The organism is Pseudobutyrivibrio ruminis DSM 9787, assembly GCF_900218035.1.
GTDB lineage: Bacteria > Bacillota > Clostridia > Lachnospirales > Lachnospiraceae > Pseudobutyrivibrio > Pseudobutyrivibrio ruminis.
In genome coordinates this window covers 1-113,868 of the sequence record NZ_OBMR01000012.1, presented here as the reverse complement: position 1 = coordinate 113,868, position 113,868 = coordinate 1, and the positions used below count along the sequence as shown (strand labels likewise).

Sequence of the window (113,868 nt, the reverse complement as noted above, 5' to 3'; positions counted from 1 at the left end):
CGGTACGCGAGCTGGGTTCAGAACGTCGTGAGACAGTTCGGTCCCTATCCGGCGCGGGCGTAGGATATTTGAGAGGAGCTGCCCCTAGTACGAGAGGACCGGGGTGGACGGACCACTGGTGTATCAGCTGTCGACCAACGGCATAGCTGAGTAGCCAAGTCTGGACGGGATAAACGCTGAAGGCATCTAAGCGTGAAGCCCCCCTCAAGATGAGATATCCCATTCCTTTAAGGAAATAAGATCCCTTATAGACGATAAGGTAGATAGGTTCAAGGTGTAAGTGTGGTAACGCATTCAGCTGATGAATACTAATAGATCGAAGGTTTATTCTAAAAAGAAGATATGTAGTATCGGAATACTGTGTGAAGTTTTGAGGTTGCTATAAGAGAAGTAGCAAGCAAGGGCTTGCTTTTTTCGTAGAGAAACCACTATTTGGGGGCGTAGCTCAGTTGGGAGAGCACCTGCCTTGCAAGCAGGGGGTCAAGAGTTCGAATCTCTCCGTCTCCACTAAAGTTCTTGCTAAATGCAAGAACTTTTTGTTTGCCCAAGATAGAAAAAAATGTGAAAATTTTGTGATTTTTCTATTGAAAGCGACTAGATATTGTGTTAATATTTACTAGTCGCGTGGGTGAGGGACTCAAATCAATTTTGGGTTTTTCGCTTACGATTTAGGGGATTGGTCAAATGGTATGATAGGGGTCTCCAAAACCTTTGGTGGGAGTTCGATTCTCTCATCCCCTGTTACTAAAAGCCTTGGAAGTATATCTTCCAAGGCTTTTTTCGTATATAAAACAGTGATAAATACACTACTTAATTAATTGAATGTGTAAAAACAAAATGATATAATAAACTAAAATAGTCAGAAAATTCAATTTATAATTTTCTTAAGGGGTTTTACTATATTACGTGCAAAGGAGAAGGGATTATGCTTGCTACATTGGTACCACTGTTTTACGAAGATATGTCAGTTGCATCATATTGCTTATATGCGCAGAAGGAGAACTTATATCAACATCCCCATTTACTAGGCGCAGGAAAATATGATGGTGCTGGTGCTATCGTAGGAATTGAAGTTTTTGATAGTGTTTCGGAGGATGATCTTGTTGCTAACTGCAGCATAATTATTCCTATTAATAATATTTCATTATTTTCTAATATTGAACAACAGCTGACTGGCTTTGATGGAAGAATAGTTTTACTGGTTGATCAGACTATTAAGCCAGAAGAATCATATAATAAACGTTTACTTGATTTGAAAAGTAAAGGTTTCAAGTTGGCTATGAAGGATTTGCCTCTTGCTAACATTGATGACTTTAAGTTTATGCTTAACGATTTTGATTTATTCCTTATTAATAGCGAAGCGGGAGATGTTGTTGCTCAGGCTAAGGAGTTTAGAAAAGTTATTCCTGATATGGACTTTTGCGCAGAGAATCTTCATAGTAAGGAAGAATTTGATGCAGCTAAAGAATCTGGTCTATTCAAAATTTTCGAAGGTACTTTCTTTAGAGTTCCAATTAATGAACAAGATACAGAGGTTTCACCTATTAAGATTAATTACATGAAGTTGATGACAGTTATTAATCAGCCAGATTTTAATCTTAGCGATGTATCGAATGTTATTGGACAAGATCCAGCTCTTTCTATTGAGTTATTGAAAATTGCTAATAAGCTTACAGTAAATTCTAATATTAGATCCATTGCTCAAGCTACAGCACTTTTAGGTCAACGTGAGATTAGACGTTGGCTAAATACTACATTATTTAATGGTTTAGCAGCTGGTAAGCCAAATGAGATTACACGACTCTCATTAGTTAGAGCAAGATTTGCTGAGAATTTGGCACCTGTTTTCGATTACGCTATGAGAAAAGATGAGCTTTTCCTAATGGGACTGTTTTCTCTACTTAATTTAATACTGGATATGCCTATGGAAAAGGCATTAGAGCAAGTAGGTGTTAGTAATGAGATAAAGAAGGCCTTAGTAGAAGATGATGGCATCTTTTCACCTCAGCTTGAATTCTTACTCAGCTATGAAGCTGGTGATTGGCAGGAAGTTTCCAGATTAATGGTTCTTCATGATATTGAGATGCATGATGTGTACGATGCATACGTAGAAGCCTTGAAATGGTATGGCAATATGTTTATTTAGTGACTTTGTACTCATTTAAATACAAATTTACAAAAATTTAATAATTTGGACACTAAATCAATACAATTTGTCAACATGGAAACTTAATTGTAAAAATATTGCACAAACGCCAATAATAAAGCTTTTTATGGAAACTAAAATTCAAAAAAGTGTTCAGACAATCTTCACATAGCAATTTTTTATAAAAATCAAAAAGTTACTGCACGAATTGATAAGTGTGTGACAAAAATTGCATTGACAGTATTTATAAATGATGTTATAAAATATCAAGTACGTTACGGAAGACGTATTGTAGTAAATGGATTTTGGTTTTTATAGGAGTTGATTTAGTTTATGAAGTTTAAAATTAGACTTGAGAACACACAGGACGCAGAAGAGTTTGTTACAGCAGCTGCTAAGTGTGGCGGCGATGTCGACCTTCATAGCGGAGTAGTTTATATCGATGGTAAGTCCCTCCTTGGAGTACTTGCAATGGGTATCAAGAGAGACATGGATGTCTATGTTGCAGATCACATCGAACCATCTTTTAAAAACGCTGTTAAGAAGTTCGTTGTTGCATAGAATAGAATAAGGTATAATAACCCTGTGATTATCACAGGGTTTTTTATTTATGAAAGTATCGAGATTAATAGCTCCAGAGGGAGAAAAAGCACAAATAAATATTTCGGTTCGCAACTTAGTCGAGTTTCTTCTTAGAGAGGGAGATATCGATGACAGAAAAGGGTCTGTAGATCCTTTTGAGGCGATGCAAGCAGGAAGTAGGATCCATAGAAAAATTCAAAGTTCTATGGGTCCATTTTATAGTGCTGAAGTTCCACTTAAATTCCAGATTGAATATGAAGACTATATTCTGGGACTGGAAGGGAGAGCTGACGGTCTTGTTTTAGATAGAGACGAATCTGGAAATGTTGTTACAGCCACAGTTGATGAAATAAAAGGAATGTATATGGATGTAATGACATTTGAAAAGCCTGTACTTGTTCATGAAGCTCAAGCTAAATGTTATGCATATATGGTTGCTTCTGAATATAATCTTGAGACAATCGAAGTGCAGATGACTTATGTTAGCTTGGAGACAGAAGAGGTTAAGTATTTTAATCATATCTATACTTATGAAGAAATAGAAGAGTGGTTTTTGACCATTGTTGGAATATTTAAGAAATGGTCTGATTTCCAATATTATCATAAGATGGAGCTTCTAGAATCTGTTCAAGGTTTGGAATTCCCTTATGAATACAGAGATGGCCAAAAGAAACTGGTAAGTGATGTATATAGAAGTATTTATAGAAGAAAGATTTTGTTTATGCAGGCTCCTACAGGCACAGGAAAAACTATCGCCAACGTTTATCCTGCGGTAATGGCCCTTGGACAAAATCTTGCAGAGCGTGTTTTTTATCTTACAGCTAAAACGGCTACTGCAATCGCAGCTAGGGATGCATATAGTCTTTTAGTGGAAAAGGGATATGAAGGCAAAACAATCATGTTGACAGCAAAGGAGAAAATGTGTCTTTGCGATGAGGCTGATTGTAATCCGGATTATTGTCCTTATGCCAGGGGGCATTTTGATAGAATTAACGACGTTATATATGAAGTAATTACTAAGGAGACGGTAATAACAAGAGATGTTATTCTTGGCTATGCCGAAGAATACGTAGTTTGTCCATTTGAACTGGCGTTAGATGTTAGTACGTGGTGTGAAGGTATTATCTGTGATTACAACTATGTGTTTGATCCAAATGTATATTTGAAGAGATTTTTTGCTGAAGGCAAAGGTGGTGAGCACATTTTTCTTATTGATGAAGCTCACAACATGGTTGATAGAGCAAGAGAGATGTACTCTGAAACCCTCATTAAGGAAGAAATTCTTTCTATAAAAAGGTATGCTAAACCTGTCAGCAAGAAATTAGTTAATGCATTGGAAAAATGCAATAGGATTATGCTTGAATACAAGCGTGAGTGTGATCACGATATAACAGTGCTGGATGATGTTGATATGCTTTTGAATGCTTGTGACAATCTTCAAATGATATTGGAACAACTATTTAAAAAAGAAATCAAATTTGGAATATATCAGGATGAAGTATTAGACTTCTATTTCAGATTGAGAAACTTTACAGCATTGGCGTATCAACAGGATAGTGATCACTATCGTATATACTGTGATTTCGATGAGGATAAAAACTTCAATCTTCATTTATATTGTATTGATCCATCTGCACAGTTGCAGGACAGGCTCAGAATGGCCAGGGCAACAGTATACTTTAGCGCGACATTACTTCCTATCGATTATTACAAGGATTTGCTTTGTAATGATAAAGATGTGTATGCCATATATGTGGATTCGGTATTTGATCAAAAGAACCGTCTTTTGATGCTAGGTACAGATGTTACCAGCAAGTACACAAGACGAGGTGATGATGAGTATCTGAAATTTGCTACTTACATCAATACTATCGTAAATGCGAAGCAGGGAAACTATATGGTTTTTGGTCCTTCCTATAAATTTTTGGAGGATATACAAAGCAAATATAGTGACATAATGGGTGATGTTGATGTAATAGTTCAACAGCAAAATATGACAGAACAAGAACGAGAAGACTTTCTGCTGGAATTTGAAAAGAAAAGAGACAAATCAATGGTAGCGTTTTGTACTCTTGGAGGTATTTTTTCAGAAGGTATAGATTTAGTTGGCGGAAAGCTTATTGGCTCTATAGTACTTGGTGCGGGGCTTCCACAGGTGGGTAACGAGCGAAAGCTTATGTCTGATTTTTTTGATGAGAATGGCAAAAATGGATTTGAGTATGCCTATTTGTATCCTGGTATGAATAAAGTAATCCAGGCGGCAGGACGTCTTATCAGAACCAAAGACGATGTGGGAGTTATTGCATTGCTTGATGAACGCTTTAGGTTTGGAAGCTATAGAAAAACATTTCCAAGAGAATGGAATGATGCTACATTCACATCTGTAGAAAGTGTGGAAGAGCAGGTTAAAGTATTCTGGAAAGATAAGGAATAAAACTTTCGTTAAAAAGTAACAAATTTAATTTAAAAAATAGACTGAAAAAGTATTAGGACATGTGAACAAATTGTGATATACTATCTACAACTGTGGGGTGTGCGAGGTTTTGTACACCCTGCGATACAAAATAAATATCACGGAGGTGTAAAGTGGGCAAGGTAAGAAGAGTTTACGTTGAGAAAAAACCACAGTTTGCAGTATCTGCTAAGTCACTGTATTCCGAAATAGGAAGTTACTTAGGCATCAAGGGTGTTACAGGAGTCAGGGTTCTGATTCGGTACGACATTCAGGATGTTTCTGATGAGGTCTTTAAAAAAGCGGTAAAGACGGTATTTTCGGAGCCACCTGTTGATGATGTTTATGAAGAAACATTTGATTACAATGGCAGAGTTTTTTCTGTTGAGTTTTTACCAGGTCAGTTTGACCAGAGAGCTGATTCTGCGGAGCAGTGTCTTAAACTTCTAAATGAGGATGAGAATCCTACTATTCATACAGCAACTACCTATGTTATTGAGGGTAGCATTTCTGACGATGAATTTAATGCTATAAAATCACATTGTATTAATCCAGTTGATTCTAGAGAGACTTCACTTGAAAAGCCAGAGTCTCTGTCTAATAATTTCGATGAGCCAGCCGACGTCAAGACTTTTGACGGATTCATTTCTATGGCTGAAAATGATTTACGTAATTTATATGATTCCTTAAATCTTGCTATGACATTTAAGGATTTCCTTCACATTCAGAACTATTTTTCCAATGAAGAACACAGAGACCCTACTGTTACAGAAATCAGGGTATTAGATACATATTGGTCTGATCATTGTAGACATACAACATTCTCTACAGAGTTAAAGAACGTTACTATCGAAGATGGTTATTACAAAGCTCCTATTCAGGCAACTTTTGATGATTATCTTGATAACTTCAAGATTCTTTATAAGGATAGAGATGATAAGTTTGTATGCTTAATGGATTTGGCACTTCTTGCTATGAAGCGTCTTAAAGCAGATGGCAAGCTTGATGATCAGGAAGAATCTGATGAGATTAATGCGTGCTCAATCGTTGTACCTATTAATGTAGATGGAACAGATGAAGAGTGGCTTATTAACTTTAAGAATGAGACACATAACCATCCTACAGAAATCGAACCATTTGGTGGTGCTGCAACATGTCTTGGCGGTGCAATCAGAGATCCACTTTCAGGACGTACTTATGTATATCAGGCAATGCGTGTTACAGGTGCTGCTGATCCAACAGTTTCAGTAAAGGATACAATCGAAGGAAAGCTTCCACAGAAGAAGCTTGTTCGTGAAGCTGCTCATGGATACAGCTCATATGGTAACCAGATTGGCCTTGCTACAGGATATGTAAAGGAAATATATCATCCAGATTATGTTGCAAAGCGTATGGAGATTGGTGCTGTTATGGGTGCTGCTCCAAGACGCGCAGTTCAGAGATTGAATTCAGATCCAGGAGATAAAATCATTCTTCTTGGTGGACGTACAGGACGTGATGGAATCGGTGGTGCTACTGGTTCTTCAAAGGCTCACAATACAGAATCTACTGCAGTATGTGGTGCTGAGGTTCAAAAGGGTAACCCACCTACAGAAAGAAAGATTCAGAGACTTTTCAGAAGAGAAGAAGTTTCATATATTATCAAAAAATGTAATGACTTTGGTGCCGGCGGTGTTTCTGTTGCAATCGGAGAGCTTGCTCCAGGACTTACAGTTGATCTTGATAAGGTTCCAAAGAAGTATGCAGGTCTTGATGGAACAGAACTTGCTATTTCAGAATCACAGGAGAGAATGGCTGTAGTTGTATCACCAGCTGATGTTAATAAGTTCTTACAGTATGCTGCAGAGGAAAACCTTGAAGCAATTGAGGTTGCAGTTGTTACGGAGGAGCCACGTCTTGTTCTTAACTGGAGAGGTAAGGAAATCGTTAACCTTTCAAGAGCATTCCTTGATACAAATGGTGCTCATCAGGAGACAGATGTATATGTAGAACTTCCTGACAGCAAGGATAAATACATTGATAGAATTGGTATCGAAAAGGTAGCAAAGGACATTGAGAATAATGATTTAAAGGCTGCTTGGCTTGACACTCTTGCTGATCTCAATGTTTGCTCACAAAAAGGTCTTGTTGAGATGTTTGATGGCTCAATTGGAGCTGGCTCAACACTTATGCCTTTCGGTGGTAGATATCAGCTTACAGAAACACAGGCAATGGTTGCTAAGGTTCCTGTTGCAGATGGAAACACAGATGCTGTTACAATGATGGCTTATGGCTTTAATCCATATGTAAGCTCTTGGTCACCTTACCATGGTTCACAGTTAGCAGTACTCGAGTCAATTTCACGTATCGTAGCTACTGGTGGTGACTACAAGAAAATCAGATTCACATTCCAGGAATACTTCCGCAGAATGAGCGAAGATCCAAAGAGATGGAGCCAGCCATTTGCAGCACTCCTTGGTGCATACAAGGCTCAGATGGAGTTCGGTCTTCCTTCTATAGGCGGTAAGGACTCTATGTCAGGAACATTCAATGAAATCGATGTTCCTCCAACACTTGTATCATTTGCTGTAGATGTTGCAAAACAGCAGGAGATTGTTACTCCAGAGTTAAAGGAAGCAGGAGATAAGCTCTTCTTACTTAGAATTCTTCGTGACAATTATGACCAGCCAAATTACAGTCAGGCAAAGGTTGTATTTGAAGTAATCAGACAGATGGTAGAGCTTGGAAACATCAAGGCTGCATATGCTCTTGATGCATACGGATTAGTACCAGCTGTTTCTAAGATGGCCTTTGGTAACAAGCTTGGTGTAAAGCTGGTTGATGAATGTCAGAACGGATTGTTATTCGGATGTGTAATTGGCGATATCGTAGTTGAAGTTTCAGAGGATGGCGCACTTGCTATCATTCAGGAGCTTGAAAAGAGAGGATTCTCTGATTGTGGCTACGAAGTTGGTGAAGTTACAGCGGATGCAACATTCACATACAAGGATGTAAAGATTTCTATGGATGAGGCTCTTGGAGCATGGACAGGAACTCTTGAAAAGGTATTCAAGACACGCAGTCATGAAGATACATCTCTTGTAAATACAGAGCTTTACAAGGCTAAGAACTTCTATATTAGCAAGAATAAGATTGCAAAGCCAAGAGTATTTATTCCAGTATTCCCAGGAACAAACTGCGAATACGATTCAGCTCGTGCCTTTGAAAAGGCAGGCGCAATCACAAATGTAAAGGTATTCAAGAATCAGAATGCCGAGGACATCAGAGAATCAGTAGATGAGTTTACAAGAGCAATTGCTCAGTCTCAGATTGTTATGTTCCCTGGTGGATTCTCAGCTGGTGATGAGCCAGAGGGTTCAGCTAAATTCTTCGCAACTGCATTTAGAAATGCAAAGATGAAGGAAGCTATAACAAATCTTTTAGAAAATAGAGATGGTTTGATGTTAGGTATCTGTAATGGATTCCAGGCTCTTATCAAGCTTGGTCTTGTACCTTATGGTGAAATCCATACACAGTCAGCAGATTCACCAACTCTTACATACAACACAATAGGACGTCATATTTCTAAGATTGCCTATACAAAGGTAGTCAGCAACAAGTCACCTTGGCTTGCAGGCGCACAGCTTGGAGAGACTTATTGTTCACCAGCATCTCACGGTGAGGGACGTTTCGTTGCTTCAGAAGAGTGGATTAAGAAGCTCTTTGAAAACGGACAGGTTGCTACTCAGTACGTAGATGAAAATGGTAACCCTACAATGGATGAGGAATGGAATATCAACGGAAGCTACTATGCAATCGAAGGTATTACAAGTCCAGATGGTAGAGTATTTGGTAAGATGGCTCATGCAGAGCGTAGAGGTAGTGGCGTAGCACTTAACATTTATGGTAATCAGGACATGAAGATTTTCGAATCTGGTGTAGATTACTTCCGCTAAATAAACCGTAAACTCCAAGGTAAACTTTATACCTTGGAGTTTTAATAAAGTGAAAATCAATTTGATTTTCTAGAGATTAGTTTAAATAGCTCCCTTCATATTTTTTTAAATGCCATTTGATATTTCTTGCTATTCTAGTGAGTATAGCGAAAGCGATACTAGAATAGTTAGAAATATCAGATGGTAAATAAGAAGAACTTGGGAGGGAGCGAGAGAAAAAAAGGGTAGAAAAGAGGAAAGATGAAAGCATTTTTAATTTTGGAAGATGGCACAGTATTTGAAGGCACAAGCATAGGATCTACCAGAGAGGTCGTTAGTGAGATTGTTTTCAATACTTCTATGACTGGATATTTGGAAGTTCTGACAGATCCTTCTTATGCAGGTCAGGCCGTATGCATGACATATCCACTTATTGGTAATTACGGTATTACAGATGATATGGAAAGTGGCAGACCATGGCCTGATGGATTTATTGTTAGAGAGCTTAGTAGAATTCCATCAAACTTCCGCTGCAAGGGAACTATTCAGGATTTCTTGGTTAAGCACAATATCACTGGCATTTCAGGTATCGATACACGTGCTCTTACAAAAATCTTACGTGACCGCGGAACAATGAACGGAATGATTACTACAAATGAGCACTTTAATTTCGAAGAAATCAAGCCAAAGCTTCAGGCATATAGAACTGGGGATGTAGTTTCAAAGGTTACTTGCCAGGAGAAGACAGTTCTACCAGGAAACGGAAAAAAGGTGGCACTATTAGATTTTGGTGCAAAGAGAAATATTGCAAAGTCTCTTAATGATAGAGGATGTGAGGTTACTATTTATCCTGCGCACACTCCTGCAAAGGAAATCCTTGCAGCAGAGCCAGACGGTATTATGCTTTCAAACGGACCTGGCGATCCAAAGGACTGCGGGCCTATCATTGATGAGGTTAAAAAGCTTTATGACAGCAATGTACCAATTTTTGCAATTTGCCTTGGACATCAGCTTATGGCACTTGCAACTGGTCTAGATACTCACAAGCTTAAGTACGGACACAGAGGTGGCAACCATCCTGTAAAAGATTTGGAGACTGGCAAAGTATACATTTCATCACAAAACCACGGTTATGTAGTTGATACAGATGGACTTGACGAGAAAATTGCAGTACCAGCATTTGTGAATGTAAACGATGGAACAAATGAGGGGCTTAAGTATACAGGAAAGAACATTTTCACTGTTCAGTTCCATCCTGAGGCATGCCCAGGACCACAGGACAGCGGATATTTATTTGATAGATTTATTAAGATGATGGGAGGAGAGCAGTAATGCCAAAGAGAAGTGACATTAAGAAAGTAATGGTGATTGGCTCAGGTCCTATCGTTATTGGACAGGCGGCAGAGTTCGATTATGCTGGAACACAGGCATGTCGTTCACTTAAGGAAGAGGGAATTGAGGTTTGCCTCGTAAACTCTAATCCTGCCACAATCATGACAGACAAAGAGATAGCAGATCAGGTTTATATTGAGCCTCTTACAGTAGACGTTTTAAAGCAGATTATTATTAAGGAAAAACCGGATTCACTTCTTCCAACACTTGGTGGACAGGCTGGACTTAACCTTGGTATGGAGCTTGCAGAGTCAGGGTTCTTAGAAGAGCAAGGAGTTAAGCTTATCGGTACCACAGCTGAGACAATCTTTAGAGCTGAGGATAGACAGGCATTCAAGGATACAATGGAAAAGCTTGGTGAGCCTGTTGCAGCATCACTTGTTGTAAACACAGTTGAGGATGGTATCAAGTTTACTAACACAATCGGCTATCCAGTAGTACTTAGACCTGCTTATACACTTGGCGGCTCAGGCGGTGGTATTGCAAACAATCAGCAGGAGCTTGTAGAAATTCTTACAAACGGTCTTCGTCTTTCACGTGTACATGAAGTTCTTGTAGAAAGATGTATCGCTGGATGGAAGGAAATCGAGTACGAGGTAATGCGTGATGCCAACGGCAACTGCATCACAGTATGTAACATGGAAAATATCGACCCAGTTGGTGTACATACAGGTGACTCAATCGTAGTTGCTCCTTCACAGACACTTGGCGACAAGGAATATCAGATGCTTCGTACATCTGCACTTCGTATTATAGATGAGCTTGGAATTACAGGTGGATGTAACGTACAATATGCACTTCATCCAGAAAGTTTTGAGTACTGCGTAATCGAGGTAAACCCACGAGTTTCTCGTTCATCAGCACTTGCATCAAAGGCGACAGGATACCCTATTGCAAAGGTAGCAGCAAAGATTGCTCTTGGTTATACACTTGATGAAATTCCAAATGCAATCACAAAGAAGACTTACGCATCATTTGAGCCAATGCTTGATTACTGCGTTGTAAAGATTCCAAGACTTCCATTTGATAAATTCATTACAGCTACTAGAAAGCTTACAACTCAGATGAAGGCTACTGGTGAGGTAATGTCCATCTGCAACAACTTCGAGGGTGCTCTTATGAAGGCCATCCGCTCACTTGAGCAGCATGTGGATTCACTTCTTAGCTACGATTTCTGCGACATGACTGATGAGGAACTTAATGAAGCACTTAAGGTTGTCGATGATAGAAGAATTTACTGCATCGCGGAAGCTCTCAGACGTGGAGCATCTTACGAGACCATTCACAATATCACAAAGATTGATATGTGGTTTATTGATAAGATTAAGATTCTTGTTGAAATGGAGCTTAGACTTCAGCAGGAAGAACTTACAGTTGAACTTCTTAAGGAAGCAAAGAGAATTGAGTTCCCAGATAGCGTAATTGCACATTTGAATGGAAAGATGTCTGAGGACGAGGTTCGTCAGATGCGATATGACAACGGCATTGTAGCTGCTTACAAGATGGTTGATACATGTGCAGCAGAGTTCGATGCCATGACACCTTACTACTACAGTGTTTACGGAAGTGAAAACGAAGCTGTAGAGACAAAGGACAGAAAGAAGGTACTTGTACTTGGTTCTGGTCCTATCAGAATCGGTCAGGGTGTTGAGTTTGACTACTGTTCAGTTCATGCTACATGGGCGTTTGCAAAGGAAGGCTGGGAGACAGTCATTGTAAATAACAACCCAGAGACAGTTTCAACTGACTTTGATATAGCAGATAAGCTTTACTTCGAGCCTCTTACAAATGAGGACGTAGAGTCAATCGTAAATCTTGAGAAGCCAGATGGCGCTATCGTACAGTTCGGTGGTCAGACAGCTATCAAGCTTACAGAGCACCTTATGAAAATCGGCGTGCCAATCCTTGGAACAAAGGCAGAGGACGTAGATGCAGCAGAGGATAGAGAGCTCTTTGATGAAATTCTTGAGCAGACACAGATTCCACGTGCTGCCGGCGGCACAGTATTTACTGCTGAAGAAGCAAAGGAAGTTGCAAACAGACTTGGTTATCCAGTACTTGTTCGCCCATCTTATGTACTTGGTGGACAGGGAATGCAGATTGCCTTTAATGATGATGAGATTGAGAAATTTATGGATATCATCAATCAGATTGCTCAGGATCACCCAATCCTTGTAGATAAGTACTTACAGGGAAAGGAAATTGAGGTTGACGCCATCTGCGACGGCGAAAATATCTTAATCCCTGGTATCATGGAGCATATTGAGCGTACTGGTATCCACTCAGGTGATAGTATCTCAGTATATCCTGCTCACACAATCAGCCAGGATATTAAGGACAAGATTGTAGATTACACAGAGCGACTTGCAAAGGCACTTCACGTACTTGGAATGATTAACATCCAGTTCATCGCCATGGATGGAGAGGTTTATGTAATTGAGGTAAACCCACGAAGCTCACGTACAGTTCCTTACATCAGCAAGGTAACAGGCATTCCAATCGTAGACCTTGCTGCAAAGGCAATTCTTGGTCACAAGATTACAGACATGGGATACAAGCCAGGCCTTCAGCCTGAGGCAGATTACATCGCAATCAAGATGCCAGTGTTCTCATTCGAGAAGCTACGTGGAGCTGAGATAAGCCTTGGACCAGAAATGAAGTCAACTGGTGAGTGCCTTGGTATTGCAAAGACATTTGAGGAAGCTTTATACAAAGCATTCCTTGGAGCCGGTGTGGTTCTTCCAAAGCATAAGCAGATGATTATTACTGTAAAGGATGCTGATAAGCCAGAGGCTCTTGAGGTTGCAAAGAGATTTGAGAAGCTTGGATACAAGATCTACGCTACACGCTCAACTGCAAAGTATCTGCAGGATGGAGGAGTAGATGCACTTCAGGTAAACAAGATTTCACAGGAATCTCCAAACGTAATGGACCTTATCCTTGGTCACAAGATTGACCTTGTTATCGATACACCTACACAGGGACACGGAGATAAGACAAGAGACGGATTCCTCATTCGCCGAAATTCTATCGAGACTGGTGTTAACTGTATCACAGCAATCGATACTGCAGTAGCACTTGCTACATCACTTGAATCAGCTACTACGGAATACACTCTTGTGGATGTGGCTAAGATATAAATATATGATTGATTTAAAGCTATCTTGCATTGATATGCAGGATAGCTTTTTTTATTGCTTGACATAGTTAGGATTGGGATGTATATTAAAGAAAAGAATTGAGCACAATTAAATAGCATGATAAACACAATAATCAGGAGGTCAATTATGGTAGCAGTTAGATATTATTCTAAATCAGGAAATACAAAGAGCCTTGCAGAAGCAATTGCAAAGGGCGCAGGTGTAATCCCTATCTCAGTAGATGAGGATAACGCAAAGATTACTGAAGACATCGATGTTTTATTCATCGGTGGCGCATTATACGCTTATGGACTTGATAAGGTAATGAATGATTATTTATCAGGAATTGATGGTAAGAAAGTAAAGAAGGCAGTAGTATTTTCAACTTCTTGGATTTCAAAGCATTCTATTGATTTAATTAAGAAGGCACTTAAGGAAAAGGGCATCGAAGTTGCTGATGAGACATGTTATGTTAGAAATAAGCCAAACGATAAGCAGCTTGCAGAGGCAGAAGCATTTGCTAAGAAGTTTATATAAGATTAGTATTGTAGAGAAAGCTCCAATTGCATTTATTGCATTGGAGCTTTTTTTATATATTTACATATATTACTATGCTATAATTTTAAATATCTGTAGATTATTTGGAAAATTTAAAAAAAGTGTTGACCTTCTACCTTGTGGAAGGTTTATATTTCAAGCATAGACAAGGCCAAGTCTCAATATTAACTCGGGAGGGATGACATGGAAACAGTATCTTTAGCATCTATTATAGGGATGTGTTTTACACTATTAATTTCATTTGGTTTGCCAATAGGATTATTGCTATATGCAATGAACAAGCTAAAAGCAAAAATGATTAGCTTTTGGATAGGAGCTGCTACATTTGTAGTATTTGCTCTTGTGCTTGAACAGCTGTTGCATATAGGAATGATTAATCAGTTTGGTGAAGCTTTAACTGGAAATATTCTTATAAAAGCCATCTATGGTGGACTTGCAGCTGGAATCTTTGAAGAGGTTGGTCGTTTCATATCAATGAAATTGTTTATGAAGCGACTCCTTAATAAAGAAAATGCATTTATGTACGGTGTTGGTCACGGTGGAATTGAGGCTATGATTATAGTAGGACTGACTACAGTATCAAATCTGATTAGCGCATATATGATTAATACTGGTTTGATGGAGAAGTCATTGGAGTTATTTGACAGCGATATCAAACAGCAGACTATTGATCAGCTTTCATTATTGTGGACTACTAGCCCAGTGGATTTTTACATGGCTGGAGTAGAGAGAGTTGTTGCCATTACATTACATCTGTCACTTTCCTATATTGTTTATAGGGCAGTCAAAGATGGAAAGATTCAGCTACTTTTCTTATCAATTGCATTGCATGCCTTTGCAGATTTTGTAACTGTTTTGGTGGCAGGATATGCACCGATTATAGTAGTGGAAATTATATTGATTGTAATAGTTTCTATTATTGCAGTATTTGTTTATAAGAGATTTTCTGCTGAGCAGACAATTGCCGTAGGAGAATAGTTTATGGTCGAAAAGGTTTATAGTACCAGATGTGGGAATATTCATTATTGGATAAATACTAATGGTGAGTGTCAGGATAAACAGCTAGTGTTTTTACCTGGGTTAACTGCAGATCACAAATTATTTGATATGCAGATTGAGTGTTTTGAAGGGAAGTATCCTGTGTTTGTATGGGATGCGCCAGCTCATGCTACTTCATATCCATTTGATATGGATTTTTCCTTGGCGGATAAAGCTACTTGGTTAAATGAAATCCTTGTGGAAAATGGTTTCGATAAGCCTGTTATTATTGGACAATCCATGGGTGGATATTTGGGACAGATGTTTATGCAGCTTTTTCCTAATAAAGTGGTAGGGTTTGTATCTATTGATTCGGCTCCATTGCAAAAGCAGTATTATACAGGAATTGAATTGTGGTTACTTCATAGAATGACTCCGGTGTATCGCTATTATCCATGGAAAACTCTTTTACGGCAGGGAACAAATGGGGTGGCAACCTCTGAATATGGACGTGCCTTAATGAAGGAGTTTATGATGACCTATGACGGTGACCAGGAAAGATACTCACGTCTTGCAGGCGGTGGCTATAGGATTTTGGTAGAGGCTGTGGAGGAAGAGCTTCCTTATGAGATTGCTTGCCCTGCCATGCTTATATGTGGCACAAAGGATATGGCAGGCTCTACTAAAAGGTACAATAGAGCTTGGCATGCTCGCACAGGATTGCCTTTGCATTGGATCGAAGGTGCAGGGCATAACGCAAATACGGATAAGCCCGACGAAATTAACAGGCTAATAGAAGAGTTTTTGGAGACAGCATGAAGATTAATCAAGTAGAAGAACTAGTTGGAATTACAAAAAAGAATATTCGCTTTTATGAAGACCAGGGACTGATTAGTCCAGAGCGGAACAGGGATAATGGATATAGAGAATATTCCCTAAAGGATGTGGAACTTTTAAATAAGATAAAGCTGCTTAGAAGCTTGGATGTTCCAATTGAGGATATTCGTAAATTGGAAACAGGACAGGTATCTATGACAGATTGTTTGGATGGCCATATATCTCTTTTTACACATCGTCAGAAAGAGCTGGATATCATGAAAGAGATGTGTAAAGAAATCATAGAAGCCAATGTTCAGTTTGATAATCTACAGGCTGATTCTTATCTCGAGGATATGAGGAGACTTGAGAAAGGGGGCGTTAAGTTTATGGATGTTAATAAAACTGATATTAAGAAGTCAAAGAGAGGCCCAATTATAGCAGCCACAGTAAGTATTATATTTTTCGTTGCTATGATTGCTTTTATTGGATGGGCCGAATTTACAGATCCTGAGACACCAATTGGATTTGTAATTGCTATTATAGTGTTATTTGGAGCAATGATTGTGGGAACACTAATTGCTTTAAAAGAAAGATTAAAGGAAATAGAAGGAGGAGAAATAAATGAAGCTCGTAAGTATTGAAACAATTCCAGGACAGGAGTTTGAGGTAATCGGTGTAGTAAAGGGAACTATCGTACAGTCTAAAAACTTTGGTAAGGATTTCATGGCTGGTATGAAGACACTTGTTGGTGGTGAGATTAAAGGCTATACAGATATGCTTGTTGAAGCCAGACAGATTGCTACAAAGAGAATGGTAGATGAGGCTGAGCAGCTTGGGGCAGATGCCATTGTAGGTATAAGATACGCATCATCGTCTGTTATGCAGGGAGCAGCAGAGGTGCTTGCCTATGGAACTGCAGTAAAGTTCTTGTAAAACTCTTTGAGCCAGAAGTAAAACTTCTGGCTCTTTTTATATTTATGATGTATAATTGTGCGCGGGCTAATTGAGCAAAATTAAACTTAGATTTACAGAGGATTTTTACGTGTACAGATTTATAAGAGAAGACCGCAGAAGCAATAGTAACACAAAAACAATTCTTTTAAATGTGATACTTGCAGCAGTAAGCCTTTTTATTAATGGATTTGGAGTATATCTTACCATTCAGGCTAATATAGGAGCAGGCCCATGGGATGTGTTGAATCTTGGACTTTCAAAAAGCCTTGGAATTCTTTATGGCACAGCATCAATCCTTGTTTCATATAGCATACTGGGTATTGATATATTGATGAGAGAGCCTATTGGAATTGCAATGTTTATAGACGCTTTCGTGGTTGGAAAGGCTGTGGATTTCTTCAACTACATAGATTTAGTAAAACCATGTAGCTCCATTAAGACGGGAATTCCTGTTATGTTGATTGGGCTGGTTATTATCGCATATACGCAGTATACTTATATGGCAGCAGCATTGGGCTGTGGCCCAAGAGATACTTTGCTGGTGGGCATAGTTAAAAGACTTAAAAAGGTTCCCCTAGGAGCTGTAAGCATTATCCTGCTGAGCTTAGCCACATTTGTGGGATGGATTCTTGGTGGGCCAGTCGGTATTGGTACATTGATATGTGCTTTTTGTACAGGACCGATAATGCAACTGGCATTCAATTCAGTTCATTTTGATGCTGCAAAGATTCGTCATCAACGAATAACAGAATCTTTTAAAACTATTTTAAATAAGTAATGGAGATACGCTATGTCATATTTAATTAAAGACACTACAAAAGAAGAAAGAGAGCAAATTGTAAAGGAATCTCTTGGAAATATCGAAGCAAACTGTGATGGATGTATGGCAGGCCTTGCTGAGATGTACGAGGATTACATAGAAGGAAAAAAGGAGCTTCGAGAGATTAATATGGAATTCAATGCCAGATATGTAAAGGATGACAACATGGAAGGCAGAGATGGCAGAAGCTGCGTAATGTAGGAGGACAAATGACAGATTATAATTTACTAGCAGACCAGATTAAATCACTTGCAGAGGATGAGCCAAACTTCATTCCTGTTCTTTCAAATGCATCAGCACTTATATATGATGCTATGGAGGATTTAAACTGGGCAGGATTTTATTTGATGAACAAAGGCTCACTTTTACTTGGACCTTTCCAGGGAAAGGTTGCATGTATCAGAATAGCACTTGGCAAAGGTGTATGCGGCACTGCAGCAGGTAATGATGAGACTTTGGTGGTACCAAATGTACACGAGTTTACAGGACATATTGCATGCGACTGCGCTTCTAATTCAGAGATTGTTGTTCCTATTCATAATGATGGCAAAGTGGTAGGCGTGCTTGATATTGATAGTCCAAAACTTAATAGATTTTCAGAGGACGATAAGCTTGGCTTAGAAAAGTTTGTAAAAGCTTTAGAAGAAGTAATTACCTTTGAATAAAAAATGAGTCATAATTACTCAACCTATAGTAAAATAGGTTGAGTAATTTTTTTTTATTATTTTTTGTAAGATACAAATCTAATTCCTGTCTATATAGATGTAAGGCCTACAAATAACAATTCGAAGGGAGCAAATATGAGAGACGAGGAGATAATAGAGTTATATTTCAATCGTAATGAACGTGCAATTGAAGAGACAGATGTTAAGTATGGCAATTATCTGGCATCTATAGCAGGAAATATTTTAAAGTGTCCAGAGGATGTGGAAGAAGCTTTAGATGATACATATATGAAGGCATGGAAAAGAATTCCGCCAACAAGACCTCAGATTTTGAGAATCTTTTTAGGGAAGATTACTCGTAACATTGCATTTAATAAATACGAGAATATGACAGCGAAAAAAAGAGGCGGTGGAGAAATAGCGGAAGTACTTGATGAGCTTGAGGAATGTATACCAGATTCAAGTGATGTTGAAGGCTCAATTCTTGGGGCAGAGCTTTCGCGTATTATCAGAGATTTTGTAAATAATCTACCAGACAGGGAAGCTTATATTTTCTCATGTAGATATTTTTACACAGAGGATATCAGTACAATTGCTAAAAAGTTTGGAATGACTCAGAACAATGTATCAGTGACTCTTAGTAGATTAAGAGGAAAGCTACAGAGAACATTAGTAAGGGAGGGATATTTAGCATCATGAGAAGTAGAGATTTGTATTTAAGTATGGTTGGAATCGACGATACAGTATTAGCAAAAGCATATAGATATTCAGAGGAAAAAAAGGTTGTAAAATTTCATAAGAGATTATCATTTGTTGCATGTATTTGTTTTGCTCTTCTAGCAACAGCCACAGCTGCAGCAGCTATACATCATTTCTGGGGAAGAGGAATGAGTGGTGCTTTAAAATCTTCTGATGTGCAGCAGCAGACTTTAACTGAACAGGGACAGGCTATTGTATATCCGGAGCTTACTGATTATTCTTCTTATCAAGTGACAGATCAAGGAATCACTATAGCTCCTGACACAGTAGTTGCCGATGATAAATTTGCATATGTTTCATTTAAAGTTTCGGGATTTAGCATTTCTGATAAAGAAGAGCCAGGGGTAGATGTAGATTATTATTTAGGTGATGAGAAAGATTCAGAGTCTTCATGGGTAAATGGAAGTAGCTACTTCTATGATGGAATTATAGTTGATGATAATGGCATGGGTGTTTATGAGGATGGATCGCCACTTGAGCAGGATGGATTTATTGGTCATTACTTGGATGAGAATGGAGATTTGGAATACGTAATCCAAATTCAGGCTGTAGATGGATTAAATACAATACCTGGAAACACCTTACATGTGGAATTTTCTTCACTTGGAATATATCCTGGTAAAGCCGAGTATGAGGCGCAAGTAAAAGGTAATTGGTGTTTTGAATTACAGCTTCCAACCACTAGCAACGCCCAGACAATAACAGTGAATAAAGATGTACCTGAAAGCAATTTTACAATCACAACTATAGATATATCACCTGTATCAATAACAGTGAACTATAAGGTTAATGGAAAGGTAGAGGCTAGTGAGGACGGCACCGGAATACCTGAATTTACAGGTTTTGTTATGAAAGATGGTACTAGACTTCCTTATGTTGGAAACGGAGGCTCTAGTGGATTTACAGATGATACTGAGGAATATGCAGTATGTGCAAGTTGCTTTGATAGAGTTATTGATATTTCAGAAATAAAATCCTTACTACTATGGCCAACAGATTGTGGTGGAGTTGATAAAGTTGAGGTAGAAATACAGTAAAATCATAAATAAAGATATTAAAATGAGACATTCTTGGTAGAATGTCTCATTTTTTATAAAAAAAACACAAAATATATACAGTATCCATATATAATAGTATTGTTCGCAATATAAAAATAATTTGGGAAATAAATATATATACTGAAAGGAGTATTATATGGAAAAGTCTACCAAGAAAGGATTTAATCTTCATTCGATTTACGTGAAGATTCTCGCATTGATAATAATCAGTGTTATTGCATTTTTTGTTCTCAATATTGCTTATATCATTCCAAGAGCAAAGGCTACTATCCAGAAAGTCAACGAAAACAATATGCAGGATTTGTCCACTCTATGCTCGGAAATTGTAGAGCAGGAAATTGCAGCGAAGGGACTTGAAGGAGTAGATTATGAAGTGCTTAAGCCTATTTTTGAAGGTAGAGGCTTAAATGGTATAGATTCTAGCTCTATTTATGTTGTAGATCAGGATGGCATTTTCTTGTATCACAAGAAGGAAGATAAAATCGGAACAGAGGTATTTAATGAGGATGTGAAAAATATTCTGGCACAAATACCTACAGGCTCATATGTTCCAAGCGGTATTATTCATTACGTAGATGAAAATGGCGTTGCTAAATATAGTTCATATCAGGTAATAGAGTCAGCTGGCTGGGTTACAGTTTGCGTGGCAAATGAGTCAGAGATTATGGCAGAGATAAACCAGATTAGAAATCTTGGAATTCTCTTATCATGCATAGTTGGTGTGGTTGTGCTTATTATAGGTATTATTGCTGCCAAAGGCATAACTGGACCAATCAAGATTATTACAAATATTATTGGTAGTGTTTCAAAGCTTGATTTCTCTTCAAATGATGGGTTGGAAGTTATTGAGCATAAGAAGGATGAAACTGGAACTATGGCTAGAGCTGTAGGAGAGATGGAAGAAAGTCTTAGAAATATAGTTGAGCGTATTGCCAATACTTCTGTTGATTTGGAAGGACATGCTCTTAGACTTAAGGATATTACCGCTGAAATCGATTCTGCTAATGCAGACAATTCAGCTACATCTGAGGAGCTTGCGGCTAGTATGCAGGAAACAAGTGCTACCACAGACGTAATCAGCGAAAGAACAGTTGCAATTAAAGAGAATGCTGATGCTATTGCTGATGAAGTTAGGGTCGGTGCAGACAATGCAAAAGAGACCAGAAAGAAAGCAAGTGCAGTCTATGATGAAACTGTTGCAGCCAAGGAAAAGACTGAAAGAATGTACGAAGAGATTAATGCACAGGGACAGGAAGCACTTGAAAAGTCAAAAGCTGTTGAGAAGGTTAATTCTCTTGCAGCGGCAATTCAGGATATTGCCAGCCAGACAAATCTGCTTGCTTTAAATGCATCAATTGAAGCAGCTCGTGCAGGCGAGGCAGGAAAAGGTTTTGCAGTTGTAGCTACAGAAATCGGTGGACTTGCAACTCAGTCTAGCGATACAGTTGCTGGTATTATGGAAATCGTATCTGAGGTTCAGAATTCTGTAGACTTAATGAATGAGTGTCTTACAAGAACACTTGGATATATAGAAAAAGATGTTGCAAACGATTATGATAGCTTCCTTAAGATGGCAGATAACTACAAGCTTGATGCAGAGAATTTCTCAGATGTATTAAGCGAAATATCAGAAAAGATTGGAGAACTTCAGGAGTCTACCACAGCAATTTCTATTTCAGTTGATGAGATTTCTAAGACTGTAGGTGAGGCGGCAGAAGCGGTAACAACAGTGGCAGAAAAAGCAACTGATGTTGCAATGCTTTCTGACGGTGTTGTAAAGGTTGTAGGTGAGACAGAAGAAAACTCTAACGAGCTTAGAGATATTAAAGATTCATTTACAATTTAATGAAGATAATAATAAAACCAATCCCTGCAATGGGGATTGGTTTTTATTTTAGCTAAATAGTGCTTTTAGTTTTTGGAAAAAGCTTTTTTTACGTTTTTTATAGGTAAATTCCAGTTTGCTGTATTTTGAAAGAGGATCTGCATGGGATTCTAGCTTGGTAAGGAATACCTTAATCCAAACCACATCCTCATCTTTGCCTTGGAAGTCATCAAAACTGCTTTCGGCATTGTCGAGACTGTCGTAGCGAACTTTCATTTTCTGTAAGCGGGCGATTGTAGGATCCCACTCTGGTAAAACATCTCGCACATCGATGACGGCATTTTTCATTTCTTTTATATATTTGACAACACCGTTTTCCTCGATTTTAAAACGCTTTGCCAACACGGAATCAAAGTACTGGTATTCATCATAAAAGTTTTCATTCACAATTCTGTTTGTATTCATAGTATGTCACCTTTCGTATATTATCTACGTTTATCAGGATAGGCTTCGTAAAAGGCATTTTTATCCTCGTACATGTTTTCATCTGCATATCTCATTGCCAGTCGAAGATTTCCGCTATTTGCATCGTAATAATGTCCTATAGCAAAATTTAACCAATCAGGATCACAGGCCTTTTGTCGTAATAGGGCAAGCTTTTCTAAAAATTCCCCTTCTGTGCTGTTAAGGGATATGATGGCGAATTCGTCTCCTCCAGCTCGATATATCTGATCACCAATAAAAACTTCTTTTAGGACTTCAGCTGCATCCTTTAGTAATCTATCGCCAGAATTGTGTCCGCCATGGTCGTTTATTGTTTTTAAACCATTTAGATCACAGAAGGCCACTGCAAATGGTTTGGGATCTAGCTTCAGCTTAAGGGAAAGCTCATCCACATTAACGTTCATGCAGTTTCTGTTTAAAACGCCTGTAAGCACATCTACGTTGCTGAGATATTCCAGCTTTTCTAGAATCATGTGATTGGCAACTTCGGCTGTCAAGAAAAATGAAATGAGCTCCAAAGTTTCTTTGATTCTAGTCATTTCTGAAGTGTCAAAATTTGATATATAAAGATAGCCTATTATATTTCCATGATGAATAAATGGCATAAGGCAAAGAGCCTGACCGCCTGCATCTTTATATGTTTTTATCCAGGCAGGAGCTTTCGCTTCGTAGAGGTTCATATCTTGCTCGTTTTGAATAATTATATTGTTGGTTTCTGAAAGAAGAGTTTGCCAACAACCAACTATATCAAATGGAAAATGGGAAAAGATTTCCTTGATACAGTAAGCGTTGTCTCTTACAGATTCGCTTATGATTTCAAAATTCTTTTGGTCGTAATCTACAGTCAGAATACAAGCAGACTCTGAATCCACATATTCTCTCAAGTCCTTTGTAATTATGTCCATGCTTGTTGAGAATGCATTTTCATTTCTCATTTCCAGGCAAGCTTTAATTACAAAGCTGGAAATATCAGGTGATACAGCACTGAATTTTCCAGTATCCATTTCCTTATTAAGAGTGTACATGAACTGGCAATAGGCAACATTTTCTCCGTGCGCACAGTTCACAGGAAACAAAATGTCCTCAGTCCAGTAGCCATAAATTTTAGTAGTATCTACATATGTGTGAATATGCTCATTTCCCCAGGCAGCTCTAAAGCATATGTCTTCGAATTTTGGTTCCTTTGGAAGATGAGCAGTATACAATTGTCCTTCAATTACCTCGTCAAAATTTTCAAAGGTAGCTTTAGTATTACCTTCCTGCTCCATAAACATGTCGTAGTAGCTTCTTTTGAAGATATCGTTTATGGCGTAAAAACGAATATCACCACAGGTGCCATCAGATTTTTTCTCTACAGACATGATTGTGCATGGAAGAGAAGAGAGATTTGCTGTTTGTTTTAGTAGTGAATATAAATTGTTACCCATATCTTACCTATAGAAATAACATTGTATAAGGATTATTATTTATTCTATTTAATATTTGTGCATACTTTGTGAAAATTGTGGTATTTTTTGAAATGATTTTATGTTGAAAAGACTAGAGTTTTATTTTATTCTATCCCATAATAGATTTATCTACTAAATTGATAGGAGATATATTAAAATGGACGATAGACTTAAAAAACAATTAGATTTTGCATTAGAAATAGATAAAGAGAAGAACATATTTAGACAAACACATTTGTCAGGCCATGGCAGAAATGAAAATGATGCAGAACATGCTTGGCATATGGCCATTATGGCATATCTTCTTAGAGAATACTCAAATGAACCAGTTGATATAGGTAAAGTAATGCTGATGTGCTTGATTCACGATATTGTGGAGATTGATGCAGGTGATACCTATGCCTATGATGAGGAAAATAAAAAGACACAAGCTGCCAGAGAGGAAGCTGCTAAGAATCGTATATTCGGAATGCTTCCAGAGGATCAGGCAAAGGAATTGATGGCTCTTTTTGAAGAATTCGAAGCCTATGAAACAGCAGAGGCCAAGTTTGCTCGTGCAATGGATAATGTACAGCCACTAATGCTTAATAATAGCAATGGTGGAGAAGATTGGCGCAAGCATGGAGTCACTGCTACACAGGTACATGGCAGACAGGACAAGACTGCTTTAGGTTCGAAAAAGCTTTTCGAAGTGGTTGATGCAATTATTAGCGACAATGTAAGTCGAGGAAATATTAAAGACGAATAGTTTTGGAGGAAAAATGAAAGCACTTATTGCGATGAGCGGTGGCGTAGATAGTAGTGTCGCTGCTTTAATGATGAAGGAAAAAGGATATGAATGCATTGGATGTACAATGAAGCTGTACGCCAATGAGGATATAGGGGTGTGTGGTTCACATACTTGCTGTTCCCTTGATGATGTGGAGGATGCTAAATCTGTAGCGCGTCGTTTGGGAATGCCTCATCACACATTCAATTTTCAGGATAAATTCAGAGAAACAGTAATAGATGATTTTATCTATTGCTACGAAAATGGTATGACACCTAATCCTTGTATTGAATGCAACAAAAACATGAAGTTTAATGAGCTTTATCGCAGAGCCGAGATTCTTGGCTGTGAGAAAATAGTTACAGGACACTATGCAAGAATAAGAAAGATTGATAATGGTTATCAGCTTCTTAAGGGACTGGATTCAAACAAGGATCAGAGCTATGTTTTATATGCAATGACTCAAAATGAATTAGCACACACTGAATTCCCATTAGGTGAGATTTCTAAGGATGAGGTTAGAAAGATTGCAGAGAGTCATGATTTTATAAATGCAAATAAACCAGACAGTCAGGATATTTGCTTTGTACCAGATGGCGATTATGTTTCAGCCTTGAAGAGATTTACAGGTAAGGAATATGCAGCAGGTGATTTTGTGGACCAGGATGGCAATGTTATGGGGACACACAAGGGTATTGTTGGATACACAATAGGACAGCGTAAGGGGCTTGGTATTTCGGCAGAGCATCCTCTTTATGTAACAGCTCTTGATGTAAAGAACAATCGAGTAATCCTTGGTAAAAACGAAGATTTATTTACAACAACCACTATTGTTAAGAACATCAACTGGATTGATCCAACAGACGACAGACCTACATTTAAATGCAAGGCCAAGGTTCGCTATCGTATGACTGAGCAGCCATGCACAGTTGAGCGTATTGATGCAACTTCAGCAAAGGTTGTTTTTGATGAGCCACAGCGAGCAATCACTCCAGGACAGGCAGCTGTTTTCTATGATGGCGATGTAGTACTTGGTGGTGGAACAATTTTAAGAGACTAGAGTTAAGCGGGTTTTTAAAAGGAGAAATAATGACTAGAGCGGATTTTAGAGAGCTACTTGAAAAAAGAATTGTATTTATTGATGGGGCTACAGGTACTGAGCTTCAAAAAAGGGGAATGCCTGCAGGAGTATGTCCAGAAAAATGGATTATTGATAATCCTTGGGCTATTCAGGAATTGCAAAAGGCATATTTTGATGCAGGTTCTGATATTGTGTTGGCACCTACTTTCACAGCCTCTAGAATCAAGCTAGCAGAATATGGGTTAGAGGATAAGCTTGTGGAGATGAATAGACAGCTTGTCCGCCTCTCAAGGGAGGTTGCAGGGGATAAAGGCCTTGTTGCAGCAGATATTTCTATGACAGGTAAGCAGCTTTATCCTCTTGGAGACCTTATGTTTGAGGATTTAGTAGACTGCTATAAGGAGCAGGTGGAAGCTATTCTTCAGGAAGGTGTAGATCTTTTCGTAGTTGAAACTATGATGAGCCTTCAGGAGTGTCGTGCAGCAGTTCTTGCTATCAAGGAATCATGCGATTTACCAATCATTGTTTCTCTTACATTTAATCCAGATGGAAAGACACTGTACGGAACATCACCGGATACAGCCATGATTGTTCTTCAGTCCATGGGTGTAGACTGTGTTGGTATGAATTGCAGCACTGGGCCTGATGCTATGCTAGAGCTTGTTCAGCAGATGGCAGCTGTTGCAAATATCCCTATTATTGTAAAGCCAAATGCAGGATTACCAGAGCTTGAGGATGGCAAGACTGTTTATAAGATGAGCCCTGATGCTTTTGCAGATGCTTGCGAAAAGCTTTATGAAGCAGGAGCATGGCTCTTTGGTGGATGTTGCGGTTCTACACCGGAGCATATATCAGCTCTGGTTTCTCGTTTGAAGGATAAAAAACAACATCAGATAGAAAAGAAGCCTATGAGGGTTGTTACTTCTGAGCGCATGAATACCTGGATTGATTTAGACGGACCATTTATGGTAATCGGTGAAAGAATCAATCCTACAGGAAAAAAGAAATTCCAGGCTAGCCTTTTAGAAGGCTCTTTATCAATGGTTGTGGATTTCGCCAGAGAGCAGGAAGAAAAGGGAGCCAACATTCTCGACGTAAATATGGGTATGAATGGCATCGATGAGAAACAAATGATGCTTGATAGTATTTATGAGGTAACATCAGCAGTTGATTTACCTTTATGTTTGGATACTAGCCATGTGGATGTTATGGAGGCTGCCCTTCGCATATATCCAGGACGTGCTCTCATTAACTCTATATCTGCTGAAAAAGAAAAGATGGAGCCAATGCTTAAGCTTGCAAAGAAATATGGAGCTATGTTTATCACACTTCCATTGTCGGGAGCGGGACTTCCAAAGGATATGGAAGAAAAGAAAGAGCATATTGCCACTGTTCTTAATGCAGCAGAAGCTATTGGACTAGATAGGGATGCAGCAGTGGTAGATGTGCTGGTACAGACAGTTGGTGCTGAAGGTACAGCAGGATTACAGTGCTTTGAAACCATAGAATACTGCAAGAATGAGTTGGGACTTCCTACAGTATGCGGTTTGTCAAACATATCATTTGGAATGCCAAATAGACAGTTTGTAAACGCCACATATCTTACCATAGCTGTCAGCAAAGGCCTTACTATGGCTATTGCAAATCCAAGCCAGGATATGCTTATGTATCAGGCTGCAGCAGCAGATACACTTATGAACAAGCCTGGGGCGTTGGAAAAATATGCATCACTGCCAGTGTTATCAATGACAGCGGGAGGAGCCACTAGTGGTAGTGCAGCTGGGGCAAAGCCTGAAACCAGCACTACATCTTCAGAAAGTCCAGTGGCTGAGTGTGTTATAAAAGGAAAAAAGGACCAGATAGTTTCTGAAATACAAAAACTTTTAGATGCTGGAATGGAGCCACAGGAAATCATCGAAAATCACCTTATTAAGGGAATAAACGTAGTAGGTGATTTATATGATAAAAAGAAGTATTTCTTGCCACAGCTAATAGCGGGAGCAAATGCGATGGAAGTGGGAATGAAGCACATAGAACCACTTCTTGCCAGCGATTCTACTGAAGCAAAAGCGACGGTTGTTATTGCCACAGTAGAGGGTGATATTCACGATATTGGAAAGAATTTGGTTGCACTCATGCTTAAAAACTATGGCTTCAACGTAATTGATCTAGGCAAGGATGTACCAGCAGCCACAATCATTGATAAGGCAGTAGAGGTTGATGCAGATATTATTGGGTTGTCTGCCCTTATGACCACCACAATGATGCGAATGGATGATGTGGTTAAGCTGGCTAAGGAAAAGGGCTGTAGAGCTAAGATTATTATTGGCGGAGCATGTATAAACGAATCCTTCAAGGATGAGATTAGCGCAGATGGATATTCGGCTGATGCAGCAGAATGTGTAAAATTGGTTCAAAATATTATGGAGAAATGGGCATAGATTTTTTAACTAAAATCTAGTAATGTATTATTAGTGATATGTGAAATCAAAGTGAGGGAGTTTGACTATGACAAAAGAAGAATTAGCTGAGAAGCTTCAGGGATGTCACTATGGTCTTTCAGATGTAGAGGAATCTCTTATTGAAGAGGCAAGAGTGAATGGCCTTGTTATTGGCTATGGCAGTTTAAATACTGTTATCCAGTTTGAGGGTGCTACATACGAAGAGGGGGATGATATCTCTGAAGAAAAGGAGATGATGTATGTGGACTATGAAAGCCCAAATACAATCAAGGCATATTGGAAGGGTCTTTGCAAGGGAGAAAAGGGTGGAAATCCAGATTACTCTTGGAGCTACGAAACATCTTTCCCAGTAGCACATTTCAGAATGATTGGCCGCCGCACAAGAATCAATGATGAAAAATACTGTGAGGGTATTGTTTTTGAATTAAAGGACCTTCAGGCAAAGCACATCGATTTGGAAGGTACAATGTCATATTTCTAAAACAAAAGCAGACTATTAGGTCTGCTTTTTTTATTTTATGGATGTACATATTTCAGGTAATTCCTCTAAATAGTAAAAATATTGCGAAAATTAATAATTATGTTGACATTGGGGGCTTGTTTTGTTATCTTTATGAAGTCGCTTGAAGCGGTAAACGCTAATAGCTCTGGGATCTTAGCTCAGCTGGGAGAGCATCTGCCTTACAAGCAGAGGGTCACAGGTTCGAGCCCTGTAGGTCCCATTTAATTTAATAAATATGGCGAGATAGCTCAGTTGGCTAGAGCACGCGGTTCATACCCGCGGTGTCGAGGGTTCGAATCCCCCTCTCGCTACGAAAAAGGAAGCACAGACTAATGTCTGTGCTTTTTCTTTTTCGTAGCGAGAGGGGGATTCTGTATTCAATCAAACTGTAGGCGAGAGTCGAATCCCCTTATAATATTCTTTTACAAAGAGTATAATAGTATTCAAATATCGGGGGACACATATGAAAAGACATCCATTACCATTATTCGCTATCATTCTTGCAATCTCATTAATATCCTGCAAGACAAATACACCACAGGATTCATCATCCGATGTATCTTCAATTGCCGCAACAAAAAATATCTTCGAACTACAAGATACGTCAGAACCTGGCACAGTAACGTTATATGATGATAATTCAGTGGAGATAGATTTTGAAAAATCTAACGTTCATTATGTAGGTTATATTACACCTTTAGAATATGCCCAAAATTATCATTTAAAGGCGGTTGCACCTAAGACAAATTTTACTAACATAGTAGAATCAAAAGATGATGAAATTTATTATTTGGACTGTGATATTCTATTATGTGACTATGATCAACAAGGAAATGAGTGTTATATTGCATCGTTGTTTAACAATTTAGATAACATAGATCCTACTAAGCCTATTCAAATTAAGGCAGGTAGGTTAAAATCACATATGTATGATAACTATGTATATTTTGCAAGATTCATCACTGTTGTAGATGATGATGGTAATGAGCTTTATAAGATTGCGCAGAATTACAAATCAGATGGATTCTTATTTAGCGGTCAAATCAACATAGATGGAAAAACATACTCTAGAGATGATAATCTTTTTTGCTATGTTCAAAATGCTAAGCATGTTTCAGGTAGCTATGAACCTGAGCTTCAGTTCATTATTTCAGATGAAGAACAAAAGGCTGTTATTGATAAGGGATATGTTAGCGACATTCAAATGGAGGTTACATTATCTCTTGTAGATAGTGACAATGGTATTTATAAACAGACAAAAATTATAGAGGTTGAGAAATGAGAAAAAGATTAATCGTTGCTTTATTGTGCAGTTCCATGATGGCCAGCATGATTGCCTGTGGAAAAGCTAATGTTTCAGGAGAGGTTGAGCCAGAAGAGTTGACTGATGCCATTGAGGACAGTAAATCTGAAAGTGAAGCAACTGAAAATAAAGATGATTCTGCAAGTGGAGAATCTGATAATCTTCCAACTATAGAGGTAGTGGAGGGATACAATTACTCCGATGAATACAATGCAGCTTTTGAGCTTGATGATAGAGTAGGAGCTAATTATAGAGCATCAGGTGCCTCAGAGGTAAGTGAGTTTGCATCCTGGAAAGAAGGCTATAAGGCTTTAGTAGAGGATTTGAGTAGCGAGGATAGTGTTAGTTTTTCATTGATTTATGTTGATTCTGATGACATTCCTGAACTCATCTACAAGGTTGATGATTCAGATATAGTAATAGCCACATTTACTGGCTCTACAGTAAACCTACTGAGTGGACAGATTGATTCTGTTTCATATGTGGAAGGCGACAATGTGTTATTAGCTACAGAGCATGTGGATGCCAATACATACAACAGTGTGGTGGCAATCAAGGATGGTTATTGGATTAATATTGCTTATGGTACTCAGGGGCCACTTGATCCATGGGCAGAGGATAGCTTTGATGAAAACGGAAATGCGATAATTTCTTATTGGGAGATAAATGGAGAGGAATTGGCCAGTCAGGATGAATATGATGAGCTGTTTGGTAAATACTATGATTCCTCATTTGGCAAAGAAATCACTGAGTTTAATGCAGATGCCTCCCAAATACTAGAACAGATTGAGGCAATTTAATGTTAAAAGATAAAGATATAAGGGAGCCACTATTCGAGTTTTTAGAGGAATCCTATGGTAAAACACGAATCATTGAGGAAAAGATGATGGGAAGATCAAGGGCAGATGTGATTATGATAATTACCGATGCTCTTGTAGGAATAGAAATAAAATCTGATGCGGACACTTATACAAGGCTTGAAGGTCAGATAAAAGACTATGACAAATACTTTGATTACAACATAGTGGTAGTTGGCTCAAGTCATGCAATGCATGTGGAAGAGCATGTTCCAGATTATTGGGGGATTATTACAGTTGATGAAGTAGATGAAAAGCCTGATTTCTATTTTTTGAGAAAGCCTGAATATAATAAAAAGGTAAAGCTTGATAGGAAGTTAGAGTTGCTATGGAGACCTGAATTATCAATCCTATTGCAAAGACTGGAAATGCCAGCATACAAGGCGTTGAGTAAACCGGCTGTTCGAAAAAAGATTATAGAGTCGAAAAAGGTCGACCCTGCAGATGTTAGTCATGAGATTAGTGAGCTCTTATTTGAAAGAGATTATGAAAAGCTGTTGGCTGAGATAGCAGCTTATAGAAAAGAACATTCTCCAAAAAGAAGAGGCCCTAAGAAAAGGACCTCTATCAAAAGAACTAGGCGTGCTGGTAAATAGGAAATTTTAATTCAATAGTGAAGGTATCCAAGGTGGTTTTAGTTACGCTAGAGCCACCTTGTCTTTTCATTAGGCTATTGATACTGATAAGACCGATTTTGGCACTTTCATTTTTTCTTGGAACTGAACGAATTTTGTTGGAAATTGAAAGTGTGGCAAATTCCTTGTCGCATTTGAGACCAACATGAACAGGTTCAGTTTCATCAGCATATTTATCTATGTTCGTAAATACGTTGTTGAATACTCTTAAGATATCATCCGTATTTACGTTAATCTTAAAGGCTTCAGTTGGTTCACCGTACTCAAAGGTGAAACCTTGCTCTATTAGTGGAAGTGATAATTCGCTTATTATTTGCATCAGGAAATCAATTCCATCATAGCAGGTAAGTGTTTCCTTTGAACGCTCAGGATGAGGATCAAATGCAAGGAAGTACTCGAAAAGCCTATCTGACATTTCTTTAATCTGAAAGCAAGTATCCAATGCGGTATTTACATACTTATCCATTTCTTCTTCTGAATGATAATGGTGTTCTTTTAAAATTTCCAAATAGCCCATCTGTGTGGTGAGAGGAGTCCGCAAGTCGTGAGATAGTGCTGTGACAAGGCTGTTGTTAGCCTGTATTGCTTTCTTTTCATTTTCTATTTGGTTTGCAACAGCTATACTCATTGAATTAATGTTATCTGCTACATTTGAAATCTCATCATTTCCTCTAACGGGTATACGGTAGCTTAAATCCCCTCCAGCTAGTATTTCGATTCCAGAAGTAACTTCATTGATGTATTTGATTTTTTTACGAACAAGTATAGTGATTAGAATAATTATGAGTAATGCACTTACTACGATGTTTGCAAACTGAATTTTTGAGTACAAATCATATTTGAAATCCTCGAATACATGCATCTGACATTCGCCGTCAATCAGCGTAATTGTATAGTCGTATACATAAGGATTATATTCATATGATTCCTCTATTAGCTCAGCATCAGCTTCTGATATATCTGATGCTGAATCATAGGAATAGTCCACGTAGAAATTGTAAATGATCACACCATCACGCTCTAAATAAAAGTACATAAGAGGGTGGGATTGCGACCATTTATAAATCATTGATTTGTCTTCACTTGATAGCTGGTTTTCATCTATATATTCCTGAAAATCTACGATTGACGTTTCTAATTTGCTAGGAATGTAGACATCATCTGCCCACTTTGAAAAATATATAAGGTCATTGGCTTTTTGTAGTAAAAAGAATGTAATACCACTGATTATCAAGGAAAAAACTATGGCAATCCACAGTTCTAGATATAAGGATTTAGAAAAGATTTTTTTGAATTTTCTCATTGCAGTTTATATCCCTTTCCCCATACTGTAAGAAGATGAACTGGGTTTGATGGATCATCTTCGATTTTGGTGCGAAGATTTCGGATGTGAACCATAATGGTAGCGTTGGAACTGTAGAAGTATGGCTCATTCCATATAGTTTCGTATATAAGCTGGGCTGGGAATACTCGACCGGGGCTTTCTATTAAAAGCTTGAAAATCTGATATTCCAACTCAGATAAATCAATAGATGTTTCCTGACCATCTGGGCTGATAACAAAGACTTCATTTCTGTCCTTTGCCACTTTAAAAATGTTATAAGTGTAGTAGTTGTCTGAGATAGCTTCCTTTTTGCCCTGATATACATAGTAGCGACGGAGCATGGATTTTACACGGGCAGTAAGCTCACTATGTGAAAAAGGCTTTGACAGATAATCATCGGCCCCTATAAGAAGGCCCAGTGACTTATCAGAGTCAGTTCCCTTTGCTGTAAGGAAGAGTATTGGCATTTGATATGTTTCTCGAATCTTCTTGCACACATCCAGTCCAGAAATGCCTGGCATCATAATATCAAGGATGATTAAATCGATAGAGTCGTCCACCATAGTAAGTGCAGTCTCTCCATCGCAAGCTTCAAGAATCTGATAGCCTTCACTTTCTAATAATATATGTAGAATATTTCTTATTTCCTCGTTGTCATCAACAACCAGTATCTTTTGATTTCCCATATTCACTCCTATAAAAAGATAGCTTTATCTGTTTGTATAGTAACACAAAAGCTGTGAATAAATAGTAAAAAGTCTTTTCTTTAGATTTCTTTAGATTTACTTAAGGTATTTCTTAAGAATCAAATGGCACAATAGCATCTGTTGATAGAAATCACATGGAGGAAAAAAATGAAACTTAAAGAGATACTTAACAAATTGAATTTTACCAACAAATTATATGAAGAAGAATTTTTAGGTGAAGAAATAGATGAAAGCTTAGATGAAGAAATGTCTGCAAAGGACAGAACTTTCTTTAAGAAGATGAATAAAAAGGTTGTAGCTTGCATGATAATTGCAGCTCTTGTTATTTCATCTGTTGCGGGAGTAGCCGGGTTTAAATATGTAAAGGCTAAGGGACAGGATTCTGAAAGCGAACCAATTACAATTGAGGTAACAAAGCAAAACATTGAAAAGACCTTGAGTGCAACAGGAACAATTATTTCTGCAGAGGAAAGTGGACAGTTTGCTACAACAGCAAGCTCATATCCTGTAGAGGAAGTATATGTAAAGGTTGGAGATGTAGTAAAGAAGGGAGATCCTCTTTACAAGCTTGATATGACAACTATGGAACAGACACTTTCGTATCAGCAGCAGGCTCTCAATATCCAGAATCAGCAGAATGAAATTGCTCAGCAGAATGCAAATCAAGCACTTGCAGACGCACAGAGAAACGGTGCTAATCAAATTAATGATTCAAACAGAAATCTTGAATCTGCAAAGCAAGATCAGAATACTGCCAATAGAAATAAACAGAATGCAAGTAACAGTCTTACAGCAGCAAGCAATAGTGAAAATGATGCAAAAAAAGAAATGGATGCTGCAAGCTCAACATTGTCTTCAGCACAGCAAAAGGTGGACAATTTAAACTCAAAAATAACTGATTTACAGAATCAGATAAACAATCCAGGAACAGAACAGGTACAGAAGACTGATGAAAATGGGCAGCCTATGGTTGATGCAGAGGGAAATCCGGTGTACAAAACTAAAACAAAGGATACTGCTGATCTACAGAACCAGTTATCTCAGGCAAAGACAGATTTAGAAACGGCAAAAACTGAGCTTTCAAATGCACAAAGCGATTTTGAAAGCAAGCATACAGCATATAAGAATGCTGTAGCAGCAACAGAATCAGCTAAACAATCTGTACAGTCTGCAGGAGATTCAGTTTCATCTGCAAACCGTTCAGTGGAGTCTGCTCAATCTAGCTTAAATAATACTACAGACTCAGCTAATTCGAATGTTTATACTCAGTCTCAGGCTATAAGGTCTAATGAGTTAAGTTCAAAGTCAAATACTTTATCTGCAAAGCAGGAAATTGAAAAATCTCAGGAAGAGCTTTCAAAGGCAACAGTATATGCATCACAGGATGGAACAGTTACCAATGTAAACATCGTAAAGGGCCAGACATACAGTGGAACGGATGCAGTGGTAATTGACAATGTTACAAGCTTAAAGGCAACTGCTGATATAGATGAGGCTCAGATCCCAAGTGTTCAGGTGGGGCAGAAGGTACAGATTAAAACAGATGCCACAGGAGATGAGGTATTAAACGGTACAGTTGTATTTGTTTCACCTACAGCCACAAAGAACAGCACTAAAACTACAGATGCTACATCTACGACAGCTTCTGTATCAAAGAGCAGAGCTACATACAGAGTAGACGTACAGATAGATGATTCCAATGAAAACCTAAGACTTGGTATGACAGCCAAGATGACATTTATTACTGCATCTTCCGAAAATGCAATTGCTGTGCCATCATCAGATATCAAGACTGCAGATGATGGAAGTAAGTATGTGGTGATTCAGACAAAAGACGGAAGCACAAAGAACGTTACAGTGACAACAGGAATTTCAGATGACTTCTATACAGAGATTACAGGTGGTGACCTTAAGGAAGGCGAAATGGTAGTTGAGTCTGATATGGATGAAAACAGCGCCGATGCAACATTAGAGTCAATGGGAACTGATGGAGGAATATATTTTGAGTAATGATATTTTATTATCTGCAAAAAATATAAGAAAAAGCTATTATATTGGAACTCCAAATGAGCTGGAGATTTTGCATGGAATAGATTTGGATATTCATAAAGGAGAGTTTGTTTCAATTGTTGGCCAATCAGGTTCTGGTAAAAGTACTCTGATGAATATTCTAGGTATTTTGGATAGACAGACTTCGGGAGAATATATTCTTGATGGGATTGATATTTCAAAGGCCCCAAACAAGGCCTTATCTGCCCTTAGAAACAAGCATATAGGATTTGTTTTTCAGACATACAATCTAATAGCTAGAACAGATGCTATTGCAAATGTGGAAATGCCAATGCTATATGCAGGTGTTCCAGAAAAGCAACGCAGAAAAAGAGCCATTGAGCTTTTGAAAATGGTAGGCATGGAAGAACGTATGCACCACACTCCTGACGAGCTATCAGGTGGACAGAAGCAGCGTGTAGCTATAGCAAGAGCTATGGCGAATGACCCTGATATTATTCTAGCAGATGAGCCAACAGGTGCTCTTGATTCTGGAACGGGAAGGCTTGTTATGGATATATTCCACGAGCTCCATGAAAAACAGGGAAAGACTATTGTGCTCATTACTCATTCAAATGAACTTGCAGCAGAGACTCCGAGAATTGTAACTATTAGCGACGGAAATATTATTGCTGAGAAAAAGATGGCCTAAGTGGCTTGAAAGGAATAGATATGATTAAAGAAAACTGTAAGCTTGCTTTGCTTAGTATAAAAGCTAACAAAATGAGAGCTTTTCTTACAATGCTTGGTATTATCATTGGTGTTGCAGCAGTTATTGCTATTATGACAGTGGGCAATTCGATGACAAATGGCGTACAAAAGCAGCTGGAAAGCTATGGTGTTCAAAACATTACCATATACGTTAATCCAATTGATTATAACCAGGAACTTTCAGAGGCAGATTATCAAACTATGAAAATCACTCCGGAAACACTTCATAAACTTGCCAATCAGTTTAAGGGCAAGATAAGTGCAATTTCTGTTGAGGCTAGTGCAGGATCGGGAACAGTCATCAAGGATGCAAACAAAGCCAATGTAGATATTACAGGAGTCAGTGCTGGTTATTTTAAAGCTAATAACATAAAGCTTAAAGGCGGCAATCTATTTAACGAGTTTGCATATGAGCAGGGAAAGAATACGGCTATTGTGGCAGACAAATTTGCAGAGCAGCTTTTTGGAGTAAATTATTCATTGGATGATGTGCTTGGAAAAGAGTTCGAAGTCAACATTAATGATGAATACATGAATATTACTGTAATAGGAGTGTATGAGTATCAGCAGTCAGGCAGTATGATGCGTGGTAGCAACAAAAATATCAGCACCAGTGTATATATTCCTCTTAAGACGGCATGGAATTACTCTCATGACGAAACAATCTTTGATGCCACTGTGGTTGCAGCAGAAGGACAGGATCCGGTAGCTTTATCTACAGAGATTAAAACATATTTGACAGATGTTATGGCAAACACACTGGGAGATAAGTTTTATATTGATGCATATAGCAATCAAACTATGATTCAAGAGAATACAAAAACTATGAATCAGATGACGCTGGCTATTTCAATGATTGCTGCAATTGCCCTTATCGTAGGTGGTATTGGTGTTATGAATATTATGACAGTTTCAATCACTGAGCGAACCAAAGAAATCGGTACAAGAAAAGCTTTAGGTGCCCCTGATGGAATGATAATGCTACAGTTTATAAGTGAGGCTATTATCATTTGTCTGATAGGTGGGGTGATTGGAATAGTGGTAGGATTATTACTTGGAAATATAGCTGCTCACTTTATGGGTTATACACCTGAGGTTTCGATTGCAAGTATATACATGTCGGTAGGATTCTCAATGGCCATAGGCGTATTCTTTGGATATTCACCAGCAAAGCATGCAGCAAACATGAATCCGATTGATGCATTAAGATACGAATAAAATGAATATTATGCATATTATGCATATTATTAATAGCTTCGATGAATATCGGGGCTATTTTTTTTATATATTTATTTAATTTCCTCTTTATTTTTTATAATTATGTGGTATTATGTTTTAGTATAAAAATACATTATTGAAGAATAATTATACGAAAGAGAGACGGATTATATGAAAAAGAAAGCTACAATTCTTGCATGTATGCTTGCCGCACTTTTCATTGGCTGTGGAAGTGCTGACAACACAAAAACTATTTCATCTATCGATGATTTAGAAGGATCAAAAATCGGTGTTCAACTTGGAACAACTGGTGATATTTATGCCAGTGATTACGAAGGAGACGAGGCTGGAACAACAGTTGAGCGTTACAATAAAATTACTGATGCGGTTCAGGCTTTAAAGCAGGGAAAGATTGATTGCGTTATTGCTGATGAGCAGCCTGCAATTGCAAGTGTTGAAAACGAAGGTTCACTAGTTATTTTAGATGAGCCATTCGCTTTGGAAGAATATGCAATCTGTATTGCAAAGGATAATGATGATCTTTTAGAGCAGGTTAATGGCGCTATTGCGGAGCTTCAGGAAGAGGGTACATTGGATGAAATCATTTCTAACTACATTGGAGATGATACAAAAGGTAAGTTCCCATATGAGTCACCTGAGGGAGTTACATATGACAATGGCACAATCGTAGTTGCAACTAATGCTACTTTTAAGCCATACGAATACTATGAGAATGGCGAAGTTGTAGGTATCGATATGGATATTATGCATGCCATTGGTGATAAGCTAGGTATGAGCATCGAAATCGAAGATATGGAGTTCGATTCAATTATCAATGCAGTTAGCTCTCATAAGGCTGATGTTGGTATTGCAGGCATGACAATGACAGAAGAGCGTGCGAAATCAATTAATTTCTCTACATCATATATCACATCAAAGCAGGTTATGATTGTTAAGGATGCTAATGCAGCAGCTGACGGACAGACATTTACAGAGAAGCTTTATGCTAATTTTGTAAAGGATGGCAGATATCAGTATCTATTAACAGGCCTTAGAAATACACTTGTAATTGCTCTTTGTGCGGTTATCATCGGTGTGCTTATAGGTTTCTTTGTAGCGATTATCCGTGTCTCATATGATAAAACAGGAGCACATGTAATTCTTAACGGAATTTGTAAAGTATATCTTACTATCATTCGTGGAACACCAATGATGGTACAGCTTTTGATTATTTACTATGTTGTATTTAAGTCAGTTAATGTTTCTAAGGTTCTTGTCGCAATCATTGCTTTTGCCATCAACTCAGGAGCATATGTAGCAGAGATTATGCGTGGTGGTATCATGTCCATCGACAATGGTCAGATGGAAGCAGGACGAAGCCTTGGTCTTTCACACAAGCAGACAATGACAGCTATCATCCTTCCACAGGCTATCAAGAATGTACTTCCAGCTTTGGCAAACGAGTTCATTATGCTTATTAAAGAGACATCAATTTGTGGATACATCGGTCTTACAGATTTAACTCGTGGTGGAGATATTATTCGAAGCCAGACATACGAAGCTTTCCTTCCACTTGTTGCTGTAGCATTCGTATACCTCATTATTGTAGAGTTGCTTACAGTACTTGTTGGTAAATGGGAAAAGAGCTTACGCAAAACAGAAAGAAAGGCTGATTAAGGAGAGATAGCATGAGTGAAGTATTAATTAAAGTAGAAAACTTATCAAAATCATTTGGAAAGAATGAAGTTCTTAAAAATGTAAATATGCAGATTGAAAAGGGTGAGGTTATTGCTATCATCGGACCATCAGGCTGTGGTAAATCTACATTCATTCGTACATTAAATCAGCTTGAGAATCTTACAGATGGAAAGATTTATCTTGATGGCGAGGATATCACAGCAAAGGGAGTAGACATAAATGATGTAAGACGTCGTGTAGGTATGGTGTTCCAGCACTTCAACCTTTTCCCTCATCTTACAATACAAAAGAATCTTACACTTGCTCCAGTAAAGCTTGGCCTTATGAGCGAGGAAGAGGCAAATAAGAAGGCAGCAGAGCTTCTTGAAAGAGTTGGTCTTGCAGATAAGGCAAATGCTTATCCAGATAGTCTTTCAGGTGGACAGAAGCAGCGTATTGCAATCGCCCGTACACTTGCTATGAATCCAGAGGTTATTTTGTTTGATGAGCCTACATCTGCACTAGATCCAGAGATGGTTGGTGAGGTTCTCAATCTTATGAAAGAGCTTGCTGATGATGGTATGACAATGGTAGTTGTTACACACGAAATGGGATTTGCAAGAGAAGTGGCAGATAGAGTGCTTTTCTTCGACGAAATGGGAATCAAAGAAGAGGGAACTCCAGCAGAAATCTTCGATTCTCCAAAGTCTCAGAGATTACAGGACTTCTTGTCAAAAGTACTTTAGTTTTTAAGATAAATGACTATAATAGTATTGGACATTAAATAATAATGGAGCAATACGATTATGGAATCAACACTTAGACGTACATGGGCCGAGGTAAATCTCGACGCCATCGCATATAATTACAAAAAGATTCGTGAAAAAATAGGCAGTGATGTCAAGTTTCTTGGCGTAGTAAAAGCCGATGCATATGGACACGGAAGTATTCAAGTTAGTCAGCTCCTTGAGGAATTGGGAGCTGATTATCTTGCTGTCAGCAGTGCAGATGAGGCATTAGAGCTACGCGTTAATGGCATCAAGATGCCTATTCTTATTTTAGGCCATACTCCAAAGGAGCAGGTTCCACGTCTTATTGAATACGGAATCACACAGGCTATCACCTGTAAAGCAAAGGCAGATGAGTATAGTGCAGAAGCAGTAAAGGCAGGAGGCGTTTTAAAAGTTCACATCAAAGTGGATACAGGAATGTCTCGTTTAGGATACCTTTGCGACAATGGTTATTTTGACACAGGCGTTAGCGGTATTGTAGAAGCGTGCAAGATGCCAGGTCTTGAGGCAGAGGGAATCTTCACTCATTTTGCTGAGGCAGACGAGTTTGGTCAGGCCAATGATGATTACACTAAGCATCAGTTTGAGTTATTCACCAGAGTCATTTCTGCAGTTGAAGAGCAGCTTAATCACAAGTTTAAAATTAGACATTGTGCAAACACAGGTGCAGTTGCTCGTTTTCCAGAAACTTATCTAGACATGGTGCGTCCAGGCCTGTTATTATATGGATACGGTGAGTTCGCTCATCAGATGGGACTTCGTCCAGCCATGACTATGAAAACAACTGTCAGCACAATCAAGATTTATCCTGAAGGTACAGCTGTCAGCTACGGCGGAATGTTTGTTACAGACAAGCCAACACGTATTGGTGTTTTGCCTTATGGTTATGCAGATGGATTTCTTAGAAGTCTTTCTAATAAATGCTCACTTTACACAAAGGAAGGTCCAGCAAAGCTTAGGGGTAAAATTTGCATGGATATGTGTATGATAGATATCACAGATATGCCTACTGTAGATGTAGGAAGTGAAGTTGAAATATTTGGGGAGAAGAACAGTATTGATGACTTAGCTGCTTGTGCAGGTACTATTCCTTACGAATTAACTTGTGCAGTTAGCAAGCGAGTTCCTCGAGTTTATTATCGAAATGGGGAAGTTGTTGATCGCGAGTTAATGCTTAGGATGTAGTAATTGAGGATTATATGAGTACTTCTTTCTTAGATAAAGTAGTAAATGCTATTGAAAATCGAGAAATCAAAGCATATTATCAGCCACAGTACGATGCTAGTACTGGTAAAATTGTTAGTGCTGAAGCGCTTGTTAGATGGGTGAAGCCCAACGGCGAAGTTATAAGCCCAGACAAATTCATACCGAAACTTGAAAAGACAGATGATATTAATATCTTAGATTGGTATATGGCAGAGGAAGCCTGCCGAACCATTCATGAAATGGGAGATAAGGCTGTTCCTATTGCTGTCAATTTCTCTAGATGGCATGTAAAGGAAAAGGATTTTTATCGCAAGTTGCAAGCCATTCTTACAACATATAGAGTAAAGCCAGAGATGTTTGAGGTAGAAATTACAGAGTCAGCCCTTGCTGTGGAGAATTTAAAATCCATAGAAGAATGGGCCAGAAACATCGCAGACACCGGTGTTAAAATCGCTATAGATGATTTTGGCGCAGGCTTTACATCATTACAGTTTGTAAAGAATCTGCCAGTTAGTTTTTTGAAAGTTGATAAAGCTTTCTTGGAAGATAATTGTCAGGATGATAGGGGACGTGGTACCCTTGAAACTGTATTTTTCTTTGCAAGACGTCTTAGCTTAAAGACTATAGCTGAAGGTGTAGAGACCATGGAACAGCTTAAGTTTTTGCAGAATATGGATTGTGATAGAGTTCAGGGGTATTTATTCTCTAGACCACTCAAAAAAGAGGATTTCCTTGTTCTTGCAATGATAGACAATGCTCCAATGGTTGACGATGATGATTTCCTTAAGAAGCAGGGAACATTCAGTACTCACAGCTTACTACTTAATGCAATGAAGACAGAATACGACATGATAATGTTCGGAAATCTGTATAAGAATAGCTATTATATGATGTACCAAAACCCAGAGGTTTTCTTTGATGCGCCAACGGCTGGTGTTATTGATGATATGACTCACAATGCATTAGCAATATGCGTGGGAGAGTCGTACAAAATATACGAAGAGAATCTTTCACGACCAGCTCTTTTAAAAGCCTATAATAAAGGAAAAACAAGGGTAGAGGTTGTTGTAGAGCACAATGTAGCAGGTGTTCCACAAAAGTATAGAACTATAATTCATCTTATGAAACATCCACACAAGGAAGATGTATTGATGATAGGTTTTTCAAGAAAAGTTGAAGAATAAGAAAGAGGCCTTTTAAAAGGCCTCTTTTTCTTTATCAAATAGAATTCTATATACACCAATCAAACTTGTGATAAGTGAGAAAACATCGAATGCAAATACAACCCAGTTCTTAAGGAAGAAATCATAAGTTCCAAAACAAAGAATACTGCCAATGCATCCAAGCTTTATCACCAAATCTTTTTTAGATCTAAGTGAAAGTGTAATCATAGTGGCTGCGGCGAATGGAAGCCAATCAATCCATCTGTTTTGAGTAGTGATGAAGGTGAATACTCCCTGGAAGCAAATGAAAAAAATCTGAAGTGGAATAGTAAGATTCCATTTAAGACATATAAGGTTTCTAAGCAAGCTAACCATGTTTCCTACAACTGCTGCAATACCACCAAGGCAGGCGTAGGATATAGAAAAAAGAACAAACTGTAGGTTCTGTGCCCAAAGAATTGTTTTTTTGTGCTTAAGGTATCCGATTAACACCATAAGGATACAAGCCAAAATTGAAAAGATTCGTCCAACTAAAACTAAATTCATTTATTAACTCCTATCAAAAATCATATTTACATATAATAAAACAATCTAAGGATTTTTTAAAGTTTTTACCTCTTTAAATCGCTAAAGAATTAAGGTAGAATAGATTAACTAGAAAATGTGACAACATGTAAAAGGAGGAAATATGGGCAAGGTATTTAGATTTCACAAAGATGTAGATACAGATCAGATTATCGCTTCACAGTATCTACTTTTTCCCACGATAGACGAAATGAAAGTACATACATTTGAGTCCCTAAATGGCGATTTTGCATCTCAGGTTAAGCCTGGGGATTTTGTTGTGGCTGATGAAAACTTTGGTTGTGGTTCATCAAGAGAGCAGGCACCAAGTGTCCTAAAAGCGCTAGGCGTAAAAGCAGTTATAGCTAAGTCCTTTGCTCGTATTTTTTATAGAAACTCTATAAACATTGGCATGCCGGTTATTGTCAGTAAGGAGCTTTATGATGCAGTAAAAGACGGAGATGAAATGGAACTGGATTTGAACGCTGGCATCATAAAAGCAAATGGAAAAGAATATTCTTGTACTAAACTACCTGAAAAGATGCAGGAAATTTTGGATCAAGGCGGTCTTATAGCATCTTTGGATAAGGAGGATTAGATATGGGAATGACAATGGCAGAAAAGATTATTGCTGCAGCTGCAGGCAAAGAAAGCTGTAAGGCTGGCGATATCGAGACAGTTACACTTGATAGATTGATGAGTAATGACGGAACCACTCATCTTACAATAGACATGTACAACAATTTAAAGCATCCACGTATTGCGGATGTGGATAAGCTTGTATGGGTTATTGACCACAATATCCCTGCTGATAGTCCTAAAACAGCTGCAAGTCATAAAAAGATGAGAGACTTTGCCAGAGAGCATGGAATTACTTTTTATGAGGGAGAAGGAGTGTGCCATCAGGTTATGATGGAAAAACACGTACGTCCAGGAGAGCTGATTTTTGGCGCAGATTCCCATACATGTGCTTACGGTGCGTTGGGCGCTTTTGGTACGGGCGTTGGTTGTACAGATTATTTGTACGCTATGGTTACTGGAACATCATGGTTATTGGTTCCAGAGACAATTCGCTTTAATCTTCATGGAAAGCTTAATAAGGGGGTATACGCAAGGGATTTAATTCTAACTATCATTGGTAGAATCTCTGCTAATGGTGCCAACTATAAAGCAATGGAATTTGCAGGAGAGGGCTTACATGATCTTTCAATTGCTGACAGAATTTCAATCTGCAATCTGTGTGTTGAGGCAGGTGCAAAAACTGCTCTTATGGAGGTTGATGATGTTGCAATGGAGTATTTAAAGGCCCATGGACGTGAGCCAAAAGCACTGTTCGCATCAGATGAAGATGCAGTGTTTGCGAAAGTTTTTGATATTGATTTATCTGAAATTCAGCCAATAGTTGCAAAGCCTCATTTTGTAGATAGCGTTGTACCAGCATCTGAATGTGAGGGTACAAAGATTAACGAGGCATTTCTTGGTAGCTGCAACAACGGACGTATCGAGGATTTAAGAGTTGGTGCAGAAGTAATCAAAGGAAAGCATGTTGCAGAGGGAGTTAGATTTTTAGTTGTTCCCGCCAGTCGAGAAGTGTACAAGCAGGCCCTAAAGGAAGGACTTCTTGATATATTTATGGCAGCTGGCGCTATGGTTATGAATCCAAATTGTTCCGTGTGCTGGGGCGCATGCCAGGGTGTCATCGGTGAAGGTGAAACACTTATTTCTACAGGCACTCGTAACTTCAAAGGACGTGCAGGTCACAAGGATTCCTACGTTTATCTTGCATCAGCGGCAACCGTAACTGCATCCGCGGTGGAAGGATTTATAACTACTGCAGATAAACTTTAGAACATAATCTAATTAACAATCTATTAGCTCTCTGAATGAGACATGTAGTCGAAGAAAGAGAGTTAATGATTGTTAATGTAAGATTATGTACATAGACAAGATTGGAGATAGTATTATGAGTGACAAGTTTACGGCTAGGATTTGGGTCCTTGGGGATGACATAGATACAGATATAATCTTACCTACAGAGTATTTGGCGTTTAAGACGGTGGAGGAAATGAAGCCTTATGCTTTTAGTCCACTTAGGCCGAATTTGGCATCACAGATTCAGCCAGGAGATATGATTGTAGCTGGCAACAATTTTGGCTGCGGCTCTTCAAGAGAACAGGCTCCAGAGGTTGTAAAGGCCCTTGGGGTATCTTGTGTTGTTGCAAAATCTTATGCAAGAATCTTTTTCAGAAATGCCATTAACAACGGCCTGCTATTAATTGAAAATCAGGATTTGTATGATGAGGTTAAAGAGGGAGATATTGCTGAGGTTACACCAGGCAAGGAAATTGTGGTAAATGGTAAATCCTACGAAATAGCCTCACTTCCAGATAATCTTCTGGAAATACTTGAAGCAGGTGGCTTGGTAAAAGCTATGAGAAAGCGTAACGGATTGGATTAATGGTGGAAAAATGGGAAAGACATTAGTAGAGAAAATAATTGGGAATAAAGTAGGACACGATGTAAAACCGGGAGACATTGTCACTGTCGATGTTGATTGGTGCATGATTGATGACATTATGGTTCCTTTTGCTGTTCAGAAGTTTGAGGAGATGGGCTTTTCAAAAGTTAAAAATCCTGACAGCGTTGTTCTTATATATGATCATTTTCTTCCAGCTACTCAGGTAGATGACACTCGTCATTTCAGAGAAGGTGATGAATTTGCAAAGAAATATGGCATCAAAAATGTCCACAGAACAGATGGAATATGTCATCAGCTTATGACAGAGGCTGGATACGTAAAGCCTGGTGATATTGCTTTTGGAACAGATAGCCATACAGTTACATATGGTTGCGTTGGCGCCTTCTCAACAGGTATCGGATATACGGAGATGGCAGGCATACTTGGAACAGGTCAGCTTTGGATAAAAGTTCCTGAGACAATCAAAATAGAAATTGATGGTACGCTACCTGGAAATGTTACATCAAAGGATATCATTCTTAGAATTATTGGTGATTTGACTGCCTCTGGAGCTACATATCAGGCTATTGAATTTACTGGAAGCACAGTAGAGGCTATGAGTGTAGCCAGCAGAATGACTATGTCTAATATGGCGGTGGAAGCTGGGGCAAAATGCGGTTTGTTTGTTCCAGACGACAAGACATGTGATTACTGCAAAATACAATATGACGATAGCATCAAGGCGCTGAAGCCAGATAATGATGCTAAGTATTCAAGAATACTCAGATATAGAGCAGAGGATATGGTTCCTGTTTTGGCTTGTCCATCTTTGGTGGATAACATTCATCCGGTCTCTGAGCTTAAGGGGACAAAGGTAGATCAGGTATTCCTTGGCTCATGTACAAATGGCAGATTAGAAGATCTTAGAACGGCAGCTACAATTTTAAAGGGAAAGCATGTTGCACCATTTGTGAAAATGATTGTCACTCCTGCTAGCCGCAAGATTTATAGAGAGGCCTTAGCTGATGGCACCCTTGAAATTCTTTCTGACGCTGGCGCAATTATAACTACTCCAGGTTGTGGTTTGTGCTGTGGAAGAGGTGGCGGAATTCTTTCGGATAACGAAGTGGTGGTTGCCACAAACAATAGAAATTTCCTTGGAAGAATGGGAACTAGCAAGGTTCAGATATATCTTGCCAGCCCTGCAACAGCTGCAGCTACAGCAATTGCAGGCAAGATTACAGAAGCTTAATTATTTGCTTCCATGAATTCACGGATTTTACTGTCATTAAGGTTTTCACCAATGACAATGAAGACCTGTTGACCTACGGACATTGGTGTTAGTTCAAATTCATTTTTAGTGGCGTTGAACTGATACCAAGTGCCGTCTTCATTAAAGAAGCCCTTTGCACGTAGGATTTCACCAAAAGAAGAGTCGGACATAAGAGTATCGATTCTTTCTTTTAGATATTCCTTTTTCAATGGAAGCTCAAGAAAATAAACTGTTTTATAACCACTGTCATCAGTGGTTAATTTTTTTATGTAAGATCTTGAAGCATAGCTACTATTTGAAATCATTTCAAAATCCCCATCATCAAAATCATCCCAGTTTTTATCTAGGACAAGAGAATCTATATTTATGTTTAAGTTGGCTTTTTCTGCTGCAGCTTTTAAGTGGGACTTCGTATTTGCGATATGATCTAAATCAGTAAGCTGAGTTCTACTAAGGACAATACGTCCAGCATTTGCAATCTGACTAGCAAGGAAGAAATCGGAATCCTCAGAAAGATTGTCCTCTAGTCTTGCATCAACGATAGTCAGAACTGTACCTATTTCATACCATCTATCAAGGGGCTCATCTCTAAGAACATCAAAAAACTCATCCACATCAAAAATACCAGATGGCTCAATGATGACTCTGTCATAACCGCTCATGGCCATGGCAATAAGCTTTGTTTTAAAACGGCGTTTATGACAATCAGCGTCACATCCACCGGCTACCATTTCAAGCTCACAATTGTCTCCACGCAAATCATTTAGAAGAAGCATATCAACATTAACTGCGCCGTAATCGTTTTCTAGTATTCCAATTCGTTTGCCTTGGGAAATGAAGTAATTTGCATATTTTTTAAGAAAGGTAGTTTTGCCGCTACCCAAGAATCCTGTAATTAAGTCTACTTTAATCATGGTATACCTCGTATCATAGTTATGTAACAATTTAGGTATATTATAAAGGACAACACATTGGTAGTAAATTATTGTTTAAAATTCTAAAAGCATGTGATAGTATTTATACATTGTTTAAAAAGGAGTAATTAATAATGGGAATTGTAGTACTAGGAGCAGTTTTTATTGATATTAAAGGTCACTCTACAGCAAGCTATATTCCAGCAGGTAGAAATGTTGGTACTGTAGAGGAAGTTCACGGTGGTGTTAGCCGTAATGTAGTAGAAGACATTGCAAATGTTGAGCTTCGTCCTACATTTGTTAGCCTTGTAGATGAAAGTGGTATTGGTACAGGCGTACTTGAGAAACTTAATAATCACAAGGTTGATACAAGATTTGTTCGCCGTACTCCTGATGGAATGGGAAAGTGGCTTGCAGTTTTTGATAATCACGGAGACGTTGTTGCATCTATATCAAAGCGACCAGATCTTTCTGTAATCAATGATATTCTTGATGAAGAAGGAGATGAAATCTTCAAAGATGCAGATAGTATTGCTCTTGAGATTGATATGGAAAAGGATTCAATCAAAAGAGTATTCAAATATGCAGAGAAATATAACCTAAAGGTTTATGCAGCTGTCTCAAACATGAGTATTGCTGTTGAACGTAGAGATTTCTTGAAGAATGTAGAGTGTTTCGTATGCAATCAGCAGGAAGCAGGCATCCTTTTCATGGATGATTATTCAGAGAAAACACCTGAGGAGATGGAAGAAATCCTTGCAAAGAAAATCCAGGGTGCACAAATCAAAAAGATGATTGTAACACTTGGTGGACAGGGTGCTGTTTATGCAGATATTGATGGGAACACAGGATTTGTACCTGCTAGAAAGGTAGATGTAAAGGATACAACAGGAGCTGGAGATTCATTCTTCGCCGGTGTAACAATCGGTCTTACATATGGCAAATCAATAGAAGAGGCTTGTGAAATTGGATCTACTTTAGCAGCATCTGTTATTGTTACTTCAGATAATGTATGTCCACGATTTTTACCTAGTGAGTTCGGCTTAGAAGTATGATAGAATAGTCATGAATAATTTAGGATAATTGATTGGGCTAGAGTAATGTTAGAAAATGATAATCTAAAATACAGACAGATGTATTTTGATATGGATGGTGTTATCAAGCAAGAGACATACGTATATCACAGAGAATTAACACCAGAGGAGCAGGAGAACTACGACAATTTAGTAGCTGATTCTGACCAAATGACTATTTTTGACTTTATTACTGATTAGACCTTGGATTGCCAAGGTCTTTTTTGCATTATATCAAAGGAGAATACTATGAGTTTAACTAATTCAACACTGCAGGAATTCACTGAGAAGCTTGCTTCAAAGACATCGGTACCAGGAGGTGGCGGTGCAAGCGCAATGGTTGCAAGCATTGGAATCGCTCTTGGAGATATGGTTGGCGAATTCACTATTGGGAAAAAGAAATACGCAGATGTAGAGCCAGAAATAAAGGATTTAATGGAAAAGGCTCAAGACATTAGAGTTAAACTTTTAAAATGCATTGATGATGATGCTATAGCCTTTGAACCACTTTCTAAGGCTTATTCTATTCCAAAGGAAGATCCTACAAGAGACGAAACAATGGAAAAGTGCTTGAAAGATGCTGCACAGGTTCCATTTCAGATTCTTCAGCTGGCATGTGAAGCTGTTGATTTGCAAAGAGAATTTGCAGATAAAGGCTCAGTACTTATGATTAGTGATGCAGCAACAGGAGTTGCAATGCTTCAGGGGGCAATCAAAGGGGCAGCTGTCAATGTAAAGATAAACACCAAATCTATGAAGGACAGAATCTATGCTTCAGATTTAGATTCTAAAGTGGAAGCATTAGTTGATGAGTATGTAAGCAAAGCTAATGAAATATACAAAAGCGTTATGGAAAGATTATAAACTGGAGGTATCATGGCAAAGTTATTAAAAGGTAAAGAAGTAGTTGATGCATTAAATATAAAAATGGCTAATCAGGTGGAGGCTCTCAAAGCAAAGGGAGTTAATCCTACACTTGCTATCCTTAGAGTAGGGGAGAGAGCAGATGATCTTTCCTATGAAAGAGGAGCAATAAAGCGCTGTGAACAGGTGGGAGTAACAGTCAGAGTAGAGGCACTTCCAGAGGATGTTTCTGAGGAAGCCTTTTTCGAGAAGCTTAATGAGTTAAACGAGGATGACTCTGTTCATGGAATTCTTATGTTTAGACCACTTCCAAAGCATATCGATGGTGAAAAAGCTAGAAATATGCTGAAGGCTGAAAAGGATGTGGATGGATGCACTGATTTATCTCTTGCCGGTGTATTTACAAACACAAATCTTGGTTTTGCACCATGTACAGCAGAGGCGGCAATGGAAATACTTAAGCATTACGAAATCCCTCTTTCTGGTAAGAAAGTAGCAGTTATTGGCCGTTCACTTGTTATTGGTAGGCCAGTTGCAATGATGCTTATGCACGAAAATGCAACTGTTACAATTTGCCATACAAGAACAGTTGATATTCCTTCTATTACAAAGGATGCAGATATTGTAGTGGTAGCTTCTGGTCAGATGGAAAGCATTGGAAAGGAATACTTGAGAGAAGGCCAGACGGTAATTGATGTTGGTATTAGCTGGAATGATGAAAAAGGCAAGCTTTGTGGCGATGTTAAGTTTGACGAAGCTGAGCCAATTGTAGATGCTATCACACCAGTGCCAGGTGGTGTTGGAGGTGTTACAACAAGCATTCTTGTAAAACATGTTGTTGAAGCAGCAGCGAAAAAGACTGTTTAATTTTCAAAATGTATGAATTTTTTATACAAAAACTCCGATTAATTATGTAGAATAGTTGTTATAAGGGGTTAAGGGAGACGAATTATGATTATTGAGCAGCTAAGGGCAGGACAGGAGGTCACACTAGAGGTACTAATTGGTGGCTCATCATTTGAATTGAAGACAGAGGTGGTTGGAACTAATGCTGAAACAGGAGCATTGGTTAAGCCATACGTGTATAACGGACAGGTTGTGGATTTTACAAATGGATCTCCACAGAGCATGACATTCTCACTTCATTGCATAGATCCACACACTGGCGGTAGAGTTGTGTGGAAAAATGTAGCTGTTAACGTTATCAAATTCAGAGGTGTGGATTACTATGCTATAGATGCCAAGGCGTTTGGAAAAATTGCTGCATCCAGTGAACGACGTGATGATGTTAGAGTGCATGTGAAAAAGCCAGGCTCTGCTCTTATGGAAGATGGTCGACGATTCTCCATCTCAGTTTTGGATATTAGCGACAGTGGAGTTTCCTTTATTGGTAATGCTAATAGAGTCACAATCGGTGATATTGTTGAGGTAAACTTTGCTGATAATGCACATAATTCAGATTTTAGTTTGGCTGTAAAGGCTCGTATTAATAGGGCTGAAGCTGAAAAGAATGGCATATTATATGCTGGTAAAATTCTAGAAAAAGATAATAAGCTTTTAGCATACCTTTGCTTCAAAGGTATTGATGAAAAGCTGGATAGATAGCGATAGGGACAAATTATATGGCAGACGATAAGTTACGACAAGAGCTACTATATATGGTTCGACTTACTTCTAAATACGACTTCAGTCGTATGGAGGTTGTTGAAGGTATACTGAGGCTAGAAAATGAAAGACAAATTCTAGGCTCTGTTTTTGGTAAGAGATTCAAAACAAGAATATTTGATATAGCAGCTGGCCAAGCTGTGGATGAGACCTGTGTTATTTGCGGACAGCATGCTGATAATAAAGTAATATGCCAGCATTGTCTTTCAACAATAGGTGAAAGTGATTATGCTAAAAATAAAATCAAGACTAAAGAAAAAGATAAAAAGCCTAGAATTCCAGATTTTAAGAAGCTAATAGATAAAATAAAATCTATTACTATAAAGAAAGAGAAAAAAGAAGAGAGCAAAGAAACAGTTAAAGAAAAGGTTCCTAGCAAGATTAGTGTTGGCAAAGTAAAACGTTATGTGCAGGGAGTTTTAATTGTTTGTTTAACCTTGATTTTATTTATTCAGATTTGGATATTGGGATTATGGTTCACTATTCCAGACTATAATCCGACTGAAGAAGCTAGGGTTTCTTCAAATCAAGTGGTCCCTGTGGAGTCTGCAGATGATGCTTATGCTCAGCTGCTATTGGATTTTCCTGAGGAGGAGGGATACACGGTTACATATTCCAGAGAGGATGCAGATTATGTGGGAAGGTTTTTGCTTAATCCTGGAGACTGTTGTTTGGAAATAGAAGATAATCTTACTGATGAAGAAAGATACGATTATTTCTTTAAGGAAGATGTTTATGTTTTCTATATTTCATATTTAGAGGAGAATACAGGAAAGGTGGGGATTGCCGAGGTAAACCATGCAGGTTCTATCTTGATTGAAGGTTCGTTTAACGATGGACGACGTACGGATTCCTTCTACAAATTCAGATAGAATTATCATATTCTACATATTACATTCACAGCCTGGACATAATTCTTTGGTACTATTTCAACTGCGATTTGTAATGAATATGGTTATCTCGGAGGGTTATATGAGACTTAGACCAGATGAAGAGGCAAGATTAAATAGTATCTTGGCGCCAATCAGAAGTGACTTGAGAGTTCAAAAAATGAAGAACTACATTCAACATGGGAGAATAACAACTTTTGATCATGTGGAAAGTGTCACTAGACTTAGTTTTTGGATTAATAAAAGACTTCATATAGGAGCAGATGATAGAGTTCTTACAATAGGAGCTTTTTTACACGACTATTATTTATATGACTGGCATGTTACTGATGATGGACATGGACTTCACGGTTTTTCTCATTCAAACACTGCAAAAGAAAATGCCATTAACGACTTTGGGATAGGAAAAAGGACTCAAGATGTTATTGAAAGCCATATGTGGCCACTTAATATCACCAAGGTTCCCAAAAGTAGAGCAGCATGGATTGTATGTATTGCCGATAAATGCGTATCAACCCGAGAAACACTGCTTTGCAGATAAAAATTAAATCAAGAATATATTACACTAGGGCCATTGTATTTGCTTGCAATGGCCCTATATTAATGCTATAACTGTATTAAGGGAAATAGAACAGTTAATGTTCATCGAAAGGACGAATGATATGAAAAAAAAGGTTATAGCTATTGTGTTTGCAGCAATAATTGCGGCTGCAGGAATTTTCGTGTGGAAATCAGGAATTATATCAGGAGGTGCAACTGGTTCTGATGATTCAGCGGAGGTATATGTTATGTCTTTGTCTGATATCATGGGAACTAACAGTGGATATTCTACTAATGTCTTTATGGGCGTTGTGGAAGGCCAGGAGTCTACAGGTATCACAAAAAGTTCTGACAGAGAGTTAGATCAGCTTTTTGTATCTGAGGGCGACACTGTTACAGTTGGAACACCTCTTTTTTCGTATAAAACTGATTCTCTGGTATCAGAGAATACTCAGTATGGTTTTGAAATTGAAGGCTATAACCTTAGTATTGCTGATTACAACAACGATATTACAAAGACTCAGGCAGAGCTTGATAAAATCAAGGGCAATACAGATGAGGATAAAACTAAAAAGGAAGAGCTTACCAATCAGATTAATTCATTAAATACAGACATTGCCATTGCCCAAAACAATATTGAAATGGTTAATGCAAAGATTGAAGCTAACAACAATAAAATAGCAAATTCTACTGTAACTTCTACAGTTGATGGCACAATCACAAAGATTGCAGATGATACAAACCCATACACAACAGACGGTTCTTTTATCACAATTCTTGCATCTAAGGAGATGAGAGTTAAGGGACAAATCAACGAGCAAAACGTATGGGCAATCAATGTGGATGAGCCTGTAACACTTCGTTCTCGTGTGGACAGTAGTCAGACATGGAAAGGAACAATTACCAAGATTGATACTGAATCAAAGCAGGAAAACAATGATTCGTCATATTATGGTGGTGGTTCTTCTGATTCTAATTCCACAAAATATCCTTTTTACATCACACTTGAGAATAGTGAAGGCCTAATGATGGGGCAGCATCTATACATCGAACTTGGACAGACAGATGCTCCAGAGATGGACTTTACAGATGGCACATATTTATATGATTACTATATCGCCTATGATGAAGATGGCAATCCATTTGTATGGGCAGACAACAAGGGCCATTTAACAAAGGTTTCTATCGAACTTGGAGATTATTATGAGGAGCAGATGGTATATTCTGTTTCTGGCATTGATAATGACACATTAATCGCTTTCCCAATGGAGGATTATTCTGAGGGAATGAAGACTGTTAGCGAATACGAGGGAGAATAAGAATGATTGTAAAACTTGAAAACATTTACAAGGTTTACGGTGAATCTGGCACAGAAACCTCGGTTCCAGCTTTGAACGATGTGTCACTTACTGTAAACGAAGGGGAATATGTGGCAATCATGGGGCCATCAGGTTCTGGAAAGAGTACCCTGATGAATGTTATTGGTTGCCTGGATAAACCTACATCTGGTGTCTATTATTTTGAAGATAAAGATGTTCTAAAGCTTAAAGATAGGCAGATGTCTGATTTAAGACTTCACTCTATTGGGTTCGTTTTCCAAAGCTTTTATCTTATGAATGAGGAGAATGCAATTGAAAATGTAGCCCTCCCTCTTTCATATGCAGGAGTTCCTAAAAAAGAAAGAGAAAGAAGAGCGATTGAAGCTCTTACAAGGGTTGGCCTTGCGGATAGAGTAAAATTCCGTCCTGATCAGCTTTCTGGAGGTCAAAAGCAAAGAGTTGCCATAGCTAGAGCCATTGTTAATAATCCAAAGGTACTTTTGGCAGATGAGCCTACAGGTGCTCTTGATCAAAAGTCTGGCGCCGCTATCATGGACCTTTTCGAAAAGCTGAATGAAGAAGGCACAACCATTATAATGATTACTCACGACGCCAATATTGCCAGCCATGCGAAAAAGACGTACAGAATTGTCGACGGCAAGCTTTACCATGGATTAGAGGAGGATAAGGAATGAAAAAGATAATTAAACCTATCCTCATAATAGTTATTATTCTGGCCTTGGCTGGTGGCGGTTTGTATGGAGGATACAGATACAGTCAAAGCAAAAAGACAGCTGAGGTTGTTGCCGTAAGCATGTATGCAATGGATGGATACTGGGGTGATTCAATAAATAGTTATGGAGACGTAACATCAGATAAGTCTCAGACTACATACCTTTCATCAGGAACAGAGATATTATCTGTTAATGTTCAGCCTGGGGACCATGTTAACGAGGGCGATGTGCTGATGACAGTCAAGAAAGAAACACAGGACATTAAAGGCAAAGAGCTTGAAGTAGAAAAAGCTAGACAAGCTTACGTTGCTGATACAGTTACTCTTGAAAGGCTTCAGAATACAACACCTATTCCTGAATACATTTCAAGCTCACCAGACACTAGAACAAGAGAGCTTCTTATTGGCAAGGAATATAGATTAAAGGTTGGATCTACTTTTGGTGAGTACAAGGAAGATCATATTGTCTATGAAGAGTTTTTTGATCAGTCAGGAAATCTTACATCTACTCTTTATTATGACGAAAAGGGAAATTCTTTGGACGAAGTTGATGATACTGATAAAATCCAGGCCATCATTAATGCGGACCATTCTCTTTTCGAATGCTACGAAAATTATGAAACAACAGAGGTTACTGTAGGTACTTTCTATTACAATGCAGAAACAGGAGAGATGATTGGTCACGAAGGTGTTGATGGCGAAGGAAACGTTGTCGAACGATACAATGCTCCTGTTGGTTATACACCTACTCAGCTTAAGGACAAAATTGAAGAGGTGTCCAACACACTTAAGAAACATGACCTTGATCTTAGAAAGAAAGAAAATGAGCTGGAGGTTATGAAGAACACCAATGACAATGGTGAGATTCTTGCAAAGGTTTCAGGAACAGTATCTAAGGTTCAGAATAAGGACAATTACAATAACACCCAGCCATTCATGATTGTTACAGCTACTGATGAGTACTATATTTCCGGCAGTATCGGAGAGTTCTATCTGGATAGTGTTAATGTTGGAGATACAGTTACTATTTCTTCTTTCGATACTGGACTTACTGCAGATGCAGTTATTACTTATATCAGTGATACTCCAAATACAGATAATAACAATTTCTATTCTGGAGATGGCAACACAAACAGTAGTAACTATGAATTTAAGGCTAGTTTCGATAGAAGCAGCGGTATTGAAATTGGCTCTGCAGTAGATATTACGATTACCCCAGCTGGGCAGGAAGATACCGGACTTTATATTTCTACATATTTTGTTCGCAAGGATGCCAGCGGTAATTATGTTATGAAAATGGGCTCTGACAATAAGCTTGAAAAGGTTTATGTGAAAGTCGGCAAAAGCCTTTGGGGCTCAATGATAGAGATTAAAAGCGGTGTTACTATGGATGATTACCTTGCATTCCCTTATGGAAATGGAGCAGTGGAAGGTATGACTTGTAAAATAGTAGATTCTTTTGCGTATTAAGGGAGGACTTATGTTAGAAAATTTACGATTGGCCTTTAGAGGCATATGGACACATAAGCTTAGATCCTTTTTGACAATGCTGGGTATCATTATTGGTATTGCGGCTATTATCGCCATAGTATCTACTATCGAAGGAACCAACCAACAGATTAAAGAAAATCTTATTGGCTCTGGCTCCAACACTGTTGATATTCAGCTTTATCAAAATGATTGGCCACTTGATTTAAGCTATAGCGATGCACCTTATGGAGTTCCACAGGTAAGCGATGAAGCTCTATCTGAAATCAGGGATTTGGATGAAGTCAAATCTGCAAGTAAATACGCTAACAGACAGATTTATGATGGAGTTTATTACTTGAACAATTCCATGAATGGTGGCTATGTAAAGGGCGTCGAAACAGACTATTTTTCAACAGCCAACCTTACAGTTAAAGAAGGTAGACTTTTCACAGTAGATGAGCTTGAAGACTATAAAAAGGTTTGTGTAATAGACGATGGTGTTGTGGAAGAGTTGCTTCACAACGACGAGCCAATTGGAAAAATCCTTGAGATTCAGGGTGATTCATATGTAGTAATTGGAGTTGTTGCATCTCGTTCAACCTTTGAGCCTACAATCAACTCAATCTCGGACTATGAAACATATATGCAGGATGAATCTGGAACAGTTTATATTCCACTTTCAACCTGGCCTATAAGCTACAAATATGACGAGCCAGAAAATGTTTTAGTTAGAGCTAATTCTACTGATGATATGACAGCTGCAGGAAAGAAGACTGCAGATATTATGAATTCATATATCAATCCAACTGATGACACTATCAAGTATCAATCAAAGGATTTGCTAGAGCAGGCACAACAACTTCAGCAGCTTTCATCATCAACCAATTCAATGCTCATTTGGATTGCCGCAATCTCTCTTTTAGTTGGTGGTATCGGTGTAATGAACATTATGCTAGTATCAGTTACAGAGCGTACTGCAGAGATAGGTCTAAAGAAAGCTATTGGAGCAAGAAAAGGAAAAATCATGGGACAGTTCCTTACAGAGGCTGCCGTGCTTACTTCTATGGGCGGAGTGCTGGGAGTTGCTAGTGGCATTGGCCTTGCTCAAATTATTTCAATTATGAGTGGAACACCTGTTGCAATATCATGGCCAGCTGCTTTTATAGCAGTAGTATTTTCAATGGTAATCGGCATTGTATTTGGAATTTTACCAAGCCATCAGGCTGCAAATCTTAATCCTATTGATGCATTAAGAACTAATTAGTTGAATAATATGAAAAACTCACCATTTATGGTGAGTTTTTTTGTTGGACAATATAAAGATATCTGTATAATTGTCGATACAAAAAATAGCAAGGATGCTAACTACTAGAACTATGGATGGTTCATTTTTATTGTTTACAACAAATGGGTGAGGACGGGTTATGGTAGTTCAGCATAATTCTACAGCTAGCAACGCTAGCCGAATGTTAAATATAACAGATACATCAATTTCTAAAACCTCTGAGAAGTTGTCCAGTGGATTTAAGATTAACCATGCTGCTGATGATGCAGCCGGACTTTCTATTTCTGAAAAGATGAGAAAGCAGGTAAGAGGGTTAACAAGAGGCTTGGATAACGTTGAAGACGGTATTTCTTTTTGTCAGATAGCAGATGGAGCACTTTCTGAGGTTAACGATATGCTTAACAGAATGAAAGAGCTTTCCATTCAGTCAGCTAATGGCACAAATTCACCTTCTGATAGACAAGCTATCAATGAAGAAATTCAGCAACTAAAGAGAGAATCTGAAAGAATATTTACCACAACTACTTTTAATCAAAGACAAATCTGGGAACGTAGTCCTGTAAGTGAGACTGTAACAAAGGAAATTGAATATAGACCAATTACTTTTAGCGCCCAAAGTTGTGATTATAAAGTAACCAATGAAAATATTGCATCATGGCCAAATGGAGGTTTTAAACTAAAAGTTATTGAGGCAAATGAGGCTACAGGTGAACCTGGTGGACTAGCCTTTACTTGGAAATCATCAGATTCTACTCCTGTTGAGTATACATCTGCTACAATACCATGGCCTAATCCTGAGACTGCAAGTCAGACTCTTGAATTGGCCAATGCTTTTTCTGATGAACAGAAGAGTAACTCTGCATTAAAGGGCGTCAATTGTAAAATCTATTATTCAACTGATTCTAATACAACTATTGATGAAATTAAGAATTACTGTAAACAGGTATCAGTATCTGCTTCCCCAAGTAATTCTATTAGTACTACAATTACTTCTAATGGAGGAGTATCGGGAAGTGCTTCTTTATCGGTATATGCCATACAAAATACAAATATAAATCTTAATGGATATTCAGATACTTCATTTGCAGAGCCAAAGGGAATGACATCTGTAGACTCTTCAAATGGATTAACTTTTACATTTGATTTTACAAGTAGAGAAGACCCAACAAAGAAGATTGCTGTAACTACAAAACCTTCTACTGTAACAATATATAAATATATATCTAGTTTTGATCAGGTAGATAGAGTATCTGTAGATGATCAAACTTTACACTATACAAAAATGCACAAAAACTCTATAGATGAAAACTTTTCTCGTGATGGATGGTGGGGAAAATATGCTACTTTTGATATAAATGGCAACTTTGATGGCTATCAGAATTATACTTTGCACTACAGCATTGGCTCGCAAAATTTGAAAAACTCGCTATTTGACGAAGACAGCATAAAAGAAATTCTTTCAGGAAATTATACAAAAAATGTTGGAAATGCAAAAAATGTTGGCGGATTAATGGATGATAAGAATAACAATAATGAAAACATTGCAATTACTTTTTATTATTCTATGAAGGATGCTGATGGAAATAATTATGGAAGTTTTAATGTGACTGTTTCTGGTAATGAAAGAGAGGGCGCGGATTCTTTTATTAATCGCATTAAGGCCATTACAAATAGTGATTTATTTGCAGGAAATTCAAACTCGGATAGTACAAGTGAAGGAACAGGTACTCGTACTAGTGTGCAATTTCTATTGAATAGCGTTAATGATTATATACCTAAATCTACATTAGAAATGACCTTTGAACAGCTTGTTGGTTATGAAGATTTAGCGAAAAATATCCATTCAGGTCCTGATTCAGATATGGATGAAAAGCTTGGCATATTCTATAAATGCTTGTCAAATTTCACTATAGGACTTGAAGATGTAGATGTGCTTACAATTGAATCTTCTGAAAGAGCTATGGGACTTATAGATGCAGCGGCTAAGATGGTTGTTGAACAGCGTTCTGTATTTGGAGCATATCAGAATAGACTTGAGCATACAGTAAAGAATCTTGGTAATGTAGCAGAAAATACAACTGCTGCGGAATCTAGAATTAGAGATGCAGATATGTCTGGTGAAATGGTTAAGTATTCGAAGGATAAAATTCTTGGCCAGGCAGGAGAAGCTATGCTCTCTCAAGCTAATACTAACGCTAACAGTGTTATGAATTTGTTGCAATAAGAGGCTTGAATGTGATTCTTAGAACAATTAAAATCAACATAGGAATTTTAAAAGCTAGGGAAAATTCCCTAGCTTTTTCATATATGGAGGTTATATGAGTAAATTTATTTCATGGAATGTAAACGGTCTTAGAGCGGTAGTAGGAAAAGGCTTTTGGGAATACTTTGATGAAGTAGATGCAGATATCTTTTGTCTTCAGGAAATCAAACTTTCCGAGGGGCAGTTTGATTCTGAAAAGGAAGGATACCATGTCTACTGGAATTATGCAGAAAAGAAAGGCTATTCTGGCACAGCTATTTTTACTAAGAAAGAGCCTATTTCTGTAAGCTACGGTATCGGAATAGAAGAGCATGATCATGAAGGAAGAGTAATAACTCTTGAGTTTGAGGACTATTACTTTATTACATGCTACACACCAAATTCGCAGAACGAGCTTAAGCGTCTTGATTACAGAATGACATGGGAAGATGATTTCAGAGCTTACATGTGCGAGCTTAACAAGAAAAAGGGCGTAATCCTTTGCGGTGATTTAAATGTTGCCCATGAGGAAATCGATATCAAGAATCCTAAGACAAATCGTCGTAATGCAGGCTTTACTGACGAGGAGCGTGGCAAGATGACAGAGCTTTTGGATGCAGGTTTTGTAGATAGCTTCAGACACTTTTATCCAGATCAGGCCGAAATCTATTCATGGTGGTCTTATCGATTCCATGCAAGAGAGAAGAATGCAGGTTGGCGCATAGACTATTTCATAGTATCAGAGGATATAAAAGACAGAATGAAGGATGCCAAGATACATACAGAAGTTATGGGCTCAGATCATTGTCCAATAGAATTAGATTTTGAATAGGCATTAGGCAGGCAATATGCTATCATAGAGTATATCAGTGGGAGGTGCTTATTATGGCAGATAAAAAAGAAGGTACATTTGTAGTACATGTTAATAAATGCGAAAACGACACATGGCAGGGTCAGGTCACATGGGCTGACCGGGACGAAAAGCTTAGCTTCCGCAGTGCCATGGAATTAATGTCAATCATTGATGCTGCTTTAAATGCAGACGAAGAATAAAACTAACGGCTAGCCATCTGGCTAGCCGTTTTTATTACTTATTTGCCTTTGCAAGGAACTTTTCGTTATTGATGATAAATCTCTCATGAGTACCCATACCCACAACACCACTTTCATCTGAACATACAACCTCAAAAGAAAGCTTACGGCCATCAATCTCAATAAGAGTAGCCTCACAAATAATAGTTTTGCCAATAGCAGATGGTGCCATATGACTAACATCTACCTTTGTTCCTACAGTACCCAGGCCTTCCTCAAGCTCTGGCTGAACCATTTTCCAGCAAGTCTCCTCCATAAGAGCAATCATTGCAGGCGTTGCAAACACATCAAGAGCTCCACTAGTAAAAGCCTTCGCAGTATTATCAATCGTCACAACCGTCTCAGCGGTATTCTTCATCCCAATTTCCAACATAGTATAAGTCCTTTCCCTACGAATATAATTTCGCAACCTCCACTATAATACCACATATCACGCCCCGCAAACCTACTATTTACACATTTTTATAGTTTTTGTGTAGGGTCTGCCCCTCTAGATTTGTCCCGGCCCGCCCCGCCCGCAGCGCTGCCGCCCTCACTACAGGGGTATCATTTGAGCAGATTTTTGGATTACCTTAATGTGTAAAGTCGCCCATATGTAGGTGTACTTACGAAGCTTTTACTATTCGAAGGTAATGTATGGGTGGGACGGACAATGTAGTTTATATAATCATCTAGTCTTAACTAGTCTTTGTATTATTACTTTTGCTACTACATTCACTAAGTAAAACTTAAAAAGAGATATTTGTATGTATTGGCACCGTGGCACATTCAACATCGTGTTTCAAGTGACCACTGCTGCCGCCGTCCTAGCGGCAGCTGCCTATCCATATCAAATATCTCTTTTTGTTTTACTAAGTTCATTCCAAAGCAAATAGTAATAAATACAAAGCTAGTTTAAGACTGATGATTACTAAGTGTAGTGTTTGTCCGTCTCCACCCATACCTTACCGATAGAATTGTAAAACTTTGTAAGAACACCTACTAATAAATATGGGCGACTACACATTTAGATAATCCAAAATCTGTGACGTACCCCTGTAGTGAGGGCGGCAGCGCTGCGGGCGGGGCGGGCCACGGGTGGCTTAGAGGGGCAGACCCTACTACTATGTATGGTAAATGTGTAAATAGTAGGTTTAGGACCTCTGTAGGTTGTCGTGGGCGCTTATTGGGATTACGAAGGGGCTTAGGGACATTGGGTCTTCGATTACCACGCTGTCGATGCCGTATATTTGCTTGACGGAATCGGTGGTGATGATTTCGTTTGGGGTGCCTTCAGCTAAAAGCTTTCCGTTTTTCATTGCGAAAATGTAGTCGGCATATTTTGAGGATAGGTTTATGTCGTGGAGAACCATTACGATGGTGGTTTTCTTTGTACGGTTAAGTTCCTTTAGTAGGTCCAGGATTTCTATTTGGTAGGCGATGTCTAGGTATGTGGTAGGTTCGTCTAGAAATAGAATGTCGGTTTGCTGGGCTAGGGCAAGGGCGATAAAAACGCGTTGGCGTTGGCCGCCGGATAGTTCATCTACAGTTCTGTCTGCAAGCTCGGTGATTTTCATGGCAGCCATTGCTTCGTCGATGGCTTCGTAGTCTTCGCAGGTAAGTGGAGACATGAATTTACGATGGGGATAGCGGCCTCTTGATACAAGCTCTGCAACCTTAATGCCTTCTGGAGCGATTAGTGACTGTGGTAGAAGACCGATGGTTTTGGCTATATCTTTGGTTTTTATGCAGAGAAGAGAGGTATCGTTTAATGTGACACTTCCACTGTTTGGTATTAAGAGTCTGCAGAAAGTCTTTAAAAGAGTTGATTTTCCGCTTCCGTTTGAACCAAGTATAACGCTTATTTTGTTTTCTGGGATATGGATGCTGACATCGTTTAGAATGTTGCCATTTCCATATCCAACCTTTATATTGTTGGCTTTTAAAGTGTTGTGTTCCATTAAATGTTTCCTTTCTTATTCTGAGAAATAAGCAAATATATTAGGTATGGTGCACCTAAAATGCCGGTGATTACACCAACGGGATATCTTGTGTTTAGCAGGTTTTGTCCTATGAAATCTCCCCCAAGTACAAGTATTGCTCCAATAAGTCCAGAGGAGATGATGTTGGATTGATTTCTGCCACATACTTTTGCAGCTATGGGACCTGATAAAAATGCAATTGATGCGATTGGTCCAGAAATAGATGTAGCAAAGGCGATTAAAAGCACGGAGCAGATTATTAATGTTGTGCGCACTAAATTGATACGTACTCCAAGGATAATTGCTACCTGGTCACCTAACGCCAGTGACTGCATGCCGTGGCGAAGAGCTATTATTGATAGAAGACAAACTACAACTACTATAAATAATAGTGGAAGAGAGTCCGTTACTATTCCGTTGAGATTTCCGGTCATCCATCTCATTGCTGTTGGTACATCGTATTCGGCAGCTTTCATTACCATCCAATTAACGATGGCTGTAAAAAAGGCCTGAAATCCAATTCCAACAAGAACAAGTCTGCTAGTTGAAAAGCTTCCTACATAAGAGATTCTGTAAATCAATATGGCTACTAATATTCCCGCAAATACTGAAATGATAGAAACGATATTTCTATTTAGATTAAGGAAAAGAATGCAGTATACTGCGGCGGCTGTGGAACCTGATGAAACTCCGATGATATCTGGGCTTGCCAATGGATTGTTTAATAGAGTTTGGAATATATTGCCTGCAACGCCAAAAGCAATTCCGCAAAGTATAGCGGTAATTGTTCTAGGTAATCTCAGTTTTGCAATAATATATGAACCTTCATCACTGAGTCCAAGGATAGTTTTTATTACCTGATCTAGCGAATAATTCTTTTCACCAATGGATAGATTACAAAAGGCTAGTACCAATGTAATGGCAAATAGAATACAAAGGATAAATATGTATTTTCTTCGTCGCTTTATCATAGACTTTGTACCTTGGCCTTTCTGATAATAAATATGAAAACAGGGGCACCAATTAATGCAGTCATAATTCCAGATTCCAGTTCTCCTGGACGACCAAGAATTCTTCCAAGCACGTCTGAAATGATAAGTACTGAGCTTCCGTAGATGCCACTGCATATAATAAGTGGAATATGATTACTTCCTACAATCATGCGAATAAAATGGGGAACCATTAAACCTATAAAGCTTATTGGACCTGCCAATGCTGTGGTTGTTGCACATAAAAGAACACCACAAATAGCGGCAATTGCTCGGGTTCTATTAACATTGAGGCCAAGGGCGATGGCCGTTTCCTCGGATAATAGTAGAGTATTTAAATTGCCGGAAAAGCATAAGCTTACTATTATTGCAAGAATGGTGATAGGAAGAATAAGTTTGATGTCATCATAATTAGTTCCACCTATGCTTCCTATTTGCCAAAATCTGTATGTAGTCATTACGCTGGAATCTGGCATAACTATAAGGCTGATGATGGAAGATAGGGCGATGCTTGTTGCAGAGCCTGAAATTGCAAGCTTCATAGGGGTTGGTCCACCATAGCCTACAGATGCAAGCTTGTACACTACTAGGGCTGTAAGCATTGCGCCAGCAAAGGAAAGTCCAATGTAGGAAATCTTTGACTGGATGTTAAAAAATGCGATGCCTGCAACTATAAATAAAGACGCACCTGCATTTACGCCTAAAATACTAGGGTCTGCTATAGGATTTCTTGTAATAGACTGCATTAATACACCGGAAATGCTTAAAGAAGCTCCAGCAATGATTCCAAATAGAGTTCTGGGAATTCGCGTTTGAACAATATTTACTTCGTATACATCGGTATTGCGTCCTAAAACTGCATCCCAAACATGGGATAAACCTACGGACTTTGTGCCGTAGGTTATAGAAAGTGCTATCGCAATAAATAGGATTACAATACCTAAAACAGTTATTGATATAGCTTTATTTTTATTCATTAATATTATTTGCTGCCTCACTTAATAATGAAAGATAATCATCGATTGCATATGGTATAGAAAGAATTGATGGAGTAGTTGCTGCTGCAAGAGCGCTATTTGAATCAAGTAATACAACAGCACCATTTTTTACTGCTGGAATCTGACTCATAAGAGCGTCAGCCTGCATTGCCTCAAGAAGACCTTCATCTCCATAAACAATCATAATATCTACATCGTTCAATAAATCGCTGTTCTCGCGTGAGATAGTTACAGAAAAGTCTTCACTTGTCTCAGCAAGAGAAAGGATACTTTCAGGTGTTTCTAAGCCTAAGTCGTTAAGATATGATGCTCTAGGATCATTTGGAAGATAAGCATAGAATGTGCTCATATCATCCTGTGAAATCCAGAAGAAGCCTGCTGTTTTTCCTTCAAGCTCTGGATACTGCTCAAGCTTTTCTGAAATTAAAGCATCTGTTTCTTCAACAAGCTTTTCACCCTCAGCCTTCATGCCGATAGCTGTTGCATTTACAATAGTTTGATCTCTCCAGTTTGTTTTCCATGCAGTTTCGATGTAAGGAACTACAGGGGCAATCTCTGAAAGGAGATTGTATTCTTCCTCAGTAAAGCCTGAGTAAGAAGCAATGATAACGTCTGGTTCAGCTGCTGCAATAGCTTCATAATCCCAGCCTGTTTCATCGTCAAATACATTAGGATTTGTTTCACCTAATTCAGAAAAGGCCTCATCTGTCCAAAGGTGAAGTTTGTTGTCTGTCATAAGACCATAGTTTGCTGCAGAAACACCAACTGGAACAACACCGAGAGCTAAGATTGCATCCTGATTGGCCCAAGAAAGTGTAACGACTCTTTCTGGCTTTGATTCAATAGTTGTCTCACCGAATGCATGCTCAATGGTGATTGGGAAAGCTGAATCATCCCCAGTTACTTCAGTGTTTGCTGAGTTAGCAGAACTTGTATCTGAAGTTGTAGCTGTATCAGTGCTGCCACATCCTACAAGAGCAGTGCTAAATACAGAAACAGCTGCTATAAGTGATAATAATTTTTTTCTCATAATAAAAAATCCGCCTGTTGTAAATTGAGAAGAGTTAGCAAAAGCTAACTGCGTGCTACTATATCACGCGCGAATTAGTTATGTCAAACTAAAATTTGATAATGATAATATTTATCAGTTCGGCCTAATTATTCATCCAATTGTATGCATAAATAGTTTGTGGTATAATTGAACACCGCAAGATTAAGATTATATACGGAGGACGAGATGAAAGAGATTCTTGGACAAATAAAAGAAGTCGTCATCGCCGGTTTTAAAGCAGCTGGTTACGATGAAAAATATGCAATGGTAACACTTTCAAACAGACCTGACCTTTGCCAGTTTCAGTGTAATGGAGCAATGGCAGCAGCAAAGGAGTACAAAAAGGCTCCTATTGCAATCGCTAACGAAGTAGTTGAAAAGTTAGCTGATAATGCAATGTTTTCTAAGTGCGAGGCATGTCCTCCAGGATTTATAAATATGAACCTTTCTGATGAGTTTATTGCTTCATTTGTTAGCGGTATGGCATCAGATTCAGAGCGTTTTGGTGTTGATAAGGTAGCTACACCAAAGAAGGTTATGATTGATTACGGCGGACCAAACGTTGCTAAGCCACTTCACGTTGGTCACCTTCGTTCAGCAATCATCGGTGAGTCTATTAAGCGTACAGCTCGCTTCATGGGCGATGAAGTTTACGGTGACGTTCATCTTGGAGACTGGGGGCTTCAGATGGGACTTATCATCACAGAATTAAAGCTTCGCAAGCCAGAGCTTGTTTATTTTGATGAAAGCTTTGAGGGAGAATACCCTACAGAAGCACCTTTCACTATTTCAGAGCTTGAGGAGATTTATCCATGTGCTTCTGGAAAGTCAAAGGAAGATCCAGCATACAAAGAGGCTGCTATGACAGCTACATATGAGCTTCAGCATGGCAGAAGAGGCTATCAGGCACTTCTTTCTCACATTCTTAATGTTTCAGTTACAGACCTTAAGAGAAACTATGAAAAGCTTGATGTTACATTTGATCTTTGGAAGGGCGAAAGCGATGCTCAGCCTTACATCCCTGATATGGTTCAGAAGATGAAGGATGATGGCTTTGCTTACATTTCAGAGGGCGCTTTAGTAGTAGACGTTAAAGAAGAAACAGATACAAAAGAAGTTCCACCATGTATGATTCTTAAATCAGATGGTGCATCTCTTTACAATACAACAGACCTTGCAACAATGGTATGGCGTATGAAGGATTACAATCCAGATTCAATCATCTACGTAGTAGATAAGCGTCAGGAGCTTTACTTCACACAGGTATTCCGTTGTGCAAAGAAGACAGGCATTGTTCCAGCAGATAAAAACCTTTATTTCGTAGGTTTTGGTACAATGAACGGCAAGGACGGTAAGCCATTCAAGACACGTCAGGGTGGCGTTATGAGACTTGAGTATCTTCTTCAGGAAGTAGAAGAGAAGATGCTTGAGAAGATCAAAGAGAATGGTACAATGGATGATGAACAGGCAGCAAAGACAGCATCAGTTGTTGCTCTTTCTGCTGTTAAATATGGTGACCTTTCAAACCAGGCTTCAAAGGATTACATCTTTGATATAGACAGATTCACATCTGCTGAGGGTAACACAGGCCCATATATCCTTTACACAATCGTTCGTTGCAAGTCTATTCTTGCTAAGGCTGGAATTGACAGTGTTGATGGCGATATCTTGCCAGCTCACTCAGAGTCAGAGAGAGGTTTACAGCTTGAGCTTACAAAGTTCATGGCAGCCCTTACATCTGCTTACGAGGACATGGCACCACACAAGATTTGTGCATACATCTATGATTTAGCTAATGCATTCAATAGATTCTATCACGATACAAAGATTTTAGCTGAGGAGGATGCAGCTGTTAAGGCTAGCTATCTCAAGCTTCTCATGCTTACAAGAGGAGTTCTTGAGAAGTCAATCGATCTTCTTGGCTTCAAAGCACCGGAGCGTATGTAATGTCTGATCAAACATTTTTACCAATTGATTTCGTTAATCGCATGGAGCAGGACTTAGGTCCTGACTTCCATGCGTTTTTACGTTCTTATGATGAGAACAAAATATCAGCCCTTAGATTTAATCCAATAAAGGCAGACGATGCAGCAAAGGATGCCATTAGTCATATGCTGACAGGCTCAGTAGATTGGAGCCCGAATGGATACTATTATGATGAGGACCAAAGACCAGGTCTTCATCCTTATCATAGTGCTGGAGTTTACTATATTCAGGATGCTTCTGCACAGCTTCCAGTAGAGATGCTTTCGCCAAATCCAGGGGATTTCTGCCTGGATTTGTGTGCTGCGCCTGGTGGTAAATCTACCCAGATTGCAGGATATCTCGATGGACAGGGGATTCTTGTTTCCAACGAGCCTATGAAAAATCGTGCAAAGATTCTTTCTGAAAATGTTGAGCGTCTCGGCATCAAAAACTGCATTGTCACATCTGAATATCCGGACAAGCTTGCAGAGCGTTTTGTTGAATATTTTGACAAGATTATGGTGGATGCACCTTGTTCCGGAGAGGGCATGTTTAGAAAGAATCATGATGCTTGTAGCGAATGGTCACTTGAGTCTGTTGAAATGTGTGCTGCAAGACAGGCAGAGATTCTAGATAGAGCGTACGAGATGCTTATCCCTGGTGGAAGAATGTGCTATAGCACATGTACTTTTGCTAGATTAGAGGATGAAGAAGCTGTTGCGGCTTTCATTTCAAGACATCCAGACATGAAGCTAATCAAGGAACAGCGTTTATGGCCTCATCAGGTAAAGGGTGAGGGGCATTATGCAGCCTTACTTGAAAAGTCAGATGCTGATAATCGATATGAAGAATGTAAAGATAACAGAGAAACCTATTCCTTAAAGAAAATTAATGATAAAATATTAAATGACTATTTAATATTCATTAAAGAGACTATGACAAATCCAAAGGAGTGGAGAGGCAACCTGCTATTACTTAACGATTTGCTTTATATGTTGCCAGAGGACTGTCCGGATTTTGATGGTCTTCATGTATTAAGAGGAGGCTTGTTCTTAGGTACATTAAAAAAGAACCGCTTCGAGCCTAGCCATGCTTTGGCTTTGGCGCTTAAGCCATCAGAGGTGACTAGCAGTCATAACTTATCATCAGATAGTGCCGAAATCGATGCATATCTTACAGGTCAATCTATCAGATGTGATGTAAAGGATGGATGGACTCTTATTACAGTTGATGGATATTCAATTGGGTGGGGAAAGGCTGTAAAAGGCCAAATCAAAAATCATTATCCGAAAGGACTTCGTAGGTATGATACATAAAATATACATGCACAAACAGGATATTTATGAGTATGTAATGTTTACAATAGCAGCTGCTGTTATGGTTATTGGAATTTACTTTTTTAAATTCCCAAATCATTTTTCATTTGGTGGTGTCAGCGGTATTTCTATTGTGCTGGCTGCACTATTGCCACATACTCCAGGAAATATCAACCTGGTTATCAATATCTTTTTGTTAGTGCTTGGTTTCTTTGTTTTCGGAAAAGAATTTGGAATCAAAACAACATACATCACTTTGCTTGTTTCTATAGGACCAAGCCTTCTTGAAAAGATTCATCCAATGGATGGCCCACTTACTGACGAGCCAGTATTGGAGCTTATGTTTGCAATTGCCTTGCCTGCATTTGCATCTGCTATTTTCTTTAATTTAGGTGCATCTTCTGGTGGAACAGATATAGTTGCAATGATTCTTAAAAAATATACAAGCATAAATATTGGAACGGCATTGTTCTTATCAGATGTATTTATTGTTATTTGCGCTTGTTTCGTATTTAATATTCAAACAGGTTTATTTTCATGTGTAGGCTTATTAGCTAAGTCTTTAGTTGTTGATGAGACAATCGAAAATATTAACCTGGTAAAATACTTTACAATCATTTGTTCAAATCCAGATCCAATTGTAAAATATATTACAGAGGAGCTAGGAAAGGGCGCTACCATTTACAAGGCGGAGGGCGCTTATGGTCATCAGGAAAAGACTATCATTCTAACTATTCTTAAAAGACAGCAGGCTGTTGATCTTAAGAACTACATTAGAAGAAATCATCCTGGTGCATTTATTGCAATTACAAATAGTAGCGAGATTATAGGTAAAGGCTTTAGAGGGTATAACTAATGAATACAACATGGGGAATACTTGCACATGTTGATGCAGGTAAGACAACATTATCGGAGGCGGTTCTTTACAACGCAGGAGTTTTGGCGTCCACCGGTCGAGTAGACAAGGGGGACGCCTTTTTAGATACTGATCAGCAGGAGAAAAATAGAGGGATAACTATCTTTTCGAAGCCTGCTGTTTTTGACGTGGAAGGGGGAAGTATTACACTTCTTGATACTCCAGGTCACGTGGATTTTGCAACTGAAACTGAGCGTGCTATTTGGGCGCTGGATTTTGCAATTCTTCTTGTAAGCGGCACCGATGGTGTTCAGGCACATACAAAGACTCTCTTCGATTTACTTTCTAAGAACAAAGTTCCAACAATCATTTTTATTAACAAGATGGATATGCCTTCTGTGGAGGCAGATTCTCTACTTCCAAATCTCAAAGAAAAGCTTAGTGGCAACTGCGTTCTTCTTTCAAATCACGAGGATATTGCTGCAGAAGATGAAGGGGCAATGGAAGAGTTTTTTGAGACAGGTGAGCTTTCTGATTATCGTATTTACGATATGATTATATCAAGGAAAATCTTCCCTGTTTTAACTGGCTCAGCCCTTAAGGATTCAGGCGTAAAAGAGCTTCTGGATTTTATGAAAAAGCTAAGTAAGTATTCAGGAGAGAAAAAGAAAAAGGGAACTGAATTTGGTGCAAGAATATATAAAATCGAAAGTCTCGCACGAGATACAAGACTTACTTTTGCTAAGATTACTTCTGGAAGCTTAAAGGTTAAGAACACACTTCCAAATGGTGAGAAGGTTGACCAGATAAGGCTTTATTCCGGGGCTAAGTATACTCAGATAGATGAGGCAAAGGCTGGTGATGTGGTTGCATTAATCGGCCCTAAGGCTACATTTGCCGGCGAAGGAATGGGAGTGGAGGATAATAGGCCAGAGCTGACCTTAAATCCAGTATTGAAATATACACTTAATTTTACAGATGATACTGTGCCTCGTCTTGCATATCCAAAGCTTAGTGCATTTAACGATGAGGACCCATCTCTTAATGTTAGCTGGAATGATAAGCTGGAGGAGATAACCTTCAATTTGATGGGGGAAGTTCAAACAGAAATCATTCTCACTAGAATAGAAAATGAGCTTGGCATCAAGGGCGAGTTTGTTGAATCAGGCGTGTTATACAAGGAGACTGTTGCAGATAAGGTGGAAGGTGTAGGACATTTTGAGCCACTTCGTCATTATGCAGAGGCCCATATTTTGATGGAACCGTTAGAGCCAGGCAGTGGTATCCAGGTGGATGCAGATGTTTCTACTGATGATCTGGCGCTCAATTGGCAAAGACTTATAACTACCCATATTCTTGAAAAGGAACATTTGGGCGTATCAATTGGGGCGCCGCTTACAGATGTAAAGTTTACAGTTGTTGGTGGTAGAGCCCATATCAAACATACCGAAGGTGGAGACTTTAGAGAGGCTACCTATCGAGCAATCAGACAGGGCCTTATGGAGGTTGGAACAACTATCCTGGAGCCATATTTTAATTTTGAAATCAGCGTTCCGTCAGAACAAATCGGAAGAGTAATGACTGATGTGGAAAATATGAAGGGTTCCTTTGAGGTGCCAGAGGATAATGGAGGTCTTAGCATTATCAGAGGAAATGCACCAGCATCTCAGATTAGAAACTATCAGTCTGTTCTTGTGACATTTACAAAAGGACAAGGTCACATCAACCTTACATTTGCCGGATATTCAGCATGCAAAAATCCAGATGAGGTAATGGAAGCCTACGGATATGATCCAGAAGCAGATATAGATAATCCTGCTTCTTCTGTATTTTGCTCCCACGGGGCAGCTGAAGTTGTTCCATGGTATGAAGTGAAGGATAGATGCCATGTACCTTGCAGACAGGAAAAAAACAACTCAGCCCAGGATGATGAAATTCCTATTAATTCTAAGCGAATGAATCACAGCGAAGACGAATGGCTTGATCCAGATGAAATAGACAAAATACTTCAGCTCGCCACCCACAGTAATCAGGGTAAAAATCCTAAAAAGGGTTGGCATTATGGAGAAAGCACAAGACCAAGAAGAGTTGATTCAGATTACGTATACAAAGCGCCAAAGGAGATAAAGGCCAGGGATAAGTATCTGCTTGTAGATGGATACAATCTTATCTACGCTTGGCCGGAATTAAAGGAAGTGCTTGATGTCAATTTGGACGGAGCACGAGGAAAGCTACTTGATATCCTTAGCAATTACAAAGCGATGACAGACTACAATGTAATTGCAGTTTTTGATGCCTACAGAGTGAAAGGCCATGAGGTGACAGCATCTGATTATTTGAACATTCATCAGGTGTTTACAGCAGAGGCTCAGACCGCCGATGCATACATAGAGAGATTCACCCATGAACATGGTAAAAAATACGATATCACAGTTGTAACCTCTGACGGTTTAGAGCAGGTAATTATCAGAGGCGCAGGGGCAAGGTTGATATCTTCTCGAGAGTTTATAGAAGAGGTGGAAAGAAAGGCCAAAGAGCTTCGAGAAAACTACGACATAAAATAATAGTTTACAAGAGGAATAAGTATCATTTTTAACAATTAATTCATATTCTTTATTTATAATCGATGTATTGATGAGGCATAAGTATCTAAACTATCAGTTGGAGGGTGAAAAATGACTAGATATCAGTTTCAGGATACAGAGAGAAAGGCACTTGAGAAACTTAATATTCCTCTTGTAATCTACCAGCTTATAGATAAAAGAGTTGTGACAATCCTTGTTACAGATGGAATGTGTAAGCTTATGGGAGATTCCCGAGAAAATATTACCAAGTTATTCGACGAAGATATGTATCGGGATACACATCCAGATGATAAGGCAAGGGTTGCAGATGCCGCATTGAAATTCGCCATGGGCGGAGATAAATTCGATTGTGTTTACAGGACACTTTCACATCTCATTAATGATTATGTAATTATACATTCTCACGGTGAGCATTTCGTAACAGAGGATGGGACTATGCTTTCCAGTACCATATATATGGTGGAAGGTATGGGCGAAGATTTTGAAAATCCCCTTACAGAAAAATTAGCTTCAAATTTCAAAGACATGATGTCAAAGGAAAGTCTGATAAGAGATAATTTTTATGATACTCTTACAGGCTTACCAAACATGTCATATTTCCTTGCTTTGGCAGATGCAGGCAAGCAGGCAATATTAGATGAGGGCAAAACTCCTGGTATAGTTTTCTTTGACTTTACCGGTATGAAATATTTCAACGAGAAGTTTGGACTCAAGGAGGGGGACAACCTACTAAGTGCATTTGGTGATATTTTAAGAAAGTATTTCTCAAATGAAAATTGTGGAAGAATGGGTTCTGACCATTTTGCTGTGTTTACACAGATGGAAGAAATTGAAGCTACACTTCAGAACATTTTCAAAGATATGAAGCGGGCAAATGATGGCAAAACTTTGCCAGTACATGTAGGTATTTACTCCATGGCATTTGAGGATGTTCCAGCTAGCAGCGCTTGTGACAGAGCAAAGATTGTAAGCGACAAGGAAAAAGGGGCTTACCTTTCAAAGTATGCTTTTTACGATGAGAACACACATGTTGTTGCTTCTCACTATGAATATGTAATTAATACCTTTGAAAAGGCTATAAGAGAAGGATGGATTCAGCCTTATTATCAGCAGATTATGAGATCTGTAAATGGCAGAGTATGCGACGAGGAAGCGTTGGCGCGCTGGATTGACCCTGCTAGAGGAATTATTCCACCTAATCATTTTATTTATGTTCTGGAAGATGCAAAGCTTATTCATAAACTTGATTTATACATATTGGAATGCGTATTAAGAGATTTGGAAGATGTTGTTAAGAAGGGATTCCAGATAGTTCCTGTTTCTATCAATCTCTCTAAGTATGATTTTGAATTATGCGATATTGTAGATGAAATAAAAAAGAGAGTAGAAGCTTCAACTATTTCATCAGAGATGATTACCATAGAAATTACAGAGAGCGTCTCTACATTGGACGAGGAATTCGTTTCTGAGCAGATTAGAAGATTCCACGATGCAGGTTTTAAGGTTTGGATGGATGATTTCGGTAGCGGATATTCATCCTTAAATATGTTGCAAAAATTTGATTTTGATTTAATCAAGCTAGATATGCGTTTTATGCGTGAGTTTGGTATGTCCAAGAAAAATCATGTCATAGTAAAAGAGCTTATCCAAATGATTACAAAGCTTGGTCTTGATACAATTGTAGAAGGTGTAGAAACTATAGAGCAGGTGAAGTTTTTACGTGAAGTGGGATGCAGCAAGATGCAGGGATTTTACTTTGCAAAGCCAATTCCACTTGATGAATGGTATACGATTTATGGCGCCAGAGTGGGCAATGTCATAGAAGTATTTGAGGAAAGCGATTACTATGCAACAGTTGGTAAAGTCAATATTGTAGAACCAGTTGTCAATGAAGATTACAACTGGGATAGTAATGAGTTTTTCGGTCAGATTCCTACCGGTGTAGTAGAAATAAGAGAGGATAGCACTTACATTCTTAGATACAACCGCAACTTTGCAAAGTTCCTTATGAAGACAGGATATCTTGATGAAGTAGATTTAGGAAATGCTATGATTCAGCAGAAAAAGGAACCTACAAAGGATTTTATGGATGCAGTGGAAAGATGCAATAATATCGACAAGTGGGTTCATATAGAAAATATGCAGGATGAGGATTATTACACCAGCTTCTTTATCAGAAAAATAGCAGTCAACCCAATTCATGGATATACGGCTTATGAAGTGGCCATTTTATCAATCGCAAAGGACTGATGGAGGTTTGACACTCCAATATAAATGTGGTATTTTCTTTAAGAAATTTATATCGTTCATAGGATTTAGGTGCCCATAGTATTTAGGTACGTATGGGTGAAAAGGGAATCTGGTGAGAATCCAGAGCGAAGCCGTCACTGTGTTAGGGAGTTCGCTTTCATATCACTGAGTATTCTTGGGAAGAGAAAGCGTGCGATGATCGAAGTCAGGAGACCTGCCTATTTCTTGTAATTATGATTTGCGGGACTCGAATCATTATTCGCATGAATCCGAGAGGCTAATTGCCTCATGTTTTTGTGCTTTGATTGATTAGAGACTGCCGTTGGCAGTCTTTTTATTTTCGTGAGTTTCCTTGCAAGTTATTAATTGGAACGGTTTTATAGGAGGAAATCATGAAAAAGAGAAGTTTACAGATTTTAGCACTTTTCATGTCAGCAGCATTTGTATTTGCTGCATGTGGCAAGACTGCTGATGTAGCTGAAACTACAGAGGAAAGTGTAGAGACAGAGGAGATTGATGATCAGGTGGCAGCAGATAATGTAGCAGCACTTATTGATGCAATTTATGTTCAGGAAAGAACAGATGAGACAGATGCGGGGTGTACAGCTGCAAAGGAAGCATGGGACGCTCTTACCGATGCTCAGAAGGAGCTTGTAGAAGGTGAGTATGCAGACCCAGATTACTTTGGTAGAGATACAGGTGATGCTTCAAAGGATGATCCTTTAAACCAGGATGATATTGGTGAGAATGAAATCCTTGTTGTAAGCTTTGGTACTTCATTTAATGATAGTCGTGTTGCTGATATCGGTGGAGTTGAAAAGGCAATTGCGGCAGCATATCCTGATTGGTCAGTAAGACGTGCGTTTACAGCACAGATTATTATCAACCACATTCAGGCTCGCGATAATGAAAAGATTGATAATGTAGAACAGGCTCTTGAAAGAGCAGTTGCAAATGGTGTTAAGAACCTTGTTGTTCAACCAACACATTTGATGCACGGCGCTGAGTATGATGAATTAACAGCAGCAGTTGAAGAATATGCTGATAAGTTTGAATCTGTAAAGATTGCTGAGCCACTGCTTGGTGAAGTAGGAGCAGATGCTACAGAAGTAAATGCAGATAAGGAAACAGTTGCAAAGGCTATTACAGCTGAGGCAGTTGCTGATGGTGGTTTCGAAAGCAGAGAAGCAGCAGCTGAAGATGGTGTTGCATTTGTATTCATGGGACACGGTACAAGCCACACTGCAAAGGTTACATACAGCCAGATGCAGACACAGATGGATAAGCTTGGCTATGAAAACGTATTTATCGGTACTGTAGAGGGTGAGCCAGAAGAGACTTCTTGCGAGAACATCATCGCTGCAGTTAAGGAAGCTGGTTATACAAAGGTTGTTCTTCGTCCACTTATGGTTGTTGCTGGTGACCATGCAAACAACGATATGGCTGGTGATGATGAGGATTCATGGAAGTCAATGTTTGAGGCAGATGGTTCATTTGAATCAATCGATTGCCAGATTGCAGGACTTGGTGAAATCGCAGATGTTCAGGCTATCTACGTTCAGCACACATCTGATGCAACAGGTGTTGAGCCAACAGAAGCAGCAAGCACAGACGAGCTTAAGGAAGGCGAGACATATCTTGCTGACTTTACAACAGACAGCAGCATGTTTCATGTAAATGAAGCTGAAAATGGCAAGGGCGAGCTTACAGTTAAGAATGGTAAGATGTCTATCCATGTATCATTAGTTTCAAAGAAAATTGTTAACCTTTATCTTGGAACAGCTGCAGATGCAGAAAAGGACGAAGCAAATTGGCTTCAGCCAACAGAGGATGAGGTAACATACTCAGATGGAACAACAGAAACAGTTTATGGTTTTGATGTTCCTGTAGAAGCATTAGATAAGGAATTTGATTTAGCATTATTAGGAGAAAGTGGAAGCTGGTATGACCATAAGGTTTCAGTTTCAAATCCTGAATTAGCAGAATAATAATTTATGAAAAAGAGATTCATTTTTGCTGCAGCGCTGGCTATTAATTTAACAGCCTGCAGCTTTTTTAATAGTAACGAAATAGAAAATAAAACAAATGAGATTACAGATGGTGAGTATAGTTGTAATGTTACACTTACAGGTGGTAGTGGAAAGGCTACGGTAGAATCGCCAGCCACAGTTTTAGTGGAGGGTGAGGAAAAGACTGTCCAATTGGTATGGTCAAGCTCAAACTATGACTATATGCTGGTTGATGATGTTAAATATGATAATGAGGCAGCGGTAGATGAGAATTCCGTATTTACCATACCATTCTCGGAATTTGATGAGCCTTTTATTGTAATCGGTGACACTACAGCTATGAGCACTCCTCATGAGATAGAGTATAAAATGACTGTTTATGCTCCTGGTGAAGAGGTGGAAGGTGGAACAAAAGAATCCACAGATACTAAAGGGGATTCGGATGATTCCTATAGCTTAGGTAATCTTAAATTCAAAGAATCATTAGCACTAGAATACGCTAAGGATTTTACAGTCGATTATTATACAGATGATAACAATGCAGAGTATGCATTTATAACTATTACAGGAGCAAGTGTTAATCAGTATTTCTTGAGACCACTGGAAGGCGCTGATATGAATCTAGATGGGTTATCAGATAACATTCAGGTTCTTTCTGATATTGATAAAACATATCTTGTTTCCACATCAGTAATGGATTTGATAGTTAATACAGACAGCCTTGATAGCATAAAGTTTTCGGGCACTGATTCAAAGGATTGGTACATAGATGAGGCTGCGTCTGCTATTAAAGCAGGTGATATTTTATATGCAGGAAAGTATTCTGCTCCTGATTATGAATTACTTGTATCAGATGGTTGCAATTTTGCCATAGAAAACACTATGATTTACCACAATCCGGAAGTAAAGGAGAAGCTTGAAAGCCTGGGAATTCCGGTTATGGTTGAAACCTCCAGCTATGAGACATCTCCTCTAGGAAGACTTGAGTGGATTAAGCTGTATGGCGTGTTGTATGGCAAGCTTGATGTTGCAACAGAGGTATTCGATGCTCAGGTTGCACGTACAAAGGCTGTTATGGATATGGAAGAGACAGGACTTACAGTGGCATTCTTTTCTGTAAATTCTAATGGTCAGATTACAGTTAGAAAAAATGGTGATTATATTTCTTCCATGATAGATATGGCAGGGGCTACGTATGTACCGGAGAATCTTGCTGATTCAGAAGATGCTTTATCTACTATTAAGATTTCAATGGAAGATTTTTATATTGGAGCAGTAGACGCGGATATACTTATTTATAACAGCACAATAGAAGGTGAGCTTGAAAGTGTAGATGATTTAGTAGAATCGGCACCATCCATAGCAGATTTCAAAGCTGTGAAGAATAAAAATGTTTATTGTTTAAGAGAAGGCTATTTCCAAAAGACCACAAGTGTGGCAGAATTTATAGAGGAACTGCATTTAATACTTACAGATTCCTACAAATCGGGAGAATGTTTTTACAAACTGAAGGAGTAGCTATGAACTCAGAAAAAAAGAGATTCACATGCCTTTTTATTTCAATGGCATTACTATTATTAATTTGCTTTATTTTTAGTCTTGGAGTTGGCAGTGCGGATATTACCGTTAGTGAGATTATCAAATCCCTGATATCTCCAGGAGATGTTCAGTTTGGAAAAATTATCATATCAATAAGACTTCCTAGAATTATTGCTGCATTAATTCTAGGGGGTGCACTTTCAGTATCTGGATATTTACTTCAGATTTTCTTTGGCAATCCTATTGCCGGTCCATATGTACTTGGAATTTCATCAGGAGCAAAGCTATTTGTTGCCATTTGCATGGTTGTTTTGGTTGGACAGGGAGTTTATATCAGCTCCCTTATTATGGTGGTTGCTGCATTCGTAGGCTCTATCATTGCAATGGGAATAGTAATGCTGTTGGCAGGCAAGGTTAGAAACATGTCACTGCTAGTGGTATGTGGAGTAATGATTGGATATATTTGCTCTGCGGTAACAGAGTTTATCATTACATTTGCAAATGATTCCAATATTGTAAATCTTCACAACTGGTCACTGGGAAGCTTCTCAGGTATAAGCTGGGAGCATGTAATTATATCTGCAATCATTGTTTCGGTGACTTTAGTGCTTTCATTTGTTATGTCAAAGCCAATTGGGGCATATCAGCTTGGTGAGGCTTACGCCAGAAATATGGGCGTTAATATTAAATACCTTAGAGTTGTATTGATTTTACTTTCTAGTATTTTATCTGCAACCGTAACAGCATTTGCTGGACCAATTTCATTTGTTGGTATTGCAGTACCTCACATTATGAGAGGTGCAATGAAGACAGCAAAGCCTTTAATTATGATTCCTGCATGCTTTATGGGAGGAGCCATAATTACTTTACTTTGCGATTGTATAGCACGTACTGCATTTGCACCTACTGAGGTAAGTATCAGTGCAGTGACTGCTGTATTTCTTGCGCCAGTTGTTATTTATATGTTGGTTGCTAGGAGGGCTCTAAGCCGTGGATAAAAAACTTAGTACGATAGCCCTTGAAGTGGGATATAAAAAAGGACAGCCTGTTGTAAAGCAGGTTTCTTTTGATGTAAAGGCTGGGGAGATAATAGCGGTAGTTGGAGCAAACGGAGCAGGCAAATCAACAATACTAAAAACAATCACAAGACAGCTTAATAAGCTTGATGGAAATATTCGCATTTGCGATATGGATGATTCTGAGATTAACGAGGAAGCTATGGCAAAAAAGGTTTCTATGGTTACGACAGAAAGAATTCATCCAGAGCTTATGACCTGCTATGATGTGGTGGCTACAGGCCGCTATCCATATACAGGTAGACTGGGAATTCTCAGTGATGATGACAGAGAAGCTATCGCATATGCCATAAAGCTAGTTGGCGCAGAAGCCATAGTAAGTGAAGATTTTTCTAAAGTCAGTGATGGTCAACGACAGCGAGTAATGCTTGCAAGAGCTATATGCCAGGATACTGACATTATGATTTTGGACGAGCCTACTTCCTTCTTGGATATTCAGTTTAAGCTGGACATTCTAACTATCATTAGAAAGCTTGCCCATGAGCAGAATAAAGCTGTTGTAATGTCTATCCATGAACTGGAATTTGTACCGGCAATAGCAGATGCGGTAATTGGTATATACGATAATAGTGTTTATAAAATAGGTTCGCCGAAGGAGATTCTCACAGGAGAAAATCTTGAAGTTATGTATGGCATGGCAGCAGGCGAGGGAAAGATTATGGCAGACGGCTTGTGGCAGTATGCCCAGGCTCTTGAGAGGTTGATATGTCAAAAGTAATAATGGTCCAGGGGACTATGTCAAATGTAGGTAAAAGCTTGCTTGTAGGGGGACTATGTAGAGTCTTTGCACAGGACGGATTGAAGGTTGCTCCTTTTAAATCCCAGAACATGGCTCTCAACTCTTTTGTTACAGCTGATGGGCTGGAGCTTGGCAGAGCCCAGGCTATGCAGGCAGAATGTGCAGGGGTTGCTCCTAGCGTATATATGAACCCTATACTGCTCAAACCAACAAATGATGTAGGCTCACAGGTCATTGTAAATGGTGAGGTAGTTGGCAACATGAGTGCCAGAGACTACTTTGCATATAAAAAGCAGTTAGTGCCAGATATTATGACTGCCTACAATAAGCTTCAAGAGTGGGCAGATGTTATTGTAATAGAAGGGGCAGGTAGCCCAGCAGAAATCAATCTGAAAGCAGATGATATTGTGAATATGGGCATGGCAAAGCTTGTGGATGCACCAGTTATCCTTGTTGGCGATATAGATAGAGGTGGTGTATTTGCGCAGCTCCTTGGCACACTAGAGCTTTTGGAAGAGGATGAAAGGGCCAGAGTAAAGGGCCTTGTAATAAATAAGTTTAGAGGGGACAAGAGCCTACTGGATTCAGGAATCACTATGATAGAGGATATGGGAAAGGTGCCGGTAGTAGGTACAGTTCCATATGTTCATCTTATGATAGATGATGAGGATAGCCTTAGCGAGAGGCTTGATAATAAATGGGATAGCAGCTCGGAGTCTTTAATAGATATAGCGGTTATTCGACTTCCTAGAATTTCAAATTTCACAGATGTTGCTCCATTTGAAAGCATTAATGGAGTAAAGGTTAGGTTTGTAAATAATCCTAGAGAGATAGAAGGGGCGGATTTAGTTATTATCCCTGGTAGCAAGAATACCATTTCTGACATGAAGTGGATGAGAGAATCGGGAATGGAAGCTGCAATTAATCGTTTCTCTTTAAATGGTCCAGTTGTTGGAATATGCGGTGGCTTCCAAATGATGGGAAATACCATATTGGATCCAGAGGGTGTGGAGAATGAATCAGAGGATGGGCTTGCATTATCTTCAATCAGAGGCTTAGGATTGCTTCCTCTAATAACCACATTACAGTCAGCTAAGCATCGCTCTCAGACAGAAGATTGCTTTGATGATCTTACAGGTATCTATGAATCATTATCAGGCGAAGAGTTCATAGGCTATGAGATTCACAATGGTATAACAAACATAGATTATGATGCTATAGAAGATACTTTTTCCAAGGAAGAGTCTCCTGATTTGGTAGAGCGAGATGATGAGGGGAATATCATCCTTGTACAAAATGGCAACATCCTTGGAACCTACGTACATGGTATTTTCGATAATGGAGATTTGGCATACAGGCTGGTAGAGGCGCTTGCGTCAAAAAAGGGAGTTGCGTTCCAGGCTCAGGATTATGATTTTAATGCTATAAAGGAAGCTGAGTACGATAAGCTTGCAGATGTTGTAAGAAATAATTTGGACATGGATTTTATATATAGTCTTATTAAGTAAAGCAGGTAAATATATGGAGATAGAATACGTTTTACCAACGGAAATAGAAAAACGCAGTTTTGAAATAATAGGTAAAGAGTTACAGGATATGGGTATCACTTTAGATAAGGAGCAGGAACCTATCACAAAAAGAGTGATACATACTAGTGCAGACTTTGATTATGCCAACACTATGCGCTACTCAGATGGTGCAATAGAAAAAGCAAAAGAGCTAATACGAAATGGTGCTCATATAGTTACAGACACCAATATGGCTTTGTCAGGTATTAATAAAAAACGTCTAGCAGAATATGGTGGGCAGGTTCATTGCTTTATGGCAGATGAGGATGTGGCAAAGGAAGCAAAGGAACGTCAGGTTACACGTGCCACTGTATCTATGGAACGAGCTGCCAGTTTAAATGTACCGGTAATATTTGCAATAGGAAATGCACCAACAGCATTAATATCCTTGTATGAGCAAATGACAGAAGGCAAATTCACTCCAGAGTTTGTAATAGGAGTGCCAGTAGGGTTCGTTAATGTGGTTGCAGCCAAAGAATTATTTTTAAATTCAGATGTGCCATACATTATTAACGAAGGCAGAAAGGGTGGCAGTAACATAGCAGCGGCTATCGTAAATGCCATATTGTATAATATAGATAAATAATAAATTGAGGTGAAGAATGAAAAAAGGCTTTACCACAGGAAGCTGTGCAGCTGCAGCAGCAAAGGCAGCTACATATATGCTTTTAACAGGAACTAAAAAAGAAAAAATCAGTATAGAGACTCCTGCAAAGATAATGTTTGATGCAGATATAGTGGACATTACTTTAAATGAGAATCAGGTGAGTTGTAGTGTTGTAAAGGATGGTGGAGATGATCCCGATGTTACAACAGGTAGTCATGTGGTTGCAGCAGTATCTATTGAGGATAAGGGAACGGAATGCAGTACTGATTCCAGCCTCTCTATCATTATTGATGGAGGCGTGGGGGTAGGAAGAGTTACCTTGCCAGGGCTGGATCAACCGGTAGGTAATGCGGCAATCAACCATGTCCCAAGGGAAATGATAATAAAAGAAGTATCAGAGGTATGTAAGCTTCTAGACTTTAATGGATGTTTAAAGATAATCATATCGGTGCCAGAAGGAGAAGAGCTGGCAAACAAGACCTTCAACCCAAGGCTTGGTATTGTTGGAGGAATATCCATACTTGGTACAACAGGCATAGTAGAGCCTATGAGTTCAAAGGCATTGATAGATACTATTAAGGTAGAGCTCAATCAAAAGAAGGCTCTTGGTATGAAATATGCAATTGTAACCCCAGGCAACTATGGTCTAAAGTTTATGGCCGATAATTATGGGTATGATCTTGATAAAAGTGTAAAGTGTTCCAATTTTATTGGTGAGACTGTTGATATGGTTTGTGACCTGGGATTTGAAACAATGCTTATTACAGGACACATAGGTAAGCTTGTAAAGGTTGCCGGCGGAATAATGAATACCCATTCCCATGAGGCAGATTCACGAATGGAGATTCTTGCCAGCTGTGCTATACGAGCAGGCGCTGATGCAGCAGTAGCTATCAAGATATTAGATTGCCTTAATACAGAAGAGGCATTACACGTAATAGAGAATGCAGGTCTTTTGAAGGAGACCATGGATATTGTACTTGAGAAGATTTTGTTCTATCTGAACTTTAGAGCACAAGGTCGTATAACAATCGAATGTATTTTATATTCAAATGAGTTTGGCTTATTGGCAGAATCAGAAAGGGCCAAAGCTATATTAGAGGAGATTAGATGATTTATTTTGTTGGAGCAGGATGCGGTGCAGCAGACTTAATTACTGTAAGAGGTATGAACCTTTTAAAGAGTGCTGATGTTATCGTATATGCGGGATCACTTGTTAATCCACAGTTACTGGATTACGCTAGTGAGGACTGCCAAATATTTAATAGTGCCACCATGACATTAGATGAAGTTATGGATGTGATGGTAAAGGCCACAGAGGAAGGTAAAAACGTAGTTCGACTTCACACTGGAGAGCCAAGCATCTATGGTGCCGTTCAGGAGCAGATGCATGTTCTGGATGAGAGAGGACTTGCCTATGAGAGTTGCCCAGGTGTTAGTGCATGCTTTGGTGCAGCAGCTAGTTTGAATCTTGAATATACACTTCCAGAGATTAGTCAGTCTCTTATTATTACAAGAATGGAAGGTAGGACTCCAGTTCCTAAAAAGGAATCAATCGAAAGCTTTGCGGCACATGGCGCATCAATGGCCATCTATCTTAGCAGTGGAATGATGGACGAACTATCAAAGCGTCTTATTGAGGGAGGGTACTCAAAAGATACACCAGCTGCCATAGTGTACAAGGCATCTTGGCCAGATGAAAAGAAATTCATTTGTACAGTAGGTACTTTAGCTGAAACAGCAGATGCAAATGGTATCAAAAATTTAGCAGTAGTTTTAGTAGGGGATGTTATTTCTAAATCCGGATATGCGTTATCAAAATTGTATTCAGCAGACTTCGAGACAGGGTTTAGAAAAGCAAGGAGTTAGGATGAAAGCAAGAATAATTGGGGTTACATATTTTACAAATAATGGAAAAAGCATTTGGGAAAAGCTTAAGTCGGGATGCAAGGATTTAATCATCGAGGGAAAGCCTGAGGATATAGACCTATCAGTGTGGACGAAGGAAGCCTTTGAGTGTCACACACCACTGGTTTTTATCTGCGCAGCCGGAATAGCAGTGAGAACAATAGCGCCATTTGTAACTAGCAAGCTTTCCGACAGTCCCGTAATTGTTATAGATGAGCTAGGCAAAAATGTAATTCCGATTTTGTCAGGTCACTATGGTGGAGCAAACGATATTGCAAACACATTGGCAAAGGCACTTAATGCAAGTCTGATTATTACAACTGCAACAGATATTAATAACGTATTTGCGATAGATGTATTTGCCAGAGACAACGGATTCAAAATAATAAATAAAGATGGAATAAAGGATATTTCAAAAAAGGTTTTAAACGGTGGAAAGATATCCATCAAAACAAAGATAGACAACAATATTGTAGGCCAGGTTCCTAAAGAGGTAGAAATAATAGAAAAGGGAAAGGCTGATGTGGTTATCTCAGATGAGGCATCTGCCGGCTTTACATTAATACCAAAGCGATTGGTTCTTGGCATGGGATGCAAAAAGGGGAAGAGCTTTAAAGAGCTTCTGACATATGTAACCTGTGAGTATTCCATCGAATATCTCAGGGAAAATCTTTACGCCATTGCCACCATCGACGTAAAAGAAAACGAAGTTGGATTGATAAAGCTGGCTCAGTTTTTTGGCGCCAAGTTTTTAACATACACATCAAAGGAGCTTCAGCAGGTGAAGGGAGATTTCCCTGATTCAGAATTTGTAAAAGATACTGTTGGGGTTTCAAATGTTTGTGAGCGTGCAGCAGTGCTTGGGGCAGGGCTATCAACCAGAGATTTGCTACTGGAAAAGACTGCTGACAATGGTATTACTCTTGCAGCAGCAACTAGAAAGACAATAGACTTAAAGTTTTAATCAGGAGGATAAATGACAGGACATATTTATATCATTGGCATGGGGCCAGGATACAAAGAAATGATGACAGACGAAGCATATCAGGCTATGAAAAATGCTGATGTGATTGTTGGATATACAGTATATATTGATTTGGTAAAGGAACATTTCCCTGATAAGGAGTTTTTCACTACACCGATGAGACAGGAAGTTGAAAGATGTAAAGCCTGCTATGATTTTGCAAAGGACGGGAAGATAGTTGCTTTTATTTGCAGTGGAGATGCAGGAGTCTACGGTATGGCGGCACCAATGTATGAGCTATTACCTGAATATGAGTCTCAGAATATCACTGCAGATGACATTACTGTTATTCCTGGAGTGACAGCTGCAATCTCAGGTGCAGCCCAGCTTGGGGCACCAATTAATCATGATTTTTGCGTAATAAGTCTCAGCGATTTACTTACACCATGGGAGACCATCGAACGCAGACTTATAGCTGCAATTCAGGGGGATTTTGCAATTGCAATTTATAATCCTTCAAGCAAAAAGCGACATGACTATTTAGAAAAGGCTTGTCAAATCATGCTGGATGCGGGAGCAGATAAAAACAGAGCCTGTGGCTATGTTGAAAATATTGGTAGAGAAGGCACAAAAACTGTTGTCTGCACTCTTGAGGAGCTTAAGAATGCTCAGGTGAATATGTTCACTACTGTGTTTGTTGGAAACAGTAAAAGTGAAATTATTCAGGGGAAGTTAGTTACAAAAAGAGGGTATGAAATCTAATGAAAAAGGTAATCATTTTTGGTGGAACAACAGAGGGAAGAATTCTTGCTGAATCATTAGCTCATGAGCAAATTGGTTCGGTTTATTGCGTTGCCACTGAATATGGCAAGCAACAGCTTGAGTCTTCTGAATACATCCAGGTTAGATGCGGAAGAATGGATTTCAAGGAAATGGCAAAGCTTTTCTCTGAAGTAAATCCAGATGCCATTATAGATGCCACACATCCCTTTGCAGAGGTTGTTAAGCAGGAAATCGAATCAGCGATTTTCGCATACAAGGATGTACCTTTTTTCAGAGTTGTTAGGGATGAAGAAAATGTAGATTACAGCAACTGCACATTTTTTGATACCACAGAAGAATGTGCCGTTGCGTTAGAAAAAATAAATGGAAAAATTTTCCTTACAACAGGTAGCAAGGAGCTGGCTGTATTTTGTAAAAATGAATCAATAAGAGAACGAATCATAGCAAGAGTGATTCCTAGTGAAGAGAGTATTCGCATCTGCAGTGAAAATGGGCTGAAGGGAAGTCAGATCATTGCAATGCAGGGGCCATTTTCGGCTGGAATGAATCTTTCGTTTCTACGGGAAAGTGAAGCGAAAGTACTTGTTATGAAAGAGGGAGGAAAGGCAAGCGGAGAGGCTGCACGTATTGTTGCTGCAAATAAAGCTCAGATTCCTACCTACATCATCAGAAGGCCAGAAGAAAAGGTGAAAGGGTATTCACTTTTTGAGACGAGAGATAAAGTACTTCAGCTTTTTGGAATTAAACCAACTGAATACGGTATCTCTGAGGGAGTTGATACCAAAATCTATGTTACCTTAGCAGGCTTTGGCATGGGATTTGGTTCAATTACAGCAGAAGTAGAACAGGCTATCCTTGAAGCAGATTATATTTTTGGCGCTCCAAGAATGCTTGTAGGTATAGAAACCGATAGCAAGAAATTCCCATATTATCTAGCCAAAGATATTGTACCTAAGCTAAGTGAGCTAGCTGCTGATATAAAGTTTGGTACGAAAAAAGCAGTTGTATTGTTTTCAGGAGACACAGGCTTCTACAGCGGAGCTAAAAAGCTAAAGGAGGCACTTGATAAAGAGTCACTTCTCAAAGCAAACATTCTACCTGGAATATCATCAATTAGTGCCTTGGCTGCCAGAATTGGTGAGTCATGGCAGGATGCAAAGCTTCTAAGCACCCATGGTGTTGAAGAACAATTGTGGATGCCTTTACTTACTGAGCAAATAAAACACAATGAAAAAGTGTTTGTCATAACATCAGGCAGTAAGGATGTTAGGGCAATAGGTGAAATCCTAAAGAATCTTGATACAGCAGGAACACCAAGATTTTCAATACTTGTTGGAACAAATCTTTATGCTGATGAGAAGGTTCAAAGACTTTCAATAGACAAGTGTGGCAACTTCAATGAAGATGGACTTTCCACTGTATTTATTAAAAATAACAAACCGGAAGCAAAGGTTCTTACTCCAGGACTTTTGGATGTAGCTTTTGATAGAGATAAAGTTCCTATGTCTAAGGAGGAGATTAGAGCTCTTTCAATTTGCAAATTACAGATTACAAAAAATGCTGTTTGCTACGACATTGGAAGTGGAAGCGGTTCTGTTGCTGTTGAAATGGGATTATTAGATTCATCGGTTCAGGTATACGCAGTAGAATTCAAACCAGAAGCATGCCAGCTTATTCAAAAGAATATTGATAAGTTCGGTTTGAAAAATGTTCATTTGATTTCTGGTATCGCACCAGATTCACTTCATGATTTGCCAGCACCAACCCATGTTTTTATTGGCGGAAGTGGAGGCAGACTTGAGGATATTTTGCAGGTATTGATGAAGTATGAAAAGCCAATTAAGGTAGTCATCAATTCCGTTACAATCGAAACTATCGCAGAGATTAATTCTGTGATTAAGAAGTATAATTTTAATGATGTTGATGTAGTACAGATTGCAGTAAGTAAAGCTAAAAAAGCAGGAGACTACAACATATTACAGGGACAGAATCCTGTTTACATTGCTACATTTACACTATAGATATTGGAGACAAAATGACAATTCCAAGAATAATGATTGCTGCGCCAAATAGCGGCTCCGGCAAAACTACAATTACATGTGGATTGCTACAAGCTCTGAAAAATGCAGGGAAGAATCCCTGCTCATTTAAGTGCGGTCCTGACTACATTGATCCTATGTATCACAGGCAGGTACTTGGCATTTCGGCTGGCAATTTAGACACCTTCTTTACGGATAAGCAAAAGACGGTCTCTATTTTTGCTGAGGAGGCCGAAGGCGACATCGCTGTTATTGAAGGAGTAATGGGGTTATTCGACGGAGTTGGTGGCATACAGGAAATGGGTTCCAGCTACGATGTTGCTAATGCCCTGGAATGTCCAATTGTTCTTGTGGTTGATGCCAGAGGAGCAGGCAAATCAGTGCTGGCTCAGATAAAGGGCTTTTTAGATTACGATAAATACAATCTGATAAAGGCAGTAATCCTGAATAAAACATCGCCAGGTTTTGGAAATATTTTAAAGCCTCTCATAGAGGAGGAGCTTGGAATAACATGTCTTGGAGTAATGCCTAATGACAGTCAGATTCTTGTTTCAAGCAGGCATTTAGGATTAGTTCTTCCAGAAGAAATATCAGACTTAAAAGAACAGCAAAACAAAGTGGCTGAGCTTTTGGCGGAAAACATTTCTATGGCTGAGCTTTTGAAAATAGCTGGTGATGCTAATGAATTGGTTGAAAAGGATAGCCATGGTGAAATAGAATATAACGTAAATACGAATCCTATTAGACTGGCTGTGGCAAGAGATGAAGCTTTTTGTTTTTACTACAGAGAAAACCTCAGAATGCTTCAAAAAAATGGCGTTGAATTGGTAGAGTTTTCACCTCTAAATGATAAGTCTCTTCCGAAGAATATATCAGGCTTATTGCTAGGAGGCGGATATCCGGAAAACTATCTTGAACAGCTTTCTGCAAATACTCAAATAAAGGCTGCTATTAAAGAAGCACTGGAGTCTGGAATACCTACACTGGCAGAGTGCGGCGGATTCATGTATTTGTTAGATGAAATACAGGATAAGGAAGGCGCAAGCTTTCAAATGGTTGGCGCATTAAAGGGGAAGGCTTATTGGACTGGCAAACTGGTTCGATTTGGCTATGTTACAATCGATGATAATAGTGGTATGGAAATAAAGGGGCATGAATTTCACTATTATGATACAGATAATAATGGTGAGGATTGCGTTGCTACAAAGCCTACCGGAAGCAGGTCTTGGGCATGCATTCATCATAAAAATGGAAGTTACATGGGCTTTGCTCATTTGTACTATCCATCAAATCCTAAGTTCGTATCAAATTTTGTGGAGGCTATGAAAAATTATGGGAGAAACTAGATTTTTAATTGACGACATTCTTGAAAACAAAATTAAGCTAGAACCAGTCAACAAAGATGCTTTTGCAAAAATGAAAAAGGAATGGGACAGAGTTTCAAAGCCAATTGATAGCTTTGGAGCCTTTGAAAATATCCATTCAAAAATTGCTGCAATTCAAGGCTTTGAAAGTCCAGATTTATACCATATGCGTCTTGTTGTGTTCTGCGGAGATCATGGTGTTGTTGAGGAAGGCGTTAGCCAGACAAGCCAGGATGTTACACGTATCTGTGCCACTAATATAGGCAAAGGGCTTACAACTGCTGGCACAATGGCAAAATCTCTTGGTATAGATGTTGTATCTGTTGATGTGGGAATAAACAGTCCAAAGGAAGTTCCCTACACATTAAACAGACGAGTTAAATATGGAACATGCAATTTCCTAAAGCAACCAGCAATGTCAGTGGAAGAATTTTGCAGAGCTGTTCAGGTTGGTATGGACCTTGCCAAGGAAAGCAAGGAACAAGGATTTACATGTCTTCTTGTGGGAGAAATGGGAATTGGTAATACCACATCGGCTGCTGTAATGGCAGGGTATTTGCTTGATTTAAATGCAGAGGCTGTCACCGGTCGCGGGGCAGGTCTTGATGATGAAGCCTTTAGCAAGAAGCGTGCAGTAGTTTCTATGGCGCTCTCAATGTACAGTGGATTATCACCAGTAGAAATCTGCAGTAACTTCGGAGGATTGGAGCTGGCTGCAATGACAGGTATGATTTTAGGCGGCGCTCTCTACAAAATCCCGGTTATTTTGGATGGTATGCTGAGCATGGTTTCTGCTTTAGTGGCAGACAGACTTCTTGATAATACAAAGGATTACATGATCCCTTCTCATATCAGCAAGGAGCCAGTTGCAATGAAGCTTGCATCTAAGCTTTCTTTGGAGCCAGTCATCGATGCAAAGATGGCAGTTGGCGAAGGGGCAGGTGCAGTGATGGTAGTGCCAAGTCTTCGTCTTGCAGATGTAGCTTTTCATGATGCACTTAAATTCGGCGATTCCGGAGTTGATCAATACGAAAACTTTTCAGAGGCAAAATGATTACATTAGTTTATGGTGGAAGCAGTAGTGGTAAATCTGAATATGCAGAGAACCTTGTTTGCACCACAGGATATAAAAATAAATATTACCTTGCGACTATGAAGCACAGCGATGATGCTAAGGATAGAATCATGCGTCACAGAAATCTCAGGCAAGGCAAAGGCTTTGTAACTTTAGAGCATGATGTGGATATCGTAAATGCCATATCTGAAATCGACAGCATTGACTCGGGAGATTTCTCTACAAACAAGGCTGACTTAGATGGAGAAATAGTTCTACTGGAATGTATGTCTAATCTAGTGGCCAACGAAATGTTTAGAGATGGCGAGATTAATTCGGCAGATGATTGTGTTGCAAAGATACTTTCGGATGTGAAGGAGCTTGAAGAAAGCGTTTCTTCTCTTGTGATTGTTACAAACAATGTATTTGAAGATGGCATATCCTATGACGTTGGTACAAAAGAGTACTTAAGAGCGTTAGGTGCTATCAATCGAAAGCTTGCTGCAGTTGCAGAAGAAGTATACGAAGTAGTTGTAGGAATAGGAATAAAATTATGAAAATTATAAAAGCATTTATTGTGGCTTTTTCCATGTATTCGAGAATACCAATGCCAAGGTTCAATTGGGAATCAGAGGATATGAAATATCATTTGATATTCTTCCCTTGGGTAGGAGCCGTAATTGGTGGACTTGAATATTTACTATATATTTTCTATGAGACATATCAGATTCCAAGCCTTGTGATGGCGTTGCTTGCAATCGCCATTCCTTTGGGTGTAACAGGTGGCTTTCATTTAGATGGCTTTATGGACATGGAAGATGCCATGAGTTCATGGCAAACCAAGGAGAAGAGATTAGAGATTTTAAAGGACCCTCATATTGGAGCCTTTTCTGTAATTAACGTAATTACGGTAGGAATACTTTTTTTGGCAATGGTTTTATTGATGTCAAAAGAAGCATTTACAATTTGGTGTTTTAGTTTTTTTGTTTCAAGAGCGTTAAGTGGCATCTGTGTTGTTCGCTGCAAGAAGGCAAAGGAAGATGGATTGCTACATACAGAAGCTAAAACGGCAAGTGATAAGGTGGTTTTTGTAGCATTACTTATCCAGCTTATCTTAGTTATTTTGTTTAGCATATATTTAAATCCTTTATATGGCATTTTTATGGCAATAATGGGAATTGAAACAGCAATCATAGATATGAGAAAAGCTAAAAGATTGCTAGGCGGTATAACCGGAGATGTTATGGGATGGTTTGTTGTAAATGCTGAGGTTTTAATAGCAGTTATTCTTGGCATAACAAGTGTTAATTGGTGATTATATGGTTTTAATAGTAGGCGGAAGCTATCAAGGGAAAACAGAATATGCTACAAGCAATTTTCCAAATTGCAGATTCTTTAATCAGCTTCATCTTTTTATTAAAAAAAGAATGGATGAAGGCATGGGACAGGAAGCTATTTTAAAAGAAATCCATGAAGCTATTTCCGAAGGCGACTGGGTTCTTATAGCAGATGAACTGGGAAACGGCGTTGTTCCAATGGATGAAAAGGATAATGAATGGCGAGAGGTTTCCGGACGCATTCTGATCGAGCTTGCAAAGGAAGCCGAGGAAGTCCACAGGGTTGTGCTTGGTATTGGTCAAAGGATTAAATGATGGATAGAACAATTACTCTTATTAGGCATGGCAAAACATCAGGAAATCGTGAGAAGAGATATGTGGGTATTACTGATGAGGCTCTTAGTTCAGAAGGGGAACTTGAAATAAAAACAAGAGCTTATCCCAAAGCAGATATTGTTTTTTCAAGTCCTATGATGCGATGCCTTCAAACAGCAAAAATTATTTATCCAGATATGGAACCAATTGTAATTACGGATCTTAGAGAGACGGATTTTGGCAGATTTGAAGGAAAGAACTATCAGGAGCTTTCAGGAGATAAGGAATATCAATTCTGGATTGAATCTAATGGAGAAGCTCCTTTTCCTGGAGGAGAAAGCAGAAACCAGGCTTCATCAAGAGCTATGAAGGGCTTTGAAAAGCTTTTAGAACAAAGCCAGGATTATGCAAACATTTCGGTTGTTGCTCATGGTGGCACAATCATGGCCATTTTAAGCAATATATTTGGGGGAGATTATTATTCATATCACGTAGAAAACGGCGAGGGATACACATTTGATTTATCACATGACGGCCTTTATAGCGGGCTTTGTACTAGACCTTTTAATAGGTGATCCTTATTGCTTGCCACATCCTGTAAGATGGATTGGAAAGCTGATTGATTACCTTACAAACAAACTCCTTAAGCAGGAGTACACATCTAAAAAGAAAAATAGAAATGGTTTGATTCTGGTTATTCTTGTAATTCTTGCTACGATATTGATATCAGCCGCTATTTTAGTGGTTTCTTACACGATTAATTCATATTTTGGAATTATAATAGAATCTGTAATGAGCTATCAGTGTCTTGCTTCCAAGAGCCTCTATACTGAAAGTATGAAAGTATATCATGCTTTAAAGGAGAGAGGGCTTGAAGCTGGAAGAGAGGCAGTGTCTATGATAGTCGGACGAGACACAGCTTCTTTGGATGAAACTGGTGTGACAAAGGCTGCAGTGGAAACTGTGGCAGAGAACACATCAGATGGTGTGATTGCTCCGATGGTTTATTTAGCTATTGGTGGACCTGTTTTGGGTATGGCTTACAAAGCTATCAACACCATGGATTCCATGATAGGTTACAAAAATGACAGATTCTACGACTTTGGAAAATATGCTGCAAAGCTGGATGACATTGTAAATTATATTCCTGCTAGAATCAGTGCACTTTTAATGATTTTATCCTGCCTGTTTTTGGGGCCAGGCTATAGCATGTCAAATGCATTTAGGATTTTCAAAAGGGACAGATACAATCATGCCAGTCCAAATTCCGCACAAACTGAAAGTGCTTGCGCAGGAGCTCTTGGAATTAAGCTGGCTGGCCCAGCAAGCTATTTTGGAAAAATTGTAGAGAAGCCATTTATTGGAGATGAACTTAGAGCTGTAGAGCTTGAAGATATTAAAAGAGCGAACAAGCTGATGCTTGCTACATCGGTGGTTTGCGAATTATTATGTGTTGTTATTTTAGTTTTATAGTTGTAAGGAGATTTTGACATGCATGGAGGAGACATCTACAGAAACAACATACACTTCGACTTCTCAGTTAATATAAACCCTCTTGGAGTTCCTTCAGAGGTGCAATGGGTATTAACTGAAGCGGCATTACATGCTAATAAATACCCTGATATTTATCACGAGCAGTTAGCAAGGGGTACAGCTGCTATATTTGATTTATTAGAAACCGAAGTTGTTTTTGGAAATGGTGCATCCGAATTGATAATGGCTATATGCCATACATTTACACCTAAAAAGGCTGTGCTTTTAGCGCCTAGCTTTTCAGGATACGAACATTGTATTACAGGAGCAGCACCGGATTGTAATATTATTTATCATTACCTCAGAGAAGAGGATGATTTTGCAGTAAAGGACGATTTAATAGATAAAATCAAGGATGAAAAGCCAAACATCCTATTTCTGACCACACCGAATAATCCTAATGGCTTGCTTATAGAAAAGACATTGCTGGATGAAATCATTTCCCTATGTGAAAAGCAGGGGACAGTAGTTGTAGTGGATGAATGTTTCTTAACACTTACAGGAAAAGAAAAGGAATTGTCATTGGCTTACAATATACGAAATTATAAAAATGTTATTGTGCTTAGAGCCTTCACAAAAACCTTCGCTATCCCAGGTGTAAGAATAGGATATGCAATTTGCAGACAATCATTAGCTGATGCTATTAAGATGCATTTGCCTGAGTGGAATTTATCTATATTCGCCCAAATGGCTGGGGCCGAGTGTTTGAAGCATCAGGATTACATTTCAGAATCAGTTAGAATTATTAATGATGGAAGAACGTATTTATCTGCAGGACTAAGGGATTTAGGATTTAAAGTTTATCCATCAGATTCCAATTACATTCTATTCAAGTGTGATATATCAGATTTAAAAGAAAAGCTTTTAGAATACAATATTTTGATTAGAGATTGCTCTGATTTTAAGGGACTTACTAAGGGCTTTTACAGAGTTGCTATAAAGCAGCACAACGAAAACGAAGGGCTGCTTTCAGCAATAGAAAGTATAGTTAAGGGTTAACTATCAAGTTCCTTAATGTATTTTCTCATAGTGTTCATTACAAGCTTCTTATTGCCACTCCAAAGGGGTGCGATAAGGAGCTTTTTTGGTCCATCTCCAGTGAGTCTGTGAATAACTGTCTCCTTTGGAAGAACCTTGAGACATTCACCTACAACCTGGCAGTATTCCTCAAGTGTGAAAACATGAAAAGGATTCTCATTATAGATATCAGCAAGCTTTGTTCCAGTCAAAATATGAAGAAGCTGTAGCTTTATTCCAAATAAAGCAGGAGAGAGCTGGCTCAAGTATTTTACAGATTCAATCATGTCTTTTGTGGATTCTCCTGGAAGGCCCAAAATCACATGGACTACAACTTTAAGCCCTGCATCAGTAAGTCGTTTGTATGCATCTTCGAATACATTTAACTGGTAGCCTCTGTTAATGAATCTAGCCGTATCTTCGTGGATAGTTTGTAATCCCAGCTCTACCCAAACTTCCTTTTTCTGATTTAGCTTACCTAAAAAGGCTATCATTTCATCAGAAAGACAGTCGGGACGAGTTCCAATAGATATGCCAACGATATATGGAAAGCTGATTGTTTCTTCAAAAAGCTTCATTAAGCGTTTTTCATCTCCATAAGTATTAGTGAAGGATTGAAAATAGGCTATATATTTTCGCTCAGACTCTGGGATTTTATTTGATATTTTTTGATCAACCCTGGATTTGGCTTGGATAATCTGTTGCTCTATGTCTGTATTATAAGAGCTGGCAAAATCACCCGAGCCTCCTTCAGAACAGAAGATGCATCCACCGGTGCTTATTTTTCCGTCTCTGTTAGGGCAGGAGCAGCCAGATGAAAGTGACAGCTTGTAGACCTTTGTATTGTATTTTTCCTTTAAATAATCAGATAAACTTATATATTCCATACTCTGATTTTATAAAGTTAAGTGGATTCTTTCAATAAAAATAGACAGGTAAGCGAAAAAATAGGAACTTAAACGTTTACGAAACTTTTACGAAACTATTGACAGCGAATCAATTGCATGCTATCTTACTGTCTTGTAGTGTGTAACTTGTAACCAATCAAGGCACGAACTATGCATAAACTTATTGTATTTATGTGGGTTCGTGCCTTTTTCTATGCCCATAAATCCTCAAATGTTGCCAAATTGGTGATTTGAGATTCATTAAAAGGCTCATTCACATAGATACGGGAAAATGTATAGTGAAAAGGAGTACTTTAAATGAAAGACAAAATTTTTGCAGTATTGCAGCGTGTTGGTAGATCATTCATGTTGCCAATCGCAATCCTTCCAGTAGCAGGTTTGTTACTTGGAATCGGTGGTTCATTCACAAACGAGACAATGCTTGAGACTTACCACCTTACAAAGGCATTAGGCCCTGGAACAGTTGGAAACGCTATTCTTACAGTTATGTCTGATGCAGGTAATATCGTATTTGCTAACTTACCAATCATCTTTGCTATCGGTGTTGCAATCGGTATGGCAAAGAAGGAGAAGGAAGTAGCAGCTTTAGCAGCAGCAATTGCATTCCTTATCATGCATGCTTCAATCGGCGCTATGATTACAATTCACGGTGGCCCAGAGGCACTTCTTGATGGTGCAACAACTTCAGTTTGTGGTATCACTTCATTACAGATGGGTGTATTCGGTGGTATGATCGTAGGACTTGGTGTTGCTTCACTTCACAACAAGTACTATAAGATTCAGCTTCCACAGGTATTATCATTCTTCGGTGGTACAAGATTCGTACCTATCGTTTCAGGTTTGGTATACACATTAGTTGGTATCGTAATGTTCTTCGTATGGCCATTCGTACAGCAGGGTATCTACGCAGTAGGCGCTGTTGTTCTTGATTCTGGTTATGCTGGAACATGGGTATACGGTCTCATGGAGAGACTTCTCATCCCATTTGGTCTTCACCACGTATTCTACCTTCCATTCTGGCAGACAGCTGTTGGTGGAACATTAGAAGTTGGTGGACAGGTAATCGAAGGTGCACAGAACATCTTCTTTGCGCAGCTTGCTGATCCTACAGTTGAGCACTTCGCAGTATCTGCAACAAGATTTATGTCAGGAAAGTTCCCACTTATGATTTTTGGTCTTCCTGGAGCAGCTCTTGCTATGTATCGTACAGCTCTTCCAGAGAAGAGAAAGGAAGTTGGTGGACTTCTTCTTTCAGCAGCACTTACATCTATGCTTACAGGTATCACTGAGCCAATCGAGTTTACATTCTTATTCGTAGCTCCAGCTCTTTATGGTATCCACTGTGTATTTGCAGGTGCAGCATACATGCTTATGCATATGTGCGGTGTTGGTGTTGGTATGACATTCTCAGGTGGTCTTATCGACTTAACACTTTTCGGTATTCTTCCAGGCAATGCTAGAACAAGCTGGATTTGGGTACCTATTGTCGGAGTAGGTTATTTTGTAGTATATTATTTCTTATTTAGCTTCCTTATTAAGAAGTTTGATCTTAAGACACCAGGTAGAGACGCAGAAGAGGAAGTTAAGCTTTACAGACGTAGTGATTACAATGCAAAGAAAGAGTCAGTTTCTGACGAGACTTCTGCAAAGATCACAAACGGTCTCGGCGGCAAGAAGAACATCTCTGATGTTGACTGCTGCGCTACAAGACTTCGTTGTACAGTTTTCAAGCCAGAGCTTGTAAACGATGCTTTACTTAAGAGCACAGGTGCTTCAGGTGTAGTTCACAAGGGTAACGGCGTTCAGATTATTTACGGACCACACGTTACAGTTATCAAGTCAAATCTTGAAGATTATCTTGAGACTGCTCCAAATGAAGAATATAATGGGGCTAACGAGGCAGTAGCTGAAGAGGCTAAGGCAGAAGAGACAGCTGAGCCAACAGGAAAGCTTGTTAAGACAGTAGTTCTTGGCAGCCCACTTACTGGTACAGCAGCTGATTTATCAGAGACTCCAGATGAGGTTTTTGCACAGAAGATGATGGGTGATGGCGCTGTTATCACACCAGCAGATGGAAAGGTTTACGCTCCAGCTGATGGTACAGTTGTATTCGTATTCGATACAAATCACGCAATCGGATTCAAGACAGATGATGATGTAGCTATGCTACTTCACTTTGGTATTGATACAGTTAAGCTTAAGGGCGAAGGCTTTAACGTACTTGTTAAGGCTGGACAGCAGGTTAAGAAGGGTGATGTATTGATGGAAGCTGATTTAGATTTCATCTCAAAGAATGCACCTTCAATCGCTACTCCAGTTCTTTGCACAGAGCTTAAGAGTAATCAGAAGCTTCGTCGTATCGGCGATGGTTCAATTAAAGCAGGAGAGGATTTACTCGCAGTAGACTTTTATGAGTAAATGTATTTAGGAGATCAGATGTATAGAGTTGAAAAAGTTCTAAATCACAATGCGCTGATTGGCATCTTGGATAATACAACCCAAGAGTACCTTATTATGGGCAAGGGAATTGGCTTCGGCAAGCATGTTAGTGAAACGATAGAAGTATCAGAAGAACATAAAGTTTATTCCTTGAAAGAATCTACCGAACGTGGTGGAAAAAAGGAATTAGCAACTAGTATTGACCCTGTATATCTTGAAATCGCAAATGAGATTCTGGACAGAGCAGAGGCAGCATTTAAGACAATCGACAGAGACGTTATGTTGCCTTTGGCTGATCACATTGAATTTGCCGTTAAACGTAGCAAAAACAATGAGCAACTTAGAAACCCCTTAACGGACGACATTAGAGTTTTGTTCCACGCTGAATTTAAAGTGGCAGAAAACGCTAAAGGTCTTTTGAAGGAGCGTCTTGACGTAGAGCTTACCGACGACGAAATCGGCTATATAGCTTTGCATATACATTCATCTATTATGGATCAGGCAGTTTCGTCTGCTATGCAAATGGCTGAGGCTGTCCGTGAATGTGTCACCATGGTAGAGAAAGAAACGGGAAAAAAGATAGACACAACTTCATTGTCCTATAATAGGTTGTTGAATCATATAAGATACATGATTGCCCGAACTATGAATGGCGAGGTGATTAAACTTGATATGAACGATTATATCAACGCCTCTGCTGCTAATTCATTTAAGATGTCTCAGAAGATATGTAAAGAGCTAGGAGTGAGCTTGGGAAAAGAAATTCACCAGGCTGAAATCGGGTACTTAGCAATGCATATCGAAAGAGTCGCTCTTGATGAAATGAACTAGATACTTTAGGTTGCCTAGAAATAGGCAACCTTTTTTGTATCCATTTTCCAAAGAATATATAAATAATTGCACACAATTAATACAATGATAACTATAGAACTTTTCACAATTCTGTGCTATCATATTTCGTTAGTGGGTTTATAATATATTCTTTGGAAAAGAGAGGTTTTTAATATGACAAAGATTGATATAATTTCAGGATTTTTAGGTGCAGGAAAGACTACTTACATCAAGAAAATGCTTGAAGAGGCATACAAGGGTGAGAAAGTAGTTCTTATTGAAAATGAGTTTGGTGAGGTAGGTATCGATGGTGGCTTCCTTAAGGATGCTGGTATCACTATTTCAGAGATGAACTCAGGATGTATTTGCTGTTCACTGGTTGGTGACTTTGATAAGAACTTACACGAGGTTCTTGAGAAGTTCTCTCCAGACAGAATCCTTATCGAGCCATCAGGCGTAGGTAAGCTTTCAGATGTTATGACATCTGTTATCAAGCTTGAGGAGACAGCAGACGTTAAGCTTACAGGTCTTGTTACAGTTGTTAATGCACTTAAGGCTTCAAAGCAGATGAAGGCCTTTGGTGAGTTCTTCAACAACCAGATCGAGTTTGCTACAACAGTTGTACTTTCACGTTCACAGACAGCTACCGAAGATCAGCTTGAGTTCTGTGTAAAGCAGATTCAGAAGCTTAATTCAAAGGCTGCTATCATTACAACTCCATGGGATGAAATCTCAGGAGAAAAGCTTCTTTCAGTTATGGAAGGACAGGACAACCTTGCTTCAGAGATGAAGCATCTTGCAGAGGAAGCTCACGAGCATGATGAGGAAGAGCATGAGCACGAACATCATCATCACGATCACGATCACGAGGAGCACGAGCATCATCATCACGATCACGACCATGATCACGAGGAGCACGAGCATCATCATCACGACCATGACCATGATCATGAGGAGCATGAGCATCACCATCATCATGAGCATGATGAGAACTGCACATGCGGTTGCCACGATCATGATCACCATCATCACCATGCTGATGAAGTATTCGATACATGGGGAATTGAGACTCCTCACAAGTTCGAAAAGTCTACAATCGAAAAGGCTATGAAGGCATTTGCTGAAACAACAGACTACGGTACAATCATCCGTTCAAAGGGTATGGTTGAGGATGTTAACGGCGGTTGGATTTACTTCGACTTTGTTGACGGTGAATACGAGCTTAGAGCTGGCGAGCCAGACTACACAGGACGTCTTGTTGTTATCGGTGCAGATGTTGATGAGCACAAGGTTGAGGAGCTTTTTGGTCTTTAATCAGTAGTTCGTTAGATTTAGTTAATAGAGGTTAATATGGCAAAAGATATACCAGTTTATGTCTTTACTGGATTTATGGATAGTGGAAAAACTACCCTTATCCAGGAGACATTGTTTGAAAATGACTTCACTCAAGGTGGAGACGATAAAATCCTCATTTTGTCTTGTGAGGATGGAGATGTTGAATACGACATCGAAAAGCTTAAGACTATCAATGCAAAGGTTGCTACAATCGAATCAGAGGATGAGTTCAATCTTAAAAATCTTACAAAGATTTCAAAGGAATATGATCCAGATGTAGTTTTCCTTGAGTACAACGGCACATGGGGTGTGGATCACATTTATGATGAGCCACTTCCAGAAGGATGGGTACCAGCGCAGTCACTTGCTACTGTTGATGCTACTACATTTGAAAACTACCTTAACAACATGCGTACCATGATGATGGAGCAGCTTTTTAAGGCAGAAGTAGTTATCTTCAACAGATGTACTGATGCTACACCAAAGTCTAAGTTCCGTGGTCAGATCAAATCAATGAACAGACCAGCACAAATCGTTTATGAGCGTGCAGATGGATCAATTGATGATTCACCAGAGGAGCTTCCATTTGATTTAAATGCAGATGTAATCGAGATTTCAGATGCTGATTATGCTTTGTGGTTTATGGATTGTATGGATGCGCCAAAGAAATACGATGGCAAGACAATCCACTTCACTGGTTTAGTTTACAATCCAAATGATGGCAAGCTTAGAAGAGATGTATTTATTCCAGGTAGATTTGCAATGACATGTTGTGTTGAGGATATTCAGTTCCTTGGCATGAAGTGTAAGTGGGATAAGGCATCTACATTAGGCCACAGAAGCTGGATTGATATTACAGCTACAATCAAAGTAGAATTCGCAAAAGAATACAAAGGAAAAGGCCCTGTTCTCTATCCAGTATCGGTAGAGCCTACAGAAAAGCCAGAAGACGAATTGGTTTATTTTAGTTAAATAAAGTTACAGTCAATGTAACCCCACACAACATTCATAATAACGTTAATTATCTATGATGTGTGGGGTAAACTTTTGCGTAATAATAATTTTAAATATTTAAACTTTTATAAACGTAAATTTGCTTTAGCACTTTACAAAGCTAAAGAAATGATATACATTATATAGAAATGTGAAAAGGGAAGGAGTCTATTTTATGTATCAAATCTTAAAGAAGGAAATGCTTTCAGATAAGATTTACCTTATGGTAGTAAAAGCCCCTAGAGTTGCTTCAGGATGTCTACCAGGTCAGTTTATCATTGTTAAAATTGATGAAGAAGGAGAAAGAATTCCTCTTACAATATGTGATTACGATAGAAACGAAGGCACAGTTACTATTGTATTCCAGACAGTTGGTGCTTCAACTGAGCGCATGGCTTTACTTAACGAAGGAGATGCATTTGATGATTTCGTTGGTCCTTTAGGTCAGCCTTCAGAGCTTTGCATCGAGGCAAACCTTGAAGAGACAAAGAAGAAGAAAATTGTATTCATCGCAGGTGGTGTTGGAACTGCACCAGTATATCCACAGGTTAAGTGGCTCAAAGAGCACGGTGTTGATTCAACAGTTATTATCGGCGCTCGTACTAAGGATATCCTTTTCTATGAGGATGAGATGAGAGCAGTAGCTACAGAGCTTTATCTTGCTACAGATGATGGAAGCTATGGATTCCATGGTAATGGCTGCCAGCAGCTTCAGGCTCTTATTGATGCAGGAAAGAGCTTCGACCACTGTGTTGCAATCGGTCCTATGATTATGATGAAATTTGTTTGCCTCCTTACAAAGGAGCTTGGCATCCCTACAGTTGTATCTATGAACCCAATCATGGTTGATGGTACAGGTATGTGTGGTGCTTGTCGACTTGTAGTTGGTGATGAAGTTAAATTCGCTTGTGTAGACGGTCCTGAGTTTGATGGTCATTTAGTTGATTTTGATCAGGCTATGGCTCGTGCTAAGCAGTACAAGACTGAAGAAGGAAGAGCTCTTCTTAAGCTTCAGGAAGGCGACACTCATCACGGTGGATGTGGAAATTGCGGAGGTGACAAATAATGGCAGATATGATGGTTAGAGTACCTATTTCTGAGCAGGATCCTAAGGTTCGTGCTACAAACTTTGATGAAGTATGTCTTGGATATACAGAGGAAGAGGCAGTTGCTGAAGCAAGCCGTTGCTTAAACTGCAAGAATCCTAAATGCGTAGGCGGATGTCCTGTTTCTATCAATATTCCTGCATTTATCGAGCAGGTTAAGAATCGTAACTTTGAGAGAGCATACGAAATTATTTCTGAGTCTTCAGCACTTCCTGCAGTATGTGGTCGTGTATGTCCTCAGGAATCACAGTGCGAAGGTCAGTGTGTTCGCGGAATCAAGGGCGAAGCTGTAGCAATCGGTAAGCTTGAGCGTTTCGTTGCTGACTGGGCTAGAGAAAACGGCATCAAGCCAAAGAACACATCTACTCCAAATGGTCACAAGGTTGCAGTTATTGGTTCAGGCCCTTCAGGTCTTACAGCAGCTGGCGATCTTGCAAAGGCTGGATATGATGTTACTGTATTTGAAGCACTTCACGAAATGGGTGGTGTATTAGTATACGGTATTCCTGAGTTCCGTCTTCCAAAGGACAAGGTTGTTAAGGCTGAGGTTGAGAACGTAAAGGCTCTCGGCGTTAAATTCGAAAAGAACGTAATCATTGGTCGTTCTATTACAATTGATGAGCTTATTGAACAGGAAGGCTTTGAAGCTGTATTTATCGGCTCTGGAGCAGGTCTTCCAATGTTTATGCATATTCCTGGCGAGCAAGCAAACGGAGTATTCTCTGCAAACGAATTCCTTACAAGAAACAATCTTATGAAGGCATTCAAGGAAGGCTATGACACTCCAATCGCTCGCGGAAAGAAAGTAGTAGTTGTTGGTGGTGGTAACGTAGCAATGGACGCAGCTCGTACAGCACTTCGTCTTGGAGCTGAGGTACACGTTGTATACCGTCGTAGCGAAGCAGAGCTTCCAGCAAGAGCAGAAGAAGTACATCACGCAAAGGAAGAAGGCGTAATCTTCGATCTTCTTCAGAATCCAGTAGAAATCCTTGTTAACGAGGAAGGCGCAGTTCGTGGATGCAAGATTATCAAGATGGAACTTGGTGAGCCAGACGCTTCAGGTCGTCGTAGACCAGTAGAAATCCCTGGCAGTGAGTACGAAATCGAATGTGACACAGTTATCATGTCACTTGGTACATCACCAAACCCACTTATCTCTAGCACAACAGCTGGACTTGATACAAATAAGAAAGGCTGCTTAATTGCAACAGAAGATGGCGCAACCACAAAGACTGGCGTTTACGCCGGTGGTGATGCCGTAACTGGTGCCGCAACCGTAATCCTTGCCATGGGAGCCGGCAAAACAGCCGCAGCTGCCATCGACAAGTACTTCCAGTCAAAATAAACTCAAATTCCCATGCCCCTGGTAACCCCAGGGGCATTTTTGCACCCCGCCATAGTATATTTACCGCCAGCCCCGGCCCTGCCCATCAATTGGCCCTGCCACCCAGCCCCCTGCACGATTTTGCGAAGATTATAGATTTTCTTAGTGGGCAAAGGGAGCTTTTAGCAGGTGTCCTTTCACTGGTTTTGCAATGCGAAGCCAATGTATGTAGAGGGCAGACATGTATAAACACATTATTATCTCCACACAAATTTAGGATAATTGAGCTCATACTCCGTTTGCCAAGAAAATTTAGAAAGGGGATTTTGGATGTTTATGCGCCGCCCTTTAACTCAGTCCATTTCGTTGTCGGGCTCTCGGCGCCGTCCATGGCGCCTCGCGCATAATCATCTCAAAATACCCCTTTCTAATTTTCTAGGCTCACTTCAAATGTCGCTGCAATTATTCCTAAATTTGATGTGGAGATATAACTTGAGAAGATAGCATGTCTGCCCTCAGCATACATCGGCGTTAGCAGTGCAAAGAATTGAAAGAACACCTGCATATAAGGAAAGCGACACTGCCCACTTAGAAAATCATAATCTGAATGCAATGTGCAGGGGGCCGGGTGGCAGGGCCGAATAGATGGGCAGGGCTGGGGCTGGCGTAGTTTTTTGGTGGCGGGGTGCAAAATGCCCGGAAGATGAGAGAGGGGCATGGGAATTTTGGGGAGACAATAAGAAAGGGACTCCCGATTGGGAGTCCCTGTTATTTTTGTAGTGAAAACAGTTCTTAGTCGAACTGTCCAAAGGCGTACTTGAAAAATGAAACTGGTTCAACGCCTTCCTTCTTCTTTCTTGCGCAGTATTTTTCGTAATCAGCATACACGCTGTACATTTGGAATGATACTTCTTCGAACATTCTAATTTCCTCCTAAAATCTCTCTTTATCTTTGTTACAGCAGATATATTAAACCCATATTTGTCATTTGTCAACAAAAACAATTTGAAGATATTGTGAAAATTGTATAAACGGAATTGTATTGAGATAGTTTCCAGACTTTAGTATAATTTAGCTATAGGAAACTGAATATATAAATTATAGTTTTTGGGAGTTTATTATGAACGAACGAATATTAGAGGGAGCCTTAAAGGTTTTCAGAGAAAAAGGTCCGAAATTTACAATGGATGATATTGCTTCAGAAATGAAAATGAGCAAGAAAACCATTTATACGATTTTCACAGATAAGAATGAGCTTATGTGTGAGATGATGAATTTTGCTTTTGACCTTATTAAAGAATCAGAGGATAAGATTTATTACGACAATAGTCTTACTAGAATAGAGAAGATTCGTAGCATCTTGTCTGTTTTGCCTGAGTCGTATTATGGCTTCGAGTATACAGCGATGCATCAGTTGGCTACAAAGTATCCAAAGGCGTACGAGATTATGCAGGAGAGATTGGACAGCGGCTGGGACAAGACACTTGATCTTTTGAGGGGTGGCATTGCTGAAGGTGAAATCAGAGAGATTGACCTTAATATTTTTAAGCTTATGTATGAAGCCTGTGTAGAGCAGCTTTTAATGGGGGATTTCCTTCAGGAAAGTTCAAAAGATTATCCTACAGCTTTGGCGGAAGTTGTGGATGTAATGGTAGACGGTATAATTGTAAAGGGAAAATAATAAATGGCACAAAGAGTTTATTTAGATAGAAAGTGGAGATTTAATGAAAAATTTGATGAGGAAATGATAAGCCAGCCTATGAAGGAAAGCACGCTTATCAATATTCCTCATACTGTTAAAGAGACACCTTTTTCATATTTTGATGAAGGTATCTATCAAATGGTTTCAGCTTACCAAAAGAGCATTTTTGCTCCTGCTCAGTGGGCTGACAAACTTCTTATTCTTACATTTGAAGCAGTTGGACATTGCTGTGATGTCTATATCAATGGCCGTCATATGAAGCATCATGAGTGCGGCTATACAGCATTTTCAATTGATGTATCAGATGTTCTTAATTTTGGCGAAGAGAACCTTATCACAGTAAAGGTTGATTCCAGAGAAAGTCTTAACCAGCCTCCATTTGGTTATGTAGTTGATTATATGACTTATGGCGGCATCTATAGAGATGTTTATTTCGAAGTCAAAGAACAAACCCATTTTAAGAGCCTGTTTGTTCAACCTTCATTGTTAGAGAGAGTTTCTACAAGCAAGAGAACTCCAAAGCAAATCAAAATGATGAAGGTCCAGGGTATTCTTAAAACTGAATGTATCCTTTCTGAAAACATTTATGAGCTTGCTGTTGATGAGCATGTTTTTATTAAGCAGTATTTAGACGAGGATTTGTTGATATCTCAGCCAGTTGGTGGTCTTGAAAAGGTGGAGGATGGATATCTACTGAATCTTACAACAGCACCTACCACTGTTAAGCTTTGGGATGTTGAAAGCCCACATCTATATCAGATCAAAACACAGCTTGTTATTGATGACAATGTTGTAGATGAGCATGTTGAAACTATCGGTTTCAGAAGCTCAGAATTTAGAAAGAATGGCTATTACTTAAACGGCAGAAAGCTAAAGCTTAGAGGATTAAACAGACATCAGTCATATCCTTATGTTGGATATGCAATGCCAGAGTCTATGCAGCGTTTGGATGCCAAGATTCTAAAAGAAGAATTGGCACTTAATGCTGTTCGTACTTCACATTATCCTCAGTCGCATTATTTCATTGATGAATGTGACAAATTAGGATTGCTTGTATTTACAGAGATTCCTGGATGGCAGCACATTGGTGATGCTGATTGGAAAAACATCGCTGTAGAAAATACAAAGGATATGGTTATCCAGTATCGCCATCATCCTTCAATCATCCTTTGGGGAGTACGTATAAACGAATCTCAGGATGACGATGAGTTTTACACTAGAACAAACGAGGTAGCTCACAAATATGACCCTACACGCCCTACAGGCGGCGTTAGAGCCCATGCAAAGAGCTCGTTGCTAGAAGATGTCTACACATACAATGATTTCGTTCATTCAGGCTCTAACAAGGGCTGCTCGAAGAAATCAGATATCACATCCAACGATGAAAAGCCTTATTTGGTTAGTGAGTACAATGGTCATATGTACCCAACAAAGACTTTCGATGCTGAGGAACACAGACAGGAGCATGCAATGAGACATGCAAATGTTCTTGATGCTATTGCTGGAGAGCCTGATATTGCAGGTTCATTTGGATGGTGCATGTTTGACTACAACACACATAAGGACTTCGGTTCTGGTGATAGAATCTGTTATCACGGTGTAATGGATATGTTTAGAAATCCAAAGCTTGCAGCTTCAGTGTATTCTGCTTTTTCAGAGATGGACACTGTTCTTGATATCACTACAAGCTTTGATATCGGCGAGCATCCAGCCTGCAACAGAGGAAAGTCATACATCATTACAAATGCAGATTCTGTAAAGATGTACAAGAATGATGTGCTTATTAAAGAATACTTCCCATCAGATAGCAAATACGAAAACCTTAAGCATGGTCCAATTCTCATTGATGACTTTGTTGGTGATGCAGTAGAGCAGGATGGAGAATTCACAAAGGGTCAGGCAAAGCTTATTAAAAAGGCTTTAAATGATGTTACACTTGGGGGATTCAAGATTACACCATCACTTGCTTGGACAGCATTTAGACTAGTTGTTTTTCATCATGTAAGCCCAAGCAAAGCGGTTCCAATTTACAACAAGTTTATTGGTGACTGGGGTGGAGAATCTAGAGAATACAAATTCGAAGCTATCAAGGATGGTCAGGTAGTTAAGACTGTTAAAAAGGCAGCTGTAACAAAGGCACATATCAATGCCAAAATCAGCCATACACTTTTAACAGAGCTTCACACATATGATGTGGCCCAGGTTCGCATCACAATAGCTGATCAAAATGACAATCAGCTATATTTCTTTGGTCAGCCGGTTTCTTTTGAGGTTGAGGGGCCTTTTGAGATTATCGGACCAAAGGTGGTATCACCAATGGGTGGTTCCACAGGAGTATATATCAAATCTATAGGTGAAGATGGAGACGGAAAGCTTACAATTTCATGTGATGGATTGGAGCCAGTTGAAATCGGTATATCTGCAGAATGTTTAATTAATTAAGGGGTAAAAAGATGCAAGACAAAAGTAAAGTAATTTTTGGAAACGTAATCTCAGACAAGGATTACAAAAAAGCATGCAAAACAAAAGAAAAGAACATCAAGAAATATGGTGATGATTCAAACGTGGATTACAATATCGTAATTGCGAAGAATGATCACATTGGAGATTCTCTTGGTGTATATGACGTTCTCTTAAAGGACGGCGAATCACAGGAAGCATTTGATACTGATAAGGGTGTTATCGTTGGTAATATCCGTATGGGATTTGGTCATTATCGTATTTCCATGGCTATGGCATCAGCTGCAAAGTCTATGGGCTACACACCATATTGGATGGATTTAAATGGCTATCCACAGACTACCTGCACAAAGGTTATCAGCGCTCAGAATGATTTGTATTCACTTGGTTCAAGACTTTCAAAGAACAAGCTTTTCAACAAGTTTATTTGGGAGCCAGCAAACTATGAGTGGTTTAGAAAGCTTTCTTACAACTCTTCAGACCAGAAGAATGCTGAGCTTATGGCTACAGTTTACAAGAATGTTCCAAAGGAGATTCCTGTTATCGGAACACATGCATGGCCAGCTCAGGCTGCAGTTCATGCAGGCATGAAGTATGTTGTAAATGCTATTCCAGACAACTGGCCAATGGCTCTTCATTTTGCTGAGGGTGCAGTTCATGCTATTCAGTGCAAGAATGCATATATGGGATATAGAATCTGTAACGGTATGGCAGGAGATGCAGTTTGCAAGCCAATGCCAAATGATTCTTTAGTATACACAGGTCACTACATTGACCACGAGCTTGTTTCAAACATTGAAACAGATTGTCAGGCACGTCTTGATAGAAAGAAGAATGGCAAACCTATGCGTTTTCTTCTTACAATCGGTGGCGCAGGAGCACAGAAAGAAATCTTTGCTGCAATCATCAAGTATTTATTGCCAGAGATTAAATCACATCGTGCAGCTTTATATGTAAATGTTGGCGATTACAAGAATGTTTGGGATGATTTGATGGCAGAAATCCCACAGATGAAGGATGTAGTTACAGAGCACTTCAATGAGTTTGATGCTACAACAAAGTTCGCTGAGGAAGCTTTGACAGGCGATGTTGAGGGCATCCACGGATTCTATCACGAAAACATTTTTGAAGCAGTTTACTGCACAAACTTACTTATGCGTAGCTGCGATGTGCTTGTTACAAAGCCATCAGAGCTTGCATTCTATCCAGTACCTAAGCTTTTCATTAAGCGAGTTGGAAAGCACGAGATGTGGGGCGCTATTCACTCAGCAGAAATGGGTGATGGAACACTTGAGTGTAGAGACATTCCTCATACACTTCAGATGATAGATTTATTTATGCAGGACGACAGACTTCTTACAGATATGTGTGAGAGCATCAAAGTTAACAAGACTATTGGGGTTTATGATGGTGCTTATAAGGTCGTTGAGCTTGCCATGGGGCTTAAGAATAAGAACTAATTAGGAGGAGAGTATAATGGCAGAAAAAAGAAGTTTATCGGGAGTTGAAAAATTTGCCTATGGTATAGGAGCTGTTGGAAAGGACATGGTTTACATGCTTTCAGCTTCATACGTACTTTACTATTTCCAGGACATCATGGGAGTCAATGCAATTGCGATGGGTATAATCCTTTTAGTTGCCCGTGTATTTGATGCATTCAATGATCCAATCATGGGAGTAATTGTTGCAAAGACAAAGACTCGTTGGGGAAAGTTCCGTCCTTGGCTTTTAATTGGAACTATTACAAACACAGTTCTTTTGATTTTAATGTTTTCGGCACCACCAGCAGCTACTGCTAAGGGACTTGTTGCTTACGCAGCTGTTACATACATCATGTGGGGCGTTACATACACTATGATGGATATCCCTTACTGGTCAATGGTTCCAGCTTTCACAGATAGCGGTAAAGAGCGTGAAGGTTTATCAGCACTTGCTCGTTCATGTGCTGGCGTTGGTTCTGCTCTTGTTACTATCATTACAGTTATGGCTGTTGCAGCTCTTGGTTCAAAAGCAGCAGCAAACAGCACAGATAATATTTTAAAGACATTTGATTCTAGCAATACTAACTTCAGTGTGTATGTTGTTGAGCGTGATGCAGACGGAAATCCTACATCAAACACAAGCACACTTTTGGGTAACGATGTTGTTCTTAATGTTACAGGTATCCAGAAGGTATTTGACGGTGTTGTAGATGAAGAAAACGGCTACAACGGCGTTGTATCTCTTAATGGAGACAACACAAACTATAGCTTTACATATGGTGATACTACTTATGTAGAGGGAGATGATTGTGATATTAACGTAGCTATGGATAGCGTTGACTCAGGTGCTGTTGCAGTTGCAATTTACGTTCCTAGTGATGCATTCAACCAGCTTATGAATGGTGAAGTTGATCTTAGCAAAATGACAATTGATATGACTTCTACAATGGAAGTTGAGCGTCTTGGTTTCAAGTACTTCTCAATCATCATCGGAGCATTATTTATTCTCTTTATTGGCATCACATGTGCATGCATAAAGGAAAAGTCTACAGTAGATATGCAGACAGCATCAATTGGTCAGATGTTTAAGGCTCTTATCCAGAATGATCAGGCTATGACAATTGTTATAACAATCGTTCTTGTAAATACTGCACTTTACATTACATCAAACCTTTTGATTTACTTCTTCAAATATGATTTAGCAGGAAGCAATTGGCAGGGAAATTACACATTATTCAACACATTTGCAGGTGGTATGCAGATTCTTGCAATGATGATTTTGTTCCCTCTTCTTAGAAAAGCCTTTACAACACTTCGTATTTTCTATATCTGCGTAGCAGCGGAAATAGTAGGATATATTGTGCTTCTTGTAATGGCACTTAGCGGAGTTACAAACGTATTTATTTTCTTCTTACCAGGCTTCCTTATCATGTCTGGTGCAGGAATTCTTAACGTTGTAGTCACAGTATTCCTTGCAAATACAGTAGATTACGGTGAGCTTAAGAACTATCGTAGAGACGAATCAGTTATCTTCTCTATGCAGACATTCGTAGTTAAGCTTGCATCTGGTATTGCAGCTCTTGTTGCATCGGTTTGCCTTGCTATTTTCAATATCCAGAAGGATAGTGCAGCAACACTTGATGTGGCTGGTCTTCAGGCAAAGGTTGCAAACAGTGGACTTCTTGAGTCTATTGATGCAAATTCAGTAATCGGACTTAGAATGATTATGACAGTCGGACCAACAATCGTTCTTGTTATTGCATTCTTGTTCTTTAGAGCAAAATACATTTTGACTGATGAAAAGCTTGCTGAGATTTCAGACGAATTAAAAGCTCGTAAATAAAATATATGTTAAGATTAATCTTGTAATTTTTACAGGAGTTGGAGGTTTTTAGATGATTAAAGCTGATGGAAAGGTATTTTTCTTAAATACCAAGTCAACAACATACGCATTTCGCGTAATGGAAACAGGTCAGCTGGAACATATGTATTACGGAAGGCTCATCAATTGCGATGAGCCATCTGTGCTTAAAGAAAAGCGTGCATTTGCTCCAGGCAATACTATTACATACGATGATGCACACCAGGATTTAACATTAGAGGATGTTAGACTTGAGCTTTCTGCAATTGGTAAGGGTGATTTAAGAGAGCCTATGCTTGAGGTTGTATGTGCTGACGGAAGCACATCATTGGACTTCGTTTATGATTCATATGAGGTGATTCAGGGTAAGCCTGAGTTCAAGACTTTGCCAAGTTCATACGACGAATCAGGCAAGGTAGAAACTCTCAACGTAACCATGAAGGATAAGAATCACGGATTCACTTTGATTCTTTCATATTCAGTGTTTGAAGAGTGCGATGTGATTACTCGCTCTGCCAAGTTTATAAATACTTCAGATGAAAGCGTTCGCCTTACACGTATGCTTTCTATGCTTATGGATTACGATCATCCAGGTATGAAAATCACATCATTCCACGGTGGCTGGACACGTGAGATGAACAAGAGTGATATTGTTCTTCCAGCAGGTAAGTTTGTTAATGCATCATTTACAGGCACTAGCTCAAACAGATGCAATCCTTTATTTATGATTTCTGAGCCAGATTCCTGGGAGGAGTCTGGAGATGTTTGGGGATTTAACTTACTTTACTCTGGTAATCATTACTCAGCTACAGAGGTTTCTTCATTTAAGAAGACAAGAGTTGTATATGGAATCAATCCTCAGAACTTTGCGTGGGATTTAGCAGCAGGAGAGGAATTTGAAGCACCGGAAGCAGTTCTTACATATTCGGCAGCTGGTTTCAGACAGATGAGCCTTAATATGCATGATTTCGTTCGTGAGCATATTACACGTGGCCCATGGAAAAAGAAAGAACGCCCAGTTCTTATCAACAGCTGGGAGGCTTCCTACTTTGATTTCACTGAAAGCTCACTTCTTAAGCTTGCAAAGACAGCTAAAAATGCCGGCGCAGAATTGTTCGTTATGGATGATGGCTGGTTCGGCGATAGAAACGACGATCACAGAGCTCTTGGTGATTGGGATATTGTTAATAAAAAGAAGCTTCCAGGTGGCTTGGAAGGTCTTTCAAAGAAGGTAAACGACCTTGGTCTTATGTTTGGTCTTTGGGTTGAGCCAGAGATGATTAACGTTGATAGTGAGCTTTACAGAAAGCATCCAGATTGGGCTATCGATATTCCAAACATGGATCATTCAGAGGGACGATTCCAGCGATTGCTGGACCTTTGCAACCCAGAGGTTGTAGATTACATGATTGACAGAATGAGCGAGGTATTCTCTACACCTGGTCTTTCATATATCAAGTGGGATATGAATAGAAACTTCTCAGATTACTATTCGAAGTATCTCCCAGCTGATAAGCAGCTTGAGGTTAGCCATAGATATGTTCTTGGCTTCTACAGACTGTTAAAGACATTGGCTGAGCGCTTCCCAGAGATTCTGATGGAAGGCTGCGCTTCAGGTGGAAACAGATTTGACCTTGGTGTGCTTTGCTACTATCCACAGATTTGGGCAAGTGATAATACAGATGCTGTCAGCAGACTTGCAATTCAGGATGGATACTCATATGGATATCCACAGTCTACATACACAGCACATGTTTCTGCATGTCCAAACCATCAGACACTTCGTGTTACACCATTTGAATCACGCTTTGCCGTAGCAAGCTTTGGTGTACTTGGATATGAGCTCAATCTTAACGATATGAAGTCAGAAGATATTGCAGCTGTTAAGGCGCAAATCGAGCTTTACAAGCAGTATCGTAAGACATTGCAGTTTGGCGATTTCTATCGTCACAGAGCGGACAATATTTATCAGTGGAGCATCGTTGATAAGGACAAATCTACATCTGTTTCAATGCTTATGCAGCGAGAAATCGTAGCAGGAGACCAGTACTTGAAGCTTGAGATGGCTGGCCTTGATCCACAGACAAAGTACCACTTCTTTGGACGCAAGCTTGAATATAACGTAAAGGGATTTGGTGATTTGGTAAATACAGTTTCTCCAATCCATATTAAGCAGGATTCACTTGTACATAATCTTGTTGCGAAGTTTGTAAAGATGCCTGGTGAAATAGAAGATTACGTGGCTTATGGAAACACACTTAATTCTAACGGAGTTAAGCTTGTACAAAGCTTCGTAGGCACCGGCTTCAATGAAGAAGTTCGCTACTTCCCAGACTTCGGAGCTCGCCTATATTTCGTAGAGAAAGCTGAATAGCATAAATACAAAAAAAGAACCAGTTAGTTGATATGTACCCTCTTTACTGGACAATAAAAAGTTCAGTAAGGAGGGTTATTTTTATGCGCTATAGTTATGAATTTAAAAGGAAGTGTATTGAAATGTATAGAAACGGGACTATGCCAGATGTTCCTGATGGAATATCTAAAAGTCAGTTTCAACATGAAATTCGTAAATGGGTAAGGATTGAAGAGGCTCAAGGGCCTGAAGCATTACAACATAAAAACTCAAATAAGGTTTGGACTCCTGAAGATAAGTTAGCTCTTATTTCTAAAGTATATGCTGGGGAATCAATCACATCGGTAGCGTTTAATGCAGGAATTAACGATGGTTTGCTTTATCAATGGGTTCGCAAATAT

The 113,868-nt window shown here is 39.0% G+C and carries 98 protein-coding genes, 4 tRNA genes, 1 rRNA gene, 1 pseudogene and 1 riboswitch; of the genes and pseudogenes, 91 read left to right on the top strand and 13 right to left on the bottom strand.

Going from position 1 to position 113,868, the window contains the following annotated elements:
- The 20 genes from CRN97_RS12275 to CRN97_RS12180 form a co-directional block, all read left to right on the top strand.
- Positions 1–332, top strand: a 23S ribosomal RNA gene (locus CRN97_RS12275); the annotation flags it as partial.
- Between the two features lie 102 nt (positions 333–434).
- Positions 435–507, top strand: a tRNA-Ala gene (locus CRN97_RS12270).
- A gap of 163 nt (positions 508–670) precedes the next feature.
- Positions 671–741: transfer RNA gene (locus CRN97_RS12265), tRNA-Trp, on the top strand.
- A 184-nt stretch (positions 742–925) separates the two neighbouring features.
- Positions 926–2,146 carry an EAL and HDOD domain-containing protein gene (locus CRN97_RS12260; protein ID WP_090395474.1) on the top strand — a complete coding sequence of 407 codons (1,221 nt, stop codon included), beginning with the start codon at positions 926–928 and terminating at the stop codon, positions 2,144–2,146.
- 333 nt (positions 2,147–2,479) lie between these two features.
- Positions 2,480–2,707 carry an HPr family phosphocarrier protein gene (locus CRN97_RS12255; RefSeq protein ID WP_044937573.1) on the top strand — a complete coding sequence of 76 codons (228 nt, stop codon included), beginning with the start codon at positions 2,480–2,482 and terminating at the stop codon, positions 2,705–2,707.
- 49 nt (positions 2,708–2,756) lie between these two features.
- Positions 2,757–5,162, top strand: a complete 2,406-nt coding sequence (locus CRN97_RS12250; RefSeq protein ID WP_097077083.1) for an ATP-dependent DNA helicase — start codon at positions 2,757–2,759, stop codon at positions 5,160–5,162.
- A gap of 152 nt (positions 5,163–5,314) precedes the next feature.
- Positions 5,315–9,115, top strand: coding sequence for a phosphoribosylformylglycinamidine synthase (locus CRN97_RS12245; RefSeq protein WP_097077082.1), 3,801 nt, complete (start codon positions 5,315–5,317; stop codon positions 9,113–9,115).
- Positions 9,116–9,355: 240 nt separating this feature from the next.
- Positions 9,356–10,426 (top strand): carbamoyl phosphate synthase small subunit, encoded by a 1,071-nt coding sequence (locus CRN97_RS12240; RefSeq protein WP_090395477.1) that lies wholly within the window; start codon positions 9,356–9,358, stop codon positions 10,424–10,426.
- Complete coding sequence (gene carB, locus CRN97_RS12235) at positions 10,426–13,626, top strand: carbamoyl-phosphate synthase large subunit (protein ID WP_097077081.1); 3,201 nt, start codon at positions 10,426–10,428, stop codon at positions 13,624–13,626. The genes CRN97_RS12240 and carB overlap by 1 nt, the downstream gene beginning before the upstream one ends.
- Positions 13,627–13,773: 147 nt before the next feature.
- Entirely contained in the window at positions 13,774–14,163 is a 390-nt protein-coding gene (locus CRN97_RS12230) for a flavodoxin family protein (RefSeq protein ID WP_179670752.1), read from the top strand.
- Positions 14,164–14,367: 204 nt separating this feature from the next.
- A complete protein-coding gene (locus CRN97_RS12225) occupies positions 14,368–15,162 on the top strand; it encodes a YhfC family intramembrane metalloprotease (protein WP_097077079.1) in 795 nt (264 codons plus the stop codon).
- Positions 15,163–15,165: 3 nt separating this feature from the next.
- Positions 15,166–15,981, top strand: coding sequence for an alpha/beta fold hydrolase (locus CRN97_RS12220; protein WP_097077078.1), 816 nt, complete (start codon positions 15,166–15,168; stop codon positions 15,979–15,981).
- Entirely contained in the window at positions 15,978–16,622 is a 645-nt protein-coding gene (locus CRN97_RS12215) for a MerR family transcriptional regulator (RefSeq protein ID WP_097077077.1), read from the top strand. The genes CRN97_RS12220 and CRN97_RS12215 overlap by 4 nt, the downstream gene beginning before the upstream one ends.
- Complete coding sequence (locus tag CRN97_RS12210) at positions 16,603–16,914, top strand: YbjQ family protein (RefSeq protein WP_097077076.1); 312 nt, start codon at positions 16,603–16,605, stop codon at positions 16,912–16,914. Before CRN97_RS12215 ends, CRN97_RS12210 begins: the two co-directional genes overlap by 20 nt.
- A 70-nt stretch (positions 16,915–16,984) precedes the next feature.
- Positions 16,985–17,713, top strand: a complete 729-nt coding sequence (locus CRN97_RS12205; RefSeq protein ID WP_242962098.1) for a YczE/YyaS/YitT family protein — start codon at positions 16,985–16,987, stop codon at positions 17,711–17,713.
- A gap of 12 nt (positions 17,714–17,725) precedes the next feature.
- The gene (locus CRN97_RS12200) at positions 17,726–17,956 is read left to right on the top strand and encodes a hypothetical protein (RefSeq protein WP_015550048.1); all 231 of its coding nucleotides are present in this window, start codon (positions 17,726–17,728) and stop codon (positions 17,954–17,956) included.
- A gap of 8 nt (positions 17,957–17,964) precedes the next feature.
- Complete coding sequence (locus CRN97_RS12195) at positions 17,965–18,420, top strand: GAF domain-containing protein (RefSeq protein WP_097077075.1); 456 nt, start codon at positions 17,965–17,967, stop codon at positions 18,418–18,420.
- A gap of 135 nt (positions 18,421–18,555) precedes the next feature.
- Positions 18,556–19,119 carry an RNA polymerase sigma factor gene (locus CRN97_RS12190; RefSeq protein ID WP_097077074.1) on the top strand — a complete coding sequence of 188 codons (564 nt, stop codon included), beginning with the start codon at positions 18,556–18,558 and terminating at the stop codon, positions 19,117–19,119.
- Positions 19,116–20,216 carry a DUF4179 domain-containing protein gene (locus tag CRN97_RS12185; RefSeq protein ID WP_097077073.1) on the top strand — a complete coding sequence of 367 codons (1,101 nt, stop codon included), beginning with the start codon at positions 19,116–19,118 and terminating at the stop codon, positions 20,214–20,216. The genes CRN97_RS12190 and CRN97_RS12185 overlap by 4 nt, the downstream gene beginning before the upstream one ends.
- Positions 20,217–20,373: 157 nt before the next feature.
- Positions 20,374–22,083, top strand: a complete 1,710-nt coding sequence (locus tag CRN97_RS12180) for a methyl-accepting chemotaxis protein (protein ID WP_097077072.1) — start codon at positions 20,374–20,376, stop codon at positions 22,081–22,083.
- 48 nt (positions 22,084–22,131) lie between these two features.
- Here CRN97_RS12180 and CRN97_RS12175 read toward each other — a convergent pair whose 3' ends face one another.
- On the bottom strand, positions 22,132–22,527 hold the full coding sequence (locus tag CRN97_RS12175; RefSeq protein WP_097077071.1) for a DUF6548 family protein: 396 nt from the start codon (positions 22,525–22,527) through the stop codon (positions 22,132–22,134).
- 20 nt (positions 22,528–22,547) lie between these two features.
- Complete coding sequence (locus tag CRN97_RS12170; protein ID WP_097077070.1) at positions 22,548–23,993, bottom strand: GGDEF domain-containing protein; 1,446 nt, start codon at positions 23,991–23,993, stop codon at positions 22,548–22,550.
- A gap of 178 nt (positions 23,994–24,171) precedes the next feature.
- Here CRN97_RS12170 and CRN97_RS12165 point away from each other — a divergent pair, with 178 nt between their 5' ends.
- The 9 genes from CRN97_RS12165 to CRN97_RS12125 all read left to right on the top strand — a co-directional run bounded on the left by CRN97_RS12165 (position 24,172) and on the right by CRN97_RS12125 (position 31,584).
- Positions 24,172–24,762, top strand: coding sequence for an HD domain-containing protein (locus CRN97_RS12165; RefSeq protein ID WP_097077069.1), 591 nt, complete (start codon positions 24,172–24,174; stop codon positions 24,760–24,762).
- 13 nt (positions 24,763–24,775) lie between these two features.
- Complete coding sequence (gene mnmA, locus CRN97_RS12160) at positions 24,776–25,843, top strand: tRNA 2-thiouridine(34) synthase MnmA (protein ID WP_097077068.1); 1,068 nt, start codon at positions 24,776–24,778, stop codon at positions 25,841–25,843.
- A gap of 29 nt (positions 25,844–25,872) precedes the next feature.
- Positions 25,873–28,305, top strand: coding sequence for a homocysteine S-methyltransferase family protein (locus tag CRN97_RS12155; RefSeq protein ID WP_097077067.1), 2,433 nt, complete (start codon positions 25,873–25,875; stop codon positions 28,303–28,305).
- Between the two features lie 67 nt (positions 28,306–28,372).
- Positions 28,373–28,807 carry a hypothetical protein gene (locus CRN97_RS12150; RefSeq protein ID WP_097077066.1) on the top strand — a complete coding sequence of 145 codons (435 nt, stop codon included), beginning with the start codon at positions 28,373–28,375 and terminating at the stop codon, positions 28,805–28,807.
- 168 nt (positions 28,808–28,975) lie between these two features.
- A tRNA-Val gene (locus CRN97_RS12145) sits at positions 28,976–29,048 on the top strand.
- A 17-nt stretch (positions 29,049–29,065) separates the two neighbouring features.
- Positions 29,066–29,139: transfer RNA gene (locus CRN97_RS12140), tRNA-Met, on the top strand.
- A gap of 152 nt (positions 29,140–29,291) precedes the next feature.
- A complete protein-coding gene (locus CRN97_RS12135; RefSeq protein WP_097077065.1) occupies positions 29,292–30,110 on the top strand; it encodes a hypothetical protein in 819 nt (272 codons plus the stop codon).
- Entirely contained in the window at positions 30,107–30,931 is an 825-nt protein-coding gene (locus tag CRN97_RS12130; RefSeq protein WP_097077064.1) for a hypothetical protein, read from the top strand. Before CRN97_RS12135 ends, CRN97_RS12130 begins: the two co-directional genes overlap by 4 nt.
- Complete coding sequence (locus tag CRN97_RS12125; RefSeq protein WP_097077063.1) at positions 30,931–31,584, top strand: sce7726 family protein; 654 nt, start codon at positions 30,931–30,933, stop codon at positions 31,582–31,584. The genes CRN97_RS12130 and CRN97_RS12125 overlap by 1 nt, the downstream gene beginning before the upstream one ends.
- Here the strand turns inward: CRN97_RS12125 and CRN97_RS12120 are convergent.
- Together CRN97_RS12120 and CRN97_RS12115 are read right to left on the bottom strand one after the other, a co-directional pair.
- Entirely contained in the window at positions 31,565–32,926 is a 1,362-nt protein-coding gene (locus CRN97_RS12120) for a sensor histidine kinase (protein WP_097077062.1), read from the bottom strand. The two genes, CRN97_RS12125 and CRN97_RS12120, sit on opposite strands and share 20 nt — an antisense overlap.
- A complete protein-coding gene (locus CRN97_RS12115; protein WP_097077061.1) occupies positions 32,923–33,633 on the bottom strand; it encodes a response regulator transcription factor in 711 nt (236 codons plus the stop codon). Before CRN97_RS12115 ends, CRN97_RS12120 begins: the two co-directional genes overlap by 4 nt.
- Before the next feature lie 168 nt (positions 33,634–33,801).
- Here CRN97_RS12115 and CRN97_RS12110 point away from each other — a divergent pair, with 168 nt between their 5' ends.
- From CRN97_RS12110 to CRN97_RS12080, 7 genes are all read left to right on the top strand, one after another.
- Complete coding sequence (locus CRN97_RS12110) at positions 33,802–35,664, top strand: efflux RND transporter periplasmic adaptor subunit (RefSeq protein ID WP_097077060.1); 1,863 nt, start codon at positions 33,802–33,804, stop codon at positions 35,662–35,664.
- Positions 35,642–36,355 carry an ABC transporter ATP-binding protein gene (locus CRN97_RS12105; protein WP_044937620.1) on the top strand — a complete coding sequence of 238 codons (714 nt, stop codon included), beginning with the start codon at positions 35,642–35,644 and terminating at the stop codon, positions 36,353–36,355. Before CRN97_RS12110 ends, CRN97_RS12105 begins: the two co-directional genes overlap by 23 nt.
- Before the next feature lie 5 nt (positions 36,356–36,360).
- Entirely contained in the window at positions 36,361–37,632 is a 1,272-nt protein-coding gene (locus tag CRN97_RS12100; RefSeq protein WP_179670751.1) for an ABC transporter permease, read from the top strand.
- A gap of 171 nt (positions 37,633–37,803) precedes the next feature.
- A complete protein-coding gene (locus CRN97_RS12095) occupies positions 37,804–39,309 on the top strand; it encodes an ABC transporter substrate-binding protein/permease (protein ID WP_097077058.1) in 1,506 nt (501 codons plus the stop codon).
- A gap of 11 nt (positions 39,310–39,320) precedes the next feature.
- Positions 39,321–40,055, top strand: a complete 735-nt coding sequence (locus CRN97_RS12090; RefSeq protein ID WP_074792002.1) for an amino acid ABC transporter ATP-binding protein — start codon at positions 39,321–39,323, stop codon at positions 40,053–40,055.
- 60 nt (positions 40,056–40,115) lie between these two features.
- Positions 40,116–41,285, top strand: coding sequence for an alanine racemase (gene alr, locus CRN97_RS12085; protein WP_097077057.1), 1,170 nt, complete (start codon positions 40,116–40,118; stop codon positions 41,283–41,285).
- Positions 41,286–41,299: 14 nt separating this feature from the next.
- Positions 41,300–42,490 (top strand): EAL domain-containing protein, encoded by a 1,191-nt coding sequence (locus CRN97_RS12080; RefSeq protein WP_097077056.1) that lies wholly within the window; start codon positions 41,300–41,302, stop codon positions 42,488–42,490.
- A gap of 12 nt (positions 42,491–42,502) precedes the next feature.
- Here CRN97_RS12080 and CRN97_RS12075 read toward each other — a convergent pair whose 3' ends face one another.
- The gene (locus CRN97_RS12075; protein WP_074792008.1) at positions 42,503–43,015 is read right to left on the bottom strand and encodes a YgjV family protein; all 513 of its coding nucleotides are present in this window, start codon (positions 43,013–43,015) and stop codon (positions 42,503–42,505) included.
- Between the two features lie 142 nt (positions 43,016–43,157).
- On the opposite strand from CRN97_RS12075, the gene CRN97_RS12070 reads away from it, so the two are divergent.
- From CRN97_RS12070 to CRN97_RS12055, 4 genes are all read left to right on the top strand, one after another.
- Complete coding sequence (locus CRN97_RS12070; protein WP_097077055.1) at positions 43,158–43,631, top strand: LeuD/DmdB family oxidoreductase small subunit; 474 nt, start codon at positions 43,158–43,160, stop codon at positions 43,629–43,631.
- A gap of 2 nt (positions 43,632–43,633) precedes the next feature.
- Complete coding sequence (locus tag CRN97_RS12065) at positions 43,634–44,881, top strand: 3-isopropylmalate dehydratase large subunit (protein WP_097077054.1); 1,248 nt, start codon at positions 43,634–43,636, stop codon at positions 44,879–44,881.
- Positions 44,882–44,996: 115 nt separating this feature from the next.
- On the top strand, positions 44,997–45,491 hold the full coding sequence (locus CRN97_RS12060; protein WP_097077053.1) for a LeuD/DmdB family oxidoreductase small subunit: 495 nt from the start codon (positions 44,997–44,999) through the stop codon (positions 45,489–45,491).
- A 10-nt stretch (positions 45,492–45,501) separates the two neighbouring features.
- Positions 45,502–46,743 carry a 3-isopropylmalate dehydratase large subunit gene (locus CRN97_RS12055; protein ID WP_090395508.1) on the top strand — a complete coding sequence of 414 codons (1,242 nt, stop codon included), beginning with the start codon at positions 45,502–45,504 and terminating at the stop codon, positions 46,741–46,743.
- On the opposite strand, the gene CRN97_RS12050 is transcribed toward CRN97_RS12055, so the two are convergent.
- Positions 46,740–47,678, bottom strand: a complete 939-nt coding sequence (locus CRN97_RS12050) for a CobW family GTP-binding protein (protein ID WP_097077052.1) — start codon at positions 47,676–47,678, stop codon at positions 46,740–46,742. The two genes, CRN97_RS12055 and CRN97_RS12050, sit on opposite strands and share 4 nt — an antisense overlap.
- 134 nt (positions 47,679–47,812) lie before the next feature.
- Here CRN97_RS12050 and CRN97_RS12045 point away from each other — a divergent pair, with 134 nt between their 5' ends.
- The 14 genes from CRN97_RS12045 (at position 47,813) to CRN97_RS14170 (ending at position 60,812) form a co-directional block, all read left to right on the top strand.
- Entirely contained in the window at positions 47,813–48,733 is a 921-nt protein-coding gene (locus CRN97_RS12045) for a carbohydrate kinase family protein (RefSeq protein WP_097077051.1), read from the top strand.
- Between the two features lie 45 nt (positions 48,734–48,778).
- The gene (locus tag CRN97_RS14175; protein WP_155952487.1) at positions 48,779–48,952 is read left to right on the top strand and encodes a hypothetical protein; all 174 of its coding nucleotides are present in this window, start codon (positions 48,779–48,781) and stop codon (positions 48,950–48,952) included.
- A gap of 48 nt (positions 48,953–49,000) precedes the next feature.
- The gene (locus tag CRN97_RS12040) at positions 49,001–49,615 is read left to right on the top strand and encodes a cyclodeaminase/cyclohydrolase family protein (RefSeq protein WP_097077050.1); all 615 of its coding nucleotides are present in this window, start codon (positions 49,001–49,003) and stop codon (positions 49,613–49,615) included.
- A 12-nt stretch (positions 49,616–49,627) separates the two neighbouring features.
- Positions 49,628–50,482 carry a bifunctional 5,10-methylenetetrahydrofolate dehydrogenase/5,10-methenyltetrahydrofolate cyclohydrolase gene (locus tag CRN97_RS12035; RefSeq protein ID WP_097077049.1) on the top strand — a complete coding sequence of 285 codons (855 nt, stop codon included), beginning with the start codon at positions 49,628–49,630 and terminating at the stop codon, positions 50,480–50,482.
- Positions 50,483–50,566: 84 nt separating this feature from the next.
- Positions 50,567–51,220 carry a PilZ domain-containing protein gene (locus CRN97_RS12030; protein ID WP_074792020.1) on the top strand — a complete coding sequence of 218 codons (654 nt, stop codon included), beginning with the start codon at positions 50,567–50,569 and terminating at the stop codon, positions 51,218–51,220.
- A gap of 17 nt (positions 51,221–51,237) precedes the next feature.
- Positions 51,238–52,152, top strand: coding sequence for a hypothetical protein (locus CRN97_RS12025; RefSeq protein ID WP_143483266.1), 915 nt, complete (start codon positions 51,238–51,240; stop codon positions 52,150–52,152).
- A 100-nt stretch (positions 52,153–52,252) separates the two neighbouring features.
- Positions 52,253–52,711: an HD domain-containing protein gene (locus CRN97_RS12020; RefSeq protein WP_074792024.1), complete on the top strand. Its 459-nt coding sequence runs from the start codon at positions 52,253–52,255 to the stop codon at positions 52,709–52,711.
- 121 nt (positions 52,712–52,832) lie between these two features.
- Entirely contained in the window at positions 52,833–54,029 is a 1,197-nt protein-coding gene (locus CRN97_RS12015; protein ID WP_179670750.1) for an efflux RND transporter periplasmic adaptor subunit, read from the top strand.
- A gap of 2 nt (positions 54,030–54,031) precedes the next feature.
- A complete protein-coding gene (locus tag CRN97_RS12010; protein ID WP_033154381.1) occupies positions 54,032–54,724 on the top strand; it encodes an ABC transporter ATP-binding protein in 693 nt (230 codons plus the stop codon).
- A complete protein-coding gene (locus CRN97_RS12005) occupies positions 54,721–56,232 on the top strand; it encodes an HlyD family efflux transporter periplasmic adaptor subunit (RefSeq protein WP_097077046.1) in 1,512 nt (503 codons plus the stop codon). Before CRN97_RS12010 ends, CRN97_RS12005 begins: the two co-directional genes overlap by 4 nt.
- Positions 56,233–56,242: 10 nt before the next feature.
- Positions 56,243–57,496 carry an ABC transporter permease gene (locus tag CRN97_RS12000; RefSeq protein WP_097077045.1) on the top strand — a complete coding sequence of 418 codons (1,254 nt, stop codon included), beginning with the start codon at positions 56,243–56,245 and terminating at the stop codon, positions 57,494–57,496.
- 160 nt (positions 57,497–57,656) lie between these two features.
- On the top strand, positions 57,657–59,741 hold the full coding sequence (locus CRN97_RS14325) for a flagellin (RefSeq protein WP_330400139.1): 2,085 nt from the start codon (positions 57,657–57,659) through the stop codon (positions 59,739–59,741).
- Between the two features lie 94 nt (positions 59,742–59,835).
- Positions 59,836–60,591 carry an exodeoxyribonuclease III gene (locus CRN97_RS11985; protein ID WP_074792034.1) on the top strand — a complete coding sequence of 252 codons (756 nt, stop codon included), beginning with the start codon at positions 59,836–59,838 and terminating at the stop codon, positions 60,589–60,591.
- A gap of 53 nt (positions 60,592–60,644) precedes the next feature.
- A complete protein-coding gene (locus CRN97_RS14170) occupies positions 60,645–60,812 on the top strand; it encodes a hypothetical protein (RefSeq protein ID WP_167541227.1) in 168 nt (55 codons plus the stop codon).
- Between the two features lie 34 nt (positions 60,813–60,846).
- On the opposite strand, the gene CRN97_RS11980 is transcribed toward CRN97_RS14170, so the two are convergent.
- The 5 genes from CRN97_RS11980 to CRN97_RS11960 all read right to left on the bottom strand — a co-directional run bounded on the left by CRN97_RS11980 (position 60,847) and on the right by CRN97_RS11960 (position 65,829).
- On the bottom strand, positions 60,847–61,224 hold the full coding sequence (locus CRN97_RS11980) for a thioesterase family protein (protein WP_097077044.1): 378 nt from the start codon (positions 61,222–61,224) through the stop codon (positions 60,847–60,849).
- A 760-nt stretch (positions 61,225–61,984) separates the two neighbouring features.
- Positions 61,985–62,791: an ABC transporter ATP-binding protein gene (locus CRN97_RS11975; protein WP_097077043.1), complete on the bottom strand. Its 807-nt coding sequence runs from the start codon at positions 62,789–62,791 to the stop codon at positions 61,985–61,987.
- Positions 62,791–63,783, bottom strand: a complete 993-nt coding sequence (locus CRN97_RS11970; protein WP_097077042.1) for a FecCD family ABC transporter permease — start codon at positions 63,781–63,783, stop codon at positions 62,791–62,793. Before CRN97_RS11970 ends, CRN97_RS11975 begins: the two co-directional genes overlap by 1 nt.
- Positions 63,780–64,778, bottom strand: coding sequence for a FecCD family ABC transporter permease (locus CRN97_RS11965; RefSeq protein WP_097077041.1), 999 nt, complete (start codon positions 64,776–64,778; stop codon positions 63,780–63,782). The genes CRN97_RS11970 and CRN97_RS11965 overlap by 4 nt, the downstream gene beginning before the upstream one ends.
- Positions 64,771–65,829 (bottom strand): iron-siderophore ABC transporter substrate-binding protein, encoded by a 1,059-nt coding sequence (locus CRN97_RS11960; RefSeq protein ID WP_097077040.1) that lies wholly within the window; start codon positions 65,827–65,829, stop codon positions 64,771–64,773. The genes CRN97_RS11965 and CRN97_RS11960 overlap by 8 nt, the downstream gene beginning before the upstream one ends.
- Before the next feature lie 207 nt (positions 65,830–66,036).
- Here CRN97_RS11960 and argS point away from each other — a divergent pair, with 207 nt between their 5' ends.
- From argS to CRN97_RS11840, 24 genes are all read left to right on the top strand, one after another.
- Positions 66,037–67,797: an arginine--tRNA ligase gene (gene argS, locus CRN97_RS11955; RefSeq protein WP_097077039.1), complete on the top strand. Its 1,761-nt coding sequence runs from the start codon at positions 66,037–66,039 to the stop codon at positions 67,795–67,797.
- Positions 67,797–69,131, top strand: a complete 1,335-nt coding sequence (locus CRN97_RS11950; RefSeq protein WP_097077038.1) for an RsmB/NOP family class I SAM-dependent RNA methyltransferase — start codon at positions 67,797–67,799, stop codon at positions 69,129–69,131. Before argS ends, CRN97_RS11950 begins: the two co-directional genes overlap by 1 nt.
- Positions 69,121–69,987 carry a YitT family protein gene (locus CRN97_RS11945; RefSeq protein ID WP_074789312.1) on the top strand — a complete coding sequence of 289 codons (867 nt, stop codon included), beginning with the start codon at positions 69,121–69,123 and terminating at the stop codon, positions 69,985–69,987. The genes CRN97_RS11950 and CRN97_RS11945 overlap by 11 nt, the downstream gene beginning before the upstream one ends.
- Complete coding sequence (locus CRN97_RS11940) at positions 69,987–72,551, top strand: translation factor GTPase family protein (RefSeq protein ID WP_097077037.1); 2,565 nt, start codon at positions 69,987–69,989, stop codon at positions 72,549–72,551. The genes CRN97_RS11945 and CRN97_RS11940 overlap by 1 nt, the downstream gene beginning before the upstream one ends.
- 111 nt (positions 72,552–72,662) lie before the next feature.
- Positions 72,663–74,822 carry an EAL domain-containing protein gene (locus CRN97_RS11935; protein WP_097077036.1) on the top strand — a complete coding sequence of 720 codons (2,160 nt, stop codon included), beginning with the start codon at positions 72,663–72,665 and terminating at the stop codon, positions 74,820–74,822.
- Positions 74,823–74,872: 50 nt separating this feature from the next.
- A riboswitch (cobalamin riboswitch) is annotated at positions 74,873–75,058 on the top strand.
- 156 nt (positions 75,059–75,214) lie between these two features.
- Complete coding sequence (locus CRN97_RS11930) at positions 75,215–76,810, top strand: sirohydrochlorin cobaltochelatase (protein ID WP_097077035.1); 1,596 nt, start codon at positions 75,215–75,217, stop codon at positions 76,808–76,810.
- Between the two features lie 6 nt (positions 76,811–76,816).
- Positions 76,817–78,349 carry an ABC transporter substrate-binding protein gene (locus CRN97_RS11925; protein ID WP_097077034.1) on the top strand — a complete coding sequence of 511 codons (1,533 nt, stop codon included), beginning with the start codon at positions 76,817–76,819 and terminating at the stop codon, positions 78,347–78,349.
- Between the two features lie 2 nt (positions 78,350–78,351).
- Entirely contained in the window at positions 78,352–79,368 is a 1,017-nt protein-coding gene (locus CRN97_RS11920) for a FecCD family ABC transporter permease (RefSeq protein ID WP_097077033.1), read from the top strand.
- Positions 79,361–80,164: an ABC transporter ATP-binding protein gene (locus tag CRN97_RS11915; protein WP_097077032.1), complete on the top strand. Its 804-nt coding sequence runs from the start codon at positions 79,361–79,363 to the stop codon at positions 80,162–80,164. The genes CRN97_RS11920 and CRN97_RS11915 overlap by 8 nt, the downstream gene beginning before the upstream one ends.
- Positions 80,152–81,693, top strand: a complete 1,542-nt coding sequence (locus CRN97_RS11910; RefSeq protein WP_097077031.1) for a cobyric acid synthase — start codon at positions 80,152–80,154, stop codon at positions 81,691–81,693. Before CRN97_RS11915 ends, CRN97_RS11910 begins: the two co-directional genes overlap by 13 nt.
- A 13-nt stretch (positions 81,694–81,706) precedes the next feature.
- The gene (locus tag CRN97_RS11905; protein WP_044937674.1) at positions 81,707–82,339 is read left to right on the top strand and encodes a precorrin-8X methylmutase; all 633 of its coding nucleotides are present in this window, start codon (positions 81,707–81,709) and stop codon (positions 82,337–82,339) included.
- A gap of 16 nt (positions 82,340–82,355) precedes the next feature.
- Positions 82,356–83,474: a cobalt-precorrin-5B (C(1))-methyltransferase CbiD gene (cbiD, locus tag CRN97_RS11900; RefSeq protein ID WP_097077030.1), complete on the top strand. Its 1,119-nt coding sequence runs from the start codon at positions 82,356–82,358 to the stop codon at positions 83,472–83,474.
- Positions 83,471–84,229: a precorrin-4 C(11)-methyltransferase gene (cobM, locus tag CRN97_RS11895; protein WP_074789285.1), complete on the top strand. Its 759-nt coding sequence runs from the start codon at positions 83,471–83,473 to the stop codon at positions 84,227–84,229. Before cbiD ends, cobM begins: the two co-directional genes overlap by 4 nt.
- Position 84,230: 1 nt before the next feature.
- Positions 84,231–85,232: a cobalt-precorrin 5A hydrolase gene (locus tag CRN97_RS11890; protein ID WP_179670749.1), complete on the top strand. Its 1,002-nt coding sequence runs from the start codon at positions 84,231–84,233 to the stop codon at positions 85,230–85,232.
- A 12-nt stretch (positions 85,233–85,244) separates the two neighbouring features.
- Positions 85,245–85,994, top strand: a complete 750-nt coding sequence (gene cobJ / locus CRN97_RS11885) for a precorrin-3B C(17)-methyltransferase (protein WP_097077028.1) — start codon at positions 85,245–85,247, stop codon at positions 85,992–85,994.
- On the top strand, positions 85,994–88,036 hold the full coding sequence (gene cobK, locus CRN97_RS11880; protein WP_097077027.1) for a precorrin-6A reductase: 2,043 nt from the start codon (positions 85,994–85,996) through the stop codon (positions 88,034–88,036). Before cobJ ends, cobK begins: the two co-directional genes overlap by 1 nt.
- 14 nt (positions 88,037–88,050) lie before the next feature.
- On the top strand, positions 88,051–89,400 hold the full coding sequence (locus tag CRN97_RS11875) for a cobyrinate a,c-diamide synthase (protein WP_097077026.1): 1,350 nt from the start codon (positions 88,051–88,053) through the stop codon (positions 89,398–89,400).
- Positions 89,387–90,472 (top strand): nicotinate-nucleotide--dimethylbenzimidazole phosphoribosyltransferase, encoded by a 1,086-nt coding sequence (locus CRN97_RS11870; protein WP_074789278.1) that lies wholly within the window; start codon positions 89,387–89,389, stop codon positions 90,470–90,472. Before CRN97_RS11875 ends, CRN97_RS11870 begins: the two co-directional genes overlap by 14 nt.
- Positions 90,469–91,029, top strand: coding sequence for a bifunctional adenosylcobinamide kinase/adenosylcobinamide-phosphate guanylyltransferase (locus CRN97_RS11865; RefSeq protein WP_097077025.1), 561 nt, complete (start codon positions 90,469–90,471; stop codon positions 91,027–91,029). Before CRN97_RS11870 ends, CRN97_RS11865 begins: the two co-directional genes overlap by 4 nt.
- The gene (locus CRN97_RS11860; RefSeq protein ID WP_097077024.1) at positions 91,026–91,787 is read left to right on the top strand and encodes an adenosylcobinamide-GDP ribazoletransferase; all 762 of its coding nucleotides are present in this window, start codon (positions 91,026–91,028) and stop codon (positions 91,785–91,787) included. The genes CRN97_RS11865 and CRN97_RS11860 overlap by 4 nt, the downstream gene beginning before the upstream one ends.
- 4 nt (positions 91,788–91,791) lie before the next feature.
- On the top strand, positions 91,792–92,124 hold the full coding sequence (locus tag CRN97_RS11855) for a bifunctional adenosylcobinamide kinase/adenosylcobinamide-phosphate guanylyltransferase (RefSeq protein ID WP_049960381.1): 333 nt from the start codon (positions 91,792–91,794) through the stop codon (positions 92,122–92,124).
- Positions 92,121–92,699, top strand: a complete 579-nt coding sequence (locus CRN97_RS11850) for a histidine phosphatase family protein (RefSeq protein ID WP_242962096.1) — start codon at positions 92,121–92,123, stop codon at positions 92,697–92,699. The genes CRN97_RS11855 and CRN97_RS11850 overlap by 4 nt, the downstream gene beginning before the upstream one ends.
- Positions 92,641–93,597 (top strand): adenosylcobinamide-phosphate synthase CbiB, encoded by a 957-nt coding sequence (cbiB, locus tag CRN97_RS11845; RefSeq protein WP_097077022.1) that lies wholly within the window; start codon positions 92,641–92,643, stop codon positions 93,595–93,597. Before CRN97_RS11850 ends, cbiB begins: the two co-directional genes overlap by 59 nt.
- A gap of 18 nt (positions 93,598–93,615) precedes the next feature.
- Positions 93,616–94,656 carry a pyridoxal phosphate-dependent aminotransferase gene (locus tag CRN97_RS11840; RefSeq protein ID WP_097077021.1) on the top strand — a complete coding sequence of 347 codons (1,041 nt, stop codon included), beginning with the start codon at positions 93,616–93,618 and terminating at the stop codon, positions 94,654–94,656.
- On the opposite strand, the gene CRN97_RS11835 is transcribed toward CRN97_RS11840, so the two are convergent.
- Positions 94,653–95,561: a TIGR01212 family radical SAM protein gene (locus CRN97_RS11835; RefSeq protein ID WP_097077020.1), complete on the bottom strand. Its 909-nt coding sequence runs from the start codon at positions 95,559–95,561 to the stop codon at positions 94,653–94,655. The two genes, CRN97_RS11840 and CRN97_RS11835, sit on opposite strands and share 4 nt — an antisense overlap.
- A 318-nt stretch (positions 95,562–95,879) precedes the next feature.
- Between CRN97_RS11835 and CRN97_RS11830 the strand changes: the two genes are divergently transcribed.
- The 6 genes from CRN97_RS11830 to gltA all read left to right on the top strand — a co-directional run bounded on the left by CRN97_RS11830 (position 95,880) and on the right by gltA (position 103,631).
- A complete protein-coding gene (locus tag CRN97_RS11830; protein WP_097077019.1) occupies positions 95,880–98,000 on the top strand; it encodes a PTS transporter subunit IIABC in 2,121 nt (706 codons plus the stop codon).
- An 18-nt stretch (positions 98,001–98,018) separates the two neighbouring features.
- Positions 98,019–98,852, top strand: coding sequence for a PRD domain-containing protein (locus tag CRN97_RS11825; protein WP_074789365.1), 834 nt, complete (start codon positions 98,019–98,021; stop codon positions 98,850–98,852).
- A gap of 174 nt (positions 98,853–99,026) precedes the next feature.
- The gene (locus tag CRN97_RS11820; protein WP_097077018.1) at positions 99,027–100,166 is read left to right on the top strand and encodes a CobW family GTP-binding protein; all 1,140 of its coding nucleotides are present in this window, start codon (positions 99,027–99,029) and stop codon (positions 100,164–100,166) included.
- Between the two features lie 36 nt (positions 100,167–100,202).
- Entirely contained in the window at positions 100,203–101,159 is a 957-nt protein-coding gene (locus CRN97_RS11815; protein ID WP_097077017.1) for a TIGR03943 family putative permease subunit, read from the top strand.
- 196 nt (positions 101,160–101,355) lie between these two features.
- Positions 101,356–102,246 (top strand): sulfide/dihydroorotate dehydrogenase-like FAD/NAD-binding protein, encoded by an 891-nt coding sequence (locus tag CRN97_RS11810; RefSeq protein WP_097077016.1) that lies wholly within the window; start codon positions 101,356–101,358, stop codon positions 102,244–102,246.
- Positions 102,246–103,631: an NADPH-dependent glutamate synthase gene (gene gltA / locus CRN97_RS11805; protein WP_044937705.1), complete on the top strand. Its 1,386-nt coding sequence runs from the start codon at positions 102,246–102,248 to the stop codon at positions 103,629–103,631. Before CRN97_RS11810 ends, gltA begins: the two co-directional genes overlap by 1 nt.
- A 771-nt stretch (positions 103,632–104,402) precedes the next feature.
- Here gltA and CRN97_RS14315 read toward each other — a convergent pair.
- Positions 104,403–104,531, bottom strand: coding sequence for a hypothetical protein (locus CRN97_RS14315; RefSeq protein WP_272867642.1), 129 nt, complete (start codon positions 104,529–104,531; stop codon positions 104,403–104,405).
- A 199-nt stretch (positions 104,532–104,730) separates the two neighbouring features.
- Here CRN97_RS14315 and CRN97_RS11800 point away from each other — a divergent pair, with 199 nt between their 5' ends.
- The 7 genes and pseudogenes from CRN97_RS11800 to CRN97_RS11770 form a co-directional block, all read left to right on the top strand.
- Positions 104,731–105,291 carry a TetR/AcrR family transcriptional regulator gene (locus CRN97_RS11800; protein WP_097077015.1) on the top strand — a complete coding sequence of 187 codons (561 nt, stop codon included), beginning with the start codon at positions 104,731–104,733 and terminating at the stop codon, positions 105,289–105,291.
- Positions 105,292–105,294: 3 nt separating this feature from the next.
- Complete coding sequence (locus tag CRN97_RS11795) at positions 105,295–107,754, top strand: glycoside hydrolase family 2 protein (RefSeq protein WP_074789245.1); 2,460 nt, start codon at positions 105,295–105,297, stop codon at positions 107,752–107,754.
- 11 nt (positions 107,755–107,765) lie between these two features.
- Complete coding sequence (locus CRN97_RS11790) at positions 107,766–109,232, top strand: DUF6937 domain-containing protein (protein ID WP_097077014.1); 1,467 nt, start codon at positions 107,766–107,768, stop codon at positions 109,230–109,232.
- 16 nt (positions 109,233–109,248) lie between these two features.
- Positions 109,249–109,776, top strand: a pseudogene (locus tag CRN97_RS14345) (MFS transporter); the annotation flags it as partial.
- The gene (locus CRN97_RS11780; protein ID WP_102048065.1) at positions 109,756–111,096 is read left to right on the top strand and encodes an MFS transporter; all 1,341 of its coding nucleotides are present in this window, start codon (positions 109,756–109,758) and stop codon (positions 111,094–111,096) included. The pseudogene CRN97_RS14345 and the gene CRN97_RS11780, both read left to right, overlap by 21 nt.
- Positions 111,097–111,148: 52 nt before the next feature.
- Complete coding sequence (locus tag CRN97_RS11775) at positions 111,149–113,488, top strand: alpha-galactosidase (protein WP_097077013.1); 2,340 nt, start codon at positions 111,149–111,151, stop codon at positions 113,486–113,488.
- An 83-nt stretch (positions 113,489–113,571) separates the two neighbouring features.
- Positions 113,572–113,868, top strand: a 297-nt coding sequence (locus CRN97_RS11770) for a transposase (protein ID WP_143483263.1), incomplete at its 3' end; no start/stop codon positions are given.

Bases quoted from the DNA above. Each gene is read 5' to 3' on its own strand.
- CRN97_RS12260 (WP_090395474.1), top strand. From the start codon at position 926: ATGCTTGCTACATTGGTACCACTGTTTTACGAAGATATGTCAGTTGCA.
- CRN97_RS12255 (WP_044937573.1), top strand. From the start codon at position 2,480: ATGAAGTTTAAAATTAGACTTGAGAACACACAGGACGCAGAAGAGTTT.
- CRN97_RS12250 (WP_097077083.1), top strand. From the start codon at position 2,757: ATGAAAGTATCGAGATTAATAGCTCCAGAGGGAGAAAAAGCACAAATA.
- CRN97_RS12240 (WP_090395477.1), top strand. From the start codon at position 9,356: ATGAAAGCATTTTTAATTTTGGAAGATGGCACAGTATTTGAAGGCACA.
- carB (WP_097077081.1), top strand. From the start codon at position 10,426: ATGCCAAAGAGAAGTGACATTAAGAAAGTAATGGTGATTGGCTCAGGT.
- CRN97_RS12230 (WP_179670752.1), top strand. From the start codon at position 13,774: ATGGTAGCAGTTAGATATTATTCTAAATCAGGAAATACAAAGAGCCTT.
- CRN97_RS12225 (WP_097077079.1), top strand. From the start codon at position 14,368: ATGGAAACAGTATCTTTAGCATCTATTATAGGGATGTGTTTTACACTA.
- CRN97_RS12220 (WP_097077078.1), top strand. From the start codon at position 15,166: ATGGTCGAAAAGGTTTATAGTACCAGATGTGGGAATATTCATTATTGG.
- CRN97_RS12215 (WP_097077077.1), top strand. From the start codon at position 15,978: ATGAAGATTAATCAAGTAGAAGAACTAGTTGGAATTACAAAAAAGAAT.
- CRN97_RS12210 (WP_097077076.1), top strand. From the start codon at position 16,603: ATGAAGCTCGTAAGTATTGAAACAATTCCAGGACAGGAGTTTGAGGTA.
- CRN97_RS12200 (WP_015550048.1), top strand. From the start codon at position 17,726: ATGTCATATTTAATTAAAGACACTACAAAAGAAGAAAGAGAGCAAATT.
- CRN97_RS12195 (WP_097077075.1), top strand. From the start codon at position 17,965: ATGACAGATTATAATTTACTAGCAGACCAGATTAAATCACTTGCAGAG.
- CRN97_RS12190 (WP_097077074.1), top strand. From the start codon at position 18,556: ATGAGAGACGAGGAGATAATAGAGTTATATTTCAATCGTAATGAACGT.
- CRN97_RS12185 (WP_097077073.1), top strand. From the start codon at position 19,116: ATGAGAAGTAGAGATTTGTATTTAAGTATGGTTGGAATCGACGATACA.
- CRN97_RS12180 (WP_097077072.1), top strand. From the start codon at position 20,374: ATGGAAAAGTCTACCAAGAAAGGATTTAATCTTCATTCGATTTACGTG.
- CRN97_RS12175 (WP_097077071.1), bottom strand. From the start codon at position 22,527: ATGAATACAAACAGAATTGTGAATGAAAACTTTTATGATGAATACCAG.
- CRN97_RS12170 (WP_097077070.1), bottom strand. From the start codon at position 23,993: ATGGGTAACAATTTATATTCACTACTAAAACAAACAGCAAATCTCTCT.
- CRN97_RS12165 (WP_097077069.1), top strand. From the start codon at position 24,172: ATGGACGATAGACTTAAAAAACAATTAGATTTTGCATTAGAAATAGAT.
- mnmA (WP_097077068.1), top strand. From the start codon at position 24,776: ATGAAAGCACTTATTGCGATGAGCGGTGGCGTAGATAGTAGTGTCGCT.
- CRN97_RS12155 (WP_097077067.1), top strand. From the start codon at position 25,873: ATGACTAGAGCGGATTTTAGAGAGCTACTTGAAAAAAGAATTGTATTT.
- CRN97_RS12150 (WP_097077066.1), top strand. From the start codon at position 28,373: ATGACAAAAGAAGAATTAGCTGAGAAGCTTCAGGGATGTCACTATGGT.
- CRN97_RS12135 (WP_097077065.1), top strand. From the start codon at position 29,292: ATGAAAAGACATCCATTACCATTATTCGCTATCATTCTTGCAATCTCA.
- CRN97_RS12130 (WP_097077064.1), top strand. From the start codon at position 30,107: ATGAGAAAAAGATTAATCGTTGCTTTATTGTGCAGTTCCATGATGGCC.
- CRN97_RS12125 (WP_097077063.1), top strand. From the start codon at position 30,931: ATGTTAAAAGATAAAGATATAAGGGAGCCACTATTCGAGTTTTTAGAG.
- CRN97_RS12120 (WP_097077062.1), bottom strand. From the start codon at position 32,926: ATGAGAAAATTCAAAAAAATCTTTTCTAAATCCTTATATCTAGAACTG.
- CRN97_RS12115 (WP_097077061.1), bottom strand. From the start codon at position 33,633: ATGGGAAATCAAAAGATACTGGTTGTTGATGACAACGAGGAAATAAGA.
- CRN97_RS12110 (WP_097077060.1), top strand. From the start codon at position 33,802: ATGAAACTTAAAGAGATACTTAACAAATTGAATTTTACCAACAAATTA.
- CRN97_RS12105 (WP_044937620.1), top strand. From the start codon at position 35,642: ATGGAGGAATATATTTTGAGTAATGATATTTTATTATCTGCAAAAAAT.
- CRN97_RS12095 (WP_097077058.1), top strand. From the start codon at position 37,804: ATGAAAAAGAAAGCTACAATTCTTGCATGTATGCTTGCCGCACTTTTC.
- CRN97_RS12090 (WP_074792002.1), top strand. From the start codon at position 39,321: ATGAGTGAAGTATTAATTAAAGTAGAAAACTTATCAAAATCATTTGGA.
- alr (WP_097077057.1), top strand. From the start codon at position 40,116: ATGGAATCAACACTTAGACGTACATGGGCCGAGGTAAATCTCGACGCC.
- CRN97_RS12080 (WP_097077056.1), top strand. From the start codon at position 41,300: ATGAGTACTTCTTTCTTAGATAAAGTAGTAAATGCTATTGAAAATCGA.
- CRN97_RS12075 (WP_074792008.1), bottom strand. From the start codon at position 43,015: ATGAATTTAGTTTTAGTTGGACGAATCTTTTCAATTTTGGCTTGTATC.
- CRN97_RS12070 (WP_097077055.1), top strand. From the start codon at position 43,158: ATGGGCAAGGTATTTAGATTTCACAAAGATGTAGATACAGATCAGATT.
- CRN97_RS12065 (WP_097077054.1), top strand. From the start codon at position 43,634: ATGGGAATGACAATGGCAGAAAAGATTATTGCTGCAGCTGCAGGCAAA.
- CRN97_RS12060 (WP_097077053.1), top strand. From the start codon at position 44,997: ATGAGTGACAAGTTTACGGCTAGGATTTGGGTCCTTGGGGATGACATA.
- CRN97_RS12055 (WP_090395508.1), top strand. From the start codon at position 45,502: ATGGGAAAGACATTAGTAGAGAAAATAATTGGGAATAAAGTAGGACAC.
- CRN97_RS12050 (WP_097077052.1), bottom strand. From the start codon at position 47,678: ATGATTAAAGTAGACTTAATTACAGGATTCTTGGGTAGCGGCAAAACT.
- CRN97_RS12045 (WP_097077051.1), top strand. From the start codon at position 47,813: ATGGGAATTGTAGTACTAGGAGCAGTTTTTATTGATATTAAAGGTCAC.
- CRN97_RS14175 (WP_155952487.1), top strand. From the start codon at position 48,779: ATGTTAGAAAATGATAATCTAAAATACAGACAGATGTATTTTGATATG.
- CRN97_RS12040 (WP_097077050.1), top strand. From the start codon at position 49,001: ATGAGTTTAACTAATTCAACACTGCAGGAATTCACTGAGAAGCTTGCT.
- CRN97_RS12035 (WP_097077049.1), top strand. From the start codon at position 49,628: ATGGCAAAGTTATTAAAAGGTAAAGAAGTAGTTGATGCATTAAATATA.
- CRN97_RS12030 (WP_074792020.1), top strand. From the start codon at position 50,567: ATGATTATTGAGCAGCTAAGGGCAGGACAGGAGGTCACACTAGAGGTA.
- CRN97_RS12025 (WP_143483266.1), top strand. From the start codon at position 51,238: ATGGCAGACGATAAGTTACGACAAGAGCTACTATATATGGTTCGACTT.
- CRN97_RS12020 (WP_074792024.1), top strand. From the start codon at position 52,253: ATGAGACTTAGACCAGATGAAGAGGCAAGATTAAATAGTATCTTGGCG.
- CRN97_RS12015 (WP_179670750.1), top strand. From the start codon at position 52,833: ATGAAAAAAAAGGTTATAGCTATTGTGTTTGCAGCAATAATTGCGGCT.
- CRN97_RS12010 (WP_033154381.1), top strand. From the start codon at position 54,032: ATGATTGTAAAACTTGAAAACATTTACAAGGTTTACGGTGAATCTGGC.
- CRN97_RS12005 (WP_097077046.1), top strand. From the start codon at position 54,721: ATGAAAAAGATAATTAAACCTATCCTCATAATAGTTATTATTCTGGCC.
- CRN97_RS12000 (WP_097077045.1), top strand. From the start codon at position 56,243: ATGTTAGAAAATTTACGATTGGCCTTTAGAGGCATATGGACACATAAG.
- CRN97_RS14325 (WP_330400139.1), top strand. From the start codon at position 57,657: ATGGTAGTTCAGCATAATTCTACAGCTAGCAACGCTAGCCGAATGTTA.
- CRN97_RS11985 (WP_074792034.1), top strand. From the start codon at position 59,836: ATGAGTAAATTTATTTCATGGAATGTAAACGGTCTTAGAGCGGTAGTA.
- CRN97_RS14170 (WP_167541227.1), top strand. From the start codon at position 60,645: ATGGCAGATAAAAAAGAAGGTACATTTGTAGTACATGTTAATAAATGC.
- CRN97_RS11980 (WP_097077044.1), bottom strand. From the start codon at position 61,224: ATGTTGGAAATTGGGATGAAGAATACCGCTGAGACGGTTGTGACGATT.
- CRN97_RS11975 (WP_097077043.1), bottom strand. From the start codon at position 62,791: ATGGAACACAACACTTTAAAAGCCAACAATATAAAGGTTGGATATGGA.
- CRN97_RS11970 (WP_097077042.1), bottom strand. From the start codon at position 63,783: ATGATAAAGCGACGAAGAAAATACATATTTATCCTTTGTATTCTATTT.
- CRN97_RS11965 (WP_097077041.1), bottom strand. From the start codon at position 64,778: ATGAATAAAAATAAAGCTATATCAATAACTGTTTTAGGTATTGTAATC.
- CRN97_RS11960 (WP_097077040.1), bottom strand. From the start codon at position 65,829: ATGAGAAAAAAATTATTATCACTTATAGCAGCTGTTTCTGTATTTAGC.
- argS (WP_097077039.1), top strand. From the start codon at position 66,037: ATGAAAGAGATTCTTGGACAAATAAAAGAAGTCGTCATCGCCGGTTTT.
- CRN97_RS11950 (WP_097077038.1), top strand. From the start codon at position 67,797: ATGTCTGATCAAACATTTTTACCAATTGATTTCGTTAATCGCATGGAG.
- CRN97_RS11945 (WP_074789312.1), top strand. From the start codon at position 69,121: ATGATACATAAAATATACATGCACAAACAGGATATTTATGAGTATGTA.
- CRN97_RS11940 (WP_097077037.1), top strand. From the start codon at position 69,987: ATGAATACAACATGGGGAATACTTGCACATGTTGATGCAGGTAAGACA.
- CRN97_RS11935 (WP_097077036.1), top strand. From the start codon at position 72,663: ATGACTAGATATCAGTTTCAGGATACAGAGAGAAAGGCACTTGAGAAA.
- CRN97_RS11930 (WP_097077035.1), top strand. From the start codon at position 75,215: ATGAAAAAGAGAAGTTTACAGATTTTAGCACTTTTCATGTCAGCAGCA.
- CRN97_RS11925 (WP_097077034.1), top strand. From the start codon at position 76,817: ATGAAAAAGAGATTCATTTTTGCTGCAGCGCTGGCTATTAATTTAACA.
- CRN97_RS11920 (WP_097077033.1), top strand. From the start codon at position 78,352: ATGAACTCAGAAAAAAAGAGATTCACATGCCTTTTTATTTCAATGGCA.
- CRN97_RS11910 (WP_097077031.1), top strand. From the start codon at position 80,152: ATGTCAAAAGTAATAATGGTCCAGGGGACTATGTCAAATGTAGGTAAA.
- CRN97_RS11905 (WP_044937674.1), top strand. From the start codon at position 81,707: ATGGAGATAGAATACGTTTTACCAACGGAAATAGAAAAACGCAGTTTT.
- cbiD (WP_097077030.1), top strand. From the start codon at position 82,356: ATGAAAAAAGGCTTTACCACAGGAAGCTGTGCAGCTGCAGCAGCAAAG.
- cobM (WP_074789285.1), top strand. From the start codon at position 83,471: ATGATTTATTTTGTTGGAGCAGGATGCGGTGCAGCAGACTTAATTACT.
- CRN97_RS11890 (WP_179670749.1), top strand. From the start codon at position 84,231: ATGAAAGCAAGAATAATTGGGGTTACATATTTTACAAATAATGGAAAA.
- cobJ (WP_097077028.1), top strand. From the start codon at position 85,245: ATGACAGGACATATTTATATCATTGGCATGGGGCCAGGATACAAAGAA.
- cobK (WP_097077027.1), top strand. From the start codon at position 85,994: ATGAAAAAGGTAATCATTTTTGGTGGAACAACAGAGGGAAGAATTCTT.
- CRN97_RS11875 (WP_097077026.1), top strand. From the start codon at position 88,051: ATGACAATTCCAAGAATAATGATTGCTGCGCCAAATAGCGGCTCCGGC.
- CRN97_RS11870 (WP_074789278.1), top strand. From the start codon at position 89,387: ATGGGAGAAACTAGATTTTTAATTGACGACATTCTTGAAAACAAAATT.
- CRN97_RS11865 (WP_097077025.1), top strand. From the start codon at position 90,469: ATGATTACATTAGTTTATGGTGGAAGCAGTAGTGGTAAATCTGAATAT.
- CRN97_RS11860 (WP_097077024.1), top strand. From the start codon at position 91,026: ATGAAAATTATAAAAGCATTTATTGTGGCTTTTTCCATGTATTCGAGA.
- CRN97_RS11855 (WP_049960381.1), top strand. From the start codon at position 91,792: ATGGTTTTAATAGTAGGCGGAAGCTATCAAGGGAAAACAGAATATGCT.
- CRN97_RS11850 (WP_242962096.1), top strand. From the start codon at position 92,121: ATGATGGATAGAACAATTACTCTTATTAGGCATGGCAAAACATCAGGA.
- CRN97_RS11840 (WP_097077021.1), top strand. From the start codon at position 93,616: ATGCATGGAGGAGACATCTACAGAAACAACATACACTTCGACTTCTCA.
- CRN97_RS11835 (WP_097077020.1), bottom strand. From the start codon at position 95,561: ATGGAATATATAAGTTTATCTGATTATTTAAAGGAAAAATACAATACA.
- CRN97_RS11830 (WP_097077019.1), top strand. From the start codon at position 95,880: ATGAAAGACAAAATTTTTGCAGTATTGCAGCGTGTTGGTAGATCATTC.
- CRN97_RS11825 (WP_074789365.1), top strand. From the start codon at position 98,019: ATGTATAGAGTTGAAAAAGTTCTAAATCACAATGCGCTGATTGGCATC.
- CRN97_RS11820 (WP_097077018.1), top strand. From the start codon at position 99,027: ATGACAAAGATTGATATAATTTCAGGATTTTTAGGTGCAGGAAAGACT.
- CRN97_RS11815 (WP_097077017.1), top strand. From the start codon at position 100,203: ATGGCAAAAGATATACCAGTTTATGTCTTTACTGGATTTATGGATAGT.
- CRN97_RS11810 (WP_097077016.1), top strand. From the start codon at position 101,356: ATGTATCAAATCTTAAAGAAGGAAATGCTTTCAGATAAGATTTACCTT.
- gltA (WP_044937705.1), top strand. From the start codon at position 102,246: ATGGCAGATATGATGGTTAGAGTACCTATTTCTGAGCAGGATCCTAAG.
- CRN97_RS14315 (WP_272867642.1), bottom strand. From the start codon at position 104,531: ATGTTCGAAGAAGTATCATTCCAAATGTACAGCGTGTATGCTGATTAC.
- CRN97_RS11800 (WP_097077015.1), top strand. From the start codon at position 104,731: ATGAACGAACGAATATTAGAGGGAGCCTTAAAGGTTTTCAGAGAAAAA.
- CRN97_RS11795 (WP_074789245.1), top strand. From the start codon at position 105,295: ATGGCACAAAGAGTTTATTTAGATAGAAAGTGGAGATTTAATGAAAAA.
- CRN97_RS11790 (WP_097077014.1), top strand. From the start codon at position 107,766: ATGCAAGACAAAAGTAAAGTAATTTTTGGAAACGTAATCTCAGACAAG.
- CRN97_RS11780 (WP_102048065.1), top strand. From the start codon at position 109,756: ATGGCTGTTGCAGCTCTTGGTTCAAAAGCAGCAGCAAACAGCACAGAT.
- CRN97_RS11775 (WP_097077013.1), top strand. From the start codon at position 111,149: ATGATTAAAGCTGATGGAAAGGTATTTTTCTTAAATACCAAGTCAACA.